Consider the following 105,432-nt stretch of genomic DNA (forward strand, 5'->3'; position numbering starts at 1 on the left):
CGGTCTCTGCTGATCGGAATATTCATTTTCATGGTGGTCGAGGCCCTGTTTTTTGCGCGGGACTTTTTCATGCCGGTTATCCTGGCGTTCCTGCTTGCGCTCACATTGAGGCCAGTCGTTCGCTTCCTGAAAAAGCATGGCGTGCCGGAAGCTGTGTCGGCGACGATGCTGGTTCTATTGTCAGTCGGCGCTGTCGCCAGCGCGGGCTATCTCTTAAGCGATCCGATTGTCCAGTTGATCAATAATGCGCCTTCGATCGGCCAAAAGCTCAGCGAACGGCTTTCCGAGCTGAAACAACCCTTTGAACGTTTCATCGAGATTTCGCATCAGGTTGAGAGCGCTACCGATGCAACGCAGGAAACGGACGTCCAGAAAGTTATGGTCGCTCCGTCTGGCATTGTCTCGCAGGCTGCTGGTAGCCTTCTATCGGCAGGCACCAGCATCACCATCATCTTCGGGCTGTCGCTGTTCATTCTCGCCTCCGGAACCATGTTCTACGAGAAGATCATCCAGTCATTTCCCAAGCTCAGCGATAAGAAACGAGCGCTTCAGGTCGCCTATGATGTCGAGCGTGAGATCTCGCACTACCTTTTCACGGTTGCGGTCATCAACACCGGACTGGGGTCCGTTGTCGCCCTCGGCCTCTGGGCGCTTGGCATGCCCAATCCCCTGCTTTGGGGTGCAGCCGCAGCCCTTCTGAACTTCCTGCCCTACATTGGTGCTCTGATCACCATCGTTCTGGTTGCAGTCATAGGGTTGATCAGCTTTGACAGTCCGTCCTACGCGCTGTTGGCTCCGGCCTTTGTACTTCTGTGCGACGTGCTGGAAGGCCAATTTGTCACGCCGACGATCGTCGGCCGACGACTTGAGATCAACCCCGTGGCAATATTCATCGCCATCGCGTTCTGGTCGTGGCTGTGGGGTTTTGTTGGTGCGGTCATGGCCGTGCCCCTACTCGTCGTAATCAAGGTCTTCTGCGATCACTTCGAGGCTCTGCAGCACCTGGGAAATTTTCTGGCAGCCCAGCATGATTTGGTGCCAGCAGTAGACGAGAGCGACGAACAAACAAAAGACGGGTAGGCCTTCGAAGGTCTACCCGTCTCATCAAATTTCAGAGCTTTTTGTTGATTGCCGCCGCAGCTTTGTTGGCCGCATCCTTTACTGTAGATTTGGCGTCGCCAACCGCCTTCTCGACCTTGCCCTTGGCTTCCTGTGCGGCGCCCTCGCCGCGAAGCCGATCGTTGCCTACGGCCTTGCCAAGCCCCTGCTTGGCGTCGCCGATCGCCTGATTGGCGATGCCGGCTGCTTTATCACTGGTGCTTCCCATGATCGTCGCTCCTGTGGTTGAAATTCGTTGAGTGAGCATTTGGTGAACGCAGACCATGACAGCAGGTTCCACTCTCGCCGATGATCGACAGCACGGTGGTCCGGGCAGATCATTGGGCCGTCGGGCCTAAATAAGGGGATCAGGAGCACGAGGGCTTGATCGTCGCGCGGCGGCTTCACCACCAGCGGCACGCCCGCATCGAAGCTACGGCGCGGTCATCCCTGTCAGGCAAGGTCCGGCGGATCGGAAGTGTTTGCACGCGGGCGTTCGCCCTTGCCGCAGCCGGATTGCTCGATGGTCGGCGGGCGACGACACATTGAGGCGGACTTTGGACGAGCGGCAGCGCTTGCCGTTGTGCGAGAATTGGTTCTGTTCCTTCGACGTCCGGGCGGCCAATCACAATTTTCGGCGGGGTTAGAGGCACAGGCTGGCGCGTCGGACCGTATGAACGACCTAATCGTCTGGATGGCCGAGCATCCCGAGGGAGATTTGACGGTGACCGACTAGGCCAAGAAAACCGTGGCCATGAAAGCGATGGCCATGGCCAAAGAGGCGATGACTGCCAAGAAAATGGACTGATCTTCGGCACGTCCGACAATAATGAAGCTGAGGCCCGGCGTGGGGCCTCGATTTGTGAATTGTCACGACAGGGCCGAAAGTTCGATGGCAATGCGCCGCGTCTAGGGCTCCAAACGTATTTACAGACCAAGTGGAAGGCTGGCTTGGCAGATTTGGGTTGGCCGGAGCGTCCACCTAACGCACCTTCTGCCGATCGTCCGTTGTGCCTTCGGGGGGCGTGGGCAAGTGCCTGATGCGCCAGTCGGAGCTCCCTCAATCGAGCCGCCTTTATGCCCGTCGATTGCCGTTTGTGCGGCGCGCGTTGCGTGCTCGTTTCGATCGCTGTCAATGCGAGAGGTATTCAAGCGTCAGCCCTCGTATTTTGGTCTTCCAGGCTTCCTGCTCGCCTTTGGCTTTGTAGTGCCTCCTTGGCAAGCTCCTTGGCCTGCTGTGGGGAGACATCAGTCTGATCGGTGATGCGCAGAACTTCGTGATCGGAAATGCGACGGGTCTCGGCTAGGGTGTTTGCCGTTGAAACCTCCGAAAAAGGAGGCCCGCTGAACGCAGGCCTCGTGTCGGGTCAGGCAGCTTCTGCTTGCTGATTGACGACGGTTTTCGCGATGCCAGTCAGAGCCTCGTCGGTCGCCTTTTCTTCCTTCAGCGTCGCCTCAAGAAGCGCACCCGCGTCTTTCAGTCCAAGCTTGTCGGCCCATGTCCGCATCGTGCCGTAGCGTGAAATTTCATAGTGCTCGACCGCCTGCGCGGCGGCCAGCAGCCCTGCGTCAAGCGCCGGCGAGCCTTTGTATTCCTCCATGATTTCCGCGCCCTCGTCGGTTATGCCGACGATTGCTGCACAGGTCTTGGCCTGCGGCTTCTTTTCGATGATGGCGAACACCTTTTCAAGGCGGGCGACGTGCCCTTCAGTTTCAGTGCGATGCTTGTCGAAGGCGGCTTTGAGATCTGCGCTCTGGGCTGCCTTCGCCATCTTGGGCAAGGTTGCGAGGATTTTCTTCTCAGCGAAATAGATGTCTTTCAGCGTGTCGTGAAAAAGGTCTGCAAGCAGTTTTGGTTTTGCCATTGTCGTCTCCATCGGTTTCCCTCGGCTCAACAATGAGCGGTCTGATAAAACGTTCCCTGCAATCAGCGTGATCGGTGCGCCGCCTGGGGCAATCTCATTCCTGGTCGTTGGGCGCATGCGTCTTAATGGCAAATTTCTGCACCAGCCGAACGGCCGGGCGAGAAGAATTGCGACCGCTGGCATGTCATCAAATCTCGCTGCCTGCTGGAACAAAGCCGGCAGGAGCTGGTTAGGGTCCATAGCATATTTGTGCCCAACAAGGACCGAACCCATGAAAACACGTCTACTTGTAGCCTCGCTGGCCATCGCTACGGCTATGGCCTTCGCCTTGCCCGCTTTCGCCGCCGACAGCGCGCAAGACTTTGTTGACAAGGCCGCCGCCGGTGGAATGTTCGAAGTGGATTCGAGCAAGATCGCTGAGCAAAAAGCCCAGGATCAAAGCGTCAAGGACTTGGCGCAAAAGATGATCAGCGATCATGGCGCGGCGAACGCCAAGCTTGAGGCGATCGCGGGCGAACAGAAGCTGAAGGTGCCGACGGAGCTCGACGCCAAGCACAAGAGCGATCTGGACGCTCTGCAAAATAGCAAGGATCCATTCGACGGGTCTTATGTGGCGATGCAGCGCGATGCGCATTCCGATGCGGTCAAGTTGTTTGAGAGCTATGCCAAGGACGGCGATAACGCGCAGCTGAAGGCGTTTGCCCAAGCCACCGTCCCGACGCTCAAGATGCACCAGGACATGATCGAAAAGATCAAATCCACAGTGGGTGACAAGTCTTCCGCCACGAGTTCGACCACGCCCGCCGTGACGACGACCGACACCTCAAGTGCCGCCGCTCCCGTTCCCGGCGCAAACAGCTTTACCGAGGACCAGGCCAAGAGCCGCATCCAGAAAGCGGGCTTCTCGGAGGTGTCCAAGCTCACCAAGGACGACCAAGGGATCTGGCGCGGTCAGGCGACCAAGGACGGCAAGAACACAACCGTGGCGCTGGATTATCAAGGCAACGTCGTTGCCGGCACCAACTGAACCGACATCAAGGAGAACAAGAGATGAAAACCGTAACCGGACTATTCGACAACTATGACGACGCAGTCGATGCGGTGCGCGAGTTGGAAGCAACCGGCATTCCGCACGCCGATATCAGCATCGTCGCCAACAATTCGACCGACTGGTACGACAACGAAAGATCAAAGGCTGCGGATGACGCGGTTGGTGGTGCGGGCCTCGGCGCTATTGTCGGCGGCGCCGGAGGATTGCTGACCGGGCTTGGTCTTATGGCCATTCCCGGCGTCGGTCCGGTTGTCGCCGCCGGGTGGCTGGCCGCCACTGCTGTTGGCGCAGTAGGCGGCGCCGTGGTCGGTGGTGCCGCAGGCGGCATTGTCGGTGCGCTCACTGATTCCGGTGTTCCCGAAAAGGACGCCCACGTCTATGCCGAGGGCGTGCGCCGCGGCGGCACGTTGGTGACAGCCAAGGTCGACGACAAACTTGTCGTCGATGCCGAACGAATCCTCGGTCAATCGAAGTCGGTCAACCTGGCTGAGCGTCGCAGTAACTATGAGGCGGATGGCTGGACCGGATTTGACGCCGACGCGGAGGATTACACCTCAAATGAAATCGGGCGCGGACGTCCGCGAAATGCCAACCGGATTTGATCGATCGGCCTCGCCACTGCAAGGTGGCGGGGCTATCTCGTCGTGCAAACCTTGAGGCCGCCAAAATCATCGGATGTAACTTGAAGATTTGTCGGAACCACACGACCGCATGGCCATTGTGACTTAATCCCTCATACTGCTTCAAGGACCAAGCCATGGCCAAGCCTCCAAGCCGAAATGCCGGCAGCCAAGCCGTCATTCATGACCAAAAAATGGTTCGCGGCGAAGGAGGCGAACTCCACCAGGTGGCTAATAGCGCCACCCCCATCCTCACCACCGCACAAGGCGGGCCGGTATCGGATGATCAAAGTTCGCTGAAGATCGGCGCGCGGGGCCCCACGGTCCTCGAAGACTTCCATTTCCGCGAGAAGATTTTCCACTTCGATCACGAACGAATCCCGGAGCGCGTGGTACATGCCCGTGGCTACGGCGCGCACGGTTTCTTCGAGACCTACGAGTCGCTGGCCGAGTATACCCGCGCCGACATCTTCCAGCGTGCCGGCGAGAAGACGCCGGCCTTTGTGCGGTTCTCCACCGTCGCGGGCAACAAGGGCTCATTCGACCTGGCGCGCGACGTTCGCGGCTTTGCCGTCAAGCTCTACACCCAGGAAGGGAACTGGGACATCGTTGGTAACAACATGCCGGTCTTCTTTATCCAGGACGCCATCAAGTTCCCGGATATGGTCCATGCAGTGAAGGCGGAGCCTAACAGCGACTTTCCTCAGGCGCAGTCGGCACACGACAATTTCTGGGATTTCATCTCGCTGACGCCAGAAAGCATGCACATGATCATGTGGGTCATGTCCGACCGCGCCATCCCACGCTCCTTCCGCTTCATGGAGGGCTTCGGCGTCCATACATTCCGGATGGTCAACGCCAAGGACGAATCCACCTTCGTCAAGTTTCACTGGAAGCCGAAGCTCGGCATGCAGTCGGTGGTCTGGAATGAGGCGGTCAAGATCAACGGCGCCGATCCGGATTTCCACCGCCGCGACCTGTGGGATTCGATCCATGCCGGCAATTGCCCGGAATGGGAGCTTCGCGTCCAACTGTTCGACCAGGACTTCGCCGACAGCTTCGATTTCGACGTGCTCGACGCCACCAAGCTGATTCCCGAGGAAATCCTCGCGCCGATCCCGGTTGGTCGCCTCGTGCTCGATCGCATGCCCGACAACTTCTTCGCCGAGACCGAGCAGGTCGCGTTCATGACGCAGAACGTTCCGCCCGGCATCGACTTTTCCAACGACCCGCTGCTGCAGGGCCGGAATTTTTCCTACCTGGACACGCAGATCAAACGGCTGGGCAGCACCAATTTCACGCATATCCCGATCAACGCGCCAAAGTGCCCGTTCCATCATTTCCAGCAGGATGGCCACATGGCGATGCGCAATCCGGCTGGCCGGGCGAACTATCAGCCCAATTCTTGGGGCGAGGGTCCGCGTGAATCGCCGCAGCGCGGCTTCAGATCGTTTGCCGAAGTCGAACAAGGTCCGAAACAACGCATCCGCGCCGAGAGCTTCGCAGATCACTACAGCCAGGCGCGGCAGTTCTACATCAGCCAGACGCGGCCGGAGCAAGGGCATATCGCTGCCGCCCTGACCTTCGAGCTGAGCAAGGTGAAGACGGCCGTTATCCGCGAGCGGATAGTGTCACATCTGCTCAACATCGACGATGGCCTGGCCAAGAAGGTCGGCGATGCGCTCGGCCTTAAGGCAATGCCAAAGGCCGCCGACGCAGCGGTGCCGACGCGGCAGGATCTCCCTGCCTCGCCATCGCTCAGCATTCTCGAAAACGGACCCGAACGCTTTGAAGGACGAAAGCTCGGTATCCTCGTCACCGACGGAACCGACGCCGCTCTTCTGGAGGCATTGACGGGCGCTTTGACCAAGGCCCACGCTAGCTTTGAGATCGTTGCGCCGAAGGTCGGCGGAGCGAAAGCAAGCGACGGCAGTTGGATCGAAGCACATCAGATGATCGTGGGCGCTCCTGCAGTGCTTTACGACGCTGTCGCCCTGTTGCCGTCAAAGACGGCCATGGCCGAACTGTTGAAGGAATCGACCGCACGCGATTTCGTTGCCGATGCATTTTCGCATTGCAAGTTCATCGGCTACGTGGCGGAAGCAATGCCGTTGTTTGAAAAGGCCGCGATCGCCGACAGCCTCGACGAGGGCGTCATCGCTCTGTCGCGTGCAGCAGACGTCACTGGCTTTGTGAAGACGCTCGGTGCCCTTCGTTTGTGGGATCGCGAGCCAAAGGTGAAAATGAAATAAGGCGAGCGCGATGGCATAGTTCTCGTGCGTGCGCGACGGGCGATCTGCTTATGGAACTGCTTTGGTTAGCCGAGGCTGAACCGACGTCTGCGCCCGTCAAACCCGTTGAAGACCATTCCACCCGATTGGTTGACCTGCGCAACCTGAAGATGGCGCGCGTAATCCGCAGCGCAATCAGCGTATCCGGTTGATTGTGCCAGTGACCATGAGATTGTAATCCGCCTGCATCTTCATGAGCGACGGTCTCAAATCCGAACCGAGCACGCCGAAGGGAAGTATCGCGAACTGCACTTGCAGCACGATCTCCCTGAATCTGACCGCATTCCCAGGAAGCACCTTCAACGGTGCGGGAGCAGGCGCCGCCGCAGGTGCCGGACACGGCGAGGCAGGGTTGCGGGTGCGCTTGTAAAGCGAAGCCGTATAGGTGAGCGCGGGTGGTTGATACCCAGGTGGCTTGTAGGAATAATCGTCGGAATTTTCGGGTGTTGCCAACTCACTAAGACCCGTCCTCGGCAAATGACTTGAATATATATCATGCAATGATATATAGGTTCGCGCGGATGCTTGCGGAGTTGTGACAATCTAGCCTTGGGGGTCACAGTTGGACCAAAAGGCAACGGGCGAAAAGATGAACAAGATCGACACTTTGATCCACCGAAGAGCTGACGATCGCCGGAAGACCGCGCAGGCCTGCGTATCGCGCATTCTCCGGAACGCCGAAGCCCGCGGTGTGGATATCTCTGTTGTCGGATCCCTCGCGAAAAACCGTTTCCGCGTCCACTCGGACGTAGATCTGCTGGTTCACGGAAGCACTGATCCTGCGCGTCGGGCCATGGTAGAGAGCTTGGTCGCAGACCAGCTTCGGGGAACGAACATTCCCTACGACCTGATCTTTGCCTCAGACATTTCGTCCGAACGAGTGCAGGAATTGCTCAATGACAGCGTTTAAGCATCCGGCATTCGCAAAACTGTCGCCAAAAATTGACCGCGCTGCGAAGGAACTGCAGCAGATCGGGGAATACCTGTCGGCTCATGGGAGTGAGATGTCACTCGGCGAATGGGGAGCGGTCGCGGCTGTTTCGTTGGGAATCCACAATGTCTACAACGGCATCGAGGACGTCCTGCTCAGCCTGGCCAACGATATAGACGGCCTCGTTCCCAAAGGGCCTACGATGCACCAGGACGTGCTCGATCAGATGTCGGTGGAAATTGCAGGCATCCGCCTGGCTGTGCTCGATCCCGAGCTTTATGAGTCCCTGAGTGAGTTAAAGGGATTCCGTCACCTGGTGAGGCATCGGTACGGTTTTGACCTGAAAACGGACACGGTGCAGGAAAACCTCGACAGGGTAAAAGAGGCATTTCCGTCTTTCGTCGGGGCCATTGTTTCCTTGGAAAGAACTCTTACTGAGGAAAACACGCACGATAATGACGGCGGCGACGGCTCAGGAGGCGGAGCATCTGGCGGTCCTTGAACCAATGGCTCAGTCGCGTACGCCGGAAGAGATCCTGCGGGCGTTGACCCCTGAGAACTGTCGGCTGGTGGCGCTGATCCATCGGCATCGACCGCAAAGCATCACGGAACTGTGCAGGTTGGCAGCGCGCCCGCAGCCGAACGTATCCCGCTCCTTGGCGGCCCTTGAGCGGGCGGGAATTGTCTCAATGGTGGGCTCTAGGCCAAAGAGACCCGAGCTGACCGTGCAACGAGTCACGATCGAGCTCGCTGAGCTTCAGAACGGCTGACGCTCATCGGCGATACATGAAAAAGTGTCGACGGATCATCAACTTAGCTACACAATGGTGGCGTTTGTTACCTAATGCCGGACATTTCTCCGCGAAGCAACAAGTCCAGAGCTGATTGGCCGCCGAACGCCACTGGGCTTGCGAATCCATACATAGCAGGTAGCGCAGAGCCTATGGATGCCGCTCGGGTGAGCAATCCTTCATCCGAAGGTCGCGGTCGATTCTGCCGACGTCCCCTTGCTTCCAGCAGGCCCATGTTCGGAGAGATGCCCCGAGCAGGATACACGCTTCGGCATCGGCGAGATTCCAGGCCTTGAACAGGTTGACCCGGGTACGCGCCAAGGCACCTGCTTCCTCGTCGGTGATGGCAACCGTTCCAGCTGCGGCGCTGCGAGTTTTGCAGCCAACCCTTTTTGCAAGACGGGCGTTGTCCCTAACAAACGAGGGAGACCACCATGGTGAACAAATCCGATATGTCCAAGACGACGCAAAGGCAGCGCCGCGTGCAGCGCAAGGTCGATGCTGATGACCGCGCCAAGCCGAAGTCGAAGCCTAGCGGCGCCATGCAGGCCGGGGCGCGGAAATATCCGGCGCCGCCTTTCCCGAAGCAGCACCACCCCAAGCCCGGCAATGAATCGGAGATCGAGCCGGCGCCACTCTATGACGCGCCGTACTGGCTCGGCTCGAAAAAGCTGGACGGCAAGGTAGCGCTGATCACAGGCGGTGATTCCGGCATCGGCCGGGCCGTCGCCGTGCTGTTCGCGCGAGAAGGCGCCGATGTCGCTATCGTCTATCTGTCGGAAGACAGGGATGCGGATGTGACCAAGCAAGCGGTCGAGGCCGAAGGCCGACGCTGCCTGGCGTTGCGCGGCGATGTCGGCAAGCGGGCCTTCTGCCGCAAGGCTATAGAGGCCACGGTCAAGAAGCTGGGCGGGCTCGATGTGCTGGTCAACAATGCGGCCTTTCAGGTGCATTCGACCGATTTCGCCGACCTCACCGAAGAGCATTTCGACACCACCTTGAAGACCAACCTCTATGGTTATTTCCATATGGCGCAGGAAGCCGTGCCGCATATGAAGCCAGGCTCTGCCATCGTCAACACCGGCTCAGTCACGGGCATCGATGGGTCGAAGGAGTTGATCGACTATTCGATGACCAAGGGCGGCATCCACGCCTTCACCCGGGCGCTGTCGGGCAACCTCATTGGCAAGGGCATCCGGGTCAACGCGGTGGCGCCGGGGCCTGTATGGACGCCGCTCAATCCGTCAGAAAAACAGGCCGAGGACGTTTCGCAATTCGGTGCTAAGACGCCGATGAAGCGGCCGGCCCAGCCGGAGGAAATCGCGCCTGCCTATGTATTTTTGGCTTCGCCACAATGCTCGAGCTACATCACCGGCGAGATCCTGCCGATCATCGGCGGCTATTGAGGCTGCCCCAACACGAGAAGACGGAGGCAAGGATGAGGCCGTTTCTTATAGTTCCGATCACCCTGTTGCTGGTGGCGGCAGCGCCCGCCGCAGCTCAGACGGACCAGAAAGCCGAACCGCAGGCGACGCAGCCATCCAGCCAGACCGACAAATGCCGGGCTCAGACGGGCGGCAAGCAACAGCCTGCCGACACGAACCTGAGCGAGACGCTGGACAATTGCGGTGGCGTGCTGACGCCCCCGCCGACCGGCGACCAGGGTATGACTCAGCCGCCACCCGCCGAGGGCAAAACGCCGGTGATCAAGCCCGGCGAGGTGCCGGCGCAGCCGCCACAGCAGTAGGAGGCTTCCCATCGGAGGCGGTGGCGCGTCACGCGCCTTTAGACGGTCCGAACGCGATGACTGCGCAAGCGTCACCCTCGGGCCTGTTCGGCTTTTATCAGACGGTCCAGTGTCGAATAATCCTTCAAGTCCCGATAAGGCGTCACGTCAAGGTCTCCCGGCACCTTCTTGAGATACTCTTCGTCGATAGGTTTTTCGTTCTGCTTCATCACAGATTGGTAGGCCCGCCACGCAAGACCGGCTGCTTTGACAGCGTCCCGTTCGATGCGAAGCGCTATTTGATGAGCATGGAGATAGTGAAGCTTGAGTTCGTCAAGCAGAGACTTCTCGACGACCTCGTGTGTGAGCAAAAAGGGCGCTAGCCGCACCGTACGGCCTTTCCACTGCATCGTTCGCGGCAGGTGTCGATCAATGTAAATCCTACCGCCATCTTTGCTGTAGCCGGCAATGTACGGGATATCGAAGTCATGGCTGACCTTTACCCGTCGATGTAACGCCAGGACCACGTCGCCTAGAACAGCGTCATCGATATCTTCGGAGTTGTGACGGACTTCGTCTTCGAGTTTCATGGTTGGCTCCATCGCCTGTTTAGCGTCACGTCCGCCTAAGCCAATTCTGTCGACGTGAACTAAGATTGACCTGGAAAGGTTCCGCAACCCTATGGGAAACCAACGGCTTATCGGGCGATGAGTCCGCGCAGCGTCGCTTAGTTGCTTGCTCGGCGCATAATAGGTGAGGCAAGTCTTTTTTGCTTTCCTCGGTGGAGCAACATCACGGTGCGATGGCCTATGATCTTCAGTTGGTTCGATGTCGACAACGGACAAGCCGCTTCGGCTGGGTCAAGGACAGGAATTTCGGCCAAGCCGCAACCCGCTGCGCGAGGTTCTGGGTTCGCGAGCCTTACAGAATTTTACTGGTCAGTTCGAGGACGATCGAAGTCCCATCCGGCGAGAGGCCGTCCGGCATGTGCACAACTCGCGTAACACGAAGGTTCACAGTATTTCCATCGATCGTCATTGCAACGCTTTCACCGATTCTGGGTACTGCTCGGAAACTCACTTCATCGATGTGTTGGCTATCGTCGATCGAAACGCGGCATTGGATTGTCATTTGAACCTCCTGGACGTGTCCGTGTTCGACGGAAACCGCGAGCCAAAGGCTTTGTTCCGTGCATCGAAAAATACTGCGCAAGGCGCGGATATTGAAGAAGGCCTGGCAAGCGTGATGAGCCGCCGAGAACGCGTTTCACTTCGCCGATGCCAAAGCCAGCAAGAACCAATAAGGCAACCCGACGCAGTCGAATGCGTTTGCCTGCACTAACCATGCAGGAGTTTCCCATGCCGCTGACCGCCTTCGCCCTCAAGGCCGGCCTGCGGCGGGAATGACCGTACGACGGGCAGAGAGCATCCTTCCGCAGCACAATGCACCCAAGTTGATTGTGGTCACCGCCTTCGACCGCGACGAGAGCGGCGACCTCCAGCCCTTCTTCGGGCCAGCCGAGCAGCAAACCGAGGACCGGGCCATAAGGACGGCGAAGGGCTTGGCGGGGAAACAAGCCGGGGTCATTGCGTGGTCGCGTGATGCCAACCCAGCGCTTGGGGAATACGGGGAGCCAACGACCCTCTTTGTGGGTGGCGACGTGCTAGACATGGAATAGGACCTAGCGCTTTCCGGCTCAGATTTGGTGGAAGCCCTACGGTTCCTGTCTAGGGCATTCATGAAGGCCATGAGGTCAGCAGCATCTTCTATATCAAGGCCAATGGTTGGTTCCTCGAAGATAATGGCTGGGAGCCCGGTGAACACGTCGAACACCGGCCACGTCCCATCAATCTCTCTCCTGAGGCTGAACCGCTGAGTGGCCATGACGGTAGGCCTAAGGCTGTTTTGGGGTCCCCCAGTGATTGACATCCGCTAGACTGAGAAGTGCGACCATATCGCCCGCCTCCTCGATGTTAAGTCCAGTTGTTGGTCCATTCTTGGTTGCCACGGGCTGCCCCGTTAGGACGCAGAACACCGTCCACGTCCCATCTAACTCTTTCCTAAAGTCGAACCGTTGGCTGGCCATTCCCCCCTGCCCCCTTGTTGCCCTCGTCGATTTTCCCAGTGATCCTTCTAAATCATCGTCACCCGAACCTTCACGGCACGGTCATGAAGCGAAATCTCGCGATTGCGGTGTGCTGCTTCAATCCGTGCGTCCAACTCGCGTGGCGCAGTAACTGTCTCGCGGGCGATCACCTCGCCGTCGCGCTCGAAAATTACCAAATAGCGATTGGATGTGACGGCCATAAATGACTGATATCAGTAAGCAACTCGGCGGGAAACTACCTTGCGTTGTCGTTGGGTTCCGGACGGAAGATAGCGGCCTGGGTCGAGACGGTGAACGAACGGCAGACGAACGTTGCGGTGACGTTCGGCGATCCGGAGCGCGCACGCGGGCACAGGATCGACGTCACAGGACAATTCCTCGGCAGCTCGATCATCGCGTTCGAGCGCGACAGCCAGACGGCCATGCTCGCCAAGAGCCCGACGAGGCATTCGTGGACGATTGATCAAGCCGTCACCGATGCGGCCGCAGTCGCCAGAGAAATCAGGAGCGCCTCTTAGCCATGGAAGGAGCGCAGCCGGTCGGGCCCGATGAGTGGCATTCTTTCCTTGGCAATGCCATCGGCGGCCTTCGTGAGGCGGCTGAACTGCTGCGGACAAGGAAGACGCAATTTGAAGCGAAGTCGGACTGGTTCCGGAAGCGAAAGAGGGAAATTCCGAGGGAGAATTCCGTAAGCCAGGCTCTGGCCACGCTCTTCGAGCAGATCAGGTCGGATCAAGCGATATCAGGCACTGGCACGCAGCCCGTGGATCTGCGGCACATCAGCATCCAGTGCGAAAAGCCGAGGCCGTATGATCCGGGTATCGGCGACGAGTCCAGTCCGACGGACTATGCGCTCGTATTGCTCAAGGACGTGGAACTGGACATGCGGATCGAGGCAAAAACCATCCTCGACGATAGCGAGGTCCGCGGCGAATACCTCGGGCGACGCGGATTGCTCCGGTTCGACGACAGATCGAATCCTTACACGGTCGCGCCGTATGGCGGGATGGTCGCCTACGTCGTTGATTCCGACGCCAAGGATTGGAGCGGACGCATAGCGAACGCCGTCGCAGCTGCCGTCACGCCGGAAAGGTCCGGCCGGATGACGCTCGGCTGCGGCGAGCACCAAGTATCCCGTCATAAGGTTTCGGTAACGGCGGGCGGCAGAATTCGGGACTACAAAATCGAGGTCCTTCATTTCGTGCTGGAGATCGACGCTTCGCCGCCAAGGAGGTAACGGCTGCCGGCAATGCCCAGACGTCTGCCATCGGTGCCGACTTGATTGCAAACTGGCCCACCGGATCGCACCCAAACACGCCAACGATGTCACTAGATTGAATGTTGCAGTTTTCCGCCACCATGCAGCCGGCGTTCGTGTGGCTAGCGGCATCTAATCCGTTGGCGTTGCCGATGAAACGCGCGGACTTAACCGACAACCTCTGACAGGCCCGGCAAATCGGCTCGTCGGCAGCCAAATATGAACAGGGCCTTCGCATAATAGACCAGGAATTTCCGGAACCGAAGGATTCTTAGACGCACCGGGTTGCCGGGAATTCTCCTTAGTCGATCATGTGAGGCGTATGGCGCTCGTCCTCCACCGGATCGACATCGATGCGCGCCTTCGCTGGATCAAACGCGCCATGCCGCGCGATCGCCCGGGCGGCGGGTTCGGGCGTCTCGAAGCCCACATGAAGTCATCGGCCGATCCGCCCACGGCATGGACACGCCAGTAGCATGCCGTGCCCTTGTCCGGGGTTTCGCTTGTCGTGTTTGTTTTCTCGAAAAGGTCGAAATAAATGTCTTCAAAGGGAATGTAGAATACCGGCTCCCGCCCGTCTTCATAAAGGACTTTCGCCCGCTCCGTGGCAGCGACGATCGCGTCGGAAAACCGCACCGTTACCGTTCCGGCAAATGGTTCGATCCTTGGGTTGGAGCGATGTGAATTTTCGATCGAAGGCTGCATTTGAATTCTCCGCGCTATCGCCCTTGATCCAAACGCGATCCCGTTCGCCAGGTTCCACCTGCCCGGCGATCGGGCCACTCCAAAGAGAGTGCTCCGGCTTGCCGGATCGATAGAGGGTTGGTTCCTGGTCGCGACAGGCCAGCGTGCCGCCGGCGAGGCCGACCTTCATGACATGGTCGTTGAAATCGGCCACTTCGGGCCAGCCTTCCCCGACTTTCGAACCCAGCAGCTGCGGTGGCGACCGCCGGCAAAACCGATTAGGCGTCGTTGTAGATCATGACGCCGTCTTCGCCCACAGCATGACGATGGGCACCCGCGAGCGCAGGATCAGCGACACGGACGTCTTCAGGCTCTGCGGCCAGGTTTCGATCGGGCCGATCGACGTCGACGCCCAGTCGAATTTGGCCACGAGGCAATCGAGTTCACCGCCACCGGTCAGGAACGCAAGGTTGTCCTTTCCGGCGGGATTGGCTGTTGATGGTGGCATGGCGTCCCGTCGGGCTGTCTGCGAGGCGGTGATCGAGCGGTCTTACCGAACAATAGGGAACGAATCGAGCTTGCTTTAGTCGGCGCTAACTTCCACGCCTCGCCAATGCAGAGAGCGGATTCGTTCAGAGATTGAGCGAGCGGGGTCTTATCTCGGTTCTCTCCCCATGCTGAGGTAGGTCGGATCGAACTCGGCGACTTCCTGTAGCCGATGCCAATCAAGAATGGTCATCGTGTGGTTGACCCAGCTGATAAGGCCCGCCTTGCGCAGGCTTTGAATGACCCGGTTCATGTGAACCACCGACAGTCCCAAGACGTCCGCCATTTCCGATTGTGACATCGGCAAGTGAAAGCTCATGCCGTTGGTGCGCTCGACAACCTGGAGCCTGACGAACAGTTCGCACACCAGATGGGCGAGATGCGAGGTCTTGGACCGTCGGCCCATGGCGACGATCCATTCCCGATGAATTGCTCCGTCGACAAGCGTATCCAGCCACAAAAGTCGCGTCAAATGCGCCGCCGTCTCGGTGATGACACGAAGCCCGCTGTGTTCTGCAAAAATGACATGGCATGGCGACAGGGCGACGATGCCGTGGTCCATCGTCTTCAGAAGAAACGCATGAAGATCGACGAAATCGCCGGGCACCTGCAACGATGTGAACTGTCGTCCACCATTTTCCAGGACCTTGTAGCGTGCTGCCAGCCCATCCAGAAGCAAGGAACTGTAGGTGGGTCGGGTTCCTATCGAAACGATGTCCTGACCCGTCAGGAAATGCCTTTCCAACGACATGACCCCGCCAAGCATCGCCTTCTCCCCATCGGAGAGGGCGTCATGCTGGCCGAGGTTGAGAAAGAGGGGTTCGAACACGAAAAACTCCAGCGATATGGTTTTAGAACCGATCGCCAGAACATTTGCCAGACGGCAATAAGGCGGTTTCGACCACTAGGACTTCAGCGCGTTTCCGGCACTAACATTTGTTAGCATCCCGTCATTGTTCGGAAAACTCCACATCCGGAGGAACAAACATCCACGCATCGGGATTTAACGCTTGGGAATTTAACGCCGAGTCAGGCCGAAGCGAGTTATCCATGCCACTCTATTATTTCGACGTTGACGACAACGGTGAAACCCTTGCCGACGATCAGGGGACAGAGTGCGTCGACTTCTCCCAGGTTAAGACGGAAGCTACCCGCGCTCTGGTTGAGATGATGAAGGACGTGCTGCCGGACGGCGATCACCACATGATGAAAATCAGGGTTCGCAACGATGGCGGCATGCAAGTGCTCCAGATTGCACTCCAGTTCGATGTGGAATCCGAGAACCGGGGAGCCCGACGGTCCACCGAATAGCAATGTGAAGACATTGCTTCATTCGGCCGCCCATGAGAGATGGCTTGACACGGAAGCCCACACCCCAAGCACACGGAAGCCTACTCCCCAAGCTTCAACCCAACTTATCATCCTCGGCGCCGCCGACGGCGGTCCAAGTCTAGCCAGGACTCGCAATGAATTGATCATCGCGCCTGGCGCGACCGAAGTCTCGAATTCGACCTGACCATTCTGCCGCTGGGAGTTGCCGCGATCACGCTTGAGTTTGGTTCTTTCTCGGTTTGAACTTCCGTCCTTGCTACAAGCAAGCACAACGTTGCTGTTTACCTCCTGTGCTTCTCGAGGAGCAGGACGTTGTGACCGTCCGGATCGTGGAGAACCGCCCAGGGCCGGGCCGCTTCGATTTCGATTTTGGCGAAAAGGTCACGGCCGATCCGGTCGATCGTGGCCGGCAGATTGGCTACCTCAAAGAATAGCACCGCCTTATCCTGGGAGGGATAATTCTCAGCCCCTGGAACCTCTAAACAAAGGAAGGCATCTCCGCCGTCAAACATCAGGTGGTGGCCAGTATCGTCTTCCGACAAGGAAAGACCCAACGTATCACGATAGAATGCCCGGGTTCACGCCAGGTCCTTGGAGTAAAGCTCGACACCAGCGAGGTGCACCGCGTCCGCTCCCTTCACGTTACCGACAGCAATTCAGCACCTGAGGAGCGGAAACGCAAGAATAGGCGCCGTAAGTGCATCAGCTTCGCGGAGCCTGTGTTACTCTAGCCAGAATTTGGGCGCATTGCGGCTCCGAGAAAACTCAATAGGAGCGCGCTTAGTCGACCTCCTGCGCCAAACCACGAACGGAGTCATCATGACGGACAAGTTCAAGATCGGCGATGATGTAAGCTGGAATTCCGAGGCCGGACGGGTCAGCGGCACGATCATCCAAGTGCATACGCGCGATTTCGAGGTTAATGGCTACACGCACCACGCAACCATCGACGCCCCGCAATACGCGATCAAGAGTAGCAAGACCGAGCACGTCGCGTTCCACAAGGGGTCGGCGCTCACCAAGCTTGGCGACTGAAGTCATTCTTGGCAGATGCGATCGACGGCGGAACGCGACCGTCGATCCCCACCAATCGATAGGCTCGCCGTCCGAGGCGCTTTCAATCTATGGGACCTATCTGGCGATCATGCTCTGGATGGCGGCTTCGGCCGTCGCTGCAGTTCTGTCCGCCAGGCCATGGTCCGCGCGGCGCGAACTTACTTATTTGTAAAGTCTCGGCCAGCGAGCGAAAACTCTGCCGCCTAGCTCGGTTCCTCGTTTCTCTCACCGCGAGAAATGATCCGGCAACCCAAACTGCTTCAGCTGTTCGGCCCAGCCGGCGCACCAGGGAAACACCGAACCCAGAACCTCGCCGAGCGGCACCTGCGCGTTGACTGCGCGCGAATAAATCGCCAGGCAGGTGCCCTTGGTTGGGAAGCGGCCTTCTGTCTTGGAGAAGCCCAACTCGTGCCGAGCAAGATTCATCAGGTCGGCGGAATCCTCGCGGTCGTGAATGGTGAAGGCCGGATCGAGGCCGATCTCCTGCGCGTAGTCGCGCAACAGCCGGGCAGCCGATGCCGTGGAAAGTGCCGGCCCAGGTCAGCGCATCGGCAATGACCGAGGCATCGCGGCCAAGGACATCGCCGGCGATGCGCTCGACCCGCCTGGCCATTTCAGAAGCGGCGCGGCGGGAAAACGTCATCAAGAGGATGCGTCTCGGATCCGCGCCCTTGACGATCAGATGCGCGACACGATGGGCCAACGTATTTTGAAGGCCAGAGGATGCAAAAGAACTTGATAGCGCTTTCTGAAAACCTAAAATCTGGATGCTGCCTTTCGTCGGTGTACAAATACAATCAATAATGCATCAAACGCGGACACTCGTCACCTAACGGCCAAATAACGATGCCGCGGGTTAACAGACTGCTTGGAATCGGCTCGACATACCAAGCGATCGCAGTATGTTCCTCACGGGAGAATGCGCGATGTCAAAATCACTAATCGGGCTTCTGATTCTGCTTAACGTCGCATCAGCGAGAGCGGATCAACCGCCAACGGGCTTCCTGAACACAAGCCAATTAATGGCTACATGCAACGACCGCCAAAAAATCCCCTTCTGTTTTGGATACATCACCGGGATTATAGACGGGTATTTGACGCTAGCGACGGTCAAGGGCTTAAGTCAAAACAAAGGGTTCTGCGTGGGTGAGAGCGTTAAATTGCCTGCCGCCGTTGCAGCTGTAGTAGCCTTCATACGTAGCAACGTAGGCCCCTCTTCCACCGTATCCGCCTCGGAAGAGGTTCTGGTAGCTCCTTATACCAAGTTTCCCTGTTCCTAGCTATCTGCGCACCCGACTTCTTTCACCAATCCGGTCCGAGCACGTCGCGTGTGGAAAGAGCATTTTCTGAACGCGCCTCTCCGCTTAGTTATGTTCCAGGGAATTTGACCAGCCAAGCGTGGAAACATTGCTCGCTCGAACCTTTTGACGTAGGGAGATTGGTGGGGCGCGATCGTCAGAGAGCATGATATCCGGCTGACCAACCAAATACCCACGCTTCGCTTTGCCAAGTTATCGCGACTTTGTGTGGTTATTGAACTCGCGATTTGCCGCGTAGTCGATGGCGAAGGTGCCTTCGGCGAAGTGAACACCTTGCTTGACATTGAAGATCTTCACCGTCGTGTCCCTGCCCTGCGCGTCGGTTATGGTCCAGCTGCGCAACTCATAGGACTTCCGGTCAAACATTATGGTGATCTTTGACTTTCCGAAAACTGACTTGTCAGCAAACTGAATGTTGATGTGATCACCCTCTTCTTTCACGGCTTTTACGCGATCACTGGAAAGGTCGATCCTATTGTCGAGCAGAAGTTTGAGCGGCGTTTTCGAAAGGGAATAGAGATGCGACGTGTTAAGCTTCTTATTGAGAATAACCAACGACTTGCCATTCGCAATTACGTTGAGAGTCGATCGTCCCGCATAGTTGAAGCGAATCTTACCAGGGCGTTCTAGAAAGAATTTTCCATGGGTCTGCTCACCCTTAGGGCCAGACTGAACAAAGTCTCCGGACATGGATTTTATCGCCGAGAAATGATCGGCGATCCTCTGCGCCTCGACCGGGACGGCTGCGCTCGCGGGCGCAAGGAATCGAAACTCGGGTGCGATGTTGAGGGCGGCAGCGGCCGCGAAGACCAAACTCAGACCAAGGAACTTTCGACGAATCAGAATCAAATCGCCGATGGGGGACAAAAGGCTGTTTTTCATGCGTCCTGAAGCTGGATAAGCGGTCGAGGTGAACCTTCAGTACGGGGACGGCAATCGTTACATCGTCGCCAAACTCGCGTTTGCAGCGGCTTATTTATTACCAGATGTTGGAAACGGTGGCGTCCGGATCAGGGCTTCTCGACCGTCTCGTCAACGGCTCTGGCAGTGGATTTGACATCCTTGCCGACGCCGCGGACCGTATTGGCGCAAGCCGAAAGAGCCAAGGCGCAAGCAAGAATGGCGATCGGCGCAGTGCGTAATAATTTCATAGTGGCACCTCCCTCAACAGCTAGATTCGCCCGACTGCAACGAAAATCGGTTAGACTGGTTCCATTGGAATCGAGAAAAACAGCAATCCGGTCAGAATGGCGGCTTCTGGTCATCGCCTGCGGAATCATACGTCGGTGCTGGCCCCATTCCTGAAAGACCTTAAGTGTTCAACCATTTGGCGGCGCGATCGCCAGGATAAAAAGGAAATCCCGAACTTTGTAGGACATCCTCAACCAACCCGTCGTCTTTCCTATCTGGCAGACGAAGGAAGCTTGCTCAATGTCGTTAAACCGTTCACCGCCCGGAGCGGCATTTAGAAACCGGTCAACGCACTCCACGGCGAAGTTATCGACGCTATTGATGACCTGCGGCATTTCGGCGAGAGCCCCGGCGAGCTCGGGTGTCGACTGAGAGCGATTGGTAATCATCGCTTTTGTGCCTAGCTTTTGCAGGTATGACGAGAGACCCGCCGGATTGTTGCTATTCTTTTGTAATTCATTGAGTAGTTCGTCGTGCCTGGCGTCGCCGTCGAGCGACAGCACGGTGATCTCGCACCGTTCGTGATCTGCTCGAGTCAATTGCCAGCAGGCCGTGGCGTTTTTTACCCAGGCGCCATTATCCGGCGATGCCTCGGGCTTCAGGTCGCACATTGCTCTCTCGTCGGAGTTTCGGCATGCGAAGATGATGGCGAACCGAGCAAACACATACCGATGACAGCGGCACAAATGAGTGATTTTGGCACGAAGCTCTCCGAAACCGAGACCCCATTGCGAAACGGATATTCTACTTCCCTTCCCGGAAATCCTGCAAGGTGGCGTGGCGTAGGCATTCCTCGCCGCGTAGATACTTTACCCGCCCGATTAGGCCACGCTTGACCCATTGCCGTCGCCGGCCGCGTCATGCCCGTTGGGCGTGGTCCCGCTGTGGTCCTGGGGACGTGCTTCCAGAGCCGTTCTCGCATATCGCGGTTCAAGGCGATGAAACGCCGAGTCGACCGGTCCCTCATCGGCCATCAGCGAGAAAGCCGGCTTGCCGGCCTCGCGTTCCACGCCCGGCTGCCTCGATCAACCGATCGAAGGACATTGAGACTGTGCCCAATCGGCGCGGGATGAGGGGGCAGATCGCGTCTGCACAGCGGCATGGCGACCCTGCCATAGTAGCCTCATCTTCGCCGAGATCGAAACATAACCTCACATCGATCGCTGGTTGGAGAATCTTATGGACTTCCGAATTCTTATCGCTGCAGGCGCGATTGCACAGCTAGCCCACTCGGGCCTCGGCAAAGGCGCAAGAGACGTTTCAAGGCTACGATTGCACTGAAGACTGCTCAGGGCACGAAGCTGGGTACAGCTGGGCGGGGAGGAACGACGTCACCGATCCGAGCGACTGCGATGGAAATAGCCAGCCTTTCACCGAGGGCTGCCAAGCGTGCATCGAGGAGCAATCGCCTGATCCCGCTCGGCACTATCAGCCCAATGATGGAGGCGACGAAGATTACGGCGAATGAGGTCTCTACTCCCGTGCTGCGATCCACAAAAAAGAACCCCGCCAGCCGGGGCCAGCAGTGCTCTCTACATCGGTGTTCTTGTCGTACTCATCAAGAACGCGTTTGATTTCGTCGCCGACTCGGTTTTGCGCGCCGCGGGCGTCGATGGTGATCTGGCGAGCGGCGGTGTACCCAACGGAACCGCTTGGCCCACATCACCGGCGCCGATACTATCGGGCCGCCAACCAAGCCGCCAGACGCATGGTCTTCGCGCGGCGGTGAATGGATTGAGACGGGGCTGCTGGCCATCTGATCGCATCCCCGCCATCAATGTCGGGCCGTCGGCTGCGCCCAAAATGACTAGCCGACCCCGCAAGTCCAAATTCGACACGGAAGCCGCAACCTTCACGATCCGACGGTGGCACAATTATCGCTTCGAGCTTCGTTTTTAGAGCGTAGCGGAACGGGAATGCATGATTGGCGTTCAGAGTAATCAACAAGCGAATAAGCGCCTGTTGCATTGGCGCGGCAGCGCAACCATGAGAGGCGTACATGATGCGTCTTGGCACTGATCATAATTCTTATCATCGCATTGCTCGGTGGCTTCAGCGGCCTGGGCGGCGGGCCGTTCTACGGCACCGGATACTATGGCGGCGGCGGGCTTGGCCTGATTCTGATCGTCGTGATTGTTCTCGTTGTCCTCGGGCGAATTTAGCCCTCCCGTTCCGCTAAAGCCCGTCGTTTCGAAGGACACGACGGGCTTTTTTGTGCCTGAAGATACCGTTCGAGCACAGCCTCCACGGCAATCTGAGTTTGTACCCATCTTCAGGTGTCGCGGCGGACGGCCCGGCCACTCCTTAATCGCTCGGAACAAGGGGCGCGCTCTCCGACAGGGCGGCGGCTTTGTGCCTTTGTACGAAGTTTCCGCGACGACCCCCGGATCGCAGAAGGTATGCAGAAACAAACCAGAAACAAAATTATACAGTCTGGAAAAGGTCCAGAAATAGTTCGAGGACATAATTCGGAAGCGTGGCGGCGGTCACATCATCGATCGCAACCCTCGCCTCCGGAGTCTACGGACGACGATGCAAAGGTTCTCGATAGGCGTGATGGGTGCGTTGCTCGGCTTCTCACTCGTCACGATCTGCCTAGACCAGTCGAACGCAGAGTCAGCGATAAGCCGGAGCGAGCTCTGTAGCAGTCTCAACCGTCAACTTGACGAAGCCCTCGAAACCCACGCTGCGGCAAAACAGGTCACCGCTGCGAAGGCACTTCAAAGAAAGGGAACCCGGTTCTGCGCCAACAAGAAACAGGCACAGGGAATCCGGATGCTCGCGAACGCTTTGAAGTTGCTGGGAGTGACACCGATCGACCCAGTGACGCTCAAAACCGACCTCCACCAAAAAAAGGAAATGAGCCCATGACCAAGTCCCTCCTCGCCGCCCTCGGTCTCGCGTTCGCGTTCGCGGTCGCGGTCTCGATGCCGATCATCGGCGTCGATATCGCCAACGCCGCAACGAAGCAGGCGCCCGCAGCGACGACCGCAACCACGACCAAGCCAGCCTCGGATGCTATGGCGACGAAGCATGTCAAGAAGCACAAGAAACACGTCAAGAAGCATACGAAGCACACGAAAAAGCACACGATGGCCAAGAAGGCGTATTAAGGCGCTCGCGGTCTGTAGTGCCTTATGAGAAGGCCGGTCCGGCTGAAAAAATCGGTTGGAACGGCTTTCCTTTTTATGCCGCACATGGCGGCGCACCGACACCAGTGCTCGACGCCGCACCGGTCGATTTGAGCGCAACGCATTGTTGACGTTCGGTGGCCGGCAGCTACTGCGGTTTCGCGGCTGATGAGACTCGGCTGTTGGCAATCGGGTGAGCCGCCGTGTTCTTCCGCCCGGTTTTGGGGGAAAAATCTTGTCCAACGTGCTGAACGGGGTCTTGAACCCTGATGAACTTGCTTTTCTTGCGGCGGTAGTCAGCCGCGTATGCAACGATTTTGGATATAAGCGCAGTTCCGTCGAAGCCGATCTTGTTGCGACCAAGGCGCTGACCCTATTTCAGCTTGGTACACCCGAAAGCGAAGCCGCCTTCGAAGCGGCGCTACGCGAGACGGCGCTACGCGAGACATTGTAGATTTCGCGAGGCGCGGCAGGATCCGGTGCTGATGATCCGTCTGACCTGAATCTGCTCAATCTCTTTGAGCGGCGTTCACGGGTGGAAAAACATCGTGCGTCTTCTCCGCACGGTCGCCATCGGTTTCAATGTCGGGTCAGGGAATTTTTCAAGACTTTCGTGTTGATGCGGGTACAGACGATTTTCAAGCGGGCACCCACACGCAAAAAGCCCCGCGGCTTGGCCGCGGAGCTTCTTGGACCTGTTGCCAAGTCCAATGATCCTATGGAGGATCGAAGCAGCAACGTAGCATCTGCAAAAAATGCTCCGCCATATAAAGGCCAAGCTGTTCGCAAATTGCGTGGCCAGCGCGGCCCGGCACCTTCTGCCGCTAGCGTGATGCACACGAAGCCTAAGTGTCGGCAATCTGAACACGAAATATTTCGGGAGGAACGCCGGGCATTTCCGCCAGTTTTATGGCTGAGGCAACTTTGTCTCGGGATCAAAGATCAGGAGAAGAAAATGCCGAACCAAGGTAGAAGTCACGGACAGCACAGTAACGGTAACCAGCAGAAGGATGCTGACACCACCAAGGCCGGAAGCCGGGGAAAGGGAGGTCATGACGGGGCAGCAACATGGCGAACGCGACAACACTAGCCAACATGGCAGCGAACGCGGCGGCAGCGGAAATTTCGCCAACGATCGCGACCGCGCTGAAGCTGGTCGCAAAGGTGGCCAGTCCTAGGGCACTATTCAAAGAACAATCGCTGCGCAAATCGGGACGTCCCCGGCGTCGAAAAATATGGAACTTTCGTGCTGGCCCGACATTGTGAAGGCCTATTAGCAACGAGAATGAGGATCAGATTATGACAACCCAGACGGGAAACACCGAAGCCATCGCTGCCTCGCGCGTCATTGGGACATCTGTCTACAACACAGAAGGCACGAGCATCGGCAGCATTAAAGACGTGATGCTCGAAAAGACATCAAACGGCATTATGTTCGCGGTGATCGGTTTTGGCGGATTTCTTGGCATCGGCGAACAATATCACGCTGTGCCGTGGGCGACCCTTGATTACGACGAGAACAAGGGCGGCTATGTCGTACCGTTCTCGAAGGAACAACTGAAGTCAGCCCCATCCTATTCCATCAACGAGCTGGCGCGCGCGGATGGCGCGAAAACGCGCGCCGCTTCATACGAGTACTACAAGGTCGATCCTTACTGGCATTGACTGGAGCCGGAGTGGGTGGCTTAAACAGGCGCTCTCGCCGGAGGCAGCCATGTCCGGCGAAAGGTTGTCGCGACCGGGCGCGAGGCGCGGGGGGCAGCCGCCTAGCTGGGCCGTGGCGACTACTTTGAGCCAACGACCACCGCGTTCGCGAAAACGAGAATGCTGATGAAGTTTCTCCCGACACTGGTTTTTGCTGCCGCTGCGCCTTCAGCAAGTTCCGCGCGTGCTGACGAGGCCCAATTCCTGAAATCGCTCGATGGCAATTGGAGCGGCACCGGCATGGTCAAGGTCCTCATCTATTCTCCTGCAATAAACGTGACTTGCAAGATCAAGTCAAAGGCGACGCCCAGTGCGCTGACGCTGAACGGGAAGTGCACCGGACTCGTCGTTTTCTCTCGGGTGATCGGGGCCGACCTGAAAGTCCACGGCGCAAAATATACGGGCTCGTATGTCGGGTCGCAAAGCGGCACGGCCGCCCTTAGTGGCAGCCGCTCCGGGAACGCTATCAATCTTGCCATACGATGGGCTACTGAGGTCAATGGCGACCGCGCCGCCAAGATGACGCTAGAGAAAGTTGGCAATAACGGAATGCGTCTCACCACAGTCGACAACGATCCGGCAACCGGCAAAAGCGTAGTCGTTAGCCGCATTGATCTTCACCGTTCATAGGCGCCCCGGACGCGATGCAGGATCAGCGACCTTTCCCAGCCTAAACACCGGGTGATTCGTAAATGAGGGTTCAACGCGTCGACGATCACAAGGGACACTTCGTCGACGGACTATAGGTTACCGTAATCTCCAGTGGGCCATCTCATGCAATTCCAATTGCTTCTCGCCGCTTGCCACATAGTCACGCGTGGTCGGCAGCGTGTCAGTCTTCCTGCTTAGCTGAATCTGGAAGACGACGAGATCCTGCCAGCGAAAGGCGGCCTCGGACGCGGCCAGGTAGAACTCCCACATACGGCAGAAACGTTCATCATAGATCGCCTTGGCCTTGCCCCGATTGGCGGCGAAGCGCTGGCCCCAATGCTTCAGCGTATCGGCGTAGTGCAGACGCAGGATTTCCACGTCGGTGACGACCAGTCCGGCCCTCTCGATGGCTGGCAACACTTCCGATAGAGCCGGGACATAGCCGCCCGGAAAGATGTATTTGCGAACAAAGGCGCTTGTCACCGAAGGCGGACCGGAGCGGCCGACGGTGTGGAGGAGGATGACGCCATCCGGATTCAGCAGCTTTGCGCATGTGCCGAAGAAGGTATTGTAGTGATTGACGCCGACATGCTCGAACATGCCAACCGAGACGATGCGGTCGAAACGCTCGCCAAGTTCCCGATAGTCCTTGACGTCGAACCGAACGCGGCTTGCCAAGCCTTCCGAGCGAGCCCGGTCGGTCGCGACCGCGAGTTGTTCTCTCGACAATGTCACCCCCAGGACATCCGCGTTGAACGATCTGGCGAGATAGATACCAAGCCCGCCCCAGCCGCATCCGATATCGAGCACCTTGAGATCGGGCTCCAGTTGCAGTTTGGCGGCGATGTGGCGCTTCTTGGCCGACTGTGCCTCGTCGAGCGTCATTTCCGGTCTTTGGAAATACGCGCATGAATACTGCATGTCGTCGTCGAGGAAGAGCCGATAGAGGTTGACCGAAAGATCGTAGTGGACTTCGACATTGCGGCGTGCCCGCCGGGTTGTGTTGATCTGCTGGAAGCGTCGGAACGCGTGCCGCACCCCATCCACCGCCCTCGTCCAGGCCGTATCGATGCCGGCATTGCCGATATTCTGGAAGACGATGCGCATGAGTCCGAGAATCCCGCCTTCGGGAATATCGACTTCGCTGCGCATGTAGGCTTCCGGCAAGGCGAGCATCGGGTCGAAGGTAATCGCGCGCCCAGCTCTAAGGGTCTTGATGTGAATATAAGCTGGCACACCTGTGCCATCGCCAAACGAGTCCATCATGCCATTCGGCCCAATAACACGCAGGTTGCCCTTTCGCACCAGACTGTGGAGAACATGGCGCAACAGAACATTCATTCGATTCAGCTCTCGTGTTGCCAGCGCTCAGGATATCCGCTCCGGACACAGTTAGCGTGCAAGGGCGGCCGATCTCACTTCTCCAGTGGCTTGTGGAACTGTTCAGGATTCGCGGGCACGCCGAACGCGTCATTGGCAACGACAACCCGCGTGAGGCGCGCAAAGCCAGCGAAGGCTGCAATAGCCTCTTCCTCGGACATCTGCGCGGCAATTGCCGCACCGCAGGCTTTCAGGGCTGTCCTATAGAGCGGTCCACGTCGGTCCACCGGCCATCGTTGCAGGAAATCCATCGCGTCCGCGACCCTCCCGATCTCTTCCGTCTCTCCGTTCAATACAACCGTGATTGGCATGACGGTTAGCTCCCCTTCTGATAGGCTTTTACACCGATAAACGCCGGCTCACGACTTCAAGTTCCGAAATCCGCGACGGTCGGTTCGGTTCCGGAACTTTGTTGATGCCCTCAAGTTGTGGTTGAGAAAACAGACCAGACCACGGTGCTGTCCACTTTCGGCGAGTACCGGACATGGAGTGAAGGCCAAATGTCTAGAATCGAGACCGGATCTTGCTTCTGCGGCGCCGTCACGGCCGAGATGCACGGCGAGCCGTTCTGGATTTGCTCTGACCACGACGACGACTGCCGTGGGGCGATAGGCGGCCCCTAACAGTGTGGGTCGGTTATCGACCCGCCGAATTCAGGATGCTCACCGGCGCGGCAAAGACGTTTTCAAAAGCACGGGGCGTGCTCAGAACTTTCTGCCCGCACTGCGGGACATCAATAAGTTATGTCGACCAAAGGCTTCCTGAAGAACTCTATCTGACAATTGGCTTTTTCGATCACCCTGAACGCTTTCCGCCGCGGGCTCATGCGTACTGGGACATGAAGTTGCCGTGGGTCGAGTTTCGCGACGATCTACCTCGCGTGGGAACGTATTCGAGGCAGCGCGATCCCGCGTTCAGAAATCCATCCGATCGATAGCCGGGACAGCTTATCGCGGTTTGGCGCGGAACTTTTTCGACTCTGCTAAATTTGCATTGATCACACGCCGGGAATTTGCGCCCCGGTGGCAGAGAGCAGGCGGACTCCCGCCCCCTACCAACGGAGCCGCATATGTCTAAGTACTTTTTCGACGTTTACGATGGCGCAAAAATCGTCATCGATGATACCGGCATCGCCTGTAAATCGCTTTTGGATGTCGGCGATCAGGCGGTAACCGTCCTCCCCGACATTGCGCGTGAAGAACTGCCGGACGGCCCGAACCGAGTGTTTAGGGTCAAGGTCCGCCATGAAGAGGGTCACTTCGTTTTCAGGGCCTCGCTGGCGCTGGCGTCGGCCTGGCTTGTCGATCACCCAGATGGAAGCGTGCCGCCTGGCGAAAAGCGTGCCGTTGCGGCGTTGCGTCGTACCCGCGAGCAGCTCAGGACGATCAGGCGTGAGTTGGCCGAAGACGGCTTTTCCGAACAGATGCAGGAGATCGATTCGCTTGTCGGCGTGGCTCAATTGGAAGCAGAGCGACTTCTGAAAAGGGAAGTGTCAAAAGGCGTTTCCCGATGAAGGGACGCATTATCCTTCGACAATCCGACTGATCATGGCCTCATCGAAGACGTCGTTGCCAGTAAGTTCACGGACCAAGTCCCTGGCGTGATGCAACCACTCCGCTTCGGCTATACGGCCATCAGCTACCGATTTCCTGGAGGCATTTTGCGGAACATAGAGATCGTGAGCGGAAAACTGTTCGAGCGGCCATCATTTTCCATCGCATCGCTCCCGCAGGGGCTGGAGTAGGGTGTTCGCTCTCAAGCGCCAGCACCCATTAAACGGCCGGCGACCTGAGCATGCTGCAGTAATTGCGCCGCACTGGTGAATCGTCAGACTGAATGTTTTTCCGAGAGGACGGTTCGCCCAGCAGGAACTTTTTCAAAGAGCATCCGTTTCCTAGCAGATCGTTGCTACGGCGGTCCCGAAAAACCGAAAGGATTCCTCTCATGAACATCAAGACGCTTTGCGTGGGCGCGCTCGCCCTATCCATGATGACTGGCGCCGCTCTTGCCGGCGCTGCCACCGGAACGTCGGCACTCGATGATCCGGCAAAGATGTCCCCCTTCTTCACAGACGCCGGCATGAAGACCATGAAATCCGAGAAGGAAATTAAAGCCGCCTGGATGGCTATGTCGAAAGACGATCAGGCTTCGATGATGAAGGAATGCAGCGATGCGGCGATAGCGAAGGCGCATGACAATTTCTGCAAGATGACCAAGCAGCTTGGCGGCGCAAACTGATTCGACGAGCACTTTGCTCAAGGGTGGCGGGTCGAGAGGCTCGCCACTTTTTTTGCGCCCTCGTCGTGACCAAAAAGTCTTGCACTGAACATGCTGCTACTTATTTGAGCTTTTTTCGTCGGGTGGCACGTGTCTTGCTCCGACCCCACGTCAGACGTTGTGATCTGAAGCATCGTTGTCTTCTATGTCCCCGCGCTTACGGTCGGTCCCCGTTGCTGCTATCGAGCGGAAGGCGCACTTGTGTCGCTTCGGAGGTGCAGGCCTCGAAATGCGAAGGTGCGCACAGGGAAACACGCCCTGCGCCACGTGTCGAGATTCGACCGGCTGCCCAATCCGTTGAGAATCTCGGTCAAGAAAAAAGCCTCCCGTTCCGAAACGCAACTGATCAGAACCTCTGACAACATCGCCGGTTCGTCGGCCTCGTTGTCCCATACGACCCAGCCGCCTGCTGGTTCAGGGAAACATTCAAAGCTCGGACTCGTTACTATATGTTTCTGACTTGTGGCGTCCGACCAACGATTCCGAACGATGAAAGCGGCCGAAACAACAGGCTGGGATTTCGGAGGGAGCCGAGCCGATTCGCCGACACGCTGATCTTGCACGCTACCCTCCCCATTCCAACGCGATTCAAGTCGTGACAAGGATTTAGCTTAAGAGAAAATACTCTAAAATCCGGGGTTAGCTTCATCCGTTCGCGGGATAGAAACATCGCGGCCAAACGATCCCAGTTGCATCCGAAGCATGCTGTCCTTGCCACATTGCCGATCTCCGCTCAGTCCGAAAACTCAATCCCGAATGCGACGCAATGGCCCTGAAATCGTTGGCGGGCCAGACTTTGCGGTGCCGATCTCGACTTGCGAGGTAGAGACACTCTCAATGAATTCCTTGAAGATCCGGCCCGGTGAACAGATGAACGGAATGCAGCCGACTTCGGGGCCCGCGCATCTCAACTTGTGGCTGACGCCGCGCGGCCAGTGACGCTTTCACCAGGACGGAGGGTCTTCGGGCTTCCGTCGACATGGCACTCGAACCTGCCGGTGCGGTCCCCCTGCCCGCTTGGGCGATCAATAGTGGATCGTGCCGGCCTACGGTGACCCGGCAGTGGAAATCCGAACTAGGTAAAATGATTTACCAATCCAGAGCGCATGATCGGCTTGATGCACGGGCTGCATCGCGGCGGTTGGAGGGAGCAAACGCCAGATCTCAATCCTTTCCGATCTATTCTGGCCTGGAGGTTTCAGGAGCGCGCGCCCGCGGTCGTCCCTGCATGCTCCTTCTGAGATCACCGCAGCCATCGGCGGCGCGAATAAACGGCAGGCCGTTCAGTAAATCCTGCGCTCCGCGAACAACGCCAGGATTTCATTCCATCGCAAATCCTTATCGGTAGTTCACCTTTTCGCGAAGGCCGGACGCGTGCGCCATATAGGAACGATCGACCGCGCAGACACCTCTGGAAAGCCATATTTTCCTGGTCATGACCGTGCCACGCGTTGAGGCTCTGATAGTTGCGTGAACGCTGGCTAACTGCGGAGATCACTGCGAAAAGCAACATGACAGCGCCGGAATGTGCAATCGGAGAAATAGTCTTGCCATCCTTTACGGCCGATCGGACCCAAAGACCAAGCGGCTGGCTTTCAACTGCTTCCTGCATGGCTGAAGACTACAGCGCCGTTGTCTTTGCGAATTTCAACAGACACCACGCCGTCACTCAACTGGCGAGCCAGAAATGTCGACTTAAACATGGTCCTTTGCGGCTTTCTCGGCATCGAAGGGCTTCTTTTCCACGATGCCAGTCTTCCCGTACCAAATGTCGGTGTTAGCAATTGCCACTCCTATTCCCGGAGCACGACAGATCCGCAAACCTGTTATACCCGACCTGCGCCCGAATGATCTTGGCTGATCAGGCTCTCGCAATATCGCGGCCAGTGAGTTCCCGCACCAAATCGTTTAGCGTGTACTTTGAAGTGATGGACAATCAGGCCTATGGCCGCCGAGCTACAGAACAGTCGCTCAAGCCACGGCTGCGCCTGCGAAGCGTCCGTTTTGGTTTGGCATCCAACTGTTGCTCTGTCGCCTCGCGTTGAAGTCGCAGTGCTTTGAGCGCGGCTGTTTTGGCTGCCCGAGCTTGCGCTTCCGTAACGATTACCCGCTTCGCTTCCGTGTCGGTGCGATTGAATTTCTCATCCCGAATGCGCTGCTTTTCCATCGACCTCAAACGGCTCAGCGGTCTGTATGGTTCCCCAATGCAGAAAAGCCCGCCGTCCGGCGCGGGGACGACGAGCTTTCCACTGACCAGAAGCTTGGAGGGATCCAGTCACCCGCTACAATTCAGGCAAGCGCATTTCGTTCCGCGTCGGGAGAAAAATGAGGCCCGCGCCCTGCGCCGGCTGGATAATCCCGAGAGGGATGACGCGCGTGGATTGGGTCGATCACGTCTGGTGGTCGTTGGGCGACCCCTTGACGACCGTGGCGGCCGAACCAATCTCATAGTATGGCACGAGAGATAGACATCGGCGACGACGTGAGGCTCGCCGTCACTGTCATCAAGCGCTGGACAGCGGCCGGCTCCGCGTCGGTATTCCATCCTACGATTTCCCCTGTTCGATCGAAGCGCCGCGCGGAGCCAAGGTCGGCGACGAGCTTCATCTTACCGGAGAGGTCACGCACGTCGACGACGAGGCTGGCCGCGTCACCGTACGGCTTGGCGGGCTCGTCACAGTCGATGTTGCGGCGATCGATAGTTGGACGAAAGCATGGACGCGCACGAAACCGCTACTCGACATCTGGGACTGATGAGCGTGATCAATTGAGAGGAAGCACCGAGCAGAACTTCTCCAGGCTTCCTCGGCCCGGCAATCTAGGTCGGACGTGGATCAAAAAGGACAGGTAGACCGCGTGAGGCCGACATTTCGACCACCAGCTCCTCCAGGTCACCATGCTTCGTCTCGAGCTCAGATCGAACAGTCTTTAGCGTTTCGGCCATCGAGACCGAGGTCATCCTGGAGTGATCATCGAGCACCCGCCCCGATGGCCAGGACCACATCTGCATCGATATCAGCGGTAGAGTATGCATCGGCTCCCTTCCCTCGCCCAAGCCAAAAATATTACGCAAGGGAAAGTCGCTGTCCAGATACTTTCCGATGCAAAAAGCGCGCAGTACGGCACGGCACGGCGAGGCGAATATTGCACTTGGGCCTCTAAGCTGGGAGGGGTTACCTCCGCGGTGTCGGCGCCGACGCGCAATGTTGCCGGTGCCGAGTCGTTCTGCGTTTTTGCATTTGGTCACTGCCTTTGTGATCCGGAAGCACAAGAATGGCGTTCGAAAAATCTCGGCATGAAGGCTATGTTTTTCATGCCGGCGCATGACTGGAAGGAACCCGATGCTGAAGGAGTGACATGCGTGACCGTATACGGTCTATGCCTCAGCGCTCGGGCGGGCCGCGTACACTCAGGACGTGAGGCTTTCCGTGAACCGATGTTGCATCCCTCGAATGGATGAGGCGAGGCCAGATTAAACCTGCATCCTCAATCGGGTTTTCCCCCTTATGGACGGCGGAGCCGCAGAGTAAGCGATATGGTACTTTCACCTCAAGCCAATGCGGGCCTTGTCAGCACGTAGCAGCGCGATAATTTTCGTTAGGGCGTGGGCGCTTCCACCAATCAGCAGGAGCCGACCATGAAACACCAAACACGCGACCAACTGCACGCTATCGCAGAAATCGAATCCTTGACGAGATACTCAATAATGACCCGAACTCAACGGATCGAGCGTTGGGCAGAGCTTCTCGAACAATATCCAGGACGGTGCCTTGGAGCCCTTCCAGGCACCGAATACCTGAGTCCGGAAGCACGTGACAACGCGCGGGCCGAAGGATCGCCAATCACAGTCGCTTTCGAAGATCCGGTACTGCGTGCGTTGGGCTTGAAAGATGACAGCTACGGCGAGGCCAAAAGATTCTTCGAACTGGCTAACTGGCAGTTGCACGGAATCGTCTGCTATTGCCACGTCGGTGGAACGATGCAAGCGCAATGGGCTGCGGACCGAGTCCGTGCGACAATCCGCGGGAACAGATTTCTTGCATGGCTGAGAGCGCGGATCCCATACTGACCTGGCCGGCCGAGCGGCGAAATTACGAGTTCTCTCGCAATGCGGGTGCTTACGGAGAGATTGACTTTCGTCGAGCTGGTCGAAGCCGCCTTGGAAGGCGCCACCCTGTTGCAGACGGGCTCACCTGGACGGCCATAAGGCGCTTGCTGCGCCGATGCCATTTTGGCGGTGCGGCCCGTGCGGCGCTGTCTGCGTCTATGGCTTGACCTGGCGTCGCGAACTGGCATTCGGATTGTTGATCTTGAATTTCTGCTGGGCGCTCGACGGCAGCGCGACCTTTGCTGCCCGAGGCCTCCCCAGGGGCACTGTTTCGGGCGGCCTAATCCGTGTCGGTCGGTCGAATTCAGCCAGCAACGGCGGCCGATCGCCGGAAGACTATCGTCACCTTCGTCCCTTCGCTGGCGCTCGAGTTCACGTCGAATTCCGCCTTGGCGTTCTCAGTCAGCGAGCGCGCGATCAGCGCGCCGAGCTTGCCGCGCTTGGGCCATGTCTCGCCTTCCGGCAGGCCGACACCGTCATCTGCGACAACGATCCGGCAGCCGTCGCCATCAACGACGCTGTGCAAAGTGATCGTGCCTCCCTCGCGCCCGCGGGAGGCATGCTTGAGCGCATTGGTCAGCAGCTCATTCACAACCAGCCCGGTCGGCATGGCGACGTTGATCGACACTGGATAGGTATCCACCTTCATATCGAGGCGGATGCCTTCGACCGCATGAGAGGTCATGACTGAGGACGCGATCTGGCTGAGATAGACGCCGAGATCGACCTCATCCTTATGCTCATCCGCCGACAACGTCGCGTAGAGAATTGCCAGCGCATCGACGCGCCCTGCGAGCCTCTCGAAACGTTTCTGGTCGGGCTCGGTTGCATTTCGGGTTTCCAGACGGATCAACGCGGTGATCATCTGCAGGTTGTTTTTTACCCGGTGCTGCAGCTCGCGCAGAAGCGTGTCCTTCTCGCGAACGCGCTCCTCGACCGAGCGCGCGTCCGTCTCGCCATGGGCCGAAACGTCGACAAGTGCCACCAGTCGAAAGCAGACCTTGCCGTTGTCGTCCTCGATAATGTTGGAATACGCGTCGACGATCGCCGGATTGTCACCGCCGCTCTCCAGCCGGAACGTGCCGACGAAATCCGACTCCTCGACTAACGCCTCGACCAGCGGCCGATCCTTCTGCCCGTTGATGCCGCTGCCGGAAAGGGCCGCCCAGTTTTCCTGGGTAAGCTTGGCGGCGTTCAGGCCCGACAGTTTCTCGAATTCGGGATTGGCATAGACAACGCGCTCCTTTGTGCCCAGATCCGAGACAGCAATGGCGATCGGCACCTGGTCGAGAAATTTCTTGAATTGTTCGCTTTCCAGCGCGCTGGCAAGGTCTGGGGTGTCGAGCAGATGCTCGACCGCGTCGGCCTTCTCTGAATCGGATGCCATGTGCAGCGCCTATGTTATGCGTAGGCGAAACCAATATCAGCGATGCGCTCCGCCCGCCATCGTCAAGCCCAGCCTGCGTCTCCGGGTCACATTTCAGGCCTATGACGTCCCCAGCTCTGTTTCGCGCTAACGCGGTGCTATGGCGAAATGCAGGCCGTGACGGTCGTAGGCCAGTTCGATCTTGCCGTCGTATTGCACGCTACCATTTGCTCCTCCAGTGGGGTCGGTGATTTTAGCGACGCCGTGACCGCCAGACCTGACTGAGCAAGGCGGTGACAAGGCTGCTGAAAATGATCCAGGCGACGACCTCATTCTCAGCTATATTTCGTTCAATCGGCGCCATCTGGAGCCTGCTGGCATGCACGGCCAACTCCAAATCAGATCGGCTGCCATGTCGAACCGAGTATGCCCGCGTAAGCTCGGCGCCCAATAGAAAGATCTCGGTGGAATAATAAATCCACAATAGCACGACGAGCAGCGCACCCGCCGCCCCGTATGACGACGCGATCGCGCTGGTTCCAATATACCAGCCGATCAGCGACTTGCCGACCGTGAAGAGCAGCGCGGTCACGACGGCACCGATGGAAACGTCGCGCCATTGGAGCGTGCGGTCCGGCAAGACCTTGTAGATAGCGGCGAACAGGAGAGCGATTAGGACGAACGAAACAATCCCGTTGATCAAGCTCAAGATCACCGCGCCAAATGGCAGATGCGCGTTGATAATTTGGCCGAGCGCCGAGATCGCGGCACTCGCCACGAGGGATACCAGAAGCAGAAATCCCAAAGCAGCGACGAGGCCTAGGCTTGCCGCCCGAGCCCGTACAAGCCCTGAAAGCGATGTCCCCTTCGGTTTGACTTTCCATATTTCGTTCAGCGAAAGCTGCATTTCGCCGAACACGCCAGATGCAGTGACGAAGAGCGCAAGGAGCCCCACGACAGTCGCTAAGGTTCCGGCCGTTTTCTGTGATGCGCTTTCGATTGCCGTTCGCAGAAGATCAGCACTTTGCGGACCCATCACACCTGAGATTTCAGCTGAAAGGGCTACTTGTGCGGCATCGTTCCCGAAAGCCAGGCCAGCGATAGCAACAACGATCAGCAGGATTGGCGCAAGCGAGGTGGTTGCATAAAACGCCATCGCGGCGCCATGACTCAGGGCGTTGTCATTGATGAAACCTAGTATGCTCTCCTTGAGAAGCATCCAGCTTTCTTGCGCCAGATTCCGCATGATATGCCTCATGATGCCTGCGACACATATAGGTAGCGGCGACGGGGCGGCTGACCAGTGTTGGCCTCGAGCCTAAAATTCCAAGCTCGTCTGGCGCGGATTGACGATGTGGATGGCAGGCAACTCGGCCTCAGCCTGATGGCTCGCGACCTTCGACCAAGATTCCGGCATGTTCCGCAAGCGCCACGAAAGCTTCTCGCGCCTGGGAAGGAGTTGACGTGCCTTCGATAGCCCCCTCGACGGTTTCGCGGGCCGATTGATAGTACGGGCCGCGCTTGGCCTGCGGCCAATCAATCAGCATTTCGCAAGCGCCATTGACCGATTTGACTTGGCGTACCGTACTGCTGCCGTGCGGTTGGATTCTGACGCTGCTCTCGAAATAGACGCGATTTTTGGTTGGATTATCGTCGTCGTAACCCTCGACTAAAATGCCTGCTTCTTGTGCGGCTACGACAAACCGGGATCGAGCGTCGTCGGCAGAACGGTAGCCCTCCGGCACCTTCTCGGCGGTTTCGAAAGCATCCCTATGAATCGAAGTCCTTTCACGAGGCCAATCCGTGCTCGCGAGAAGGGCCGACGCATCGTGCGACGATCGAACCCGCTGGATCTCGCCGCCAGCGGTGAGACGTACCGTTACTGGTTTTGCGAAGAGACTGTCGTCCATGGCGAGTTCCCCGGAAGCGTTGGTCACGCTTAGCGCGCGAGGGGCTGGGGAGTTGCCGTCATCTAATTCGCCGTCGCATCGCTTTCCGCACCCGGCAAAACTTTTGCAATGGCAATATAGTTTCGAAGGAACGGTCCTCTACGACCGTCGTTTGCATCTTTTCGAAACGTCGATGCCACGGAGAAGAGTGTGCCTGTCCTGACCCCTGAGCAATCGCGAGCGGCAAGAGCCTTGTTAGACTGGCCCCAAGCAAGGCTTGGGGCCAGATCAAACCTGAGCGAAGGCACCATCCGGGATTTCGAAAAAGGAAGGCGGATCCCTTCCATAGCCAAGCTCGTCGCCCTTCGTGAGGCGCTGGAGACGGCAGGTGTGGTCTTCTTGGCAGAAGGCGAAACGGCGTCTGGTGGGCCTGGCGTGCGGCTAAAGAAATCCTATGCATCCGCCACCCAGTTCCTGGATGGCGAGGCTGGGATTATCGACAAAAACGAGATGTAGATGGCCGGCACCGCGGCCATCGAACTGTCGTTTGAATCACTGATCCAGGCGGCGCGAAATCATACGTTGCGGACCACTTTGCACGGGGGCAAGGGTTCGAACCATCCTATCGGACGTCTTTTTCGTTTGGTCGCAACGCGCCTTTCCAGACGATCTCTATCCTTTCCGCGCGGTGTCGAGAAATCTCTTCCTTTGCGATTTCGATATTGCTCAAACTGCCGACCTTATATCGGCCGAGTTCCGAAACGACGGTAAAAAAGCAAATCCAATCCGTGTTGCCGCCGCGCCGGCGAGAAATATATTCAGCGTGGACTTCGACTGTAGCGTAGGGGGAAGGTCGGCTCTAGGAGGGGGGTACACTGACGCCGAGACGGCTAAAGTCTGACTCAAGGACCGTTTGGATGGTCACTGCAGTTTCCGAGGGGCCGAGATAAAATCCGCCAGCCGAACCTCATCCTGCGCGATTGGCTGGAAACGAGCGCCTATCTGCCGGCGCGAAATCGACGAGGAAAGTGAAACGGATAGGAACGCTTAGGAGTTAGCCCGGCCCGCGACTTTTTCCCTTGCGACCTTGTAGTCGCTCTCCCATGGCAACGTATCAAAGTCTGGCTGATAGCCACTTTCGCGATAATGGTCCTCTGCGACGTAACTGCCTTTTGCCCCTTCCAGCACACAGGCCCAAGGCGGGTTTCCAGGGCATCGGTAAAGGCCTACTGCTCCCATTAGGAAGTTTGCTCCATAAAACGCCGTCATCTTACTCTGGATACGGTCCCATGGACGCTCGCGAATGTCGCCCTTCGTTGTAATGAAGGCGCTACGCAATCGCTGATCTGACGATGTCAGGCGAGCCCTTGCGGCAAACTCGCCGGGCAAGGACCCCAACCACCTCAAACCCGGCGAGCCTATAACCTGACGCGATCAACTGGCAAAGCTTGCGGTACAAGATGGATGCCAGCAATTTTCTCCCCAAGTGGGCCTGGTGTGCAGTTCTTCAGGAGAGCGCCGGCGGGAATGAAGTGCAGCGGGTTGTTGCTCTTCTTCTCGGGATTTGCGTTGATTTTTTGAGGTCCGGGCGGCGAGTTCGGCCCGTGTGGCCGGACTGCAGGCGCACCTATCCCGTGATGGCTTCTTCAGGGACGTGAACCATGACTTCGTCGCGTCCTCCCTGGGCCGTTCCTTCAACAGCCCGCAGGCGCGTGGCGATTACGACGCCGATGGCCTCGCCGCATTCGAGCTGCACGAGATCGAGGAGCGCTTCACCCGATGGACGGTCGATATTCATCATAACCGTCCTAAGGGACTACATGGCATGAGGCCGCTCCAGAAATGGGAACGCCTTAGCGATTCACGTCGATGGCTGCGTTTGAGTTCCGCGACCGAACACGTCGAGTCCAATGTAATTTCAGGAATCCCCACCGAGCTTCTCGCGGGACTTTCACGCGTTTGGAAGCATCAATTGGCGACGACCCACGCCCGGAGCAGGCCTGCGGGCCACTGCGGCACAATTTCGCACTGGTTCAACCTGGGCCGTCGGAAGCGGGTTTGAACTACCGTTCAGCGTTTCAGTAAAGATTGCTCTGGAGCCTTGGAACAACAACGACCAGTTCCCGTTGTGTCCCGCAACAATGCTGCACCCTTTGATCGGGCCAGACATGAATTCCAACAACGCAGGATCACAACCGACATGGTCTACAAACTTTTAGCCACCACCGCACTCGCAACACTTCTCGCAACCGGCGCCTATGCGGCGAACGCAGTCCCGGCTGCTCCCGCCACCGAGAATGGTGCTTCGGGTTCGGCCGTAGCCGTTCCGGATGGCAGCCTCGTTACCAAGATCATCGGCGCTAATGTTTACAACGGCACAGGGGCCGACGCCCAGTCAATCGGCGAGGTGAACGACATCGTCATTTCGAAGGACGGCAAAGCCCAGTCGCTCATCATCGGCGTCGGCGGCTTCCTCGGCATAGGGGAAAAGAACGTCGCCTACGATTTCAGCAAGGCGCAATGGGCAGAGAAAGACGGCAAGCGCTGGCTCGTCGTCAAGACAACGAAGGAAGATCTGCAGGCTCTGCCTAACTTCGACGCCAAGGCCTATGATCCGGCTCCCGCGTCAAGTGCATCAAATAACGCAACGGCGCCTGCAGTGGCCGTTGCGCCCGCTGGTTCGAACGCAGCGGTCGCCGACAAATCGACGCTGACCGAAATGCCAATCGACAAAATACGCGTCGCGGATCTGGTTGGCACGACCGTTTATGGCGCCAATGACGCCAAGGTCGGCGAAATCGGCGACGTCGTTCTCACCAACGACAAGAAGGTCGATGCGGTTCTCATCAATGTCGGCGGGTTTCTGGGCATTGGCGAGAAGGAGGTGGCTGTCGGTATGGAAAAACTGAAGTTCATGACCGACAAGGCCGGCAACAGGTACCTCTATACCAACTTCACGAAGGAACAGCTGAAGGCGCAAGCCGTATACGATAAGGGCACGTATGCCCAGGCGCGTGACAAGCAGCGCATGATCGTCAACCAGTAGTCTTTCCACGAAGCGGAGCCCGCGCTTTCAACGCGCGGGCTCTTCGTTTGCGGCTTATTTCCTGTCAAAGCGAGCACAACGTGCGGACCGACCACGATATCAACGTCGTTCTACGTTGCCCAATGGCGCGGCTACTAGCACTGCTTCCGATAACAACGATCAATTTCTTCGACCAGCGCCGTGCGGACGCAAATTTCAAGGTATCTTCGACTCGCCTTCCAAGGCTACCGGTTGGCCGGTTCGCGTTTTGTCTGAATAGGGATTCCCAAATTTGAGCAAATCAGAGTCGATGTTCCGACCGTTGGAGGTGGAGAGCATGGCGAAGCCTTGTTCGATGGATTTGCGAGAACGGGCGATGGTTCCCCTTAAGCCAGGCGGGACGAGCAATGAGGTTGCGGCGGCTCGCCCGTGCCTAGCGATGTGGATGGCGGTAGGGCGAATTTTTCACCCACCAACGCGGCTGCTGCTGCAGCAGCAGCGCCAAATATTGTGGCAGCTGGCAGCTACGATGAACTCAAAAGTAGTACCCGCACACTCCGGCCGCACGCGAGCGACTTGGCCAGATATCCTACCACATTGCTTTGAAAGTCCGCTCTTTCCCGACCGTCGTCTTCATCATAAATAACTGGTTCAAGAAACCTGACTCGATCATCGAGGGCCGATGAAAAACTATCGCGTCGAAGAAATGGAAAATGACGACGTGCGAAGGGTCCACGTTGTCAAAGCATCGACGCCGTTCGAAGCGGCCGCAAAAGTCGTCAACCAGGAGGTCGCGCTAAGCAAGCAGCGTGAAGGCGATTGGGTCAGGGTCACGGACAAAATGAAAGGGCTGGTATTTGAGTATCGCGCTGTCGTAACAGCCGAACCGCAAACCAAACGATCCTAGTCGGCACGACATAGGTATGGCTTGGCTCGAGGCCTCAGTCAGGTCCTTTTGTGCGAGGAGGATCGCCTTCATTGTGCTGACCACCAACATGATCGCCAACAGCTGCCATGATCGCCAGGAATGCGGCAGTGTATTTTGCAAATCCGAAGGCTTCCGCGGCTAGAAGTTTAGCGCCGTGCGAATGCTGATGGATAAACTGTGAAGCCAAGTCCTGCACCTCGCCGGAAGCTTTACCGAACAGCTCCCCTTCTTTTGCCGTTGCGTCGAACGACCGTCCTATGATGTGGCCCAGCAGCAGGCCTCCGCCCCAGCCGCCAATCGCCTTGGCTCTGGTGTAATTTGTAACCTTCCGACGTAAGCGCTGGCCACCAGCAGTGGTCACAGCATCCTTATCGCGCGTGTCGACCCTGTGGCTTTCAACCAATGTGGGGTCCACTCCTGCGCTCCTGCGGCCGATGTCAAATGCCGCGACTGCGCCCAATCCGATGAGGGCCGCTGTTCCCCCGTTTTCTTTGACACTGTCTGAGACACCGCCAACCACGCCAGCCACTTTGTCCTTCGCATAGCGAGTGGCTACTTCGGCCACATGTCGAGGCTGCAGACGGCGGCTCAACTCACTCACGGAACGGGCAAGCGCCTGGCGCTCCACTGCGGCTTGCGCTTCGAAAGCCTGAAGCGGCCGGTCTTCACTGACTGGCGCCATGACGTATTCCTTGCTTCAAGGCAGCCAAATCGCTGCGAACCTGCCTAACGGTGTGCTCGGGGGTGAGCGTCCATCCCACCAGTGCTCTTTTGGCCAAGCGGAGCGAAACAAATCCCGCTGCGAACAAGAGAATACCGACGATCAAACACGCGAATATTGCGCTTACGCCCGCGAGGACCATCGCAAGGATCAGAAACTCCACGAGGGCGAAAGCTCCGAGAATAAAGAAGCTGACGGCAGCGATCCCGCATACTCCCGAGGACAAGACATCGGAGCCCTTCTTCTTCATTTCCGCCTCAAGGAGGCGTACATCCAACCGCATCAGCGAAGCGAACTGACTGACCGCTTCGTTGATGACACTTCCAAAGGGACGTCGATCAAGCTCATCGTCCATGGCTAGACCTTCTCTTCGACGACCGTTTTACTTGTCGGAGCTACGCATGAAACGCGTAAGCATTACTCCGGCAAGGATGCCAACGCCGAAAAAGGCCGCAGGTTGACGCTGCGCGAATTTTGCGACGGAATCGAACAATTCGCCAACATTGCGATCTCTGATGTCGGTAGATATGCGCTCGACTCCCTCGGCGGCACTACGCACCATGCCTGCAACTTGAGGTGATTGCTTTTCAATGCCGTCGGCGGCCTCCTTAACCGAGTGCGCGATGTTGGCAATCGCATCGGCCCCGGCCGTCTTGTTGGATTCCACTGCCTCCTTGAAGGCGCCGGCAGCATCAGAGGCCACAGACCCGGCGTAATCCTTTGCATCGGTCGACACAGCCGCCGCCGCCCCCTTGAGGTTGGTGAGGGTATCGGACGCGCTTGACTTCAGCTTCCCGATTGCTTCCTCAGTCTTGCCCGAGCCCTGTGCGTCGGCAGAAGCGCCAGTCTTCCAGGAACTGTCGGATGAACCGGATCCGGTGAGGTTGTCGGTCTTCGACGGAGTCATAATTTTAATCCTCCTGATTGATTGACAGTGAACTCCGCAATAGCTCTGCGGTTCCTAGCCGCGGAGAATATTCCCGGTCGCACTACTCCTCAGCCGAACGTACACTCCGTAGCCTCGATGCCGGTAGCGCCGACTGGCCTTCGTAGAGCCAGATATCGGACGGCCGAACCACTGCGGGAACTACGCGGCGCGCTTGCTTCGGTGCAGAGATCGAGAGCCGCCGCGGGGAACCTGATGACCGGGGCAGCCTGCCATCTTAGGTCCGTGAAAGTCCAAAGAGCGCGCTTAACCAAATGCCCCATCCAGCCTTTACCAAGCGCCTTCGAAACACGTCGAATGTCGCGGCCTGCTTGACCTGCATTCGCTGTGACGCACCGGATTTGGCGATGGGACGAAGGGATTTCACGGCTAAAGATGGGTGCTCAAGCGAATCTAATGGCGAGGCTGGGTCAGGCTCCGGAGGTTGCTCTGCGTTTGCAGCCTTGGCAGCTCGAACGCTGTGATTTGAACGAGCATCTCCTTGGCGACTTCTACCAGTTTGGCGTCATCCTCGGACTCACAGCCGAGCGCAAGACTTACATCGACCCGATCTCCCCTTCCCCTCGGAATTCCACCCGGACCGCGTCACGGTTCCTGCCGACGTTTCAACCAACTGCATTGTGACCTCCAAGCACGTCGAATGCTCTGCCATGAAGGTCCAGTGGCCAATTTGGGTCCGATCTACACCGTTCGTTGTAGTGGCATCCATTCCAGCGTGCCGGACATGGTCGTCACGGCAGAATGTCGATTCCCCACTGATGGAAATGCGAGTTACTGCGCGAGATTTTCGGCCTTCGCTGCTCCCGGAAAACAACTGCCGCAGGCGGCTGAAATGCCGCGCTAATGTTGCGCCGATGCAAATCGCCGGCAATGCTCGAGATAAGCCTGGTCGTGGATGGAGAGCAGTTCGACCACGCTCGACCAAAGCCACGACGGAGCATCTGGCTTTTCCATGCGCGCGCGGCCAAGTTCGGCGGTCCACGATCGCCATTCTTGACCATCCATCTGCCGACCGTGCGCGTGTCCGACCACGCCGCCCAGATAGCGTGCCATAGCCTGGATCTCATCTCCAGCAAGACGATCGATCTCGATCTTCATGTCCTGCGGGGTGATTTCGCGGATGAAGACAGCCTTGTTCATCATTCTGGTTGCCACCGCGCGGTCGCCGAGATTGGGCGACAGCGCCTTCGCACCCGTTATCACCCGCTCAGCGTAGTCTCGCGGCATTCTTGCTCCAGAAGCCGACGGAGCTGTGGCGGATGCGGCCTCCTTGATATCCAGCAACGAAACCGGACCATGCTTGCCGTCTCGGACCAGGGCCGCACAACGGAGGCGGCCAAGCGAGCTGCAGCCCTTGATCCAGTAGGCGGCATCGAGGACCTTCCAATTGTCCGGCCTCGCCTTCTCGAATCCTAGTACGATCTCCTGGAGTTCCGTCTCCTTGCAAAGCGACAGAACCGCAGAACGCTCCTTCCTGTGCAACGGCCAGAATCGTCTATCGCGAGGTAGCACCGGGCGTTTCGTTTGAAAGTTTTCCATGGCAAGGTTTCGCCACCGCCTGCGCACGGAATGCTTCAGGAGCTTTCTGATATCCTTGGGTTGGCGCAGGTGCGGTGTGCTTGCCTCGCTTTCAACAGTTGCGGCCCCGTATCCGGCAACAAGCGCTTCGAGCGTCCTCGCAGTGGTAACGCCAGGCAGGTCGGAGTCCCGTGCAGCCGAGGCGAGCGAAAGTCCCAAGCGGATGAGATCGTGCGCAGGGTTGCCTATGACAGTCTGATCAAAGTCCCTAATCTGAACAGCGACATCGCCGTCGCGATCCGCCAAGGCGCCCAGGTTGCCCAGGTGGCAGTCTCCACAGATCCAGACGGCGGGGCCATCGGGGATCGAAGATGAACGTCTGTCGAGCCATTCATAAAACAGCTTAGTGGTGCCGCGTATGTACGCTTGCGGCGACCGAGCCATCTTGAGATTTCGCAGGGAGTCCAGAAATGCAGTCCGATCCTTGGCACTCATCAGTTTGCATCCGCGTTGCGCGAACGGAGTAAAAGAGGCCAAGCATGCCAGAAGCCGACAGGCGAACCTATAACATTGAGCATGGCCGCTAAACCCACAAAGGTATATTCCGTTGGCGTACTGAGGTGTATGTCCTCGAAGGCATGCTGATAGGACCTCGGAATTGAAACCCCAGCAGAAACCGCGTTTCGAGTACCAACGCTCCTGACTCGTCCAATGCGATTTTCGTCCGCTTCTCCGGTTCCATCTCAACCCATCATGTACTCGGAGAAAAGCATCCGTGGGCTAACCGTTCTCGAAAGAACGCCCTCAAGATTGAATCGACGGGGTTCAACGGACATGCGTCGTTCGGGTTCCACGGTCCGGGATTCGTTTTTCAAGAAGACCGCGCGCACGTGGGAACTGGGTCACTGTGGTGATAAGGCGGCCATGACAATGTCGGCGACACCGCCGACCTGACCCGGGTATGCCCAGGTCAGGTCAGCTCGGCGCCAAATACGAAATCTCGGACGAATAGCAACCACAACAACGCGACGAGAAGCGAACCAGTCGCTCCGTAAGACGACGCGATCGCGCCGGTGCCGAGATACAACCCATCAGCATGTCTGAGGACCGGATCGCGGATCGCGACAAGCGAATGGTTAGGAGGTCTAAAGCTGTCGTAAAGCCGCTAAGACTATCCTAGCCGGGCAGTAGACGGGTAGCGCGAGGCCTAGCCAGGCTGGCGCAACACATTGCCGGCGGAACGTCTTATTATCGGGAGCTTCGCGCTCGTATTTGCGGAATTGGTTCGCCAATCGGGGCAGATGGATTCTCGACCACAGCCCGACGCCTCGCGATGCGGCGAAGCATCTGGAATGCCCGGCACTGCGCACTAATCTCCTTGATCGCAAATCGATCCCTCGGCGGTTGGAGGCATCTCCCATGCCTTCGGGTGTTGCCTCGCTGCTTGTCATGCGTGGGAACGTCGTCCGACACGAAACGTTGATTGATCAGCTGCGGGACATGAATGCTTTACCACGCATCCTCTTTGCCCTGCGGCTGACCGACCGGGATTTCAGAAAGGAGTTGATCTCATGCTGCCACATGTCGAGCCAACCGACCTGGCCGCATCGGTTGACGAACTCTTGAATAATCTGGGCGGTGCACCTCTCTCGATGAAGGCCGCGATAGCATCGTTGCGCGCGACAACAGGCACAGAGCGCTCCGACGCCGATTTAGAGGGCCTGATAACCAAGAAGGGGACAGTCAGCGCGGTGACGATCCTGTTCGACAGAGAAAGCTCGTAAACGTAGATTCGGCTTTATCGGGGCTGGTTGCGTCGCAGGGTTTTCCGAATCGCCTGCCGTTAGGCCCATGCCGCGCCAGGGCGATCGGCAAGTTTCGCATGGCCGGCGAACCATTGCTTACGTGTTCATCCAGCCAATCCGGCCAGAGCGGTGATCGATCCTTTAGCGATGCGAAAAAGCCGGCATTCGCCTTTCCACGTAATAAGATTGCGCGCCGAAGACAACGTTCTCCACGATCTGCTTGTTTCGCCGGACGCATGGCCCGGTAACCCGGCAATCGGGTCGAACCCGGGAACGATTGTGCAAACTCTCGTCTCTGATGGATCGAATCCCGACGTCGCGCATTCTCAATTCGCAAACACATCCTAGGGAGACAAATCGTGCGAAAAATATTGCTTCTCGTTGTTGCCTTGGTCCCGCTCGCTGCATGCTCACAAACCGAAAAAGGTGCGGCCGTCGGGGGATTGGGGGGCGCGGCAGTTGGTGCAGCGGTCGCCGGAGACCCCGTCCAAGGTGCCGTTGTAGGCGGAGCTGTCGGTGCCGTTGCCGGAGCCCTAATTGGACATGCGAACGAACCAAATCGGTGCCGCTATCGTGATCGTCACGGTCGCGTCTATGTTGCTCAGTGTCCCAACGGATACTGATTTGGCACGGTGGGGCGGATAACAACGCCCCATCGTCGGCCGAGCCTGATTTGGCTCACTTTATGATCTAGCCTGTCGCTGAATTTCGATAAACAGACGAACCCGTTGTCGAATCAGAAGCCCCTTCGGCCCAAAAGGTGAACCTTGCCTTGGCACAGCTAGCCGTGCTGCGAATGAGCGGTAAAACTACATTGCTGTTATCGACCCTCGCCATAACCAACAAAAAAACCGGACGAACGGGACGGCCCGGCCGCATCTGAAAAGCTTGGGGCATGCGGCCGGGTCTAGCCGAGCGAGAACTTGCGGGTGGTGCCTGACCATCCGCTTACCTGGCGCGACGTGCCGGTCAAGAATCTCAGGCGCACCCACGTCGAAGAACTTTTGGGCCGCTTCATTGCCACGCCTCACAAGGCCAAGCACCTGTTGGTCGCAATTCGCAAACTGGTCTATGTCGGGCTGCGCCAAGATTGGATCGAGACAGACCCTACAGTCTCAGTTGAATGGCGGCCTGCCTATACCGGCTGGAAGGCGTGGCCTCACGAAGCAATGGAGCAATTTGAACGGCGCTGGCCGGTCGGCACTTCCGCGCGCACATGCTACGGGCTTGCTCTTTGGCTTGGCAATCGGCGAGGCGATGTCGCAGGCTTGCGGTGGGACCAGCGCGTAACCCACCGCGTCCTGATCGACGGTGTCGAGCGCCAATTCGACGGGTTTGACATTGTTCAGGCCAAGAACAAGGGAAGGACCGGCGGCAAGCGGCTTTTCGTTCCAGTAACTCCCATGCTCGCTGAGATCCTCGATGCCGCCGACCGGCGCGGCGAAACCGTTCTAGTCACGGGATATGGCCAGCCCTTCTCGGCGAAATCCCTGACCGGTGCCATGGCGCACTGGTGCTCTCTCGCCGGATTGCCGAAGGGCCTTACGCTGCACGGTTTGAGGAAGTCACTCGGGGTTTATCTCGCCGAGGCGGAAGCATCCACCAGGCAGATGATGGACGTTCTCGGCCATGACGACATCGACCATGCCGAACTCTATTCCCGGGAAGCGTCGCAGGTGCGTTTGGCTGTGCAGGGCATGGACCGAGTCGTACGGCTGGTAACGCGCAAACCGCTGCTTGGCGAACCTGTTGGCGAACCTCGTGGCGAACCGCTCAATAAGCCATTGATAAATAACGATAATGGTGGGCCCGGAGGGAACCATTTCTCTTCTTATATCAATGCGTTAAATTTCTGATACCACGTCTGGATACCACAATCTCGTGGGCTGCATTGGGACTTATATTTGACATGACGTTTAATTAAACCGCCCTCAAATCAGCCATCCAAGCAATTTGTCAACAGGCAAGGAATGTCGGCATGGGGCTTTCGCAGATGCCGCGAGGCATGCCCGCGATCGGCCGTACACAAGCGCTGGGCCAACCGACCCTGCCTTCTTCAGAACCACCGTGCTATGGCAAAACAATCGACGGAAATAATACACCAGCCGTGAATGAGGGCCGAGTTTTTCAGCCAACTGCTTGCCGATGGCCAGGCGCCCAAACCGATCAATCCTGCCAGTCCTCATCGAGGGACTGTGGATCGATTCTCGGCTGACCAAAGAAGGCCTGTCGGTGAAGATGAATATTCACCCGGGCTGCTACATTTTTCTGAGGGGTGTCCACACCGAGTTCTGCGTTGACCGTGGTGTTTCGGATCATTTCCTCACCCCAAATTCCAAGATTTCCGTCCCACTCGGCGCCGTTGACTACGGCGAGGGCGGCGTCCCTGAAATCCCACTCGTCGTCTTTATTCCGCGCGATGTACCAAGCGCTATCTGTCGGATAGTCAATCCTGTCCAGCGGGCGGTTAGCAAAACCGCTCGGTTCCCTCGGGCGTGTGCTACCCCAATCACCGTAAATGACGCGCTCGCGGTTCGAGTTCCGGGCGATCTGCTCCACGAGAGTGCGATTGGTGAATGGTACGAGCGCGGGCGCGTCATCGTTGAAGTCAGTGAAAATCCGTGGGATCGAGGTGCAGGAGCAAACCACTGGAACGACGGGGTTGATCTCCGCTAGCGCGTTGCGGATTAGACCGGTAAACCTTGCTGCGAGCGACAACGCATCGTTGGTCCAACCCCCTTCCAGAATGATCGCGAAATCGGCGGTACCTTCGGCGTTGATCGCCCCAATGATCTGATCGAGGTTGATAGGCAGAGGGTCGATCATGATACGGAAACAATACGAGCGCCCCAATCCGCGAACGGCCAGCATCTGTCGTCTGATCTCTGCCTCAGACAGACCGACGGCCTGAATACATGGCATAATTTGTTCGTGTTGCGCGACGAATCCGACCCAGTTCGCGCAAGCATCGGAGGGGTCCAGTAGCGCGGAATACTCTTGCTGGGCGACACTCTGATCATTCGTGATCTCGTAGTCGCGGTCCAGATCGAGGAAATAGGGGCGGTGCGGGAAGGCGCGCTCGATCCTCGTGATTGTCCGTGACAACGATTTAGAGTTGGCCCAAGGCGCTAATAGAAAGCACGGTGTCATCCGGTCCTTTGTAGCTCCGGGAAGAAACTCAAGACCAGTCATCTCGCTCGCGCGGACTGCAAGCGTAGGGACGTACTCGATGCCTTCCAGAACCATTTACGAACCTTAAGCTTCCACAAATGTCGACAGTCGGATTTCCATCGCAGCTTTCGACACCTCGAAACTGTCGGCGAGGCTCTCGATGGTTGCTTCAGTGATTATCCCGCCAAAGTCTTCCCGCAGCTTTTTCTCGACCAGCGGCATGGGCATAACGAGGTCGGCAGCGAGACGGTTCGCCTCGTACTCGATGCGCTCAGGCGCACCCGAGCGGTAAAGCACGTTGTCGGTGATCCCATTTGGCGAAGCGTCGATGACATCCTTATGGAGCAAGAAGTGAGATAGCTCGTGCCCAATAGTGAAACGTTGCCGCTCACGCGCCTCATTACGGTTGACTCTGATCACATAGCGGTCGCCTTCGCGCGCAACCTGTCCAGACAACCCCGTCCCCATGGAAGAGACCTTGATGTCGACGTCCAGTGCCTTAGCTAGACTGCCAAGCTTCACCGGGTACTCTAAGAGGTGCTGCTCCACAACGGCCGCCTGGGCCGGTGAAATCGTTCGAAACTCTCTCGATGCCATGCTTGCCTCCTAACGTGTCTCGTCAATGGGGTCATTGCCCCATTCTTCTTCTTGTTCCAAGTCCTTGATCACCTTGCCGTTAAGTTCGACGATCATTTTTCGTATTTTTACCTCGGCAAGCGCTTCTTCGGCCACTTCACGTGCGGTTTTTTCCGCAGCCTTCTGTGCAACGTTCGTCGCTTCGGTCTTTAAGCCGGGTATCGTATAGAACGCAACAACACCGATACCTATGGCAACGGCAGCCAGGACAGCGGTAACTGCCGTCATCATCACGCTCAAGAAGCTGAGGTACGTCGGCAAGCTCAGCAATGGTTCCTGCTGCGTCCCTGGTAGGCCATCGACCGCGTCAATGACACCCAGAGACAAAAGCAGATAACAAACGACCAAGCCACCGATGAAAACCGCGATGTAGGAAACCGCCCGCACGAACTACCCCCCAACAATTTCTAAGTAGCTAGCAGCGTATGTTCCCGTAATGTTCCGGGACGTGTGCTGTTCATACACCAATTTTACCAGGTTATTCAATCCCTCGGCGTGCAACACTTGGGCAATAATCCAACGCGCGTCTACCACGTCTGGATACCACAATCTCGGGGGCTGCATTGGGACGCATACGGAATCTAAAGCCCCAGCTTTGCCTTCACCAGGTCATTGACCGCTTGCGGATTGGCCTTGCCACCCGTAGCCTTCATCACCTGGCCTACGAACCAGCCGGCCATGGTGGGCTTAGCGCGCGCCTGCTCGACCTTATCCGGGTTGGCAGCGATCACGTTGTCAACGGCCCGCTCGATCTCGCCGGTGTCCGTCACTTGGCGCAGGCCACGGTCGTCAACCAGTTGGCGCGGGTCGCCGCCAACCTGCACGACGATTTCAAGAACATCCTTGGCGATCTTGCTTGAGATCGTTCCGTCCACGATCATCGACACGATTGCGGTGTTGGCCTGCGGTGTCACTCGATCGAGCACGCCAGACGCTTCGTTGATGACCCAATTCGCCGCGCGCTTCGGCTCGGCGCCCGCGCCTACCATCTGCTCGAAATGCTCGGCACGCTCCATCTCTGCCGTCAATACCGAGGCATCGTAGACCGACAGACCGAACGCCGCGATGTAGCGGGCCTTCTTCGGGTCGGGCAGTTCCGGCAAGCCTTCCTTCAGGTCGTCGATATACGCCTGCGTGACCTCCAGTGGCAGGAGATCGGGGTCGGGGAAGTAGCGATAGTCGTGCGCTTCCTCCTTGGACCGCATCGAGCGCGTCTCGCCCTTGACGGGATCGAACAGCCGCGTCTCCTGGTCGATCTTGCCACCGTCTTCCAGGATGCCAATCTGCCGGCGTGCTTCGTGGTCGATCGCCTGACCGATGAAGCGGATCGAATTGACGTTCTTGATCTCGCAGCGCGTGCCCAAAGGCGAGCCCGGCCGTCGTACCGACACGTTGACATCGGCGCGCAGCGAGCCCTGTTCCATGTTGCCGTCGCAGGTGCCGAGGTAGCGCATGATGTTGCGGAGCTTGGCCACGTAGGCTTTTGCCTCGTCCGCTGACCGCATGTCCGGCTTGGAGACGATCTCCATTAGAGCCACGCCCGAGCGGTTCAGGTCGACATAGGACAGCGTTGGCTCCTGGTCGTGGATCGACTTGCCAGCGTCCTGCTCCAGGTGCAGGCGCTCGATGCGGACATCAATGTCCTCGAACCCGCCATGTCGATCGGGACCGATGGACACCGTGACGAGGCCCTCGCCCACGATCGGCTGCTTGAACTGCGAAATCTGGTAGCCCTGCGGCAGGTCGGGATAGAAATAATTCTTGCGGTCGAACACCGACTTCGCGTTGATCTCGGCCTTCAGTCCGTGACCTGTACGGATTGCCTGCCTAACGCATTCCTCGTTGATCACCGGCAACATGCCCGGCATGGCTGCGTCGACCAGGCTCACATTGGCGTTCGGTGGTGAGCCGTAGGCGGTCGAGGCACCGGAGAACAGTTTCGCCTCCGATGTCACCTGCGCGTGGACTTCTAGGCCAATGATGACCTCCCAATCGCCGGTCGCGCCAGCAATCAGTTGCTTCGGGTCGGAACTGCGGATGTCTAAGTCGCTCATGGAGCGCTTCATAATGTCGGATCGCTAGGATGACAACAGGTCGCGTAGATCGTTCGCCCATCGCGGCCACAGGTTGTCGATCGGCCGGCCGACCTTCTTGGCGTAGCGGATGCAGTTGAACGTGCCGCCCATCGACCCGTCCCACAACGCACACATCTTGCCGCCTCGGTCGACCATCCACTCGTTGCGCTGCTGCATGGCGCGGGCGCCAGGGAATTCTGACACGATCTCAATGGATGCGGCCTGTCCGAGTAGCCGAGCGTAATGCGCCTGGCTTTCGGGCGGCCAGCGCTTCGCTTGGCCCTCGAAGGGCACCGCTGCGATGAATGGAAGGTGAAGCTCGATAGCGGCCTCGGCGATAGCCTGATCCCAACCTCGGGCCATACCGCTGATCACGGCGTCTGGCTGTTCCGCCTGCAGGTAGTCGATTGCTAAGGATCGCAGGCGTCGGCGCACTCCTTCGCTGTGGCCGCCGAGTTTGTCAGGGCGATGGCCTGTCGCCGCTATGATCATAGACGCTCGGCGAACGTCTTGATCTGCTTCCACTTCGGTCCGCCGAGCTTCACGTCGAAGCCATTGCTCCTGCGGCTGCCGGCTTCCTCGATCGTCTCCCAATCCAGTTCGTAGATCGTCACGGAGAACGGTTCGACGCCTGGCACCACGCCAAGCACGATCGTGTTGCGGGCGTCATGCGGAACGACGAAGTGTTGATCGTCCCCCTCACCCAGCACCGTGACGATGTGGAACCGGTAGCTGGCGCCGCGAATGATCGAGTAGAGGTGAATCTTGTTGTTCGCCGCGTCGGTGTCGGTGTCCAGCGGGAAAGCCGGATGCCCGCCGTCCATCTGGATGAAGCCGGCCACGACGTTGACCGCGCCGCCCGCAACGACGTTGTGCAGTCGACGCTGGCTCTCAGTGAACTCAGGTGCCTTGCCGCTCGACAGCCAAAGCTCATCGACCTTGAGTATCTGCGCCAAGGCGGTCATCGGCCTGTGACGGGGCCGCGTCTCGCCGTAGAACCACTTGCGAACGGTCTCTTTTGTCGAATGGACATCGTGTTTTTCCAGTTGTTCCACGAACCAGCCGAGGCGGCCATGGTTCAAAGGCGGAACGTCTGGATTGCCGTCGCACGCCCGTTCGAGTCTCTTTCCGAACTCCGGATGAACGACGGCCCTATTTGGCGATACCTTCTCATTGTCGACCATCGTCATCACACCTCCTTTTGCTCAGTGCACATTCACTTACCGACTCAGAAATGTGAACATTTTTCGTGAAAGTCAAGTCCGAAGTGTGAAACTTTCAATTATCCGGTCCTGAGTGACCCCTTTTGCTGTGAGCACGGTTAACGCGCGTTCGTCGTAGGTTCCCTCTGCGATGATGGGATAGATAAGTACCTGTTTTGTTTGGCCTGGACGCGGCAGGCGGGCATTTGCTTGCTGCCAAAGCTCCAGTGAAAATGTCAGGCCATACCAAGCAGCGATATGGCCGCCGAACTGCAAGTTTGTGCCATGTCCGATCGAGGCCGGATGTGCGACTAAGAGCTTGATTTTGTTTTGATTCCATAGCGTTACGGCATCTGGATTCTCGTTGGCGACTACAGCGTGAGGATAACGTTTTCTAATAGCGTCCTTATCGAACTTGAAACCGTAGAAAACCAGCAAGTTCTCGCCCTGCGCGCTGTCAACGAGTTCTTCGAGCGCTTCCATCTTGGCGTCGTGGATGTGCACGACGGAGCGGTCTTCTCGGTACATATGACCGTTGGCGAACTGCATCAATTTGTTGGCGAGTACGCCTTTCGATACCGCCTCCACATCGTGAATTTCACTGTAGAGGGTACGCTCGAAGTCTTGATAATCACGCATCGCCTGCTCGGGCAGCCGGACCTTCATTGGGATGAAGTGAGCGTCCTCGGCGACTTTTTCCTGCGGGATCGTGACGAGCAGGTCCTTCAACCGGCTCAGGATTTCGTCTTCGGCGCCAGGTCGTGCAGTGATGGTGTGCTTGTAGCGGTCTTTGTCGAACCAGCGCCTTTCGAACTCGTCTTTGCTCTGACCGAGGCGTTTCCCCTGATCGAGCAGGTAGCATTGCGACCAGAGATCAATCAGGCCCTGTGGCGCCGGAGTGCCGGTTAGCTCGATGACGCGGCTGATCTTGCGGCGAGCCGTCGTCATGATGCCGAACCGGGTTTGTTTGCCACCCTTGCGGACCTTAACCTCGACCTCGCCGGCCTTGTTGACGGTTTTGATCTTCGTGGCTTTCGTGCGCCCCTCACCGGACTTCATGCGTGAGGACTCGTCGATGACGACACAATCCCAAATCCATGAATCCACAGACCGAATATGTTGCGCGAGCCAAGGCAGGTTCTCGAAGTTCAGAGTCGTGATCTCTGCCCGTCGCGCGATTGCCGCTGCACGTTCCTCGGGTTCACCCACGGCGACGGCGTAGGAGATCGCCCGCGTGTGCTGCCAAGCAGCGAGTTCGTTAGGCCACGTGTTGGCGGCAACGAAACGCGGCGCGATCACTAGCACGTGGTGGACCTCGAACCTGTTGAGCAGGTCATAGAGCGCGTCGAGCGTAGCACCCGTCTTTCCACTTCCCATCCCGCTGATGATGAGCTTGGTCGGGCTGTTTCTGACGATACTCGACATGATGCGCTGCGCGTTGCGCAGGTCGGAACGGGGCCGGACCTTCCACTCGAACGTGGGGTGAGTTCTGTAGCCGAGCAGGTCAGAGAGATCGTTGTCGTCCTGCATCAGACTAGCAGCCCTGGTGCAGGCATCTTGGTTTTCAGGAAGGCAATAGCGTCCTCGCCTGTGTAGAAGACATGCACCGTGACGCCCACGGCCGCATAGCGCTCGAATTCCAAGCGCTGCCCCTCGGACAGTTTGCCGTCGCGGGAGGGCGTCTTGCCGCGCTTTTTCATCTCGATGAGGAACAGTTGCCCGTAGCCTGCGAACAGACGATCCGGGCAGCTATGTCGGCCGGCATATTGCATCTTGCGCACGAGCCAGCCGTTGGATTCTGCCCAAACCACGGCGTCGAGTTCACCTGCTTTTTCGCTGACTCGCTGGGTGAAATCGAAGTCCTGAAGCACCTTCATGGGGCGACCTGCGCTTGCGGCGCCCGCATGGTGAATGTCCAGCGCTGATGCCGTGGGCACGTCGGTGCGCGGCTGGCGATCTCGGCCTCAGACGCGCGCGCTCGTTCACGAGCAGCATTCTGCTGGCCGATCCATTTGGGTGACTCGTAGCCGGAGCGCGACCATATTTTCGCAACCATCTCCTTGGCGAACGCTTCACCCTTGCGCCAGTAGGCGGCATCGCGCGTCAGTTCTTCAGTTGACCAGTATTTTCTGCTGCTGCCGCTCATGACGGCATCTCCGTGAAAGACCGATGCCAGTCAGACAATGGCCGGGACCAAACAGTAGCGTTGGTCATATTCTGATAAACGACCGTCACAGGGAACTTGTCGGATGGATGCGTCGTGTTGGTTACAAGAATAACTTGATACATCCTTCCACTATGGTGTTGCCAAGACTGTCCTATTTGCGGATCATTTCTCATATCGCCAATGCCCATTGCAGGAGTGCTTGCTGGTTTTTCTTGGTGACGCGAATCGGCTTCGGCGGCTCAATTTTCGCCCCGTAGAATCCCACGTCCTGAAGGATTTCTTCGGCCTCGGCGATGTAGCGGCCGTAGTCGATATCGTCGGGAAACTCGTCAGGCAGCCTCATGCACGGCACCGCGCCGTCCGTCTTCGGCACCTTGGCGTGGTTGCCGGTCGAGACGTGCGCCTTGGCCTTGAAAATGGGCTCGCCGTCGATCCCCCAATAATAGCGGACGACCTTGCCGAGGTAGTCGCCGCGCCACGTCGCGCCGCCGTCAGCCTTGATGACCGTGACGAACTGCCGGATGTCGCGGCAAGCACGGATGGTGGCTGCCACCGGCGTGCCGTCCTTGATGCGAGCGAGCGCCGCGTCGGTGCAGATCGTCGCCTGCGGGTTCTTCATCAGCCGGCCGCGATCGACGCCCATCTCCTGGTCGTCAGGATGGGGGCTCCACGGGTTGCCGATCGGCCCTTTGCGCTTGTGGCCGCCGTCCTTCTTGAGAGCGTAGTAGGAATTGACCGACTGGTTGTAGACGGCCTTGTACTCGCCGAATTCGAGATCGAGGTGGGTGTCCGACTCCCACTGCTCGGTGATGCTGGCGAGCAGTGACGGCTTGAGCCGGTCGCCGTCGAGCCCGGCATAGTGCTCGCGCGGGCAGCGGAACAGCACACCATCGGTGTTGCCACTGACAACGCTGATGCCGGCCTTCTCGGCGCGTTCAATCAGCATCAGCAGGGTCAACTGGCCGGTGAGCGTGACGGAGATCAGCAGGTGCGGCGCATAGAGGACGCTGTAGCGGCTGCCGAGCTTGCCGTAGACACCGTTGAGCGCGATCTTGAGGCTCTTGTCCTTCAGCTTGCAGGCATCCGCCTCGGCTTCCAGGGCACGGCGGCGGTCGGGATCGTTGACCTCTTTCAGTTCGAGCTTGATCGCCTTGCCGCGCTTTTTGGCCTTCAGCCGGTCGCTCATGATTTCGGCGTAGACAATCGAGAAGAACGTGCCGAGGGCCATCGGGTACAGGCCGAGATTGAGGATCATGCGCGGGTACTGCGAGGCCACGTCGGCATCGACCAGGGCGTGCGTATCGTCGGAGAAGACCGCACGATTGGACTCGGTCGAATGCAGTCCGCCGATGCCCATCTGATAGGTCGAACCGCCGATGGTGAAAGCAGTGGTGGAGAGCCACGGTGGCATATCCACCTTGCCTTCATCCGTGATCGTGAAGTCGGTCTCGCGGAGCCGTTCGAGCATCACCTGCAACTCAGGCGTCTCGAACTTCATGAAGTCGGGGACGGGGTAGCGGAACGTCGTCCCTGGTTTAACGGAAGCCTTCTGCGGCTTGATGCCCGACAGTTGCTCGACGCGCTTCTTGACGATCGCCTCGCCGATCTGGCTGTCCGACTTCGAGAGGAAGTTCTGCCCATAGACAGGGCCAAGAGCGCGGCGCAGGGCCAGCGGCTCGGCCAAGGCGTTGTAGAGGTTCTGCGTGGCGTCGAGATCGGAGTGCAGGCAGTAGTTGGCAACGATGTCCATCTGCTCGGAGGTCAGATGCATATCGGGGTCGAACGGCAAGTCCTGCAACTGCTTGCCATGCAGCCGGCCGTTCAGCGTCTTGAGGCTGGCGATGGCGTTCGGCTGCGGCTCGATCAGGTCGATGTGCTTGTTCTTGACCTCGTAGGGAATACGGATTCCGAGGAAGTCTTCGACATCCCACCACCGGATGCGGCCCTTGATGATGCCGTCCGAGGCACGTTTCAGCTTCGCGTTATCGACGTGATCTTCGAGCGAAAACCAGATCAGCGGCAAGTCGAAGGCGAGGCTGTTGAAGCCCACCGTCGTGTTGCGGGTGATGATGCGCCGCACATAGTCCCGATCGTAGAACTGGTTGCGGGCGCTGTACTCTACGCCGACACGCTTGCCGTCTTCCTCGCGCAGGAAACCGATGTAGAAAAACTCGTGATAGACCTCAATGTCGGTGAAGATCGTGTTCATGGTGCCCTTTCGCGACAGCCACGCTGCCATTGGGTGCCTGTTACGCCCGCGAAAGCGCGGGACGACGGGAATGTCCCGTTAAAAGTGAAACTGGGGACAGAGTCCCGCCCCCAGTTTCAAGGTGGTCAGATCAGAAGGTCGTCGGACTCAGGCTTCTTGGTGGGCGCCGAGGTAGACGGCCCGTCGTCGAAGCTGCTGTCCGCTTCCAGCGTGTCGAAGTCGTCGTCATCGACATAGATGCCACCGCCGCCGAGACGATCGCCGACCTGGCGCGAACGGATGGATTCGACCGAGCAGGTGATGCGCGGCGTGCCTCCATTTTCCGTGCCGTAGAAGGAAATGATCACGTCGGCGTAGGTGCCGTTGTAGATGACATCGAGAATCTCGCTGACTTCGATGATCCGTTTGTTGCGGTCGCGCATCTGCGGGCGCCTCAAGCCGCCACCGGGGCCTTTTGCGCTGACGACGATGTTGCCTTCGTAACCCTTGTAGATTTCGCCGGCATCATTCTTGAACCGATCACCCTTCTTGAAGGAAAGGTTATCGGGTTTGTCGTCCCACAGCGTCTTCCACCAACCCTCGGGACGCTTGAACTCGCGTCCCGCCGCCTTCATTGCGGAAATGCAGGCAGCTTTGTTGCTGTCGAAATCCGGCGAGCCGTTCTCCAAGATGAAATTGGCCCCGTGCTTCGGCTTTGCATTCGGGTCGTTGTTCTTCTTTGGGAGCGATGCAGTGTGCAGCGACTCGGCAAAAGAAGTACGAACGTTCGTCAGAGTGACGGTGCGACCTGTTTTGTCTTTCTCGTTTACTTTACCCATGGTGCTTGGTTCCTTGGTATCTCGGTTGCTCGGTTTCTTCAGTCTAGATCGTCGAAATCATCGGACCACTGCTCAAGAGCAGGTTTCAAATGATCCGCTGGCACCAATTTGGGTTTCCCCTCGGCGCGATCTACCAGCTTCAGCAGTTCCACCCAGGTGTCGGGGTGGCCCTGCTTTCTCTTTCCCGGCTTCACCTGCTTTTCGATCTCGGTGATGCCGATCAGTTGTCTCGGTTTGTAGGCGTCGTCGCCCAACGCCGCCGTGAGCAGCGCTTCCGCCTTCTTGGCGTCTTTGAAGTAGCGGTCACCCAGGTCACCGGCCACGGCCTTGGACCCTGGATCGGGCCGGCCGTCGAGCGCGGCGCGCAGAGACTCCTCGTGCAGTTCGGCCAGCCGGGCGCGGATGTCCGGCGCGTGCTGAACGACAAGCCAGCGGCGCTCGCCGACGAGGTTCTGTCGTTCGTAGCCGGGAACCACCATGTTCGGCAGATCGGGATGAGCGTCGGCCGCCATCTCCAGCAGCCAGCGGTCGCGGGGGGCACACCCGCCTGGTGCCTTGCGCACCTCGCACCAGCGACACGCCTTGTGGCTTGGCTTGAACTCCACGTCACCGGCGACGATCTTCGCGTAGACGGCCTTCATTTCCTCGCCGAAAGCGAGCAGTTCGTCGAGCGTGATTTCCCAATATTTCATCCCGCCAGCGCGCGGCTGGTCGATGTTCAGAACGATCTTCTCCACGTCGGGTCGACCGAGGTAGTGCCACATGCCGAGGGCGTAGAGCCGCAACTGCTTGGTGCCCACCGCGTCAACCGGCACGCCTGCGCCATATTTCAAATCGCTAATGTATAAGACAAAGCCAGAACTCAGCGCCGTGCTGTCAAGCAGACGTTCAAGCCATCCGGTGTCGCAGGTGCCGAACTGACCGGGGAGCCACGGCGACAAATCAACCCTGATCTCGACATGCGGGCGGCCAGTGTGCTCACGCACCCAATCAATGCCCGTCTGCAAGTGATCCGCCATCTCGTCATTGACGACATAGGTGAAGCCGTCCGCGCTGATCGTGGTGCCGACGAAGTGATGAGGATCGAGCCCGAAATCCAGGCACATCTCGCGGACTTCGTGCGCCACGGTGCCCTCGGCAGACCAGTCGGACGCATCGCGGTCAGGCAGTTCGCCGTCGCCCTGCAACTTGTCGATAAGCGCGACCGAGGCGGTGCATGTGCTCCACCGATCGCACCCTGACGGCGCAAGACGGGCATGGGCAGTCAAGGGCGCGACTCCATGTCACCTTCGGCAGTGAAAGGCCCTTCAAACGTGACTTGTGGAAAGCCCCACTGCTTTCCGTTGTCCTTCATGAACAAGCCGTCAGCCGTGCTGAATGAGTGGGGCGTCTCGACAAGGATTTGGGCCGGACGGCGCTTGCCTTCGTCGTTGATGACGACGATGTGGCGGTAGGGCGGGAAGATGTCGGGCATGACTATTCCGATCTGTGAACGTGGATGGCAACCCAAGCGCCGGTGAGGATGACGAGGGTCACGACGTAGGGCGGCGTTCCCCACCAGGCAGCAGGAAGTGCGTAGATCGCTGGCGGCACCAGCAGGAAGAACGGCGGCGCCAGGCTATGTGCGAGGCGGCGCATCTGGCTACACGCCGAGCCGCTTGGCTTCGACACGAGCCGCCTGCTTCATTCGCCGCTGGGTTTCCCGCGAGCCGTTGGGTTCATAAGTCGCCGATCGAAGCTCGCGCTTCAGCCGATTTTTGCCGATGTTCTTTGCGGTCATCGGTTTGCAGCGCTGATATTTCTGTTCAAATGACATCGGGAGGTCTCCTGTATCGAGGCGCGTGAGAAGCGAGCGGGACGGCAGGTGAACACCAGGTCCGAGGGCTTGGGAGGGGCAATGCCTCGAAGCTCCCGCTCGCTGCTGACGCGCCTCCCGGTTCGAGCCGGGAGGGCGACAATCAGCGCAGACGATCAAACGAGATCGTCGGACTCTTCCTTCTTCGCCGCAGGCTCGGTGATGGCACCCTTGGCCTTGAGGCCGGCAACGTTCTTCTTGAACAGGTCGATGGCGTCCTCGCGGATGTCGTCGGCCTTGGTCGCGCTCGCGACTCCGTCCTTCTTGATCTTCGGGTGGTTCAGGAGTTCCTTGATCTTGCCCTTGCGAGCCTCGCGTTCCTCCGGGCGATCGATTTCGCCGAGGTAATCCGCGATCATGTCCTTGATGCCCTCGTAAGGGTTCACGCGATTTTCGGGCTCGGTCGAAATGGCGCCGTTGGTCGTCGTGGCGGCAGTCTCGTCGGACTTCTTATCGGCGGCAGGTGCAGGCTTGTCCTTCGCAGCAGCGGCCTTGCCGACAGCGGCGTTGACCTTCTCGAAGGCGTCGGTGCGCAGGGCCAGAAGGCTGGCATTGGAGGCGATCAGGGCGTGGATGGCTGCGGTGTTTTCGGCGATGGCGGTTTCGATGCTCATAATGTCTCCTGGAACGGGTTGAATGTCACGTTTTGCGTGAATGCATCCTCCTTAAATCACGTTTCAACGCCTGTTTCAAGGCTAATGTGCATAAATTTCACGTTTAACTTGATTTGTTGATCGCGCGGGAATATGGTCGCCTGAATTCAAGCAACAGGGGAAATTATGGAACCCAAGGTTTACACGGGTCGACCGAGCAAGAACGACGATTTCAAGTTCTATGACGGCAAGCTCTGCCAGTTGCTCGTCGAGAAGCTGCCCTCCGAATTCATCAAAGGGGGTCGAATCGACACGCTCGCCATCTGCAAAGTGACTGGCAACGCGCGCTACACGGTCTATCGCTGGCTCAACGAGCAAACGTTGTCCAAGAAGGCGATCCTGTCGCTGCTGAAACTGTCTGAGACCACGAACGAGCCGGGAAAGAAGGCCGCGCTCACCAAAGAGGACTTGATTCCCTTCTTCGGCCTCTGATTTCCAGGCAGGCGCGTAAAAATGGCAAATGCTCCCACGCTCAGCAGCGTGCTAGATTCCGTCCGGCCCCTGCTCGCGGCCGGCGCATCCCTTCATTGGCTGGTGCCTTACGAGAAGCGGCCGATCGAAAATGCGTGGACCAAGGCCCCCGTGCAAACAGAAGCCTCGCTGCGCGCGAGCTACCGCAACAACGCCAATATCGGCATCCGGCTCGGTGAGCCGTCGAAAACCGAGGCTGGTTACCTTCATGTATTCGACTTGGACATCCGCAAACCGGAACTGACCGCCGAGGCATGGGCAGCGGTCGAATCGCTTTGGCCTGGCGCGCGTTCGCTGCCATCGGTCATCAGCGGATCGGGCGGCGAGAGTCGCCATCTGTACTTCCTCGCCGACGTGCCTTTGCGCAAGAAGACCCTCGCTCAGTCGGAGGGGTTCGAGAAGCTTTGGGACGAACGCCAGCAAAAGTTCGTCGTCAAGCGCGACTGGATGATCGACCTGTTCGGCACTGGCGTCCATGTCGTGCTGCCGCCATCCATCCACCCCGACACCAAGCTTCCCTATCGTTGGGAACGCCCGCTCGACCTCGACATGATTGGCTTCGGCATCGGCCCTATCATCCCCGCCGCGACAATCGAGACGTGGGGCGCGCAAAGCTCTGTCGTTGAGGCCAGCGACGAAGATGACGATCTTTTCGACCTGACGCGTTCGGAGCCGATGGACCTGGACGCCAAGCAGATCGAAAGAATTCTCGGCGACATCCCGAACGACGGAGCGGGCGCTCACTACGACGACTATGTTCAGGTCGGCATGGCGCTGCATCACCAGTTCCGTGGGGCCAACGAGGGCTTCGAGCGCTGGTGCGAATGGGCGAAGCAGTCCGAAAAATTTGATGCCAAGAACGCGGCCGTCAGGTGGCGCTCCTTCAAGCAGGATTCAAAGAACCCTGTTCGTATGGCCAGCCTCATTCAGATCGCCAACACCAACCGGCTGAAAGACGACCACGATCTCGGGCTCGACGACGATTTCGACCTGCCGGCCGTGATCCCACCCAAGGTGGCAGACAACGATCTATCCGACCTGCTCGGCGACGATCCCCACCCTGCCGCGAAAGCGGAACCAAGCGACGCCTATGATCCCGATTGGGTCCAACTGCTGCACCGCAATGAGGAAGGCGAGCTTAAGAGCACGCTCCACAACACAACCCTCTTGGTCGAGAACGATCTTCGCATCCGCACGGTCGAGCAATTCAACGAGTTCAAACAGGAGAAAGTAATGAGAGCAGAGCCCAAACACGCATCCAAGAAACGGGACAAGGCCAAGGCTGTCGTCAACCTAGATGGCCCACACTGGAAGCTCACCGACCCGGTAAACGGCGTGCCGCTGTCCGACACCCACTACAACGACATCCGCCGCGTGATCGAGGCGCCAAGCACCCAGGGCGGCTATGGCATCAAGGTTTCAGACCGTGACCTCTACGCAGCAATCGACATCGTGGCGCGCAAGCGCAGTTTCCACCCCATCCGTGAACGGCTGCTCGGCACGAAGTGGGACGGCACGCCGAGAGCAGCCACCCTTTTCGTTGAGTATCTTGGTTGCCCCGACACCGCCTACTACCGGAACGCGGCGACCCTGTTCCTGCTCGGCGCCGTGGCGCGCGTCTTCCAGCCCGGTCACAAGTTCGACTATGTGCCGATTCTCGAAGGCGCGCAGGGCCAAGGTAAGTCCACATTCATCCGCATCCTCGGCCTCGACTGGTTCCGTGAACTGGCCGGCGACATGAGCAAGCCGCAGGAGGCGGTCGCGATGCTGAGCGGCGCCTGGATACTGGAGATCGGCGAGCTTTCCGCCATGCAGCGCTCCGAGGTCAACGACCTGAAAGCCTTCATCAGCCGGCAGGTCGACACCGCCCGGATGCCCTATGAGCGCACGGCACGCGAGTTCCCTCGCCAGTGTGTCTTCATGGGCTCGACCAACGACAGCGAGTACCTGCGCGATATCACCGGAGGTCGCCGCTTCCTGCCCATCAAGTGCAAGACCGATGGGATGATCGACAACCCAAAGCTGCGTACCCAGGTCATGCAGATTTGGGCCGAGGCGACGGCGATGTATTTCGAGATGATGGATGGCAAGCAAGTCCGCGAATTGCCCCTCTACATGGCGGACGCGGACGCCGCACGCGAGGCTGCCGAGATGCAGGAAAGCCGGCGCGTCGAGACCACGGAAGAGATGCTGGCGGGCCGCATTATGGCTTGGCTGGAGCAGCCGATCGGCACTAGCGACGACTTCGACGACCTCGATCCCGATGCCCCGAAAGCCTATCGCAGCGAGACCTGCATCGGGCAGATTTGGGAAGAAATGCTCGGCCGCGATGGGTCCGTTCCGCATACCGAGTCCGCAAAGATCGGCAAAGCCATGCTTCAGGTCGGGTGGGACCGGTCAAAGGGTCCGATCACCGGTGCGGAAATCAACAAAAAATATGGCAAGTGTCGGGTCTACTCTCGACCCTGAGTTGGGATGTATGCGAACTTCGATCCTAATCTAATTGACCCGCTTCGGCGGGTTTTTTCGTGGGAAATGGCTAGAAAACGAAGTTAGGCTGTATCCTCGTTGAGAAACGCGATTTAAATCAACTCTCACGCTCTCTCACCCTTCTCACCCCGTTTCGTATGTGCTGTCGTCGCGTGCCCTGTCCACGGTCCTGGGCTATGCCCTGCCCTTATGCCTTACCCTTACTGCTATACTTAACTAGATTAGGGTGAGAAGGGTGAGAAGGTGAGACAGTGTTGATTTTAAAGGGTTTTTAGCGCTCACCTTCCATTGGACAGGGTGAGAGAGGGTGAGACCCAGTTTCTCTGCGCTGAATTAACCCAAAATCGGTTAATCGTGAGCAATACTCACGTTCAAACTCGTTTCACTGCGCAACTTTTCACATTCCGCGTGAATCGCGCTCAGAGCCTCCCGCCTGCGACCGACCCCCCTTCGGAAGGACCCAAAGCCACCATCCCGTTGATTCAATTGACTAATTCGACGCGTCTACATTCAACTTGCAACGCGGACACAATCGATCCAGGCAACGCGGATACAGGCTAAGTGCATGAGATCATTGATGGAATGTGGCCCTACCTGCATTGACGCATGAGGCCGGCAACCGGCCGGCCTGCAGCGCCTCGGCACGTCGACCAGGGCAGCAGGGCAGCAGGGCAGCAGGGCAGCAGGGCAGCAGGGCAGCAGGGCAGCAGGGCAGCAGGGCAGCAGGGCAGCAGGGCAGCAGGGCAGCAGGGCAGCAGGGCAGCAGGGCAGCAGGGCAGCAGGGCAGCAGGGCAGCAGGGATAGGCTTGGCCGCGCCTCCCCTATGTCAACAGCTGGCGCCGGCCTAACTCACTTGACATGCATCACACTTTCACTTATTCCGTGAAACTCAACTTGACGGGAGATCGACCATGCAACAGTTTGAATTACACGCTTACCAGGGCGACGAGTGGGGAACCTTGGCGGATCGCGCCGACATCACCACGCAAAGCATGACAGGTGACAGTGCGGCCAAGGGCAAGGCTGGACGATTGGCAAAGCGTATCAATGGCCCTGTCGACCTTGCCTACGCTGGCGCCGCGCCATGGAATGAGCGCTATATCACCACGGCAAACCCGAGCACGGTTCACGCTGCAGGGTATCGCTTTGAGCGGTTGACATAGACGGCAACGATTCCGTTTGACATGCATTCTACTTTCACTTAAAACGTGAATATCAACAAACGGAGTTAGGCCAATGCGTGCCACCTACTGCGGAATTCTCAGGCGAACCGGCAACCTTCCTGCCGTTTGGCTTACCTACGATAGCGGCGAAAAGCCCGGCATTGTGGGCGAGTATGTCGTCGGCACGGTTGCGGCCGGACTGGTCACCTTTGAAGCGCTCGGCGCCAAATGGACCATTGGCCAGTTGAACCAAACGAACATTCCGACACGCATCTAACTTTCACTTAAAAAGGGACTATCACCATGCGTAATCTTTGGACTGAGCGGACCATGTGGCAAGGCAAGTTTCACCCGATTGCCGAGCTTGTCGCGGCCGGAACGCACAAAGTCGAGATTTTCGGCAATGCGGCCGAAGGCTGGCGGGTATATCTGGTTTGGTCCGATGACTCGGCTTGCATCTCTATCGGTCCCCTTTTCCATCGCGAATTCGGCGAAACGCTGCGCAACTGCAGGGAGTCGGCTTGCCGCGCCTATCGGCTGCCGAGCGTCAAGAAAACGCGTAACTGGCTCTAACCCTTTCACTAACCAGCAACACAAGGACTCGCCGTCATGATCAAGTTTCTTGCCGCCACTGTCGCAACGTTCGCGGGAGGCTTTGCGCTCGCCAGCAGCGCTCCCGCCGTGCCAGCCGTGCCCGTCTATCAAATCGAGGTCACCACGTTTGACGGGCAGCTGTTCATTGCTGGACGTGGCGACGATTGCCGCGCCGCATGGCAGGGCGCCGTAATTCCAAAAGGCTGGACGGAAATCGTTTGCGTTGAGGCGGGCAGCAACACCCTGTTTCCGTTTCCGATCGCATTTTAACTTTCACTTTTAACGGGAGATTCACCAATGGCTAAATATTTCTACGTCGCGAACGGCTTGCGCGGCTGTTACATGCCGGACTCCTTTTTCGTCATTAAGTGCGACACGCGCCGCGAATTGAAAAGCGCGCTTGAATATGAGGCCGTGCCGATCCGTGACGCTGGTTTCGTCGGGTTCAATCGACGTGCCGTAGCCAGCCTTGCCGCTGGAGCGTGGCGCGAAGCTCAGAAGCGCAATCCTTCGATATATCCCCACGTTGCCGCCTATGGGCAGCCGGGCAATGCCTGCATGGGCTTGCACGTCTCGACTGCCACGCGTGCCGACTTTCTCGAATATTCAGCGGAGGCATAAGACGATGAATCACGATCACGCCATTTCCCTCATTACCCTTGCCCGTCACGCCTATCGCCAAGGCTTTGTCATCTCGGCCGATGTCTACATGCGCCAGCTGCTGGCTTGCGCCAATCGGCTGCCCGACAAGCGGCACAGGGCGGCCATTTTCGTCATCCGCAACAAGATGCGCCCGCGCGTTCGGGCCGCGTTGAATCACGTTGCCGTCGACATCATGAGCGGCGCCTGAGTGGCGCCGGATCACATAGGCGAAACCGTTCTAATCGACCTGTCACGGCTGCAAAGGGCAGCCCTAGCCATGAAGGATGCGACCATGCCACAAATTTCCCTGTCAGCCCGCGTCAAGGCTGCCGTCGCCAATGGCCGCACAAGCGGCACGGTTTGGTGTTTCACCACGTCGCGGTTTCGCGTGTTGCTGCAAATCGAGCCCGACTTCAATTACCGATACGATGGCGATGACCTGGAAGGCGAAACGCAAGCCGCGCTCGACTCAGGCGAATATGTCGCCTTCGACTCGGCTGTCGTCGTCGAGTTGGACGGAGTCGAGATCGCACGGGATAGCCTGGGCGGATCGGTATACAGCGAAGATTGCATTTCCGAATTTTGGACGGCGCACCGCGACTCCGACCCTATGAACCGGAATTGCTCGATCATGCGGGCAGCCCGTGGCGGCAACGTCTCAATCTGCCACTACTTTCCCGACATGGTGCGCCAGCCGCTTAAACATTCCGTTTGACTCTATTCATAGTTTCACTTAAAACGTGAATTGCAAGAAACGGAGTTGCCGAAAATGCCTAAGATTGGATCGCTTCAAATCACTGACGCCCGCGAATACGGTTACAGCTGCGGCGTGGTCATTGAACAATTTGGCTATTGGAATCAGAACGAACCGTCATGGGCAATCCCGGCATGGGATGAAATCGGGTTGCCCGACTTCGAAGGTGTTTTCATGCTGCAAAGGGACGCTGAACGCGCCTTGGCCGCAGCCTAGTTTCACGTCAAACGATACTTTCAACAAAAGGAGTGCATAGCATGAAATACGAATCCCCTTTTAGGCGCGACACGTTCGCCAACCGCACGGAAGGCCGCGTGAGGCGCGAGACTCGCCGCGCCGTGATCGCTGCAAAGCGTTCTTGGACGGCAATGTGATGGCCGTTCTTCGAAACGAATTTGCCGGGCAGGTATCAGGCGTCAACGGTCGCTTTCACAATGTCATTTCTTGGGATAGTGGCATGATCGCAAACCAGATTTTCGGCACGGAAGCGCGACCGATCAAAGACTATGGTAAAGGCGCGACCATACGCGCCGAATTGCGCTTTGATGATAACTGCAAAAACGGCCATGCGACGTTCGCTATCACGGCAGAGATTCGCGATCCGGCCGTTATCCGCGACCGTGGAATCGTCGCTTGTGGCTGTTTGCACGATGACATCGCAAAGGCTTTTCCCGAGCTTGCACCGCTCATCCGCTGGCATTTGGTCTCAACCGATGGCCCAATGCATTACATTGCCAACACGGTCTATATGGCCGGAGATCGCGACCACTACGGACTCCGGGCAGGCGAAAAGCGGCCGCTCATAAACGGTCGGACAAAGCGGCCAATGTGGGAGCTTGTCGCGATCAATTCGTTAGGCGTTGCGATCTCGACCACGCCAACCGGACTCGAGTATCAGGGCGCCGAAATCGTGCCGCTCTATATTCTCGAAAAAAGTTGGGATGGCGAAAATGCGCCAGCGACTCCCCTTCTGAAATGGCAACGCCAAATGCGAACCGGAGAAGGTAAAGCCCGCGACCTGGACGCGGCACGCAATGCGGCGGTCTGGCCCGATGCAACCGACGATGAATTGTCAGCCGAGCCCGAAGCACTGAAGGCGGCACTTGCGGCAAGGCTGCCAGCGCTTCAAGCCGACTTCAAAGCGGCAATGGTCGAGGCTGGATTTCTTTGGCTGGAAGGCTGGATCCGTCGCTAACAATCAACCAATTTTCGGTTAATATCAGTTTCACCTTTTAAGGGAAAGTCACGCAAATGCGCACCGCGATTGTAAATCTTCCGTTCGATGGTTTCTACGAATCCAGCTACTCAGGCGAAATAGATCGGGAGGAAGAGTCGTTCATCGAATATCGTTGCGACGGGGGCGAGACGGATTCGGACTATGAGGAACATTGGCCGGAAGCATTGCGCCTTGACGCTGGCGAATATGGAAACATTCTATTTGGTGTTTCTTCATACGATATTGCCTATCGCAAAATTGCAACATGGTACGCTGAGCGGTCGACCATTTGTTAGGCGAAACGCTCGGCTATGCCGTAAAAGACACGCGGAAACGCTGGCAATGGAATGCCGAAACCAAAACGTCGACGAACATTGACGAAGAATATTTGCGGCCGTCTATTCGCGCCACGTTCGAAAGCATGGATTCGCCGCGTGAATACAATTTCACCACTGATAGGCTTTACGCCAATATTCCATTCGCCATGATGCAATTGCTTTTCCGCAAATCGCGTGCCGAGAAGCACGCAACGCTTGCGGCCGTCATCGCGGAACGCTTCACAAGCCGCTCCGGCTTCATTTCCCACTATTCAAGGCACTTGGCCGAATGGCTGGAAAAGCCGCTTTCGGATTGGGATCACAACGAATTGGGGACTCTGTTGATTGCCGTCATGCGGCTTAACGGGATTGACCCCGACGACTCCGACACGCGCGAACGGCTCTATTATGACACGTTTGGCGACGAAGGCGCCTATCAGGCATGGGAGTCAGCCGTCGACTGGCCAAGGTTTGAGTCCAAGCGTGCCGAGATGCGCGCGGAAAAGCTTGCCGAATGGTGCGAGTCTGACCTGGACGGCGCCGCAATCTGGCGCGCCAATCATGCTGATGACTATGCGGTGTTGCTTGCGGCCGATCCTACCATATCAGCTGTCTTCGCCGAACATGACGGCAGCCTGCCCTATCGCTGCCCGGAAACGGTCGACCTGTTTACCGGCACGCAATGGGAGTCACGCTCATGAGTCGGCCGCTCCTATGCGATTGCGTCATGCTTCTAGAGCGCATGAAAAAGCCCGTCCCGGATGACGACAAGGCGGCATTTGAGTCCGTGTTGGCAATAGTTCGCGAAACTATCAACTATGAATCCGGCCGGAATTACGCAATCCACATGGCGTTGACGGAGCGTGAATCCGCGTTGCTTAGCGCAATTGCGTCATGCCAATGACAGCACTGCAAATCGGCCACGGAGTCGCAATCCCGCACCGCTATCTGACTCGCCATGTCGGCATTTTCGGCGCCACGGGCTCGGGCAAAACAACAACGCTAGGCGCCCTTGCAGAAAGGGCGCCTTGTTCCGTTTTGATCCTGGACGCGAAAGGCGACCTAGAGTCGCTCGGCGCTACCCTGCTACGTCCAGCCATGCGGCCGGATGCAATGGGCGCCGACTTGCTGGCACGCGCGCTCGACCTAAGCGAGCCGCAAGCCGGAGCGCTGCAGATTGCCCTAGCATGGGCGGAAGATACCGGCCGCGCCGTCGCCACGCTGGCAGATTTGCGCAGCCTGCTTAATGACGCCTTGCGGCACGATCTCAGTGCGGCTTATGGGCTTGTGTCGCCTGTTTCCGTGGCGGCCGTGCAACGTGCCCTAGTGCGGCTGGAAAGGGGCGCCGCATGGGTGTTTGGCGAGCCGCCGCATGATCCGCGCGACACGAAAGGAATCGTGGTCTACAGCGCCTCCGAAATGACTCATCTACCAGGACTCTACGGCGCGTTTGTCGCGCATGTTCTGGACTCGCTTTATCGCGGCCTGGGCGAACTCGGCGACGTTGCTACACCTGGACTCCTTGTCATGATAGATGAGGCTCACCTAGTGTTTGACGGCGCACCACCTGCGATCATGCGGCGGATCGAGCAAATCACGCGGCTAATCCGTTCAAAGGGAGTCGGGCTGATTTATGTCACTCAATCGCCTTCGGACTTGCCCTATATCATCGCGGGCCAGCTGGCGACGCGGATTCAGCACGCCTTGCGCGCGTCGACGCAACACCATTTGAAGGCGCTAAAGGCGGCAGCCGAGACCATGCCGGGCAATGTCAGTGCGGCAAGCATTCTAGGGCTCGCCACGGGTCAAGCCATTGTCAGCGTGCCCGATGCATCCGGCAAGCCGTTGCCGGGCCGCCTGGTGGCAGTAGAGCGCGGCCGGATGCCGCTTCACAATGTCGGCTTGCCGCCTCCCATGGTCCGTCAAGCGGCGCCGTCATGGTCGCGTGAAACCGTGCCAGCTGCCCCCACTAGCAAAAAACCGCGACCTTGGTATTTTTGGCCCGTTGTAACGGCAGTCGTCCTATGGGGCGCCGTGCTAGTCGGCAACCTGCTATAGGTTTATGCCGTCGCGTATACACCAATCGTAAACTGACTGCGCACTGATTCCGGCGCCGGCAATAGTAACGACTGAAAAGCCGTAAACTTTTGTCGCGCCGTCTTCTGTTGTGTAGGTGACTAGCAGGCCATGAAATGGCGCAAAGCCTTCATATCCGCCAAAGCTATTCTTGGCGTTGACAAAGCCGCAAGCTGTTTGCGTGCCATTGCTGCCCTGTCCACCTAGCAGGCCCTTGAAAGAAGCGCTTTCAGGGTCTTTTAGCGATTCCTTGACCGCTTTCTGAATCGCTTGTTCCTGCAGCGCATTCAAGGCTTGCGGCGCGCCGCTATCTGCCAGCGCTACACCTGGTAGCAGACTGCCAATGATCATTACGGCTAACATTGCTCGCATCTTGTGGCGCCCCCTTCTTTCCCGTTGAATGCCTTCCAATACAGCAACCAACACCGCGCTGCTAGTCGGTCGACACACAGCGCGCGATCATGACGTAACGTTATTACATGACAAATGCGGAATCGCGGTTGGGATTCCGGCCACGTCGCGGCGGCGCCTCGCGGTGGAGTCGATCGACCAGGGTGCGGCTGCCCTCACCCTGGACGGCCACCAGAGAAAACGAGTCCAGAGAAAATCAGCCACCGGAGAAAACCAGCCACCGGAGAAATAGAGTCACGATCGCCGCTGCAGCACCGGCACAGTTTTGGTTTCGACATCGTAACCGCCCGTCTTGGCAACCTCGATCACCCGGCCGCCCTCGCGGAAGACGACGTTCGACCAGGTGCGCTGCGTCAGTGCAGCCTCGTAGGCGGCCTTGGCCACCACGAAGTTGTTCATCTCGCCGATCCGGTCATAGGATACCCCCTCGCCGTCGACACATTCGATGAGGTAGGTGTAGTCGTAGATTTTCCGTGTACCCATGGCGACCTCCGTTCGGGCTATCGCCGCAACTGCATCGAGCAAAGCATGTTCCGCTTTCGTTCTCAAGTCGGTAACGGAGAAATAGAGCCCTCGGAGAAAATCAGACGGGTGAACTTTTTCGCTTGACGGGATGAAGGAATTCACGTTAAAAGTGAAATATCAGAGATAGGAGATCGCACAATGAGCCTTCGCTGGGAGAATGACCCCGATCCCATATCGCCGATTGATCTCATCGCCTTCGCAGGAGAGGTTCCTGTCGGTGGGGTGCGACAATCGGGCTCGGGGCGCTTCCGTTGGGAGATCGTCCAACTGCCCGGCAACCCCTATAGGCGCGGCGATCATGCCGGGTGGGTACAAACCCAAGCCCACGCCAAGGCCATGGTGCAATTGCATTGGGACGATTGGTTGCGGCGGGCGACTTCCGAAAATCAAAAAGGGGGCACCCCTGCTTCTGCGAAATCGATTCCAGAAGTTGAGCCAATTGACCCGTCGAACGGGCAACCACTGCCGCACGTCGAGAGGAATCCATTGTGAGAAACCCAAAGCGCGGCCCTTGCCAGTACGCCGGTATCCAGCCCAACAGGGCCGGCAAGATCGTGATGCGCGCCGACGCAGCTTGGCCATGCAGCGCGCCGTTGCCCGAGTTGCCAGCGCTGCCGGCCTCGATCACAAACAGCTCTGGCTACACCTGGCCGCCGCGCCGCACACACGTCGATCGAGACGCATGTGCTGAGTGCCCATGTTGGACTGTGCGTGAGCCGGTTATCCCCGTTGATCCGGTTGCCGTCGCCGTCTCTGCGGGATGGATTCGGCATGACGGCGGATCGCGGCCGGTGCCAGAGAGTGCGAAGGTGCACTTTCGCGTGCTGGACGAACTTGTTCACGAAAGATCAATCTCGGAAAACATCGAAGGTCGATGTGCTGACACTATACGGTGGGAGTGGAAGACATTCTCCGAAGGCGATCCGCGCAATGACAACATCGTCGTGTATAGGGTGGTCAACCATGGCTGACATCACCTGGACCCAAGCCGAACTCGACACGTTCGACCAGATCACGACGATGCTGGCCTCTCGCCACCAAATGGACAGGATCAACGCGCGGCTTGATCTGAAGGAGTTCGGATCTACGCACGGCAACGAAAAACTCGAAGCCATGTTCGCGGTGCTGAAACAGAGGGATGCGCACCGCCATCGAGAAGGCAAGGGAGATTTGAAATGACGCCCAATGATGAAGAAGTCGCACGCATCATGGCACTGGATGAGCGCGGGTTGCTGGATTATTTGCTCGACGACTACAGCCAATACAATCCTGGCGATGACTATTATTCGCATATCAACAACGCGGTGCATGAACGCTACCGGCAACTTAAGGAGGCACGCGCATGACCTACGCTGATTACCGCAAGCATCATGGTGTGTTCGCCTCATTCACGCTATCCGTCAACCCGTGGCTTTGGATGGGCACCGCAGCGGCCATCGGTGTGATTGCCGGATTGCTGCTTCGCTGATGACCGACATCCCCGATCACCTGAAGTTCGGCTACGAGCATCGCAAGGAATGCGACGAGCACCGCGCCAGGCTGATCGCCGAGGGCATGGAGCCGGGCAGCGTGGAACTCTACTTCGCGGTATTGGCCGCCTATGTCGAAGCGCACAAAAACGATCCGACCTTTCGCGAACGGCAGGCTACGTGGCGGGAGAAGAACCCGACGCAGTTGATCAACGTGCTGACCGTCGAGGAAATTGACTACCTGGTCGAGCGACTTGCCGGCGCCAACGATCCGCTCGGCATATCGGCCACAGAGAAATTGATCAGCATGAGGGGAGACTAGCGCTGCTCCGACGTCATACTCGATGAAGCAGATGTTGAAGCCAGGTTAGCATATCGGGCATTCGGGCGAGCCCGGAATCGAGTGCCGCCGTTGTCACCTTTGCAAGGGCCTCTGCCGGTAGCTTTTTGATCTGCTCGATCAGGTGGTCCTTGACCGACTGCGAGGCACTGGTCTCCCTTACTTTTGAAATCAGCAGATCGCGAATGGTATCCTTGTGAAGTTTGACCGTCACCACGCCAAGGATTGCAGAAAGACCACCATCATTAGCGATGAAATCCAAGCCATTCTTCGTTATGCTTGCCGTTACCGGCTGCTTGCCTTTATCCACATCATCGAACCAACTCACTGATATCAATTTGTGTTCGTCGAGGTACGCTAGATTCACAGCTAGGGCGTTATTGTCTTGCGGACCAAAAGTCCGACTTACGTTTAGCTTTTGCGGATATCCGTCCGATAGCTTAGACAATATCTGATGTTGCAACTCTCTCAGTAACAATTCGGCCATTGCGCGCTCTAACCTATGCAGTCGCCACAGTTGCGATCGACTTTATTTCCATGGCATTCAGAACGATCTTGTGGCCGTTATCCAGAAGCAAGGTGATCTCGCAAAAGATGCTGGTAATGCGCGGACCCCGACCGGCCCGAATATTGTCAGCTGCGTCGTTCATCGAGTTGGTTCCAACTATGGTTCCCGCGAGCGGCTGTCCGTTCAGCAGACTCACAATCACGTCTCCCCCAAACGGCGCTTCTACCATAACCTGTCGGATGTGCTGGTACTCTTCCGCTGAACTGCTCCAACCAAACATTTCGAATCCCCTCCCCTGTTGAGACACGATCATGGGGGAAAGCGAAACGCTTTGCTAGGCTCCCTCGTCAACGAAATCCTGCAGCGAGGCATGCCGTAGCTTCGCCTCGCCTCGAAGGTGTTTCACCCTCGCCTTGATGCCTGGCTTAACCCATTCAACACCAGGGTTCAGCACCGCCTTGGGTAACCCCTCGGGCGGCTCGCCCTTAGCTTGCTGCACCTTCGCCCACAAACGCGCTTTGATTGCATTGGTCGCGCTGATGACCGCTTTCCCGGCATACCTTCCGTTGCGAGCCATCAGGGCCACTGACGCCCGGCCGGCTCCCCGCTCCACGCCGAGCAGATCAAAGTCGCCGATCTCGAAACACTTCGTCTTCACCCACGAGTCGGACGGCCCGCTTCGGTAGGGGCTGTTGCGGCGCTTCGAGACCATCCCTTCGAGACCGAGCCGGTCAACCCCGGCGAAGAACTCGGCGCCGCCGCCTTCCACGTGCTCGCTGTACTGGATGATGCCGTCCGCTGGCTTCACCAAATCCCACAGGATCGCCTTGCGCTCGATCGCCGGCAGCGACCGCAAGTCCTTGCCGTCTTTGTGCAGGATGTCGAAGGCGACGAATGCCAGTTGTTCCGCGTTCCAGGCCATGCGCGAATGCATCTCGTGGAAGTTCGGCCGGCCGTCCGCTTCGGGGGCGATCATCTCCCCGTCCAGGATGAGCGATTTTGCCGGTAGTTTTTCCAGCGCCGCGACGATCGGCCAGTATCGCTTTGACCAGTCATGGCCTGCCTTGGTGCAAGCTCGCCCACCGGTCCAGTCGAGTAGCAGTTCGGTGCGAAAACCGTCGTATTTGATTTCGTGGAACCAGTCGTCGCTCAGCGGCGGCTGCTCGACCAGGATGGGTTCTTGCGGCTTGATGAACTTCAATCGCTCGGGATAGCTACTCATGCACGCACTCCGGGGACGCGATTCAATTAGCATGCGCTGAAATGGTTCCAAAAGCGCAAAGTCCGCGCCGTTCAAATTGTTTCACGTTTAAATTGACATTCACCAATTGCCATGTGAATGTGCGGGCAACGAATGGAGATCACCATGAACGAGACAGTTCTTACCGCTGGCACTTTGACGGCCAGCATGTTCAAGCCCCGCAACGTGCATTTCATCCTAGACTGCGACGACGTGCTGCTCGACTGGCAGCGCGGCTTCCGGCAGTGGGTCTACGCCAACCACGGCATCAAGCCCGAGGCCAAGGGACCGAAATCCTGGTCGCTGGCCAAATGGCTCGGTGTGCCCGAGGCGCGCTGTATGGAACTGATCATCGACTTCAACTCCACGCAAGCTTTCGGCGAGCTCTATGCCATGGATGGTGCGATCGACGCCGTGCACAAGCTGCACCAGGCCGGCCACCATATCACCGTGCTTACCAGCTGCTCGGGCGATGCCGTCACCTTCGCTCGGCGTAGGGCGAACCTGCAGCGGGTCTTCGGCACCATGGTCGAGCGCGTCGTGTGCCTTGCCCTCGGCGAAAGCAAGCGTGGCTGGCTCGACGTTCTGAAGCAGGGCGTGTGGGTCGAGGACAACTACAAGAACGCCATGGTCGGCGTTGAGGCCGGGCACGACACCTACATGATGCGGCGGCGGCACAACCGATCCGACGAGCCCGATGCCTACCCGGCAATCACTTGGGTCGACGATTGGCGCCCCATACTTTCACTTTTCTGTTGATTTTCACTTTCTCAACGTGATAGTTTTCGAAGCATGACACTCGCTGCGCGTACAAGGTCCCCGGTTCTCAGGCAACTGTTCAGAGTGCTCCGGGCTCAGAAGATGTCGCAGAACACTTTTGCCGGAAAGCTGCGCGTCAACCCATCGACCATCACCTTTTGGAAATCCGGCCGCAGCGAACCGCGTATCGGCGACTTCGAGGAAGCCCTGTCCAAGATCGGCAAGAAACTCGCCATCGTAGACATCTGAATTTCACCTTTAACATGCATGATATAGGAGACATTCGTGAAACAAGCCGCCTTTCTCATCGCTGGATATGTGCTCGGGGTAGCGTCTCTTACCGGCGCGATCGTCCTCTCGATCCAGGTCAACTCGTATGACTGCACGCGGCAGTTCCACACGGCGGCCTGCGAACAGGTTGCCGTGTTGCCGTGGGAGTCTCGCTGATGGACGCCGAGGCAGGAGTGTATTGCTCCATGAGCCCCGATGAACTGGTGGCCATCGACGGCTTGCGGGCTATCCAGAAACTGGTTCACCAGACCGAGACCGATGCCGGCTGGAACACCGACCTGAAAACAGGTCTGCCGATCAAACGCAACTTCGGCGAACTGATTTCGCTCGTTCATTCCGAGTTGAGTGAGGCACTGGAAGCCCACCGCAAGTGTAAGCTCCGCGACGACAAGTTGCCTTGGCATGACGCCGTGACAGTCGAACTCGCGGATGCCGTGATCCGCATCTTAAACATCGCCTCGTCGCGCGGTACCGACTTGGCCGCAGCGATCCTGGATAAGGACAAATTCAACCGAGAGCGGGCTGACCACAAGCTCGAAAACCGGGTGCTCGACGGCGGGAAAAAATACTAATGGGCGCCCGCACAACTGCCACGCTCACCTTCGGTGCTACCATCGCGCTGACCGAGGTAGAGGTCAGAGCACTGGACGCGCTCGTCGGCTACGGCGCCGAGGCGTTCCTGAAGGTCTTCAAGGAAAAGCTCGGCGAGTCCTACATCCGTAAGCATGAGGCCGGCATCCATTCGTTCTTCGGCTCGGTGGGTCGCGACGTGTTGCCTGCTCTCCGCGAGATCGACCAGGCTCGCATTGATCTGGCGAAAGCGGCGAGTGCTCGTGCCGCCGCCAAGCGGCAGAAGGATGGCGACGATGCGTCCCGCTGAGAGAGCCAAGATCGCCACAATGGCAGCGCTCGACGGGCTGCTGGTCGGCGCCGTTCTGAGCATCCTGCCGACTGTCGTCCTCAGCGTTCCTCCGGCAGCCTGGCTCACGGTCACCGTCGTCTGCGGTGTCGGTGGCGCGGTGATCGGGTGGCTGCGCGCCGAGTCGCTGGCGCGTTTTCGCCGCAGCAGGGGCCAACGGTGATGGAGGGGATCGTCATCCTAGGGCCGCTTCGCAACATTCTGTTCAACACGGCTCGCCGTTTGAACTACGCCACGAAATAACATGAGCAACATTCACGTTTAGCGGGAGATTCAAGCATGAACACTGTGATTGTCTACGGCCCTGAGGGATGCGGAAAAACCCGAAACGCCGAGGCGCTGCGAAAGCACTTCGGCTGCAGCAACATCGTCGATGGATGGACGCTGAGCCAGTACGTCGTCAAAGGATCGCTGCATTTGACGAATGAGACCAAGGATGATCTCGACATAGCCCGTCAACACGGTCTGTCAGCCAACCTGATCCCCTTCGGTGCTGCCATGACGCAGATGGACACTGCGATAATCGCACGGGCGGGTCTCGGTTCGACTACCACAGAGAAGCCGAGCAATCCGAAGGATTCTGTCGGTATTCGAAAATGGCGCCAGTATGCCACCGTGCCAGCCACCGTCATCGCCGAACTTGGCGTGGCTATGCTGGAGGGGGCGGTCAAATACGGCCGACACAACTACCGCGTGGCCGGCGTCCGCGCATCCGTTTACGTCGATGCCGCCAAGGGCCACATCGACCAGTGGTGGGAGGGCGAGGACTGCGACCCCGATGTGCCCGGACAGCGGTTGTCGCACATCGTCAAAGCCATCGCGTCGCTGGTGGTCCTGCGGGATGCCGAAATCCAAAAGATGCTCACCGACGACCGGCCGCCAAAGGCCAATCTCGATCGGGTCCGCCTGGATATGCAGGCCACCGTCGAGGCGATCCTGGACAGGTATCCCGAACCGAAGGACGCATTCACCGAGATCGGCGTGCGGAACGGCCAAGGTGTCACGGAATTTCGACCCAGGATTCACCTGACACCGAGCGAGATTCTTGGGCTCGGGTTACAGAGCTTCCACTCAGGTGGGATCGTCAGCGAGCGGCCTACAACCCTGGTAGGCGAGAAATGAAGCGACCCTTCCTAGCAGCCGCACGGCAATTCCTGATCTGGCGTTATGGCACATCGGTCGAATGGCGCTGCACCTACCGTGAGATCGCCCAGGCGACACGCATTGCCGAAACTAGCGTGAAGGCAATCTGCCTGAAACACGGCTATCGGACAGAGCGCGGCCAGTACTATGGCAGGCTCGACATCATGGCGGTGGACAGTTTTATTTCGCTGAATAGCCCAAACCACCGCAATCGCTATTGACGCTCCCAATTTCACGTTTATAGTGACATTCACAGATTGGAGACACGGATATGCCTTATCCGAACAACACGGAGGATCGGCTTTTGACCGACGACACCACCGATACCAGCCAGACCGTCGCGGCCGGCCAGCTTCGCGCTTTCATCGAAAGAATCGAGCGTTTGTCGGAAGAGAAGCAAACGATCGCCGACGACATCAAGGAAATTTACTCCGAGGCGAAGGGCACCGGTTTCGACTGTGCCGCCATCCGCGTGATCGTCCGCGAGCGCAAGAAGGACCAGGCCAAGCGCCAAGAGGAAATGACCATCCTCGATTTGTATCGCGCCGCGCTCGGAATGATCTGAGCCGCACCGTCACCCCCATCACCGGAGACCCACAATGAAACTCGGCGAACTGCGCGGCGCGATCCGCAAGACGAAGGGTAACCCCTTCATCAACGTTTTCCCCTTCCCCAACACCGACCAGGGCTTCCGCATGTTCTTGCAGAAGACGCCGCTGCTCGAAGAATTGGAGCGCGTCTATCCGGGCGGCAAGGCGGTCGAAACCGGTCTGGATTTCAACGTCGAGAGCGGCCTGCTGAAGTCGGTCGCCTACAACGAGTACATGGGCCTGACGACCGAGCAGAAGGCGGCTGCGTTCGAGGGGGCGGCGACCAACCAGGCGGCCGCACCGGCTGACGATGACGATCTGCTCGGCGACATTCCAGTGCTCGGCGTCAGCCCGATCGCCCAACAGCCCGATGACGACGACCTGCTGGTCTGACCATGGGCATCGCCGAAGCGCTCAAGCTCATCACCGACTCGCGTGACGTTCGCGGCGCCCCGATCAGGGGCAAGCTGACCAGTCTCACGCTGAACATCGGCCCGGAAGGTTGGCAGGCAATCGCCCAATTCTGGTTCTGCAACAGCTGGAACGTCAGCGTCGGCCCTGATCCGGTCGCCTGCATCATGGAGGTGCTGACCACGCCACCCGACATCTCGGAACCTTACGAGCCGAGGAAGTGGCTGGCCGCTGCCAAGCCTGTTCTGCCAGCCCGTGAGCAGTTCTTCAATGGGATGCAAGGTGGCGCGGCCATCGAGCACCAGGCAGCACCGGCCCTCATCGACGATGACGATCTGCTCGTGTGATGCTGCGGTTCTCCTACGAGTGGATCGAGATCGACCAGGACGATTTGAGCGATTTGCTCGCCTGCCGAGTCACTTTTAACGGGATTTTCACCTATGAGTTCGAGCGAGCACAGCTACGCTGACGCACTGGTGGCATCGCAGAAGGTCCACACGCGCAAGCCTGCGGACTTCTACCCGACGCCCCACAACGTCACGGCAGCGCTAATGGATTTCCTGAAGCTCGCGCCCGGCACCACTGCCTGGGAATGCGCCTGTGGCAGCGGCGACATGGCTATGGTGCTGGAATACTATCTCGGCCACGATGGTGTGTGGGCAAGCGACCTCCGCGAGGACTGCGGTTACGGCGATGCGGGCGTCAATTTCATGACCTGCGAGGTTAATGTCCAGCGGGACTGGATCATCAGCAACCCGCCCTTCAACCTCGCAGCGGCCTTCATAGAGCGCGCCCTGTCGATCACGCCGAACGTCGCCTTCCTGCTGAAGTCGCAATACTGGCACGCCAAAACTCGGCGCAAGTTGTTCGATCGCCACCCACCGGCTTTCATTCTGCCGCTCACCTGGCGGCCGGCATTCCTCGAAAAGGAACGCGGCAAGAGCCCTCTCATGGACGTGATGTGGGTCGTCTGGATGCCGCACGACGGCGAAACCAAATACCAGCCAATCGACAAGCCGGAACCCGAATTTTTGAACTCCCGCTTTCATTTTGAAAGTGATACTGATATAGGATTAAATTCCTGTAACGGAAAAATGACAGAGGTTCACAGAAAATTGAACGATGCAGAAAAGTGTCGGTTTGATTTTAATCTCTTGGACATTTTGGGCGTCGAAAAAGTAACGGCGCCTGTTAGATCAGTTTCAGGCAACGATCTGACAGATTTGTTGAATTAACAGCCTGCAATCTAGAGGTGTGAAAGAATGAATTTTAGTGATTTGTCCTTCGTAGGCATTGATTCTACGGATGAATTTCCGAAGGTAATGCCGTGGCAGCCGACCAGAACCGGGGAATACACCGAGGATTGCAAGGTCGGACGCACTTACTTCGCGGAACTCTCCGAGCTTATGTTGGCACAAAATAATCCCACGTTCCTTAGCCGGGTGCTGAGCGCCCAGGTGGCAGGTGGAAAGTGGGAAGGGGTTGAGATCGGCTTTAGCCAAGCGATGAGCGAAACGCTCATGAGGGCTGGTTGATCTCCAGTAAAGGGGCGGCGGGGTTCATCGAGACTTGCAAGAAAACTCGATGAACCTTTGCTTCTTAGAACCACTCGGTGAATCTGGCCCTTTGGCCGATTGTCGGATGATAGATAAAGCATTCGACCGCTTGGCGATTTACGTAGGCGTTGCGATCGTGCCAGCCGTCCGGTGCCGAGGGCGAGCGCACATACTCGATATTCAAATGATGACCTTCGCCCATAGGCGTGCCGCTGATATGCGCGGTCATGCCGTTGTGATCTTTCTCCCGCAGAAACTCGATTTCACCTCGGGTCTTGCGTATCTTGTGGTGGACGTGATGCAGGAGCCAGTAGAGGTTCAGGCACTCTGAAATATGCTCCCGAGCCTCCTTCACCATCACGCCGTAGAGCTTCTCTTCCTTGGCACCATCGCCATGGGTGAGGCCGAATAGGTTGCGCTCGAAGCGATAGTATTTGCGATGCGCCTCTGACAGATTGTAGTCGGTAGCCCGAACCCTTGAATTGGTGCGCAGCCGGCCGGCGACCGCTTGGGTGAGAGCCCATCCCATCAGCCAGTCGTGGTTCGACATGCAATGGATGAGGTCGACATCAGCCAAGGCAGAGGCTTCGCCGATGGCGACTTCGAGCGCCGCGCCGGCATCCTTGAAACCTTGGAAAATGGTGCCATCAGAGTCCTGGTAGGTGCCGCTTGTCGTCGAGGTGCGGGGACCGTCGACGTGCAGGATATCGTTGCCCATGACGAACAGGATGCGGCCGATGCCCCACGGTTCGGCCATACGGAGCAAGGCTTTTGTGCCTTCGATCACCCGATGGCGCGCGACCTCGCGATTGTAGACGTGGCCGGTCTCGGACTGGACGCACAGCTTCAAGAAGTGAACGTCGGCCAGGTCGATGACCAGTAGGTGTTCACCTGCAACCTCAACCTCACGAGGGGGCAAATAGCTCAGTTGTGATGGAACTTCGAGAACCGTTTCCCGAACCAGGTCCTCGATACGGACATTTTGCCCGGTCCTCGGATTTTTCACGAACAGCGAATAGCCGCTGCCACTATCGTCTTTGACGATCTTCCAGAAGTGGGACAGGTTGCGGGGGTCTTCGATCCCACCGGCCCGCGCGGCTTCCAGAATCGCCTCGTCGTCACCACCGTCTCGCGCCGCGCTGGCGCCTAACATGCCGCGCTTGTCTGCGTGCCGGAGACGGTCTCTGAACGTGGAGCGGCTGAGGCCGAGCGACTCGGCTGCGGCCGTCTTGTTGTTCTCGTTTGCAATAAGGGCGTCAGCCGCCTGTTGCGCGAGTTCGTCTGTCAGCGTAGGCGTTGGCATCTCAGACGCTCCCGCTCATTTCGTGTGGCCCTGCTGGACGCGCACAGCCTGATTGAGGATATGCTTGTCGTAGCCGCAGTTGCCGAGCGCGCGACGATCCTTGCCCCACAGCGCGTGTTCCTCTGCCTGCGACAGGTCGCGGTCGGGAATGGCCACCGGCTTATCGCACTCGTCGAGCAAGCTTTCGGCGATCTTGGCCTGGTGAGGCGGTTCGAACACCGCCCTCGGAACGCCGTTGCAGGCGCCGAAGCCGGAGAGCGTGACGAATGCCAGAAGCAGGGCGGTCTTCTTCATCACCATTGACCAATCTTGTTGAGTTCGCGGCCGACCGCGCGGGGCAGCCCGACCTGGTCCCTGGTTGCGGATTTGCTGCTGGCGTCGGCAAGCTTCGCCTCGGCGTCGTCGGCGCGGTTGCGCGCATTGGCGGCGATGGTCGCGAGGCGGTCGAGTTCATCCTGCTTCAGCAGTCTCTCGGCCTCGGCGGCAGCGATCTTCTTGCGCTGCGCGTCTTCCCAGGCGCCGCGCTCCTGCGTGATGCCGGCCGTTTTGCCAACGTGGTATTTGTAGGCGCCGTAGCCCCAAAGGGAGCCGCCCGCGACCAGTGCGATGAGGCCGTAGGCAACTGCCGAGGCGAGCAGGGAGCCGATGCCGGTGCGCGTTGCGATGAGGGCGATCAGGGAGCCCATCAGTTGAGACCCGAGACGCAAAGCTCGGCCTCGCCGATCCGCTGCGCATCACCCATTTCGCGGCGCTTGACCAGGCCATCGACCACGATGCCGCCAGCCTTGTTGAACGCCGTCTGAGCTTCGCAGCCCTTGCGATATTGACCCTGCATATGCCAGCGGGTGGCGTTTGAACCGGCCATGCCCTTCCTGGACGCGACCGAGCCAACGCCGAAATTGTAGGCGCCGGACAGCATGGCGGCCTGGACGCTGACCGGGAAGTTGAGGAAGTTGGGCACGCCCTTGACCAGCGGCAGGTAGTAGTCGTGGTAAATCTGCTCGCGTGTGATGGCTTCGCACTGCGGGCGCGTGAAGCGCATGTTGGCCGTGACCGGCTTTCCGTTGATGCGAGTGAGCCCGCCGCAGATATCGTATAGCTTGGCGAAACGATCCCAATGCGCGGACAACACCATGCCCTCCCATGGGAGGATCAGATTGTCGGTCGCAAGGATGACGGCCGGAGGAAGAAGCGTTGGCGAGGTGTCCTTGTAGCTGTGCCAGCCGCCAGCAAGAGCAGCTGCCAGCGCGGTGGCGATTGCGGCCTTGCCGCGCTGGCTCGACTTGATCTTGTTAATCGGCATCGGAATTCTCCGGCAGTGATTTCGGTTGAGGGGTGAGGCGCGCCCAAATGGCGCCGATGAGGATGACCATCGTCAGCCAGACGAATGCCTTGTGCGGGATGCCCAGCGAGTCTTCGTCGATGAAGGGGAGCAGCGCTTCGAGCACCTGGAAACCGAAGCCGAGGGCGATCAGCCTGACACTCCAAGCCCGAAGCAGGATTTTGTGCCAGCCATCTACCAGTCTCATTTGGGCACGCCCTGCTGGTAGATGGCTGAGATGCTGTTGCGGATTTCCTGGAAGTTGCGCTCGATCTTGTCGTCCATCCGATCGAGCTTTTCGCCGGTTGCCTGACGGGCTTCCTTGGCGTCTTTCAGATCGTCGCTGCGCTGCTTGTCGAGCCGCGTGATGTCCTTCTCGCTTGTGTTGACGCGACCTTCGAGACGAACGCTCCAGATGACGCAGAGGCCGAACATGACCAGTTGCGGCCAGTATTGGGAGATGAATTCCATGCCGTCAGTCCGCCGCTGGGTGCTGGTTGGCGTGCCATTTGGCAAGCTGCAGGGCACAATGGTTGGGCTCGATCAGCCGCGACATGAGGCGGCAAAACCGGCACTGCGTTCCCCTGCCCTCGGCAACCCTGGCGCAGAGCGTCTGAGTTGCACGGCCGCCGAAGACCCGATTAAGGAGGCCCGAGAGCCGATAGAAGTTCATGGACCGACCTCGAATGGGAGTGCCTGATCCACTATTTGCACGTTTTAACGTGATTATCAAGTTAAACGTGATTTTGAAGGTGCAACGATGATCCCGGCATCACGTCGAGGCTAACTGGTTGCTGGTGCCAAATGGCGCATCTGTTCCGCCGTCATCTGGTCCGATCGGATCAGGTCGAGCAAAAGCGCCGCACCGGACGGTGCGTTGGTCGTGGCGTATCCTTTCCGCCGTAGAGGCGGTTCTGGAGCTATTGAGGGGTTACGAGGTCACTCTTTGGGCGAAAACCCATGCCTGAAATGTCAGGAAGTTCAGCGCCGGGATGAGGACGCTAATGACTGCGAATGTCTGCCATCCCGAGAAGAAGCCTTTGTGCGCGAGGTAAGTCGTCGCCCAGATCACCAGCACGTTCGTTGCCTGCACGACACAGAACTTGGCCAACTCACCAACCACCAATCCGTTCGAAGCGAAGGTAAGCTTTCGGTGGCCAACAAACGAGAGCGGGACCAGGGCAACATAAGCCGCAAAGGCCGAGAAGGTCTCAGTGAGGCCGACGATCAGATGCAATCCGTTTGCGATGAGGAAGTAGGCGCCGGTGTTAAAGAGGCCGACTGCAATGAAAACAGCGATCTGTCCAAGGCGCACGCCAGACACCATTTAGCGCCGGCCCATCACGTAATATTGGGCGCCAAGCGGGATCGAGCCGAATGCGTCATCCATGCGCCTGAGCGCCCCATCGATAGCCGGAACCGTGAGGATGTAGCGGCCCGCAACGTCCGTCAGCCCCGCGTCTTCGAGATATGCTGCCACCTGCTTTTTTGTTAGCAAGACCGCGTCTTCATCGAATGGGCACGTGGATACGGCCCGGCGCGTCAGAAGGTTGTATGGGTTATGCTCGAAGATCAGCACCGCGCCGCCGGGGCGAGTGACGCGGGCGAGCTCGGAGGAAAACGTTAGCCAGTTGGCAGGCGGTACATGATGCATGACGCAGATCGCATACGCGGCATCAAACTCGCCATCCTCAAAGGGTAGCGTTGCTCCATCCGAGATCTGATAGCTCACGTCGGGGTTTCTCAGCCTCGCTTCGTCGATGCATTCGGAGGAAGGATCGACGCCCGTAAGCCTGCCAATCCTGCCACGAAGCAAGGCGTGGTAGTTCCCAATACCGCAACCTACGTCGAGAACCGAAAGATTTTCGGCTGGTCCTAGCGTGCCACCTAGAAGGTCGAGCAGCCGTGCGGCCTTGGCGCGCGTGAAGAAATCGACTTTTAAGCCTGAAAAGGAAATCGCCTTGTTCACAGCCTCCGAATAGGAGATGCGATATGCGTCGAACTCATTGCCAGTTGTGTTCTTGCCCAAGTTGCAGTTTCTCCGCTAAGAGACCACCCACTACCACCGGCAGCAGCCGCGCGACAAGCGCGTCCTTGCAAGTTTCCGGTTTTGAGGACATTGCCATGAACGTCCAGAAAAGAGTCCCTTTTGTTTCCCTATCGATCGTTGTCCCCGTGTATCGCAGCGCCGATGTTCTTCCTGAACTGGTGCGGCAGGTGCGCGACGTACTCGCCGGGACCAAGTATGACGGCGAATATGAATTGGTTCTCGTCAACGATAGCAGCCCCGATGCAAGCTGGAGCGTGATTGAGGAATGCGCCAAAGAATGTCATTGGGTCCGAGGGCTTTCCCTGCGCAAGAATTTCGGCCAGCACAACGCCACCATGGCGGGTCTCAGATATTCACGCGGTCGCATCGTCATTGTTATGGACGACGATCTCCAGCACCCTCCTTCGGCAATTTTGGCGCTCGCCGAAAAGATCGAGGCCGGCTATGACGTCTGCTACACCCACTACAAAGAACGCAAGCACGCCGCATGGAAGAAGTGGGGTAGCCGGCTCAACGATATCGTGGCAGCTTGGGTTCTGAAAAAACCTCGAGACCTGTATCTTTCATCGTTCAAGGCGATGAGCCGTGGGGTTGTCGATGCCATACTCGCTTATGATGGCCCCTACACTTACGTTGATGGCCTGATCCTTGGCGCGACAAACTCAATCGCGGCCATCGACATCACCCATCAAGAGCGCTTCACCGGGCGCGGCAATTACAACCTAAGGCGCTCGGTTGGACTATGGCTGAAGATGGCCACCGGCTCGTCTGTCTACCCTCTTCGCATCGCTACCGTGACCGGCTTCTGCATGGCAGCCCTAAGCCTCATCTTTCTGATGCTGATTGTAGTCCAGCGCTTGACGCATCCTGAAATGCAGCCGGGCTGGGCGTCTATCATCGCCACCATTCTCCTGATCGGTGGCTTGCAGATGGTCTTTCTAGGCATCCTCGGCGAATATATCGGCCGCATCTATATCCGGCTGAATAACTCGCCGCAGTACGTCGTTCGCGAGACCACGTTTTCACCACCTACGGAAACGGCTGTATGAACACATCTGGGTGTGGCTGATGGTTGGGGGCTTCTAAAATGCTAGAAAAAGTAGGCCGCGATCCAGCGGGGGCATCTGATTTTCATTCCTTTTTCGGCGGTCTTCTGGCGCCATTGCTGATCAGAAAGGACGAGCGCCGATCGTTTCTGATTGCGCTTGTGCTTGTAGCTTTCGCCCGCGCCCAGGCCGCCTTCGATTTCACTTATGCCGTTGACGACTACCGTCAGATCATTGACGGGCTTTCTTCCCTCTCTGGAGCGCTGATTGGTCAGGGCCGCTTTGGCACATACTGGCTTTCGGAAGTGTTTGGGTTAGTCGGCTTTGATCCGGTTCGATCCCCGATTATAAGTATCGTGGCGTCGGTCATTCTGTCCGCATGGATAGGCAACGCTGTCCTTCGACTTTGGACCTACGATCTGCCCGATCTCATCCGGGCGCTTCTCATCGTCATCATCGCGGCGCACCCTTATACGTCGGAGATTTTGACGTTTCGCGGGATTGCCATTTACCACATTCTAGCTTTCGCGCTGTCCGTGGCGGCCATCCTGATCGCCGGCCCAGGTCTTTGGCGGATACTGCGCTCGTCTCTGTTGTTTGCGGTGGGGCTGACCCTCTATCAAATCCCCATCAACTATATTTCGGTGTTCCTCTGCTTCGACCTCGCTTTGAGAGCGATCCGCCATTTCATCAAGAGCGAGGATGTTCCTGCTTCCTACACCCTATGGGACCGGACCTTCTATGCCAGAATCCTGACGTTCTTCGTCGGCTTCGCACTCTATATGGTCCTGCTCAAGGTCTCGACATATGGATATGGGACCGATCCCCGAGGCGTCATGATCGGCCTTGGAGATATCCCAAGCCGGGTGCTACTCGGGCTCAACCTCTTGTACGGACATTTTGTAACCGGCGGCGTCTACGGGAACAATCTGCTGCCCAAGGCAATACTCGCAATCCCGTTGTTATTCGTCGTCGCGGCCTTGGTGGAATTGGTTGGCCGCGCGAGCGATATGCGGGGCGCCATAATAGCCGGCGTGGTCGTGGTTGCTGCTCCTGTCGTAGCAGGCTTCGCCATGTTGGGCGCCCCGCTACTGTTCACTCTTCTCTTCCTGCCCCCGAGGATACTGACGCAGATCGGCCTTGTATGGGCCGGGGTAGCCGTTGTCGCCTTGACTGTCCGCGTGGTGATCCCACGGCATGTTTTCTCCGCATCTCTCGGTCTCGTGGTGTTCTCGTTCATAGCGGCGAACAATCAGATTTTCGTTGACCAGGCTCGGGTCGCGACGAGGGACCATAACTTGGCCATCCGCCTAATGGCGCGGCTGGAGGGCCTACCAAACTTCTCCGTCATGAAGACCATCGCTGTAGTCGGCTATCCAGCCTATTCTGGAACGTCTATCCCAACGGGGATTCCTACGTTCAACGATTCGAACTGGATTTACCCTTGGGCGATTGCCCCGATGATAACCGAGTTGACTGGCATCCCGGTCAAGTATGCAAAGCCTGAGGGACAGACAGCGGCTGTGGAATACTGCAGGAGCCACCAACGTTGGCCCGCCCAAGACGCCGCGACCATTCAAGGCGAATTGGCCATAGTTTGCCTGTAGTTTGGAACTGCGCAGAACTGGCAGCGGTCGCGGCTGCGCGAGTAAATCTGCCTCTTTCGACAGCGCTGCTTCAAAAAGGTGAACTTTGTATCTATTGATTTTCTCAATTATTGTTGTTGCTATCGCTGTGGTAAATCACATTGATTTCGTGGTGCAGCACAATGGTGAATGGCATGTGTACTCGACCATCTTCGGACCCAAAGACATGCGGCGATGGATAAACGGGCAGTGGCAACATCGCCCGTTTACCGAAGAGGAAGCCGCTGAAGATTACGATAGATAACGATATTGCACCGGCGGCAAGCACGGCGGCTAGGTCGCCACGCAGTCTGCGAAGGCGAGCCTCACCCATTTAAGGACATCGGATACTTGCCGAAGCGCGTGATGTTGGCCATTTTTAGCCGGAGGAATAAGAGGGGAGACGACCTGCGATGCCAATCGAACAAGCGTTTATAATCGTAGGCGTGGTTGCAATCGTGGCGGCATGCTCAATTTATGGCTGGTTGACCCAAGATCATCTTGCCGAGTGGCATGTCGTCGAGCGCTCCCGCCGGGTGACCCTGGTGGACGGGACGGTCTCGACCTCGCACTACCTTTTGGGCCGAAAAATCAACGGTGTCTGGAGTTACCGCGACCTATCGGCGGATGAGTACAATACTCACGTGGCCGAGATTTCGCTTTGAATTTCTTATTACCCGCCGCGCATCGTTATCCAGTTCGTCCCGTCACTGACGAGCGTGACCCAGTTGCCGACCGTGCCGTTTATGAGAATGCCGGTCGCCGCCGAGCCTCCAACCTTGGGCACGACGTTTGAAGAGGCTGAGACGACCGTAGCCGTCTGCCGGTTCAACCAGTTAAGCTCTCTGCCGGGGAATGCTGCCGGATCGGGCAGTATCGCCGTCATTGTCGTTGCCTTGTTGCAGATGATCCAGTTGTCGGTCGGCCCAACGGTAAAGTCGGCCGTCTTGGTGACTGGCGCCCCGCGCGAGAAGCCTCTCTGAACAAGGATACCATCGCCAGAGCCGGCAAGAATCCCCGCCGCAACAACACCCCCTTTGAGTGTAACGTTAAGGCTCCACGTCGTACCCTGCGCTGTGTCCGTCCAATTCTCTGCCGCATTTGCCGTGAGGTAAGCGCGCGCTGTCCCTGAATACCCGGTCGCGCCATAACCAAAAGCGGCAAAATTGGACAGTTGATCGCCCGACTGTACCGCTGAAGGGGCAGCAGCTGTTCCCCTCGATCGTCTGCATGACAAAATTGAGGCTGCACCTGTTCCAAAGGCGTCCACCAAAATGCGCGTCCCGGCCTCCTCCACATTGCCAAGGTGGAGCATTGTTCCGGCAGGGGGAGCCGGAAGAGCGACGGCATTCTGGTTAACGACTATCCTTCCAGTGTCAGGGTCGACATAGAAACTCTGATTGACGGAACGACCGGCAAGATACGCGAGTTTGCCGGCTTGTTCATAGCCGGCTGCGAGCATGTGCGTGTTGTCTGCATTCCAATACGAGGCGGGGAGTGAGGATGTATGAACGTACTTTCGAATTTCTGGCTCGGCTGCGGCAAGCGAAGCGAGATTAACGTTGAACGTCGACCTGGGTGGACCAGAGAAAGAGCAAATTCCCATCATTATGATCGGAATTGTCATCGGGAACCATGTCTCGGCCCGGAAGCGCCCTACCACCGTGTTGAAATCAGAGGGATACGTGGCCGATCCGGCATCTGCGTCCGTTTCGCCCTGCCACCACAGGAACTTGTCGATCTTCGACACGCCGAGTACGGCCAGCGCCGCCTGGATGTTGTTCTTGCAGCAGGCATACATATCCGGCGCGGAGGCACCGACCTTCCACTGCGCGATCGGCAGGCCACCTTGAGCCACCGTGATCAAAAAGACACGAGCGAGCGGGTTCGCCTTGGCGACCTCATTGGCGTACGAATAATCGTATCCCATTGTGGTCTTATCCATTGCCAGGAATGCGGTGCCGACGTGGGTGGCGCCGTCAACACCCTGATGGTTCCAGATGTACAGATTCGGTTGAGGTGCCCACGAATACGCGGGGTGAAGCGAAACGTTCGACTGGCCCGTGCTCAGGATGACAATATTCGGAGAAGCATTATCTTCCGGCAACTTAGCGCTGTCAGCCAGGTTCTTGACAGCCGCTCGCAGTTTCGCTGGGGTGATCAGCCCGGCTGAGTTGTCGGCGAAATTGGCGTCGGCATCGCTGTTCAGCTGCGCCCTGGTGCGAACGGTCATGGGTCAATCCTTTTGGTTCAATGGAAGCCGGACGAGAAGCCCGATGAGAAGCCGCTTGGTGGCAACGTGACCGCGAAGCTCATGGCTTGGAGTGATGTTTTGCCGGCCTTCTCGGCGAAGACCTGGATGACCACGCTGTTGAGACCAGGTGGCGTGATCACGAATGAGGTGCCGGTGATGCCGGAATAGGTCGCGAGCAGCGTGCCGCCCGTCGTTGACACGGTGATCTTGGTCGTCTGACCGGCTTCGCCCGCCACGGACGCCTCGGTCCATTTCATCGCCTGAGTGGACTCAAGCAACCGGTTGCGGTTTGCCCAGGTGACCGTCAGGTTGCCGCCGCCGCTAGCATCGACCACGCCGAAGCCGACGCCGTTGACTTTGACGTTGGCTGGGCGGTTCGGCAGGTACGGGCGCTCGCTTAGGGATACATTGATCTGCGGCGCATCCGCAATTGCCAGCCGCCCTACGGTGGTTCGCGTCAGAATCCGATAGGGCGTGGCTTCGAACGCAGATCGCACTGTTGGGTCGACCACCGACGCCGCAGCCGGGATGACGAACGCCCGTGTGCCTGCCGGCCAGTCGCGGGGAACGGTGTCGAGCATCCCTCGATTGATGCGAAAACCCGCACCGTCGACCGACTGAACGGTCGCGATCTCGGTGTATTCGTCCGCGCCGGTGCCGATAAGAATGAAGTTGCCAGCCACGGGCTCTGGACCGCGCAAGCCGGGGAGATCGGTGAGGACAGTGACCGCCTCCGCGACCAGGGGGCTTGTTATCGCCCAGGTACCCTGGTAGCCGCTGCTGCCAACGATCTGCTGAGTAGTGGTGCCGTTGACATCGGCCACATTGGTTACCGAGTCGTAGCCGATATCGTCGTCGCTGTCGGCACCCACGATGATGGCGCTCAGCACCTCGGGATAGGCGAGGCTGGACGGGTCGCTTAGCTTAAGGGCTGCGGCCGTCATGAAGGCCGGCGCGGTGCCAAACTGGTAAAGGGTTGCCGGCGTTGGGGGCTGAGATGGATTCACCCAGGCCCCCTCACCCGCTGACAGATAGGTGGCGTGGTCGAGACCGAAGATGTCCTCGTAGAGTCCGAGCGTGATCGTATTGTTGGTCTTGCTGACCAGGGAGACGCGGCAGACAATCTGCTCGATGTTAAATTCCGGCCACGACAGTTTCACCACGTCACTGCTGACGGTATCCCAAAACTCGCGGGTGACCGTCGCCTCGCAGGTGGCGATCGGGTTGACCATCGCAGCAAGATCGCGATCAGCCAGCTTGATAGCCAGTGTTTCGTTGGGCACGGCGTAGTAGTTCTGCGAAGCCGAGATGACGCCGCCCTCGGCCGCGATGCCAGCCAGGTCTTGCGACGTGACGGTGGCATCTTTGCCGGTTTCCGCGTTGGTGTAGGTGACGACGACTTCGTTGGAAATATTGCCCCACGCCTTGCGTTTGAACGATGAGAGCTTGGCATTGCTGGCGTCGATCACCGGCAGCATGTCAACGTTGTAGTCGCCGCGCAGGAGCTTGATTGTGTGCTTGCCGGTCGCTGGATTGACGAACAAGGCTGCCTGAATGTGGGTGAGGATTTCGCCGATGAACTTTCCGATCTCGCTCTGCCGAGTCCAGATCATGTTGAGGCCGAATTGCTCTCCGTAAAGCGTCTGTGCGGCAGTCTCGAACGTCGGCTTGTCGATCACATCCGGGTTCTCACCCATGCCCCATTCGGTATTGGTTAGGCACTCGTAGATCATGTGGCCGGGGTTGGAGGCCCATTGCTGGTTACCCAGGGAATCATCGTTGATGCGCATCAGCGCAATCGCCGGATTGAGCCCGATCGAGGGACGCCGGACTCGCGCCGACATCGAGCGCAGATAGGGATTGTTGGCGCCCCAGTAGAAGCCGCCTTTGTTGTTCGACGGGTTGCCGGCCAGCGCGGCAGCAAGCGCTTTGATCGGCGATTCCAGGATGCCTTTTGTGCCGGTGAAAAAGACACTGAAAAGTCCTCGGAAGCCGGGACAGGTTGCAGTGGTGAGCCCGAGCTTTGCCGCCAGGGTCGCGGGCATGACCTGATCGGACTTGCCCGGCAGCACCCATCCGAGACCCTTGACACCGCCCTCCTTCTTCACGTCGCCGAACAATGTCGGCTGGTTGATGACGAGGGGGCCGGCGTCCGTCGCGCTGCCGCGCCAGATTTCCTTGTCGCCGTATTTCAAGGCGAGCAGTTGCAGACCGGGGCCGGCCGCGCAGATGCCCATGTGAATGGACATCGTGTACTCGGAGATGTTGGCTTTGGCGCCAGATTTACCCATCGGTGGGCTCCTTGGCTCGCAGGGATTCAACCACTCGATCGATCACCGCGTCGTAGCCATGGCCGCGCAACTCGGATGCCCTTGCGCCATTTGTGAGGAAAGTGGGGAAATCCAACCCGGCTGTTTCGAAGCCCTTCTTCACGCCTTTGACGCAGTAGAGAGGGCGCATGTCGCCAATGGTCAGGTGGGGATCGAAGTCGTCGCTCACGCGTCGATCTCCCTGCTGGTCGTCTCCTTGTCGCCGTACCAAAGGATGTTCACGCCGGTCACTTCCTTCTCGCCGAAGACCACGGGGATAGGCCGGCCGCCCTCGGCAGTCGGGTTATCCATGTCGGTGACTTCGGCGCCCTTTTCGCTTTTTGGCTTCGGCAGCATCAGGTAGCCGATCGCCTGCAGGGCGATGCCGATGACGATGTTGATGAGGATGGGGATCAGGAAGAACATGGCTCATCCCATTTACAACATGACTACGTGATTGTCACGTTAAACGTGATTTTAATAGAACTGGTTTTTCAGCGAGAGTGGATTTTCCAGTGGGATGAAAGGCTGGCCTCCGTAGTTTTGGATGTTGGGGCCGCCACCCACGCTGTTGACGTGAAGGTTGCAGCCGCTCATCTGGTGATTGCACCCACGGCTGATGGAGAGCACTGTCCCCGCTGCGAGACCCCTGCCCGCGCCTCGAATGGTGATGATCAGGCCGGCCGGATGCACCGCCGAGATCGTGCGCAGTTCCTTCTGGCCCGTGGTCGAGTTTGCCCACTGCACCAGGCCGCCGATGTATTGGCCATAGGTGGCGCCGAGTGTTGCTGCCATGGTGATCTTGTTGCGATCGACCGAGGCGACTGCGCGGCTGACGGTCGCGGCGGCTTTGTTGGCGAGGCACTGCGACCCATAGAGAACATGCGGGCAGCCAATCTGATAGTTGCGGCGCAGTCCAGGCTGCTTGAGCGACGTGGACACCGGCACGCCTGACAAATGCAGTTCGTTGTCCTCGTAACCACCACCGACCGCGCGGCCCATCCAGGTGGCGGGGAAGTTTTCAGGCGTCACGGCGTCACCGATATGACCTTCGAAGATCGTCAGATTGACCACCTGCGATGGCGGATAGGCGAGGAAGAGTGCATCCAGAGGGCTGCCGAGTGCCAGCGAGACTGTGATGTCGGATTTGTCGAGCGTGCCGTCGTGCGACAGGTCGCTGTGCTTGATCGGCCACGGCTGATAGGTGATGCCGGCGCGGACAATGGCGGTCTCGCCGTCGCAAAAAGCATATGGCCCGAGCGGCACGTCGGCGGTCGGGTTCTCAGCGCCTTGGAGCAAAAACAGGGTGACAGGGATGCCGCTGTATCGGCTGGATTCACGCGTGCCGAAGGTCATGTCGCGGCTCCCCTGATTGCTGACCAGTCCACGGTGGCAGCCCGATCAATTTCTGCTGGATTGCCGGCCAGCGCGACGGCTTTCTTGGCACCGAGCCGCATGACCTCGATCTGCGCCGAGATGGTCTTCCATTGTTCGGTGACCAGGAGAACGCGCACGGCCTGGTCGTATGGTGTGATCTGGTTCAAGACCGCCTCGGCGGCGATGTGCGGTATCTCGCCCACCGCAACTGTCGCGTTGGCCATGAGCATTTCAGCCTCCACCTGCTTTTGCTGGTAAACCATCTCTTGTCCCGGCACGGACGTGATGAACAGCTTTCGGACTTCGCCGGCCGAGGTGTCGATCGAGGCAAGCGCGGAGGCCCGCAGTGGGGCGAGGTTCTTAGTCAGCAGCACGGGCGATCACCTTTATGGTCTTGGCCATGTACGGCCACTGAACAAGTTCAAGTGTGTATTCGGCTGGCATGTCGGATGACAGCGTGAGGTCCCCGAACAGGTTCGAGACGGTCATAGGCTGGCCATCGACGCGTATCTCACAAGGATCGGGGACGTTGATGGTGCGGCTGTCGACCCCATCCGCCACCAACTCGATCTGATCAGGCAGATCAAACACTGGTCTAGGAGTTACGGCGCCATCCAGGATGTAGTCAGCCAGGATATCGCACTCCTGGTTGATGACTCTGTTGGAAACCATCTTTGGCGAGCCATCGTCATTGTAGCGAAGCTCGCCTGTATCCCAGTCCTTTTCGTGCTCAAGAGGCGCCGGAACGGGAGGGAGGTTGAGCACGCCACTCTCACGCGCCAGCATCATCTCAAGCACGGACTGATTCACCGGGTCGGAGATGATGTGGAAGATTTCACCTTTTTCATCGTACTCAATAATCATAGATCCAAATCCCAGATAATATATTTCGCTGCCATACCATCTACCAACGGTCCATGGTAACTAAAACTGGAGGAACCAACCCGAAGCCAGGCCGAAGCAGCTGTCGGAGAGGCAGAGAGAATGAAATCATTAATGTATATCTCGTTGTAAACCATGGGCGTGCCTCGATTAACGTTGAACATAATCATAGGCATGTTTACAAACGTCTTCCCGTAGTTAACAGTCTTAACGGTATTACTTGAGAACGTCAAACTTCCTCTCGAAAAGAGTGAGCCTTGACTGAAGTCACTGCTGAATATCAAATCTGCATCCGCCGCAGTCATGACGTTGAAGCCTGGCTTTGATACCTTCAGAGCACCTGCCGTGAGAAGAACCCGGTTAGCCAACTCGTGTCCTTAATACGGCGTAAGTGACAGTGCCGTCGTTTGCAATCGAGGTCTCGCAGTGGATTTTTATCGACGTGAGACTGAGGTATTGAACCCACATGGTTGCGGCGAAAGTCGCCGCGAAACCTGTAACCTTCGTGAAGAACATCACCATTGGCTGGTAGCCGACGTTTGGAATCGTGATTGTGACCTCGAAACTACCAGGGATCGCAAGCCTACCAGTCTGGATGAACTGAAATGCCGGCATGTTTGTCGAAAACAACAGGCCACTGTTAGGCGCAGTCATGACGTCGATACCAGGCTTCGATATGAAAAGCCCGATCTCGGAACCTCTATTTCCAAGGCACAACCTAGTGGTCAAAACAGGTTTCCTATGATGGCGTAGTAGACGATGTCCGCAGCCCCGCTCGAACCAAGACTAAATGAGATCGATGTGACGGCGCCCGGCCTGTCCTGCAGGGCAACACTATGGTTCCCGACGTCCGACCCGAGCATGATGCAGCTGAGAACATTCAGCGGGTAGAAAAGTCCGCCTTTCAGTGTCATCGCCATCACCGAGAGATTGAGAGACCAAATCGACGGAACAGACAGGTGCACATACTGGCTCGACGTCATATTGACCTGACCAGTTTGCAAAATATTGCCAGTTTCGTTCCAGTCGGAACTGAAGGCCAGCTGCTGATTGGTGAGCGCACTGGTGACTTCATAGGACGGCTTTGAGACCAGCAGCTTATAGCTTCCACCACTCGCACCCAGGAGAACTCTGTTTGCCATGACATCAATCCGACATCAGCAGGCGGGAGTTGTTCAGATCGAAAACGACTTTGCCGTCCGTGGACTGGACGATGCCGGCGGTCAGCGTGCCCACGTTGCCAGTAATCGCCGAGAGCGTGGCGACTGAGATCATGCCCGCATTGATCACGCCCGCGACCAGGATGCTGGTGCGGAACGAGGCGATGTCGGCCTGTGTCGCAGTGATTGAACCGGTGGCGATCTTCGAGCCGTCGATGATCGTGCGACCGAAATTGACCACCAGGTCGGTGCCGCCCTTGTAGGTGGCGAGGACGATCCGATCCGTTTGAAACGCGGTGGCGACCGTTGCCGATGCCGCGAGGGCGGATGAGCCCGTGACGTAGTAGACGTAGAGCGTCCCGCTCGACCACGCGGTGTTGCTGCCTGTGATGTTGAAGGTGGCAATGTTGCCGTCATCACCGATGTATTTGACCGTGCCGGCCGACCACGACACTCTGTTCGCGGATGGGCTGTTCGATTGGAACTCGATTCCCTCAAGTGTGACGCCGCGTTGACCGAACACTGCCTTGTCGGCAGTGATGCTGCCGACCGAGATCATCTGGCCGTCCATGTAGGTGCCGCTCGGCGATATCCAGGTGCTAAGCGTTGTGCCACCGGTGATGGTGATCTTGCCGGGGTCGATCCGCACCGTGCCAGCGTTGACAAGTTCCGCTACCGCCTCGTTGACGACTTCGATCTTCACCGAATCCATGAACATCTGCGCGTCGGATGTCGCGGCGTTGAAGATGGCGATCGGACGAATGAAACGAACGTTGTTGTGAAGCTTGGCCGGGACCGCGACGGTGCCCACAACTTGGGTGCCGGCAGCAGCCCTGCCTTTTATGTAGCCCACATAGTCGGTAAAGGCGGTTGGAACTGCCGACTGCACAACACCAAGAGCGGAGCAGTAAATGCCGCCCCAGACCGCAGCGCCGGAGTAGTCGACTGGGGTAACCCCATCGGCAGCAACTCCAACTGCGCCAAGATACATGATGCCAGTGGCCGCGCCAGAGAAGCGCAGCACTCGGAACGTCACCTTGTAGAGTTTGGCCGGGTCGAAGGGAACTTGGTCCTGAGAAACCAACCACTGAACGCCAGTGGCCGGATTGGCGATCAGAGCATTTCCTGTGGTGGAGCCCACATTTGTGGTCGTGACGAAGGAGTAGGTTCCCGTTCCGTTGACATTGAGCCAATTCGGGGAGCCGCGCATCGTGTCGTAGAGCACCTGAGTGCTGGCGGCGGCGGACAGCGACCGACCGTCAACCGTCAGTGAACCGAGAAGCGCGGTGCCAGCTTGCAATTTGGCCGCGCTAAGACTGAGGACTTTCGCGTTGGTGATGATCGCGTCAGCTATCTGCGCGGTGCCGGTAATGACCGCAGCGTTTGTCACCAGCTGGTTGGCGCCGATCGTCTGCGCGAGGACTAGACCGCCGTCCATGAAAGCTTTGCCGAGGACGGCTTGGAAGTCGGTACCGCCCTTGTAAATCCCAAGAATCACCGAGTTGTTGGCGTACAGCGTAACCAGTGATGCAGTGGTGGTGATTGCGGTGTCGCCGGGCGTGTAGCAGACGTAGACGGTGCCAGCGGTCCAGTCGACCTGTCCGGTCGGCAACGCCTGAACGGTTGGCACGTCGCCGGCCACGCCATAACTGATGCTGCCTGCTGTCCAGGTAAGACGATTGCCAGCCGGAGCTTGGCCCGGCTGAAAGGTCACTCCACTCAATGCGACCTTGATCTCGCTACGGATTTTCCCAGTCTTGTCGTTGACGGGGGCCGACCAAGGCGAAACGTTGCCCGATGTGTCGACGGCGCGGACCCACAAATAGAGTTGGGTCTCCATGGGAAGGCCGCTACGGGTGAAGTTGTTCGAGAGGGTCGACCACGACGGCGTGGCTGAAATCAACGGCGTGGTGTTGCTGCCGCTCTCATAAATCTCGTAGCCAGCAAGATCGGACTCGGTGTTGGCTATCCAGGTGAGCCAAATCGAATCCAGGCCGGCTACGCTGGCGAGACCAATCGGCATGGCTGGCGGTATGGTGTCTCGCGCCGTTGTGTGGCTTACGGCCGTGCAATAGTTCGAGACGTTGCCAGACCTGTCCACGGCCCGCACCTTGGCGGTGTAGGTGGTGTTCGGCTTAACGGTGACGATCTGCCGCTCAGCCGAGGTCTGAAACCCGATGAAAGGTCCGGAGCTCTCCTTGATCTGCAAGTCGTAGTAGAGGAAGTCGGTTTCGGGATTGAAGTCCCAAGCCACCGTCATCGCAGGCGGCACGGCCGTGGAGGTAATCGTCAGCCCGGTTGGAACCCCTGGCGGCACGAAGTCGAGCAGGTCCGTGAGGTCGGCAGGGGTGACGATACCCAGCGCCGCAAGAGCGATAATCTGGTTGATCTTGGCTCTGACACTGAAGCCGGATTCACCGTTCGCAATGGGTTGGATTCCTGGCATCTCAGTGGTCCTGCCAAACCGAGCCGTCCTGCCAGACGCCTAGATCGCGCCATTGGCCGGTAACCAGAATCCAGTTGTTCCCGAAGCTGTCCTCGACGGGGAGGTTGTTCAGCGTCACGAATGATAGCAAAATGTTGGCCAGTCCGTTGGTCGTCCACTGGACCGTCAAGGCATCTGCCGCGAAGCGCGCCACGAACATCCAGGAGATCGAGTCAATCTGATCCGCCGTGGTGCCGATCACGTCCGTAATGGCGATCAGCGTGTCGCCGGAGTCGGTCTGCATTCCGGTGATCTGATGTGGAATCAGGGTTCCGCTCTTGGTGCGGATCAGGATGCTGCGGTGGGCGTTGTCGGCGCCATAGGAGTCGAAGAAGCTGGTTCCTGACACTCGAATGTTGCGCGTGGTCACACCGGTGACGGGCGGAAAATCGTTGCCCCATGTCGGGACGAAGATTTCGCCGGCCCGCCCCTTCGCACGGACGAACACATCCAGAATCGCCATCGCGTCTGCGTGCGACATCGCCATGTAACTGGCGGTCAGCGTGCGCGAGATGATGGGCACCGGCGTGAAGGTCTTGGTGATGCCGCGACCGTAGTCCACGGTCTCGTAGGCGATGTTGAAGGCCGTCTGCGGCTGCTGGAGATAGTTCGGCTTCCGCAGCAACACGTAGCGGCCGTAGAAAAGCCCGGCCGGCCCGAAAATCTGCGTTGTCTCGCCCGTTGGTGCACCATCAAAAGGCAGCGCGTCCGGCGTGCGGACGATCGTACCGGGCTCGACATCGAAACTGATCGCGGAGGTGGCCACCAGCGTGGTGTAGATCGACACGCTGGTAGTCGGCTGAAGCGATGCCGGCAGCAGCGGCAGGAGGACGGCGCCAAAGCCAACAGCGCCGATCAAGACCGTGGTGAAGGTGATCGTTTTGCCGACAACCGTGTTGACCGTCATCTTGCGAGCTTTGCGGCCCGTCAAAATCACCAAGGGTTTGCCGGGGAGCAACCAGGTGGGAATGCGGTCCACGGTCAAGGCCATGGTGCCGCTCGCGGCGGTCGTCTGCACGGTGGCGTTGTCGGCTGAGAAATCGCCAATCTCGACCTTGCCGTCCCGCGCAAGATGAAGGGCGTCGGAGAACGTCCGCAGCCGGTCTTCATCGAGCAGCACGGCTGCATCAATCTTGCGCCGAGGCTGGACGCGCAGAGACCGACGTTGCTCGCTACCGTCGCGGGTAGTGAAAACGTCAGTCTTGAATTCGTAGGTGTCCCGCACACCGTTTTGCCAGTTGGGGACGATGGGAAGAAAAACGGCCATGCCAGTCCTTCACGTATTGAAGTGAAAATACCGTTTAACGTGAAATTTGCAAGCACTAACTGCCGATGGCGCCTTGGATTTTGCGCGAGTTGCGAGACATGAAGTTGATCATGACGCGTTCGCCAACTACCGACTGCAGGGCTGCCTCCAGCATGTCTTCTGCACTGAACACATTGACGTTCTTCAGGTTGACGGCCTGCCCTCGCCCGCCGCCGTTGTTCGTGTGACGCGGATCATTCTCAGTGAGCATTTCCTCGCCTTTCATGGCGATGATCGGCACCTCGCCCTTCTTCAGATCGACGATGCCGCCGCCGTGATAGCGCTGCGCGTTGGCAAAGATCGCGGGATTGACCGACCGACTGCCGGAAGCCGATGGGCCGCCGACAACGCCGCCCTCGTGGAACAGCGAGGTGATCCAGCTTGAGATGGTGCCTCCGACACCGCCGCTGCCACCCGCACCGCTGCCGCCTGAAATGGCGTTGAAAATCGTCTGCTTGATGATGGCCTTGCCGATCTCGATCAGGTATTCCGCCACGCCCTGCTTGAGCGCGTTGAAGAATGCCTGCATAGCGTTCTCACCATTGGCAAGGGCCTGAGCGAAAGCGCTGAACGCGTTACCGCCGATCTCGGCCAGCCGTTCGTTCATCTGCTGCGCCTGCGGCAAGAATTGCCTATCGAGCTTCTGCAGTGTCTGGCCGATACCCTCCTGGATTGCGCGCAGCTTGGCGATTTCCTGCTCGGCACCGGAACCTCCGATGGCCTGCCAGAAAGCAATGGCAGCAGGGATCGCGGTATTCAGCTTTTCCTCGACCTGGCCGATGAGGTCGATGGTGCTCGCAACCTTACCCTGGTCACCGGCTGCCTGAGCGATCTGGAGGCTCTGGAACAGCGCCGTGCGCTGCGCGACAAGCTGGTTCACTTGATCATCGGCGTGGGCACGGTCGAACTCCGCGCCCGCCTGCTGCTTCACCAGGTCAAGTTGCTGCTGCGTCAGTTCGACGCCTGCCTTCTTCGCCCTGTTGGTCTCGTCGACCAACGCCTTGTTGACGGCGGCTTGCCGAGTCTCCTTGGTCTTCAGGTCGAGTTCGGCTGCCGCCGCAGCCGTGCGCGCGTTGAAATCCTTCTCGTACTCCTGCGTCTTCTTAGCCTGCTCGGCGATACCGGCGTAGGCAGCCAGCAGACCTTCGGCCTTGTCCTTGTGCTGGCCCATCTGATCGGACACTTTGTCGAGCACAGTGCCGGGCGCGCCACCGTTCTTCTCGTCGGAAGCGTTGATCTTCTTGGCACTACCTGCGTTGATCGCGGCATAGATTTGCAGCAGCCCGTCGCCGGCTTTGACACCAGCGTCGACCAGGTACTTGGCCATGGCATTCATCTGCGCTTCGATCGACGAGTTCTTGTCGATGCCATAGCGCTGCCGAGCAGCCGGGCCGGCTTGGAACAGCCCTTCGTAGTTGTTCCCGGCGCCACCGACGATGCCGGGATTGAAAGTCCCCTTCGTCTCGTAAGAGATCGCGGTCAGGATGTCCTTGACGTTCAATTGCAGCCGATCGGCAATGATCGCCGCAAACTTGACAACCTCGGCTTCCTGCTGGCCGGCTGGCGTGCCGCGTCGTGAGGTGTACTGCGCCTCGTAATTTACGTGCGTGGAGTCGTAGGCCAGCCCCGCCTGATCGCGGATTTGCTTTGTCTGTTCTGCGGTTAGGCCGAGGATTTGTTGGTTGAGTTCCTTGGCCTTCGCCAGTGCAGTGTTTTTCGCATCCAGCAACTGGCCTTCGATATAGCGCTCGCGATTCGTAAGCTGGGCCTGCTTGGTTTCGAGAGACAGCGCCGCACCCTGCTTGTCCAGCAGTTCCTGGATATCGAGCCGCGCCTTCTTGTCGGCCTCCGTCAGATCGACAGATTCTTTTTGGGATGCGGTGGCATCCTTGATCGTCTGAAGTTCTTCGCGGCGCGTATCGAGGATCACGAGAAGCGCGTCACGCTGCTTGATCAAATCAGCCGTATCAAAAGTCGTGCCGATGATGCTACCGGACGCTGCAAGTTGCTTCTGCTGTGCGATCTGCTGATTGAGGATATCGACCTGTTGTTGAGCCGGCAGGGTGCTCGGCGAAATGGCGTTGGTGGCTGTCACCACGACACCAGCAACGGCGTTCACATCGTCGGCAAACAATTTCAACTGCCGAGAGGCATAGCCGAGAACACCGGACTTCTGGATCGAAACGATGAGGTTGTCCCATGCCTTGGACAGCGAATTGACGGCTTTGGTCCAATCGCCGCCCTTGTCCGCCGTCTCGGCCAGTTTGCCTGCCAAGATCGCCTGTGCCCGAGCCATCGCACCAGCGCCGTTGCCGGCTTTCGCCATGGCCTCGATCTGTGCGTACTGGCTGGCAGTGAGGAAGTTCAGTTCCTTGTCGAGGGCACGGACATCATCGATCGTACCGCTGAATGCCGTTGAGACGCGCTTGCCGGCATCTGCCACGCTTTCGCCGGTGATGGCTGCCAACTGCTGCGCCATCTTGGTGAGCGGCATGATGTCCTTCTCGGACACACCGTCCTTGACGAACTGCTTGACCATCGTGCGGGCAGCGTCGGTCGCGATACCGACCTTGCCCATCTTGTCGACAATCAAGGCCAGGTTCTGCGCGGCGTAGCGGCTGCCGTCAGCCGAGAGCGCGAGTTCGTTTGAGAAAATCCTGACCGACTCAGCAGTGGTCCGCAGCCGCAGCGCCGAGACGATGAATGGCGTCAGCACGGCAGTGACGCCCGCGATCACGGGAATTCCGCGCGCAAGTACCGCCATGGTATTCGGCCAGATTTGAATTACCTGACCCGCCTGCTGCGCGAGGATTTGCAGCGGGCGCTGACCCATGGCGAGGCCCGACACCACGTCGTTGACCTGATAGCCGAGGTTCGTCAACTGGTAGGGCTTGAGGCCGAACGCTGTGATATCCTGCGACTCGCCTTTGGCACCGTTGCCGCCTGGGCTGAGCGGCCCGCGCCTCTTGGGTGATGCGACGGCCCCACCCTGATTGTTCAGCGCGACGGTGGTTGCATCCACCTTTTTCTTGAGAATGGTTTGAGCGGTGGCGGCGGTGTTGGTGGCGACTGTCCATTTAGCCAATTGCGCGGCATCCGCGCCGGATGCCGAACTATTCTGCTGAATCGCGGTCGCAAGGCGGTTAAACGCCGCGAGGCCGGAGGTCGCGGAATTGTTGAGACGATCTTGAATCTGCGCCTTGAGCGCCGCGACAGCTGCGGACTTCTCGTCGGCCGCGCGATTGCGGTTTACGGCGTCGATATACCGCTGCCAGTTCGCGAACCCCGACTCGGTCGTGGTGTTCAGGCGTTCCTGAATTTGCGCCTTACGCGCCGCGACCGCTGCTGCCTTTTCGTCGGCAATGGCCCCGGCTGCAGCAGCTTGGGTGGCAGCCTGTGCCGTGGCGGTCTGCCGCTGTATCGACGTGGCCAGTCGATCGAAAGCAGCGTAGCCGGTAACCGCGCCGCCCTGCATCTGATTGAGAGCGGTGCGGTGTTGATTGATTGTGTCGATGGCTTCGCGCGAACGATTGCGGGTGAGTGCGATCGTGTCGGCGAGTTCCTTCTGTTCAGCCGCTGCGAGCTTCCCCGACTGCCGGCCGTTGTCCAAGGCAGCCTGGTAACGCACGACCTCGGAGGTGAGGCGTTTGTAGTTGTCGACGGCCGCTTGGAGGTCAGTATCGGCTACGCCGAGAACAGCGCGGCGGCCGGCAGTCTGCGCAGCAGCGGAAAGCTTGCTCTGCTGCTGCGCGAGATTTGCCAGGACTTTCGAATATTCGTCGCGCGCCTTTACGGCGAATTCTACGACTCTCTCATTCGCCATCGATCATGCCCTTCAGGTGCTTCATTAGTTCCTTGGCGGCCTTCTGCGTGGCGGCAGGCTTTACGCTCTCATTCGGGATGGTGGAGAGCGCCATCTGCAGGAGCGAGGTCTGTGCGGCCATCTGAGCGTTGATGCGTTTGACCACGTAGCCGGCTTCTGCAAAAACCATCGATACTGGATATCGAAGTGCGTTTGGGTGTCCGTGATCGAGCAACAGGCTCACTTGAGAACGGACACCCTCGATCCAGGCGTTCAGGTTTTCGGGGATATCAGGGTGTTTGCCCCGACCAGTGCCCCGGTGACGATCTCCATCAGTTTTTCCAGCCCACCTTCGCCCACGAGCGTCAGTCGGATGATCTTGTTGAGGGCGTCCGCCTGTACGGCCAGCGGAAGCTTGGCGGCCAGCGGCGCAAGGTGCGGCGCGTCCGTCGCCGTGGCGATGACCAGTGAAGCGAGCGGTACGAAATCACCCAGCATTGCGAGGGCGACTTCTTCGATGCTGCCGCTGAGCTTGCCGGCGATGGCCTCGGCGTAGAGTTCAGTAAGCACCGTCCGATGGCCTCGGACGATGGCGGTGATGTCGGGAAGACAGAGGCCGCGAACCGTGAGGCTCTGCCCACCGAATTCGACGGTCTCTGTCGGGATGATCAGCGTCTCCAACTGATGCATGGTCGATTACGCCGGCCGGCCGTCGCGGTAGGCGAGCGCGAGGTTGCCCTTGTAGAGGGCCGTGATCGACAGGCCCATCGTCTGGTAGGCCGGGGAATCCGCGCCAGTCAGAAGCGACAAGTCGCCGTTCGGCGCGAGACGTGCACGCGGAATGGTTACGTCGGATTGCACACCGAGCGCATTGAAGGAGATGAACTTCAATTCGCCCTCGATCTGCGAGACAGTGGCCGCGATTTGCTGGCGCGTGGAGATGGCCGTGTCGTAGGTGACGACGAACTTGGCCAGGTCCGTCAGGATGGTCAGGAGGCCAAGAGCCAGATCGACCTCATAGGCCACGCCGAGCACAAGGGTCGCCGGCGAGCCTGCCGCGCCATCGGTGACGACAACGTTGGTCAGTTTGCGGTTGCCCGTGGGATTCGCATCGCTGCGGCCCAACTGATACATGTCGCCGGCCTTGGCGAGCAGTCGGGTTTCAGTCAGCGCGGTCTGCGCGGTCGCCGAAATAGTGGCCACGTCGCCCATGAACCAGAAGGCAGCGTTTTCCGTCTTCATGTCATCGGTGGTGATGGCGCCGGTGAGGGTAGCGTCGATGACCGGTTCGGCGTCCAACTTCCGCATCCCGCTCTGAGACCCGTAGTGCGGCAGCGTGGTGGCGTTGCGCGTCAGCGTGAAGTCCGGGCAGTTGCCGAGTTCACGGAACGGGCCAGGAGTCGTCGTGCCCGGCAGGTAGCGGGCGAAATACCCCTTGCCGCGCGGGACAGTGAGGTTGTTGGATTGAAAGTCCATTGCTGTTCTCCTTTTAGTGATTGTCACGTATAACGTGATTTTGCCTCAAGCGAAAGGTGTCTCAAGATTTTCTGCGAGGGTGAACGTGACACCGACCAGGAAATAAGCGACGGCGGAAACTTCATCGTCAGGGGGACGGTGAACGGGCTGCCCGATCGACAGGTTCATGACGCATGGCGCCTGGTAGCCGAAACCGAAAATGTTGTGCGTGTCCTTCTTGGCTTTTACCAGTGCGGTGATGACCTCGGCGGAAAGCTGATACGCGGGATCGAGTGGATGATCTTTGTCGTCCGTCACGAAGCCTTGGACCAGGATACGCAACTCATTGACTGCAGCCGGCGAGTTGCCCGTTCCGTTGTGGCCGTCTTTGACGCGTGGGTCTTCCAAGACCGCCAATGCAGGGCGAGGATCGTTGTCACCGAAGACCGTCTTGCCCCGGAAGACGCGTTCGGCCACGCGACCGGCGCTGTCCGTGTAGTCGGAGAGATCGTGCAGATAGCCATTGGCTGGCGTGATGGTCTTTAGCTGCGCGGAAACCGCCTTGAGCAGCCGCAAGCGGAAAGGGTCAGGCATTTTCAAGCAACTCCAGCTGGCGGGTGAATTCGGTTTCGAGGAAATCGAGCGAGGCCGGCGTCATTTCCTCGAAGATACCGCGCTCGGACGATGCCGCGCTGAGCGCCTGGTCGACGGACGGGCCGTAGAGCAGCCACAGGTTCTTGCCGATCGCCTTCGGTCGGTAGGCGTTGGCGGGTGCGGCGCCGGTGGTGCGAACGGCGAGGCCAATGTTGTTGTTTTTCAATCGGATGATGAAGGCGCGGCCGATCGACTTGGTTTGACCGGGCTTCACGGTGACGTTGATGCGGCCACCTGTGTGCCGCGATCCACCTGGCAGGACACTCTGTCGGCTGAACCGGGCGAGCGACGTGGGGGTGCCACGGCCTTCGATCATCGTCTCAAGCGCACCTTTGCGAGCACGGGTTTTTACCCACAGGCGGTTGCTCGATGGCGAGACGTATGAGGCAGGAAAATTGATCTGGTCGCGGACAGCGC

138 protein-coding genes and 4 pseudogenes (2 of these 142 cut by a window edge) are annotated in these 105,432 nt (G+C 58.3%); 68 read left to right on the forward strand and 74 right to left on the reverse strand.

Going from position 1 to position 105,432, the window contains the following annotated elements:
- Window positions 1-1,080, forward strand: partial view of an AI-2E family transporter gene (locus tag BPNPMPFG_RS12085; protein ID WP_258595583.1) — the 3' portion only. It extends 75 nt beyond the left edge of the window; 1,080 of the gene's 1,155 nt are visible here — the last part of the coding sequence; its start codon lies beyond the left edge, outside the window; it ends in the stop codon at window positions 1,078-1,080.
- Window positions 1,081-1,111: 31 nt separating this feature from the next.
- On the opposite strand, the gene BPNPMPFG_RS12090 is transcribed toward BPNPMPFG_RS12085, so the two are convergent.
- Together BPNPMPFG_RS12090 and BPNPMPFG_RS12100 are read right to left on the reverse strand one after the other, a co-directional pair.
- Window positions 1,112-1,327: a CsbD family protein gene (locus tag BPNPMPFG_RS12090; RefSeq protein ID WP_258596726.1), complete on the reverse strand. Its 216-nt coding sequence runs from the start codon at window positions 1,325-1,327 to the stop codon at window positions 1,112-1,114.
- Between the two features lie 1,138 nt (window positions 1,328-2,465).
- Complete coding sequence (locus tag BPNPMPFG_RS12100; RefSeq protein WP_258596727.1) at window positions 2,466-2,963, reverse strand: YciE/YciF ferroxidase family protein; 498 nt, start codon at window positions 2,961-2,963, stop codon at window positions 2,466-2,468.
- 271 nt (window positions 2,964-3,234) lie between these two features.
- On the opposite strand from BPNPMPFG_RS12100, the gene BPNPMPFG_RS12105 reads away from it, so the two are divergent.
- The 3 genes from BPNPMPFG_RS12105 to katE all read left to right on the forward strand — a co-directional run bounded on the left by BPNPMPFG_RS12105 (window position 3,235) and on the right by katE (window position 6,886).
- On the forward strand, window positions 3,235-3,990 hold the full coding sequence (locus tag BPNPMPFG_RS12105; RefSeq protein ID WP_258596728.1) for a DUF4142 domain-containing protein: 756 nt from the start codon (window positions 3,235-3,237) through the stop codon (window positions 3,988-3,990).
- A gap of 23 nt (window positions 3,991-4,013) precedes the next feature.
- A complete protein-coding gene (locus tag BPNPMPFG_RS12110) occupies window positions 4,014-4,616 on the forward strand; it encodes a general stress protein (protein ID WP_258595584.1) in 603 nt (200 codons plus the stop codon).
- A 155-nt stretch (window positions 4,617-4,771) separates the two neighbouring features.
- Entirely contained in the window at window positions 4,772-6,886 is a 2,115-nt protein-coding gene (katE, locus tag BPNPMPFG_RS12115) for a catalase (protein WP_258595586.1), read from the forward strand.
- A 174-nt stretch (window positions 6,887-7,060) separates the two neighbouring features.
- On the opposite strand, the gene BPNPMPFG_RS12120 is transcribed toward katE, so the two are convergent.
- On the reverse strand, window positions 7,061-7,378 hold the full coding sequence (locus tag BPNPMPFG_RS12120) for a hypothetical protein (protein ID WP_258595587.1): 318 nt from the start codon (window positions 7,376-7,378) through the stop codon (window positions 7,061-7,063).
- A gap of 136 nt (window positions 7,379-7,514) precedes the next feature.
- Between BPNPMPFG_RS12120 and BPNPMPFG_RS12125 the strand changes: the two genes are divergently transcribed.
- The 3 genes from BPNPMPFG_RS12125 to BPNPMPFG_RS43145 are packed head-to-tail and all read left to right on the forward strand — an operon-like array spanning window position 7,515 to window position 8,626.
- Window positions 7,515-7,835, forward strand: coding sequence for a nucleotidyltransferase domain-containing protein (locus BPNPMPFG_RS12125; protein ID WP_258595588.1), 321 nt, complete (start codon window positions 7,515-7,517; stop codon window positions 7,833-7,835).
- Window positions 7,822-8,358 carry a ribonuclease toxin HepT-like protein gene (locus tag BPNPMPFG_RS12130; protein WP_258595589.1) on the forward strand — a complete coding sequence of 179 codons (537 nt, stop codon included), beginning with the start codon at window positions 7,822-7,824 and terminating at the stop codon, window positions 8,356-8,358. The genes BPNPMPFG_RS12125 and BPNPMPFG_RS12130 overlap by 14 nt, the downstream gene beginning before the upstream one ends.
- Before the next feature lie 4 nt (window positions 8,359-8,362).
- A complete protein-coding gene (locus BPNPMPFG_RS43145) occupies window positions 8,363-8,626 on the forward strand; it encodes an HVO_A0114 family putative DNA-binding protein (protein WP_413776847.1) in 264 nt (87 codons plus the stop codon).
- Window positions 8,627-8,693: 67 nt separating this feature from the next.
- On the opposite strand, the pseudogene BPNPMPFG_RS12135 reads toward BPNPMPFG_RS43145, so the two are convergent.
- Window positions 8,694-8,992: pseudogene (locus BPNPMPFG_RS12135) on the reverse strand (hypothetical protein).
- Window positions 8,993-9,081: 89 nt separating this feature from the next.
- On the opposite strand from BPNPMPFG_RS12135, the gene BPNPMPFG_RS12140 reads away from it, so the two are divergent.
- Window positions 9,082-10,053, forward strand: coding sequence for an SDR family oxidoreductase (locus BPNPMPFG_RS12140; protein ID WP_258595590.1), 972 nt, complete (start codon window positions 9,082-9,084; stop codon window positions 10,051-10,053).
- 32 nt (window positions 10,054-10,085) lie between these two features.
- Window positions 10,086-10,394, forward strand: a complete 309-nt coding sequence (locus tag BPNPMPFG_RS12145) for a hypothetical protein (protein WP_258595591.1) — start codon at window positions 10,086-10,088, stop codon at window positions 10,392-10,394.
- Between the two features lie 71 nt (window positions 10,395-10,465).
- On the opposite strand, the gene BPNPMPFG_RS12150 is transcribed toward BPNPMPFG_RS12145, so the two are convergent.
- The gene (locus tag BPNPMPFG_RS12150; RefSeq protein WP_258595592.1) at window positions 10,466-10,963 is read right to left on the reverse strand and encodes a hypothetical protein; all 498 of its coding nucleotides are present in this window, start codon (window positions 10,961-10,963) and stop codon (window positions 10,466-10,468) included.
- A 238-nt stretch (window positions 10,964-11,201) separates the two neighbouring features.
- Between BPNPMPFG_RS12150 and BPNPMPFG_RS12155 the strand changes: the two genes are divergently transcribed.
- Both BPNPMPFG_RS12155 and BPNPMPFG_RS12160 read left to right on the forward strand, forming a co-directional pair.
- On the forward strand, window positions 11,202-11,714 hold the full coding sequence (locus BPNPMPFG_RS12155; RefSeq protein ID WP_258595593.1) for a hypothetical protein: 513 nt from the start codon (window positions 11,202-11,204) through the stop codon (window positions 11,712-11,714).
- Between the two features lie 61 nt (window positions 11,715-11,775).
- Entirely contained in the window at window positions 11,776-12,051 is a 276-nt protein-coding gene (locus BPNPMPFG_RS12160; protein ID WP_258595594.1) for a hypothetical protein, read from the forward strand.
- 455 nt (window positions 12,052-12,506) lie between these two features.
- Here the strand turns inward: BPNPMPFG_RS12160 and BPNPMPFG_RS12165 are convergent, their stop codons facing one another.
- Window positions 12,507-12,680 carry a hypothetical protein gene (locus BPNPMPFG_RS12165; protein WP_258595595.1) on the reverse strand — a complete coding sequence of 58 codons (174 nt, stop codon included), beginning with the start codon at window positions 12,678-12,680 and terminating at the stop codon, window positions 12,507-12,509.
- A gap of 90 nt (window positions 12,681-12,770) precedes the next feature.
- Here BPNPMPFG_RS12165 and BPNPMPFG_RS12170 point away from each other — a divergent pair, with 90 nt between their 5' ends.
- From BPNPMPFG_RS12170 to BPNPMPFG_RS12180, 3 genes and pseudogenes are all read left to right on the forward strand, one after another.
- The gene (locus BPNPMPFG_RS12170; protein WP_258595596.1) at window positions 12,771-12,998 is read left to right on the forward strand and encodes a hypothetical protein; all 228 of its coding nucleotides are present in this window, start codon (window positions 12,771-12,773) and stop codon (window positions 12,996-12,998) included.
- 2 nt (window positions 12,999-13,000) lie between these two features.
- On the forward strand, window positions 13,001-13,717 hold the full coding sequence (locus BPNPMPFG_RS12175) for a hypothetical protein (protein ID WP_258595597.1): 717 nt from the start codon (window positions 13,001-13,003) through the stop codon (window positions 13,715-13,717).
- Window positions 13,718-13,851: 134 nt separating this feature from the next.
- Window positions 13,852-14,013 (forward strand): annotated as a pseudogene (locus BPNPMPFG_RS12180) (HD domain-containing protein); the annotation flags it as partial.
- Window positions 14,014-14,039: 26 nt separating this feature from the next.
- On the opposite strand, the gene BPNPMPFG_RS42885 reads toward BPNPMPFG_RS12180, so the two are convergent.
- The 5 genes and pseudogenes from BPNPMPFG_RS42885 to BPNPMPFG_RS12195 all read right to left on the reverse strand — a co-directional run bounded on the left by BPNPMPFG_RS42885 (window position 14,040) and on the right by BPNPMPFG_RS12195 (window position 15,797).
- A complete protein-coding gene (locus BPNPMPFG_RS42885) occupies window positions 14,040-14,168 on the reverse strand; it encodes a hypothetical protein (RefSeq protein WP_319946009.1) in 129 nt (42 codons plus the stop codon).
- A gap of 29 nt (window positions 14,169-14,197) precedes the next feature.
- Window positions 14,198-14,374, reverse strand: a pseudogene (locus BPNPMPFG_RS42890) (DUF427 domain-containing protein); the annotation flags it as partial.
- Window positions 14,319-14,636 (reverse strand): hypothetical protein, encoded by a 318-nt coding sequence (locus BPNPMPFG_RS42895; protein WP_319946010.1) that lies wholly within the window; start codon window positions 14,634-14,636, stop codon window positions 14,319-14,321. The gene BPNPMPFG_RS42895 and the pseudogene BPNPMPFG_RS42890, both read right to left, overlap by 56 nt.
- 81 nt (window positions 14,637-14,717) lie before the next feature.
- Window positions 14,718-14,930 (reverse strand): hypothetical protein, encoded by a 213-nt coding sequence (locus BPNPMPFG_RS42900; protein ID WP_319945988.1) that lies wholly within the window; start codon window positions 14,928-14,930, stop codon window positions 14,718-14,720.
- Window positions 14,931-15,077: 147 nt separating this feature from the next.
- On the reverse strand, window positions 15,078-15,797 hold the full coding sequence (locus BPNPMPFG_RS12195) for a Crp/Fnr family transcriptional regulator (protein ID WP_258595598.1): 720 nt from the start codon (window positions 15,795-15,797) through the stop codon (window positions 15,078-15,080).
- Between the two features lie 221 nt (window positions 15,798-16,018).
- Between BPNPMPFG_RS12195 and BPNPMPFG_RS12200 the strand changes: the two genes are divergently transcribed.
- Window positions 16,019-16,279: a DUF6894 family protein gene (locus tag BPNPMPFG_RS12200; RefSeq protein ID WP_258595599.1), complete on the forward strand. Its 261-nt coding sequence runs from the start codon at window positions 16,019-16,021 to the stop codon at window positions 16,277-16,279.
- 302 nt (window positions 16,280-16,581) lie between these two features.
- Here the strand turns inward: BPNPMPFG_RS12200 and BPNPMPFG_RS12205 are convergent, their stop codons facing one another.
- Window positions 16,582-16,842, reverse strand: a complete 261-nt coding sequence (locus tag BPNPMPFG_RS12205; protein ID WP_258595600.1) for a VOC family protein — start codon at window positions 16,840-16,842, stop codon at window positions 16,582-16,584.
- Window positions 16,843-17,119: 277 nt separating this feature from the next.
- Between BPNPMPFG_RS12205 and BPNPMPFG_RS12210 the strand changes: the two genes are divergently transcribed.
- A complete protein-coding gene (locus BPNPMPFG_RS12210) occupies window positions 17,120-17,335 on the forward strand; it encodes a hypervirulence associated TUDOR domain-containing protein (RefSeq protein ID WP_258595601.1) in 216 nt (71 codons plus the stop codon).
- A gap of 276 nt (window positions 17,336-17,611) precedes the next feature.
- On the opposite strand, the pseudogene BPNPMPFG_RS12215 reads toward BPNPMPFG_RS12210, so the two are convergent.
- Window positions 17,612-18,125: pseudogene (locus BPNPMPFG_RS12215) on the reverse strand (UvrD-helicase domain-containing protein); the annotation flags it as partial.
- Window positions 18,126-18,378: 253 nt separating this feature from the next.
- On the opposite strand from BPNPMPFG_RS12215, the gene BPNPMPFG_RS43150 reads away from it, so the two are divergent.
- Window positions 18,379-18,636: a Rap1a/Tai family immunity protein gene (locus BPNPMPFG_RS43150; RefSeq protein WP_413776872.1), complete on the forward strand. Its 258-nt coding sequence runs from the start codon at window positions 18,379-18,381 to the stop codon at window positions 18,634-18,636.
- A 231-nt stretch (window positions 18,637-18,867) separates the two neighbouring features.
- Here the strand turns inward: BPNPMPFG_RS43150 and BPNPMPFG_RS12220 are convergent, their stop codons facing one another.
- From BPNPMPFG_RS12220 to BPNPMPFG_RS12230, 3 genes are all read right to left on the reverse strand, one after another.
- Complete coding sequence (locus BPNPMPFG_RS12220; protein WP_258595602.1) at window positions 18,868-19,557, reverse strand: outer membrane lipoprotein carrier protein LolA; 690 nt, start codon at window positions 19,555-19,557, stop codon at window positions 18,868-18,870.
- A 128-nt stretch (window positions 19,558-19,685) separates the two neighbouring features.
- A complete protein-coding gene (locus BPNPMPFG_RS12225; RefSeq protein WP_258595603.1) occupies window positions 19,686-19,955 on the reverse strand; it encodes a hypothetical protein in 270 nt (89 codons plus the stop codon).
- Window positions 19,956-19,994: 39 nt separating this feature from the next.
- Window positions 19,995-20,477: a hypothetical protein gene (locus BPNPMPFG_RS12230; protein WP_258595604.1), complete on the reverse strand. Its 483-nt coding sequence runs from the start codon at window positions 20,475-20,477 to the stop codon at window positions 19,995-19,997.
- Between the two features lie 1,398 nt (window positions 20,478-21,875).
- Between BPNPMPFG_RS12230 and BPNPMPFG_RS12235 the strand changes: the two genes are divergently transcribed.
- From BPNPMPFG_RS12235 to BPNPMPFG_RS12265, 6 genes are all read left to right on the forward strand, one after another.
- A complete protein-coding gene (locus BPNPMPFG_RS12235; protein ID WP_258595605.1) occupies window positions 21,876-22,028 on the forward strand; it encodes a DUF3309 family protein in 153 nt (50 codons plus the stop codon).
- A 370-nt stretch (window positions 22,029-22,398) separates the two neighbouring features.
- Window positions 22,399-22,737 (forward strand): hypothetical protein, encoded by a 339-nt coding sequence (locus BPNPMPFG_RS12240; protein ID WP_258595606.1) that lies wholly within the window; start codon window positions 22,399-22,401, stop codon window positions 22,735-22,737.
- The gene (locus tag BPNPMPFG_RS12245; RefSeq protein ID WP_258595607.1) at window positions 22,734-22,979 is read left to right on the forward strand and encodes a hypothetical protein; all 246 of its coding nucleotides are present in this window, start codon (window positions 22,734-22,736) and stop codon (window positions 22,977-22,979) included. The genes BPNPMPFG_RS12240 and BPNPMPFG_RS12245 overlap by 4 nt, the downstream gene beginning before the upstream one ends.
- 253 nt (window positions 22,980-23,232) lie before the next feature.
- Window positions 23,233-23,451, forward strand: coding sequence for a hypothetical protein (locus tag BPNPMPFG_RS12250; RefSeq protein WP_258595608.1), 219 nt, complete (start codon window positions 23,233-23,235; stop codon window positions 23,449-23,451).
- An 845-nt stretch (window positions 23,452-24,296) separates the two neighbouring features.
- Window positions 24,297-24,662, forward strand: a complete 366-nt coding sequence (locus tag BPNPMPFG_RS12260; protein ID WP_258595609.1) for a PRC-barrel domain-containing protein — start codon at window positions 24,297-24,299, stop codon at window positions 24,660-24,662.
- 159 nt (window positions 24,663-24,821) lie between these two features.
- On the forward strand, window positions 24,822-25,331 hold the full coding sequence (locus BPNPMPFG_RS12265) for a hypothetical protein (protein WP_413776848.1): 510 nt from the start codon (window positions 24,822-24,824) through the stop codon (window positions 25,329-25,331).
- Window positions 25,332-25,448: 117 nt separating this feature from the next.
- Here the strand turns inward: BPNPMPFG_RS12265 and BPNPMPFG_RS12270 are convergent, their stop codons facing one another.
- Entirely contained in the window at window positions 25,449-26,693 is a 1,245-nt protein-coding gene (locus tag BPNPMPFG_RS12270; protein WP_258595611.1) for a cyclopropane fatty acid synthase, read from the reverse strand.
- A 74-nt stretch (window positions 26,694-26,767) separates the two neighbouring features.
- Window positions 26,768-27,043: a DUF982 domain-containing protein gene (locus tag BPNPMPFG_RS12275; protein WP_258595612.1), complete on the reverse strand. Its 276-nt coding sequence runs from the start codon at window positions 27,041-27,043 to the stop codon at window positions 26,768-26,770.
- A gap of 347 nt (window positions 27,044-27,390) precedes the next feature.
- Here BPNPMPFG_RS12275 and BPNPMPFG_RS12280 point away from each other — a divergent pair, with 347 nt between their 5' ends.
- The 4 genes from BPNPMPFG_RS12280 to BPNPMPFG_RS12295 all read left to right on the forward strand — a co-directional run bounded on the left by BPNPMPFG_RS12280 (window position 27,391) and on the right by BPNPMPFG_RS12295 (window position 33,078).
- Window positions 27,391-27,669 (forward strand): GFA family protein, encoded by a 279-nt coding sequence (locus tag BPNPMPFG_RS12280; protein ID WP_258595613.1) that lies wholly within the window; start codon window positions 27,391-27,393, stop codon window positions 27,667-27,669.
- Window positions 27,670-27,744: 75 nt separating this feature from the next.
- Window positions 27,745-28,245, forward strand: coding sequence for a DUF6894 family protein (locus tag BPNPMPFG_RS12285; protein ID WP_258595614.1), 501 nt, complete (start codon window positions 27,745-27,747; stop codon window positions 28,243-28,245).
- Window positions 28,246-28,676: 431 nt separating this feature from the next.
- Window positions 28,677-28,970 (forward strand): hypothetical protein, encoded by a 294-nt coding sequence (locus BPNPMPFG_RS12290; RefSeq protein ID WP_258595615.1) that lies wholly within the window; start codon window positions 28,677-28,679, stop codon window positions 28,968-28,970.
- Window positions 28,971-32,646: 3,676 nt separating this feature from the next.
- Window positions 32,647-33,078 (forward strand): hypothetical protein, encoded by a 432-nt coding sequence (locus BPNPMPFG_RS12295; protein WP_258595616.1) that lies wholly within the window; start codon window positions 32,647-32,649, stop codon window positions 33,076-33,078.
- 343 nt (window positions 33,079-33,421) lie between these two features.
- Here the strand turns inward: BPNPMPFG_RS12295 and BPNPMPFG_RS12300 are convergent, their stop codons facing one another.
- From BPNPMPFG_RS12300 to BPNPMPFG_RS12310, 3 genes are all read right to left on the reverse strand, one after another.
- A complete protein-coding gene (locus BPNPMPFG_RS12300; RefSeq protein WP_258595617.1) occupies window positions 33,422-34,504 on the reverse strand; it encodes a sensor histidine kinase in 1,083 nt (360 codons plus the stop codon).
- 232 nt (window positions 34,505-34,736) lie between these two features.
- Window positions 34,737-35,729 (reverse strand): YihY/virulence factor BrkB family protein, encoded by a 993-nt coding sequence (locus tag BPNPMPFG_RS12305; protein ID WP_258595618.1) that lies wholly within the window; start codon window positions 35,727-35,729, stop codon window positions 34,737-34,739.
- 130 nt (window positions 35,730-35,859) lie between these two features.
- Window positions 35,860-36,393, reverse strand: a complete 534-nt coding sequence (locus tag BPNPMPFG_RS12310; protein WP_258595619.1) for a DUF982 domain-containing protein — start codon at window positions 36,391-36,393, stop codon at window positions 35,860-35,862.
- A 189-nt stretch (window positions 36,394-36,582) separates the two neighbouring features.
- Between BPNPMPFG_RS12310 and BPNPMPFG_RS12315 the strand changes: the two genes are divergently transcribed.
- On the forward strand, window positions 36,583-36,888 hold the full coding sequence (locus tag BPNPMPFG_RS12315) for a helix-turn-helix domain-containing protein (RefSeq protein WP_319945989.1): 306 nt from the start codon (window positions 36,583-36,585) through the stop codon (window positions 36,886-36,888).
- Between the two features lie 1,111 nt (window positions 36,889-37,999).
- On the opposite strand, the gene BPNPMPFG_RS12320 is transcribed toward BPNPMPFG_RS12315, so the two are convergent.
- Window positions 38,000-38,170, reverse strand: coding sequence for a hypothetical protein (locus tag BPNPMPFG_RS12320; RefSeq protein ID WP_258595621.1), 171 nt, complete (start codon window positions 38,168-38,170; stop codon window positions 38,000-38,002).
- A gap of 402 nt (window positions 38,171-38,572) precedes the next feature.
- Here BPNPMPFG_RS12320 and BPNPMPFG_RS12325 point away from each other — a divergent pair, with 402 nt between their 5' ends.
- Entirely contained in the window at window positions 38,573-39,418 is an 846-nt protein-coding gene (locus BPNPMPFG_RS12325) for a PRC-barrel domain-containing protein (protein ID WP_258595622.1), read from the forward strand.
- 661 nt (window positions 39,419-40,079) lie between these two features.
- Window positions 40,080-40,304 (forward strand): hypothetical protein, encoded by a 225-nt coding sequence (locus BPNPMPFG_RS12330; RefSeq protein ID WP_258595624.1) that lies wholly within the window; start codon window positions 40,080-40,082, stop codon window positions 40,302-40,304.
- 34 nt (window positions 40,305-40,338) lie between these two features.
- Here BPNPMPFG_RS12330 and BPNPMPFG_RS12335 read toward each other — a convergent pair whose 3' ends face one another.
- The 4 genes from BPNPMPFG_RS12335 to BPNPMPFG_RS12350 all read right to left on the reverse strand — a co-directional run bounded on the left by BPNPMPFG_RS12335 (window position 40,339) and on the right by BPNPMPFG_RS12350 (window position 44,257).
- Complete coding sequence (locus BPNPMPFG_RS12335; RefSeq protein ID WP_258595625.1) at window positions 40,339-41,007, reverse strand: hypothetical protein; 669 nt, start codon at window positions 41,005-41,007, stop codon at window positions 40,339-40,341.
- On the reverse strand, window positions 40,991-41,401 hold the full coding sequence (locus BPNPMPFG_RS12340) for a phage holin family protein (protein WP_258595626.1): 411 nt from the start codon (window positions 41,399-41,401) through the stop codon (window positions 40,991-40,993). The genes BPNPMPFG_RS12335 and BPNPMPFG_RS12340 overlap by 17 nt, the downstream gene beginning before the upstream one ends.
- 27 nt (window positions 41,402-41,428) lie before the next feature.
- Window positions 41,429-41,953 carry a hypothetical protein gene (locus BPNPMPFG_RS12345; RefSeq protein WP_258595627.1) on the reverse strand — a complete coding sequence of 175 codons (525 nt, stop codon included), beginning with the start codon at window positions 41,951-41,953 and terminating at the stop codon, window positions 41,429-41,431.
- A gap of 879 nt (window positions 41,954-42,832) precedes the next feature.
- On the reverse strand, window positions 42,833-44,257 hold the full coding sequence (locus tag BPNPMPFG_RS12350; protein ID WP_319945990.1) for a DUF2252 family protein: 1,425 nt from the start codon (window positions 44,255-44,257) through the stop codon (window positions 42,833-42,835).
- An 824-nt stretch (window positions 44,258-45,081) separates the two neighbouring features.
- On the opposite strand from BPNPMPFG_RS12350, the gene BPNPMPFG_RS12355 reads away from it, so the two are divergent.
- The 3 genes from BPNPMPFG_RS12355 (at window position 45,082) to BPNPMPFG_RS12365 (ending at window position 47,171) form a co-directional block, all read left to right on the forward strand.
- The gene (locus tag BPNPMPFG_RS12355; protein WP_258595629.1) at window positions 45,082-45,294 is read left to right on the forward strand and encodes a hypothetical protein; all 213 of its coding nucleotides are present in this window, start codon (window positions 45,082-45,084) and stop codon (window positions 45,292-45,294) included.
- A 380-nt stretch (window positions 45,295-45,674) separates the two neighbouring features.
- Entirely contained in the window at window positions 45,675-45,938 is a 264-nt protein-coding gene (locus BPNPMPFG_RS12360) for a YMGG-like glycine zipper-containing protein (RefSeq protein ID WP_258595630.1), read from the forward strand.
- 309 nt (window positions 45,939-46,247) lie between these two features.
- Window positions 46,248-47,171, forward strand: coding sequence for a tyrosine-type recombinase/integrase (locus tag BPNPMPFG_RS12365; protein WP_258595631.1), 924 nt, complete (start codon window positions 46,248-46,250; stop codon window positions 47,169-47,171).
- 310 nt (window positions 47,172-47,481) lie between these two features.
- On the opposite strand, the gene BPNPMPFG_RS12370 is transcribed toward BPNPMPFG_RS12365, so the two are convergent.
- From BPNPMPFG_RS12370 to BPNPMPFG_RS12445, 17 genes are all read right to left on the reverse strand, one after another.
- A complete protein-coding gene (locus tag BPNPMPFG_RS12370) occupies window positions 47,482-48,561 on the reverse strand; it encodes a beta family protein (RefSeq protein WP_258595632.1) in 1,080 nt (359 codons plus the stop codon).
- Window positions 48,562-48,570: 9 nt separating this feature from the next.
- Window positions 48,571-49,083: an ImmA/IrrE family metallo-endopeptidase gene (locus BPNPMPFG_RS12375; protein WP_258595633.1), complete on the reverse strand. Its 513-nt coding sequence runs from the start codon at window positions 49,081-49,083 to the stop codon at window positions 48,571-48,573.
- A gap of 9 nt (window positions 49,084-49,092) precedes the next feature.
- Window positions 49,093-49,509 (reverse strand): hypothetical protein, encoded by a 417-nt coding sequence (locus BPNPMPFG_RS12380; protein ID WP_258595635.1) that lies wholly within the window; start codon window positions 49,507-49,509, stop codon window positions 49,093-49,095.
- 194 nt (window positions 49,510-49,703) lie between these two features.
- Window positions 49,704-51,176, reverse strand: coding sequence for an Asp-tRNA(Asn)/Glu-tRNA(Gln) amidotransferase subunit GatB (gatB, locus tag BPNPMPFG_RS12385; RefSeq protein WP_258595637.1), 1,473 nt, complete (start codon window positions 51,174-51,176; stop codon window positions 49,704-49,706).
- Window positions 51,177-51,200: 24 nt separating this feature from the next.
- Window positions 51,201-51,689, reverse strand: a complete 489-nt coding sequence (locus BPNPMPFG_RS12390) for an SLOG family protein (protein WP_258595638.1) — start codon at window positions 51,687-51,689, stop codon at window positions 51,201-51,203.
- On the reverse strand, window positions 51,686-52,387 hold the full coding sequence (locus BPNPMPFG_RS12395) for a hypothetical protein (protein ID WP_258595639.1): 702 nt from the start codon (window positions 52,385-52,387) through the stop codon (window positions 51,686-51,688). Before BPNPMPFG_RS12395 ends, BPNPMPFG_RS12390 begins: the two co-directional genes overlap by 4 nt.
- Before the next feature lie 66 nt (window positions 52,388-52,453).
- A complete protein-coding gene (locus BPNPMPFG_RS12400) occupies window positions 52,454-53,929 on the reverse strand; it encodes an SNF2-related protein (RefSeq protein ID WP_258595640.1) in 1,476 nt (491 codons plus the stop codon).
- Complete coding sequence (locus tag BPNPMPFG_RS12405) at window positions 53,929-54,276, reverse strand: PDDEXK family nuclease (RefSeq protein ID WP_258595641.1); 348 nt, start codon at window positions 54,274-54,276, stop codon at window positions 53,929-53,931. The genes BPNPMPFG_RS12400 and BPNPMPFG_RS12405 overlap by 1 nt, the downstream gene beginning before the upstream one ends.
- Window positions 54,273-54,545: a hypothetical protein gene (locus BPNPMPFG_RS12410; protein ID WP_258595642.1), complete on the reverse strand. Its 273-nt coding sequence runs from the start codon at window positions 54,543-54,545 to the stop codon at window positions 54,273-54,275. Before BPNPMPFG_RS12410 ends, BPNPMPFG_RS12405 begins: the two co-directional genes overlap by 4 nt.
- A complete protein-coding gene (locus BPNPMPFG_RS43155; RefSeq protein WP_413776849.1) occupies window positions 54,542-54,754 on the reverse strand; it encodes a DUF1653 domain-containing protein in 213 nt (70 codons plus the stop codon). Before BPNPMPFG_RS43155 ends, BPNPMPFG_RS12410 begins: the two co-directional genes overlap by 4 nt.
- Entirely contained in the window at window positions 54,736-56,775 is a 2,040-nt protein-coding gene (locus tag BPNPMPFG_RS12415; protein ID WP_258595643.1) for a DNA polymerase domain-containing protein, read from the reverse strand. The genes BPNPMPFG_RS43155 and BPNPMPFG_RS12415 overlap by 19 nt, the downstream gene beginning before the upstream one ends.
- 125 nt (window positions 56,776-56,900) lie before the next feature.
- A complete protein-coding gene (locus BPNPMPFG_RS12420) occupies window positions 56,901-57,593 on the reverse strand; it encodes an ssDNA-binding protein (RefSeq protein WP_258595644.1) in 693 nt (230 codons plus the stop codon).
- Between the two features lie 38 nt (window positions 57,594-57,631).
- Window positions 57,632-58,861: a DUF2800 domain-containing protein gene (locus BPNPMPFG_RS12425; protein ID WP_258595645.1), complete on the reverse strand. Its 1,230-nt coding sequence runs from the start codon at window positions 58,859-58,861 to the stop codon at window positions 57,632-57,634.
- Entirely contained in the window at window positions 58,858-59,067 is a 210-nt protein-coding gene (locus BPNPMPFG_RS12430) for a hypothetical protein (RefSeq protein WP_258595646.1), read from the reverse strand. The genes BPNPMPFG_RS12425 and BPNPMPFG_RS12430 overlap by 4 nt, the downstream gene beginning before the upstream one ends.
- Before the next feature lie 2 nt (window positions 59,068-59,069).
- The gene (locus BPNPMPFG_RS12435) at window positions 59,070-59,231 is read right to left on the reverse strand and encodes a hypothetical protein (RefSeq protein ID WP_258595647.1); all 162 of its coding nucleotides are present in this window, start codon (window positions 59,229-59,231) and stop codon (window positions 59,070-59,072) included.
- A gap of 4 nt (window positions 59,232-59,235) precedes the next feature.
- Window positions 59,236-59,409 carry a hypothetical protein gene (locus BPNPMPFG_RS12440; RefSeq protein WP_258595649.1) on the reverse strand — a complete coding sequence of 58 codons (174 nt, stop codon included), beginning with the start codon at window positions 59,407-59,409 and terminating at the stop codon, window positions 59,236-59,238.
- A 155-nt stretch (window positions 59,410-59,564) separates the two neighbouring features.
- Window positions 59,565-60,062: a hypothetical protein gene (locus BPNPMPFG_RS12445; protein ID WP_258595651.1), complete on the reverse strand. Its 498-nt coding sequence runs from the start codon at window positions 60,060-60,062 to the stop codon at window positions 59,565-59,567.
- A 165-nt stretch (window positions 60,063-60,227) separates the two neighbouring features.
- On the opposite strand from BPNPMPFG_RS12445, the gene BPNPMPFG_RS12450 reads away from it, so the two are divergent.
- The 14 genes from BPNPMPFG_RS12450 to BPNPMPFG_RS12515 all read left to right on the forward strand — a co-directional run bounded on the left by BPNPMPFG_RS12450 (window position 60,228) and on the right by BPNPMPFG_RS12515 (window position 69,806).
- Window positions 60,228-60,533, forward strand: coding sequence for a hypothetical protein (locus BPNPMPFG_RS12450; protein WP_258595652.1), 306 nt, complete (start codon window positions 60,228-60,230; stop codon window positions 60,531-60,533).
- Window positions 60,534-60,554: 21 nt separating this feature from the next.
- A complete protein-coding gene (locus tag BPNPMPFG_RS12455) occupies window positions 60,555-63,041 on the forward strand; it encodes a VapE domain-containing protein (RefSeq protein WP_258595653.1) in 2,487 nt (828 codons plus the stop codon).
- Window positions 63,042-63,973: 932 nt separating this feature from the next.
- Window positions 63,974-64,225 (forward strand): hypothetical protein, encoded by a 252-nt coding sequence (locus tag BPNPMPFG_RS12460; protein WP_258595654.1) that lies wholly within the window; start codon window positions 63,974-63,976, stop codon window positions 64,223-64,225.
- A gap of 73 nt (window positions 64,226-64,298) precedes the next feature.
- The gene (locus tag BPNPMPFG_RS12465; protein WP_258595655.1) at window positions 64,299-64,502 is read left to right on the forward strand and encodes a hypothetical protein; all 204 of its coding nucleotides are present in this window, start codon (window positions 64,299-64,301) and stop codon (window positions 64,500-64,502) included.
- A 53-nt stretch (window positions 64,503-64,555) separates the two neighbouring features.
- Window positions 64,556-64,798, forward strand: coding sequence for a hypothetical protein (locus BPNPMPFG_RS12470; protein ID WP_258595656.1), 243 nt, complete (start codon window positions 64,556-64,558; stop codon window positions 64,796-64,798).
- A gap of 36 nt (window positions 64,799-64,834) precedes the next feature.
- Entirely contained in the window at window positions 64,835-65,089 is a 255-nt protein-coding gene (locus tag BPNPMPFG_RS12475; RefSeq protein ID WP_258595657.1) for a hypothetical protein, read from the forward strand.
- A 27-nt stretch (window positions 65,090-65,116) separates the two neighbouring features.
- The gene (locus BPNPMPFG_RS12480; protein WP_258595658.1) at window positions 65,117-65,440 is read left to right on the forward strand and encodes a hypothetical protein; all 324 of its coding nucleotides are present in this window, start codon (window positions 65,117-65,119) and stop codon (window positions 65,438-65,440) included.
- A 4-nt stretch (window positions 65,441-65,444) separates the two neighbouring features.
- Window positions 65,445-65,669, forward strand: a complete 225-nt coding sequence (locus BPNPMPFG_RS12485) for a hypothetical protein (protein ID WP_258595660.1) — start codon at window positions 65,445-65,447, stop codon at window positions 65,667-65,669.
- A gap of 69 nt (window positions 65,670-65,738) precedes the next feature.
- Entirely contained in the window at window positions 65,739-66,176 is a 438-nt protein-coding gene (locus BPNPMPFG_RS12490; RefSeq protein ID WP_258595661.1) for a hypothetical protein, read from the forward strand.
- Between the two features lie 54 nt (window positions 66,177-66,230).
- A complete protein-coding gene (locus tag BPNPMPFG_RS12495; RefSeq protein WP_258595662.1) occupies window positions 66,231-66,431 on the forward strand; it encodes a hypothetical protein in 201 nt (66 codons plus the stop codon).
- A gap of 142 nt (window positions 66,432-66,573) precedes the next feature.
- Window positions 66,574-67,410, forward strand: coding sequence for a hypothetical protein (locus tag BPNPMPFG_RS12500; protein ID WP_258595663.1), 837 nt, complete (start codon window positions 66,574-66,576; stop codon window positions 67,408-67,410).
- 56 nt (window positions 67,411-67,466) lie between these two features.
- Entirely contained in the window at window positions 67,467-67,727 is a 261-nt protein-coding gene (locus tag BPNPMPFG_RS12505) for a hypothetical protein (protein ID WP_258595664.1), read from the forward strand.
- Window positions 67,721-68,449 carry a hypothetical protein gene (locus BPNPMPFG_RS12510; protein WP_258595665.1) on the forward strand — a complete coding sequence of 243 codons (729 nt, stop codon included), beginning with the start codon at window positions 67,721-67,723 and terminating at the stop codon, window positions 68,447-68,449. The genes BPNPMPFG_RS12505 and BPNPMPFG_RS12510 overlap by 7 nt, the downstream gene beginning before the upstream one ends.
- 199 nt (window positions 68,450-68,648) lie before the next feature.
- Window positions 68,649-69,806, forward strand: coding sequence for a DUF853 domain-containing protein (locus BPNPMPFG_RS12515; protein ID WP_258595666.1), 1,158 nt, complete (start codon window positions 68,649-68,651; stop codon window positions 69,804-69,806).
- On the opposite strand, the gene BPNPMPFG_RS12520 is transcribed toward BPNPMPFG_RS12515, so the two are convergent.
- Complete coding sequence (locus tag BPNPMPFG_RS12520; RefSeq protein WP_258595667.1) at window positions 69,801-70,187, reverse strand: hypothetical protein; 387 nt, start codon at window positions 70,185-70,187, stop codon at window positions 69,801-69,803. The two genes, BPNPMPFG_RS12515 and BPNPMPFG_RS12520, sit on opposite strands and share 6 nt — an antisense overlap.
- Before the next feature lie 282 nt (window positions 70,188-70,469).
- On the reverse strand, window positions 70,470-70,718 hold the full coding sequence (locus tag BPNPMPFG_RS12525) for a hypothetical protein (RefSeq protein ID WP_258595668.1): 249 nt from the start codon (window positions 70,716-70,718) through the stop codon (window positions 70,470-70,472).
- Window positions 70,719-70,898: 180 nt separating this feature from the next.
- Here BPNPMPFG_RS12525 and BPNPMPFG_RS12530 point away from each other — a divergent pair, with 180 nt between their 5' ends.
- The 5 genes from BPNPMPFG_RS12530 to BPNPMPFG_RS12550 all read left to right on the forward strand — a co-directional run bounded on the left by BPNPMPFG_RS12530 (window position 70,899) and on the right by BPNPMPFG_RS12550 (window position 72,551).
- The gene (locus BPNPMPFG_RS12530) at window positions 70,899-71,252 is read left to right on the forward strand and encodes a hypothetical protein (RefSeq protein ID WP_258595669.1); all 354 of its coding nucleotides are present in this window, start codon (window positions 70,899-70,901) and stop codon (window positions 71,250-71,252) included.
- A 471-nt stretch (window positions 71,253-71,723) separates the two neighbouring features.
- Window positions 71,724-71,939 (forward strand): hypothetical protein, encoded by a 216-nt coding sequence (locus tag BPNPMPFG_RS12535; protein WP_258595670.1) that lies wholly within the window; start codon window positions 71,724-71,726, stop codon window positions 71,937-71,939.
- Complete coding sequence (locus BPNPMPFG_RS12540; protein ID WP_258595671.1) at window positions 71,936-72,106, forward strand: hypothetical protein; 171 nt, start codon at window positions 71,936-71,938, stop codon at window positions 72,104-72,106. The genes BPNPMPFG_RS12535 and BPNPMPFG_RS12540 overlap by 4 nt, the downstream gene beginning before the upstream one ends.
- Window positions 72,103-72,228: a hypothetical protein gene (locus BPNPMPFG_RS12545; RefSeq protein WP_258595673.1), complete on the forward strand. Its 126-nt coding sequence runs from the start codon at window positions 72,103-72,105 to the stop codon at window positions 72,226-72,228. Before BPNPMPFG_RS12540 ends, BPNPMPFG_RS12545 begins: the two co-directional genes overlap by 4 nt.
- Complete coding sequence (locus BPNPMPFG_RS12550; protein ID WP_258595675.1) at window positions 72,228-72,551, forward strand: hypothetical protein; 324 nt, start codon at window positions 72,228-72,230, stop codon at window positions 72,549-72,551. The genes BPNPMPFG_RS12545 and BPNPMPFG_RS12550 overlap by 1 nt, the downstream gene beginning before the upstream one ends.
- A gap of 13 nt (window positions 72,552-72,564) precedes the next feature.
- Here the strand turns inward: BPNPMPFG_RS12550 and BPNPMPFG_RS12555 are convergent, their stop codons facing one another.
- Genes BPNPMPFG_RS12555 through BPNPMPFG_RS12565 form a run of 3 tightly spaced genes read right to left on the reverse strand, consistent with a single transcriptional unit; the run spans window position 72,565 to window position 74,299 of the window.
- Window positions 72,565-73,056 carry a hypothetical protein gene (locus BPNPMPFG_RS12555; RefSeq protein ID WP_258595677.1) on the reverse strand — a complete coding sequence of 164 codons (492 nt, stop codon included), beginning with the start codon at window positions 73,054-73,056 and terminating at the stop codon, window positions 72,565-72,567.
- Between the two features lie 13 nt (window positions 73,057-73,069).
- A complete protein-coding gene (locus BPNPMPFG_RS12560; RefSeq protein ID WP_258595679.1) occupies window positions 73,070-73,357 on the reverse strand; it encodes a hypothetical protein in 288 nt (95 codons plus the stop codon).
- A gap of 54 nt (window positions 73,358-73,411) precedes the next feature.
- Window positions 73,412-74,299: an ATP-dependent DNA ligase gene (locus tag BPNPMPFG_RS12565; protein WP_258595680.1), complete on the reverse strand. Its 888-nt coding sequence runs from the start codon at window positions 74,297-74,299 to the stop codon at window positions 73,412-73,414.
- Between the two features lie 144 nt (window positions 74,300-74,443).
- On the opposite strand from BPNPMPFG_RS12565, the gene BPNPMPFG_RS12570 reads away from it, so the two are divergent.
- The 13 genes from BPNPMPFG_RS12570 to BPNPMPFG_RS12630 all read left to right on the forward strand — a co-directional run bounded on the left by BPNPMPFG_RS12570 (window position 74,444) and on the right by BPNPMPFG_RS12630 (window position 79,965).
- Entirely contained in the window at window positions 74,444-75,076 is a 633-nt protein-coding gene (locus BPNPMPFG_RS12570) for an HAD family hydrolase (RefSeq protein WP_258595681.1), read from the forward strand.
- Window positions 75,077-75,178: 102 nt separating this feature from the next.
- Window positions 75,179-75,325, forward strand: coding sequence for a helix-turn-helix domain-containing protein (locus BPNPMPFG_RS12575; protein WP_258595683.1), 147 nt, complete (start codon window positions 75,179-75,181; stop codon window positions 75,323-75,325).
- Between the two features lie 36 nt (window positions 75,326-75,361).
- A complete protein-coding gene (locus BPNPMPFG_RS12580; protein WP_258595685.1) occupies window positions 75,362-75,523 on the forward strand; it encodes a hypothetical protein in 162 nt (53 codons plus the stop codon).
- Window positions 75,523-75,939 (forward strand): nucleoside triphosphate pyrophosphohydrolase family protein, encoded by a 417-nt coding sequence (locus tag BPNPMPFG_RS12585; RefSeq protein WP_258595686.1) that lies wholly within the window; start codon window positions 75,523-75,525, stop codon window positions 75,937-75,939. Before BPNPMPFG_RS12580 ends, BPNPMPFG_RS12585 begins: the two co-directional genes overlap by 1 nt.
- Window positions 75,939-76,247 (forward strand): hypothetical protein, encoded by a 309-nt coding sequence (locus BPNPMPFG_RS12590; protein WP_258595688.1) that lies wholly within the window; start codon window positions 75,939-75,941, stop codon window positions 76,245-76,247. Before BPNPMPFG_RS12585 ends, BPNPMPFG_RS12590 begins: the two co-directional genes overlap by 1 nt.
- Window positions 76,234-76,449, forward strand: coding sequence for a hypothetical protein (locus tag BPNPMPFG_RS12595; RefSeq protein ID WP_258595690.1), 216 nt, complete (start codon window positions 76,234-76,236; stop codon window positions 76,447-76,449). Before BPNPMPFG_RS12590 ends, BPNPMPFG_RS12595 begins: the two co-directional genes overlap by 14 nt.
- A gap of 125 nt (window positions 76,450-76,574) precedes the next feature.
- Window positions 76,575-77,408, forward strand: a complete 834-nt coding sequence (locus tag BPNPMPFG_RS12600; RefSeq protein WP_258595691.1) for a dATP/dGTP diphosphohydrolase domain-containing protein — start codon at window positions 76,575-76,577, stop codon at window positions 77,406-77,408.
- The gene (locus BPNPMPFG_RS12605; protein ID WP_258595692.1) at window positions 77,405-77,650 is read left to right on the forward strand and encodes a hypothetical protein; all 246 of its coding nucleotides are present in this window, start codon (window positions 77,405-77,407) and stop codon (window positions 77,648-77,650) included. The genes BPNPMPFG_RS12600 and BPNPMPFG_RS12605 overlap by 4 nt, the downstream gene beginning before the upstream one ends.
- A gap of 83 nt (window positions 77,651-77,733) precedes the next feature.
- Window positions 77,734-77,994 carry a DUF2312 domain-containing protein gene (locus BPNPMPFG_RS12610; protein ID WP_258595693.1) on the forward strand — a complete coding sequence of 87 codons (261 nt, stop codon included), beginning with the start codon at window positions 77,734-77,736 and terminating at the stop codon, window positions 77,992-77,994.
- 34 nt (window positions 77,995-78,028) lie between these two features.
- A complete protein-coding gene (locus tag BPNPMPFG_RS12615; protein WP_258595695.1) occupies window positions 78,029-78,412 on the forward strand; it encodes a hypothetical protein in 384 nt (127 codons plus the stop codon).
- Window positions 78,413-78,414: 2 nt separating this feature from the next.
- Window positions 78,415-78,777, forward strand: coding sequence for a hypothetical protein (locus BPNPMPFG_RS12620; protein ID WP_258595697.1), 363 nt, complete (start codon window positions 78,415-78,417; stop codon window positions 78,775-78,777).
- 93 nt (window positions 78,778-78,870) lie between these two features.
- Window positions 78,871-79,665 (forward strand): hypothetical protein, encoded by a 795-nt coding sequence (locus tag BPNPMPFG_RS12625; RefSeq protein ID WP_258595699.1) that lies wholly within the window; start codon window positions 78,871-78,873, stop codon window positions 79,663-79,665.
- A 27-nt stretch (window positions 79,666-79,692) separates the two neighbouring features.
- Window positions 79,693-79,965: a hypothetical protein gene (locus tag BPNPMPFG_RS12630; RefSeq protein WP_258595700.1), complete on the forward strand. Its 273-nt coding sequence runs from the start codon at window positions 79,693-79,695 to the stop codon at window positions 79,963-79,965.
- A 64-nt stretch (window positions 79,966-80,029) separates the two neighbouring features.
- Here the strand turns inward: BPNPMPFG_RS12630 and BPNPMPFG_RS12635 are convergent, their stop codons facing one another.
- From BPNPMPFG_RS12635 to BPNPMPFG_RS12670, 8 genes are all read right to left on the reverse strand, one after another.
- Complete coding sequence (locus BPNPMPFG_RS12635; protein WP_258595701.1) at window positions 80,030-81,289, reverse strand: helix-turn-helix domain-containing protein; 1,260 nt, start codon at window positions 81,287-81,289, stop codon at window positions 80,030-80,032.
- 15 nt (window positions 81,290-81,304) lie between these two features.
- On the reverse strand, window positions 81,305-81,583 hold the full coding sequence (locus BPNPMPFG_RS12640; RefSeq protein WP_258595703.1) for a hypothetical protein: 279 nt from the start codon (window positions 81,581-81,583) through the stop codon (window positions 81,305-81,307).
- The gene (locus BPNPMPFG_RS12645; protein ID WP_258595704.1) at window positions 81,583-81,975 is read right to left on the reverse strand and encodes a hypothetical protein; all 393 of its coding nucleotides are present in this window, start codon (window positions 81,973-81,975) and stop codon (window positions 81,583-81,585) included. Before BPNPMPFG_RS12645 ends, BPNPMPFG_RS12640 begins: the two co-directional genes overlap by 1 nt.
- Window positions 81,975-82,592, reverse strand: coding sequence for a glycoside hydrolase family protein (locus tag BPNPMPFG_RS12650; RefSeq protein ID WP_258595705.1), 618 nt, complete (start codon window positions 82,590-82,592; stop codon window positions 81,975-81,977). Before BPNPMPFG_RS12650 ends, BPNPMPFG_RS12645 begins: the two co-directional genes overlap by 1 nt.
- On the reverse strand, window positions 82,582-82,818 hold the full coding sequence (locus BPNPMPFG_RS12655; protein ID WP_258595706.1) for a DUF7940 domain-containing protein: 237 nt from the start codon (window positions 82,816-82,818) through the stop codon (window positions 82,582-82,584). The genes BPNPMPFG_RS12650 and BPNPMPFG_RS12655 overlap by 11 nt, the downstream gene beginning before the upstream one ends.
- Complete coding sequence (locus tag BPNPMPFG_RS12660; protein ID WP_258595707.1) at window positions 82,815-83,081, reverse strand: hypothetical protein; 267 nt, start codon at window positions 83,079-83,081, stop codon at window positions 82,815-82,817. Before BPNPMPFG_RS12660 ends, BPNPMPFG_RS12655 begins: the two co-directional genes overlap by 4 nt.
- Before the next feature lie 460 nt (window positions 83,082-83,541).
- The gene (locus tag BPNPMPFG_RS12665) at window positions 83,542-83,937 is read right to left on the reverse strand and encodes a GtrA family protein (RefSeq protein WP_258595708.1); all 396 of its coding nucleotides are present in this window, start codon (window positions 83,935-83,937) and stop codon (window positions 83,542-83,544) included.
- Window positions 83,938-84,639 (reverse strand): class I SAM-dependent methyltransferase, encoded by a 702-nt coding sequence (locus tag BPNPMPFG_RS12670; RefSeq protein ID WP_258595709.1) that lies wholly within the window; start codon window positions 84,637-84,639, stop codon window positions 83,938-83,940. It abuts the gene before it with no gap.
- Window positions 84,640-84,734: 95 nt separating this feature from the next.
- On the opposite strand from BPNPMPFG_RS12670, the gene BPNPMPFG_RS12675 reads away from it, so the two are divergent.
- Complete coding sequence (locus BPNPMPFG_RS12675) at window positions 84,735-85,709, forward strand: glycosyltransferase family 2 protein (protein ID WP_258595710.1); 975 nt, start codon at window positions 84,735-84,737, stop codon at window positions 85,707-85,709.
- Window positions 85,710-85,747: 38 nt separating this feature from the next.
- A complete protein-coding gene (locus tag BPNPMPFG_RS12680; RefSeq protein ID WP_258595711.1) occupies window positions 85,748-87,313 on the forward strand; it encodes a glucosyltransferase domain-containing protein in 1,566 nt (521 codons plus the stop codon).
- 103 nt (window positions 87,314-87,416) lie between these two features.
- Here BPNPMPFG_RS12680 and BPNPMPFG_RS12685 read toward each other — a convergent pair whose 3' ends face one another.
- On the reverse strand, window positions 87,417-87,665 hold the full coding sequence (locus tag BPNPMPFG_RS12685) for a hypothetical protein (protein WP_258595713.1): 249 nt from the start codon (window positions 87,663-87,665) through the stop codon (window positions 87,417-87,419).
- Between the two features lie 79 nt (window positions 87,666-87,744).
- Between BPNPMPFG_RS12685 and BPNPMPFG_RS12690 the strand changes: the two genes are divergently transcribed.
- Window positions 87,745-87,996 carry a hypothetical protein gene (locus BPNPMPFG_RS12690; protein WP_258595714.1) on the forward strand — a complete coding sequence of 84 codons (252 nt, stop codon included), beginning with the start codon at window positions 87,745-87,747 and terminating at the stop codon, window positions 87,994-87,996.
- Window positions 87,997-88,004: 8 nt separating this feature from the next.
- Here the strand turns inward: BPNPMPFG_RS12690 and BPNPMPFG_RS12695 are convergent, their stop codons facing one another.
- From BPNPMPFG_RS12695 to BPNPMPFG_RS12775, 17 genes are all read right to left on the reverse strand, one after another.
- Entirely contained in the window at window positions 88,005-89,564 is a 1,560-nt protein-coding gene (locus BPNPMPFG_RS12695; protein WP_258595715.1) for a sialate O-acetylesterase, read from the reverse strand.
- 17 nt (window positions 89,565-89,581) lie between these two features.
- Window positions 89,582-91,876 (reverse strand): phage tail protein, encoded by a 2,295-nt coding sequence (locus BPNPMPFG_RS12700; protein ID WP_258595716.1) that lies wholly within the window; start codon window positions 91,874-91,876, stop codon window positions 89,582-89,584.
- Complete coding sequence (locus tag BPNPMPFG_RS12705; RefSeq protein WP_258595717.1) at window positions 91,869-92,084, reverse strand: hypothetical protein; 216 nt, start codon at window positions 92,082-92,084, stop codon at window positions 91,869-91,871. Before BPNPMPFG_RS12705 ends, BPNPMPFG_RS12700 begins: the two co-directional genes overlap by 8 nt.
- Window positions 92,081-92,320 carry a hypothetical protein gene (locus BPNPMPFG_RS12710; RefSeq protein WP_258595718.1) on the reverse strand — a complete coding sequence of 80 codons (240 nt, stop codon included), beginning with the start codon at window positions 92,318-92,320 and terminating at the stop codon, window positions 92,081-92,083. Before BPNPMPFG_RS12710 ends, BPNPMPFG_RS12705 begins: the two co-directional genes overlap by 4 nt.
- Window positions 92,321-92,371: 51 nt before the next feature.
- Window positions 92,372-93,250 carry a phage BR0599 family protein gene (locus tag BPNPMPFG_RS12715; protein ID WP_258595719.1) on the reverse strand — a complete coding sequence of 293 codons (879 nt, stop codon included), beginning with the start codon at window positions 93,248-93,250 and terminating at the stop codon, window positions 92,372-92,374.
- Window positions 93,247-93,645, reverse strand: a complete 399-nt coding sequence (locus tag BPNPMPFG_RS12720) for a hypothetical protein (RefSeq protein ID WP_258595720.1) — start codon at window positions 93,643-93,645, stop codon at window positions 93,247-93,249. The genes BPNPMPFG_RS12715 and BPNPMPFG_RS12720 overlap by 4 nt, the downstream gene beginning before the upstream one ends.
- The gene (locus BPNPMPFG_RS12725; protein WP_258595721.1) at window positions 93,632-94,135 is read right to left on the reverse strand and encodes a hypothetical protein; all 504 of its coding nucleotides are present in this window, start codon (window positions 94,133-94,135) and stop codon (window positions 93,632-93,634) included. The genes BPNPMPFG_RS12720 and BPNPMPFG_RS12725 overlap by 14 nt, the downstream gene beginning before the upstream one ends.
- Window positions 94,132-94,521 carry a hypothetical protein gene (locus BPNPMPFG_RS12730; RefSeq protein WP_258595722.1) on the reverse strand — a complete coding sequence of 130 codons (390 nt, stop codon included), beginning with the start codon at window positions 94,519-94,521 and terminating at the stop codon, window positions 94,132-94,134. Before BPNPMPFG_RS12730 ends, BPNPMPFG_RS12725 begins: the two co-directional genes overlap by 4 nt.
- 357 nt (window positions 94,522-94,878) lie before the next feature.
- The gene (locus BPNPMPFG_RS12735) at window positions 94,879-95,295 is read right to left on the reverse strand and encodes a hypothetical protein (protein WP_258595723.1); all 417 of its coding nucleotides are present in this window, start codon (window positions 95,293-95,295) and stop codon (window positions 94,879-94,881) included.
- 4 nt (window positions 95,296-95,299) lie between these two features.
- On the reverse strand, window positions 95,300-97,759 hold the full coding sequence (locus tag BPNPMPFG_RS12740) for a hypothetical protein (protein ID WP_258595724.1): 2,460 nt from the start codon (window positions 97,757-97,759) through the stop codon (window positions 95,300-95,302).
- 1 nt (window position 97,760) lies between these two features.
- The gene (locus tag BPNPMPFG_RS12745; protein ID WP_258595725.1) at window positions 97,761-99,065 is read right to left on the reverse strand and encodes a DUF2460 domain-containing protein; all 1,305 of its coding nucleotides are present in this window, start codon (window positions 99,063-99,065) and stop codon (window positions 97,761-97,763) included.
- A gap of 55 nt (window positions 99,066-99,120) precedes the next feature.
- Window positions 99,121-102,927 (reverse strand): phage tail length tape measure family protein, encoded by a 3,807-nt coding sequence (locus tag BPNPMPFG_RS12750; protein ID WP_258595726.1) that lies wholly within the window; start codon window positions 102,925-102,927, stop codon window positions 99,121-99,123.
- Complete coding sequence (locus tag BPNPMPFG_RS12755; protein WP_258595727.1) at window positions 102,917-103,150, reverse strand: hypothetical protein; 234 nt, start codon at window positions 103,148-103,150, stop codon at window positions 102,917-102,919. The genes BPNPMPFG_RS12750 and BPNPMPFG_RS12755 overlap by 11 nt, the downstream gene beginning before the upstream one ends.
- 29 nt (window positions 103,151-103,179) lie before the next feature.
- The gene (locus BPNPMPFG_RS12760; protein WP_258595729.1) at window positions 103,180-103,596 is read right to left on the reverse strand and encodes a phage pre-tape measure protein; all 417 of its coding nucleotides are present in this window, start codon (window positions 103,594-103,596) and stop codon (window positions 103,180-103,182) included.
- A gap of 6 nt (window positions 103,597-103,602) precedes the next feature.
- On the reverse strand, window positions 103,603-104,382 hold the full coding sequence (locus BPNPMPFG_RS12765) for a phage tail tube protein (RefSeq protein ID WP_258595730.1): 780 nt from the start codon (window positions 104,380-104,382) through the stop codon (window positions 103,603-103,605).
- Window positions 104,383-104,427: 45 nt separating this feature from the next.
- Window positions 104,428-104,955 (reverse strand): hypothetical protein, encoded by a 528-nt coding sequence (locus BPNPMPFG_RS12770; protein WP_258595731.1) that lies wholly within the window; start codon window positions 104,953-104,955, stop codon window positions 104,428-104,430.
- Window positions 104,948-105,432, reverse strand: the 3' portion of a protein-coding gene (locus BPNPMPFG_RS12775) for a phage tail protein (RefSeq protein WP_258595732.1). It continues 130 nt past the right edge of the window; 485 of the gene's 615 nt are visible here — the last part of the coding sequence; its start codon lies off the right edge, out of view; the stop codon is at window positions 104,948-104,950. The genes BPNPMPFG_RS12770 and BPNPMPFG_RS12775 overlap by 8 nt, the downstream gene beginning before the upstream one ends.

Origin of the sequence: Mesorhizobium sp. AR07 (genome assembly GCF_024746815.1) — a bacterium.
In the GTDB taxonomy this organism is placed as follows: domain Bacteria; phylum Pseudomonadota; class Alphaproteobacteria; order Rhizobiales; family Rhizobiaceae; genus Mesorhizobium.

Coding starts and splice junctions, on each gene's coding strand:
- BPNPMPFG_RS12575 (WP_258595683.1), top strand. CDS start 75,179: ATGTCGCAGAACACTTTTGCCGGAAAGCTGCGCGTCAACCCATCGACC.
- BPNPMPFG_RS12320 (WP_258595621.1), bottom strand. CDS start 38,170: ATGAATATCGACCGTCCATCGGGTGAAGCGCTCCTCGATCTCGTGCAG.
- BPNPMPFG_RS12105 (WP_258596728.1), top strand. CDS start 3,235: ATGAAAACACGTCTACTTGTAGCCTCGCTGGCCATCGCTACGGCTATG.
- BPNPMPFG_RS12685 (WP_258595713.1), bottom strand. CDS start 87,665: ATGGGTGAGGCTCGCCTTCGCAGACTGCGTGGCGACCTAGCCGCCGTG.
- BPNPMPFG_RS12100 (WP_258596727.1), bottom strand. CDS start 2,963: ATGGCAAAACCAAAACTGCTTGCAGACCTTTTTCACGACACGCTGAAA.
- BPNPMPFG_RS12665 (WP_258595708.1), bottom strand. CDS start 83,937: ATGGTGTCTGGCGTGCGCCTTGGACAGATCGCTGTTTTCATTGCAGTC.
- BPNPMPFG_RS12535 (WP_258595670.1), top strand. CDS start 71,724: ATGGCTGACATCACCTGGACCCAAGCCGAACTCGACACGTTCGACCAG.
- BPNPMPFG_RS12275 (WP_258595612.1), bottom strand. CDS start 27,043: ATGCCAATCACGGTTGTATTGAACGGAGAGACGGAAGAGATCGGGAGG.
- BPNPMPFG_RS12530 (WP_258595669.1), top strand. CDS start 70,899: ATGAGCCTTCGCTGGGAGAATGACCCCGATCCCATATCGCCGATTGAT.
- BPNPMPFG_RS12770 (WP_258595731.1), bottom strand. CDS start 104,955: ATGCCTGACCCTTTCCGCTTGCGGCTGCTCAAGGCGGTTTCCGCGCAG.
- BPNPMPFG_RS12715 (WP_258595719.1), bottom strand. CDS start 93,250: ATGACCTTCGGCACGCGTGAATCCAGCCGATACAGCGGCATCCCTGTC.
- BPNPMPFG_RS12210 (WP_258595601.1), top strand. CDS start 17,120: ATGACGGACAAGTTCAAGATCGGCGATGATGTAAGCTGGAATTCCGAG.
- BPNPMPFG_RS12450 (WP_258595652.1), top strand. CDS start 60,228: ATGGAACCCAAGGTTTACACGGGTCGACCGAGCAAGAACGACGATTTC.
- BPNPMPFG_RS12265 (WP_413776848.1), top strand. CDS start 24,822: ATGCTGATGAAGTTTCTCCCGACACTGGTTTTTGCTGCCGCTGCGCCT.
- BPNPMPFG_RS12585 (WP_258595686.1), top strand. CDS start 75,523: ATGGACGCCGAGGCAGGAGTGTATTGCTCCATGAGCCCCGATGAACTG.
- BPNPMPFG_RS12370 (WP_258595632.1), bottom strand. CDS start 48,561: ATGGTTCTGGAAGGCATCGAGTACGTCCCTACGCTTGCAGTCCGCGCG.
- BPNPMPFG_RS12220 (WP_258595602.1), bottom strand. CDS start 19,557: ATGAAAAACAGCCTTTTGTCCCCCATCGGCGATTTGATTCTGATTCGT.
- gatB (WP_258595637.1), bottom strand. CDS start 51,176: ATGAGCGACTTAGACATCCGCAGTTCCGACCCGAAGCAACTGATTGCT.
- BPNPMPFG_RS12750 (WP_258595726.1), bottom strand. CDS start 102,927: ATGGCGAATGAGAGAGTCGTAGAATTCGCCGTAAAGGCGCGCGACGAA.
- BPNPMPFG_RS12470 (WP_258595656.1), top strand. CDS start 64,556: ATGTGGCAAGGCAAGTTTCACCCGATTGCCGAGCTTGTCGCGGCCGGA.
- BPNPMPFG_RS12240 (WP_258595606.1), top strand. CDS start 22,399: ATGCAAAGGTTCTCGATAGGCGTGATGGGTGCGTTGCTCGGCTTCTCA.
- BPNPMPFG_RS12725 (WP_258595721.1), bottom strand. CDS start 94,135: ATGATTATTGAGTACGATGAAAAAGGTGAAATCTTCCACATCATCTCC.
- BPNPMPFG_RS12160 (WP_258595594.1), top strand. CDS start 11,776: ATGACCGTACGACGGGCAGAGAGCATCCTTCCGCAGCACAATGCACCC.
- BPNPMPFG_RS12335 (WP_258595625.1), bottom strand. CDS start 41,007: ATGGCGCCAGTCAGTGAAGACCGGCCGCTTCAGGCTTTCGAAGCGCAA.
- BPNPMPFG_RS12660 (WP_258595707.1), bottom strand. CDS start 83,081: ATGGAATTCATCTCCCAATACTGGCCGCAACTGGTCATGTTCGGCCTC.
- BPNPMPFG_RS12125 (WP_258595588.1), top strand. CDS start 7,515: ATGAACAAGATCGACACTTTGATCCACCGAAGAGCTGACGATCGCCGG.
- BPNPMPFG_RS12245 (WP_258595607.1), top strand. CDS start 22,734: ATGACCAAGTCCCTCCTCGCCGCCCTCGGTCTCGCGTTCGCGTTCGCG.
- BPNPMPFG_RS12475 (WP_258595657.1), top strand. CDS start 64,835: ATGATCAAGTTTCTTGCCGCCACTGTCGCAACGTTCGCGGGAGGCTTT.
- BPNPMPFG_RS12155 (WP_258595593.1), top strand. CDS start 11,202: ATGTCGACAACGGACAAGCCGCTTCGGCTGGGTCAAGGACAGGAATTT.
- BPNPMPFG_RS12520 (WP_258595667.1), bottom strand. CDS start 70,187: ATGTTAGCCGTAATGATCATTGGCAGTCTGCTACCAGGTGTAGCGCTG.
- BPNPMPFG_RS12655 (WP_258595706.1), bottom strand. CDS start 82,818: ATGAGACTGGTAGATGGCTGGCACAAAATCCTGCTTCGGGCTTGGAGT.
- BPNPMPFG_RS12110 (WP_258595584.1), top strand. CDS start 4,014: ATGAAAACCGTAACCGGACTATTCGACAACTATGACGACGCAGTCGAT.
- BPNPMPFG_RS12430 (WP_258595646.1), bottom strand. CDS start 59,067: ATGCCCGACATCTTCCCGCCCTACCGCCACATCGTCGTCATCAACGAC.
- BPNPMPFG_RS12460 (WP_258595654.1), top strand. CDS start 63,974: ATGCAACAGTTTGAATTACACGCTTACCAGGGCGACGAGTGGGGAACC.
- BPNPMPFG_RS12635 (WP_258595701.1), bottom strand. CDS start 81,289: ATGCCAACGCCTACGCTGACAGACGAACTCGCGCAACAGGCGGCTGAC.
- BPNPMPFG_RS12345 (WP_258595627.1), bottom strand. CDS start 41,953: ATGACTCCGTCGAAGACCGACAACCTCACCGGATCCGGTTCATCCGAC.
- BPNPMPFG_RS12400 (WP_258595640.1), bottom strand. CDS start 53,929: ATGCAGGACGACAACGATCTCTCTGACCTGCTCGGCTACAGAACTCAC.
- BPNPMPFG_RS12145 (WP_258595591.1), top strand. CDS start 10,086: ATGAGGCCGTTTCTTATAGTTCCGATCACCCTGTTGCTGGTGGCGGCA.
- BPNPMPFG_RS12640 (WP_258595703.1), bottom strand. CDS start 81,583: ATGAAGAAGACCGCCCTGCTTCTGGCATTCGTCACGCTCTCCGGCTTC.
- BPNPMPFG_RS12295 (WP_258595616.1), top strand. CDS start 32,647: ATGAAACACCAAACACGCGACCAACTGCACGCTATCGCAGAAATCGAA.
- BPNPMPFG_RS12765 (WP_258595730.1), bottom strand. CDS start 104,382: ATGGACTTTCAATCCAACAACCTCACTGTCCCGCGCGGCAAGGGGTAT.
- BPNPMPFG_RS12565 (WP_258595680.1), bottom strand. CDS start 74,299: ATGAGTAGCTATCCCGAGCGATTGAAGTTCATCAAGCCGCAAGAACCC.
- BPNPMPFG_RS12560 (WP_258595679.1), bottom strand. CDS start 73,357: ATGTTTGGTTGGAGCAGTTCAGCGGAAGAGTACCAGCACATCCGACAG.
- BPNPMPFG_RS12650 (WP_258595705.1), bottom strand. CDS start 82,592: ATGCCGATTAACAAGATCAAGTCGAGCCAGCGCGGCAAGGCCGCAATC.
- BPNPMPFG_RS43155 (WP_413776849.1), bottom strand. CDS start 54,754: ATGGGCATTGGCGATATGAGAAATGATCCGCAAATAGGACAGTCTTGG.
- BPNPMPFG_RS12310 (WP_258595619.1), bottom strand. CDS start 36,393: ATGGACGACAGTCTCTTCGCAAAACCAGTAACGGTACGTCTCACCGCT.
- katE (WP_258595586.1), top strand. CDS start 4,772: ATGGCCAAGCCTCCAAGCCGAAATGCCGGCAGCCAAGCCGTCATTCAT.
- BPNPMPFG_RS12615 (WP_258595695.1), top strand. CDS start 78,029: ATGAAACTCGGCGAACTGCGCGGCGCGATCCGCAAGACGAAGGGTAAC.
- BPNPMPFG_RS12695 (WP_258595715.1), bottom strand. CDS start 89,564: ATGACCGTTCGCACCAGGGCGCAGCTGAACAGCGATGCCGACGCCAAT.
- BPNPMPFG_RS12710 (WP_258595718.1), bottom strand. CDS start 92,320: ATGTTCTTCCTGATCCCCATCCTCATCAACATCGTCATCGGCATCGCC.
- BPNPMPFG_RS12405 (WP_258595641.1), bottom strand. CDS start 54,276: ATGAAGGTGCTTCAGGACTTCGATTTCACCCAGCGAGTCAGCGAAAAA.
- BPNPMPFG_RS12490 (WP_258595661.1), top strand. CDS start 65,739: ATGAAGGATGCGACCATGCCACAAATTTCCCTGTCAGCCCGCGTCAAG.
- BPNPMPFG_RS12740 (WP_258595724.1), bottom strand. CDS start 97,759: ATGCCAGGAATCCAACCCATTGCGAACGGTGAATCCGGCTTCAGTGTC.
- BPNPMPFG_RS12435 (WP_258595647.1), bottom strand. CDS start 59,231: ATGCGCCGCCTCGCACATAGCCTGGCGCCGCCGTTCTTCCTGCTGGTG.
- BPNPMPFG_RS12445 (WP_258595651.1), bottom strand. CDS start 60,062: ATGAGCATCGAAACCGCCATCGCCGAAAACACCGCAGCCATCCACGCC.
- BPNPMPFG_RS12165 (WP_258595595.1), bottom strand. CDS start 12,680: ATGGCCGTCACATCCAATCGCTATTTGGTAATTTTCGAGCGCGACGGC.
- BPNPMPFG_RS12645 (WP_258595704.1), bottom strand. CDS start 81,975: ATGGGCTCCCTGATCGCCCTCATCGCAACGCGCACCGGCATCGGCTCC.
- BPNPMPFG_RS12480 (WP_258595658.1), top strand. CDS start 65,117: ATGGCTAAATATTTCTACGTCGCGAACGGCTTGCGCGGCTGTTACATG.
- BPNPMPFG_RS12355 (WP_258595629.1), top strand. CDS start 45,082: ATGCTGCCACATGTCGAGCCAACCGACCTGGCCGCATCGGTTGACGAA.
- BPNPMPFG_RS12485 (WP_258595660.1), top strand. CDS start 65,445: ATGAATCACGATCACGCCATTTCCCTCATTACCCTTGCCCGTCACGCC.
- BPNPMPFG_RS12340 (WP_258595626.1), bottom strand. CDS start 41,401: ATGGACGATGAGCTTGATCGACGTCCCTTTGGAAGTGTCATCAACGAA.
- BPNPMPFG_RS12420 (WP_258595644.1), bottom strand. CDS start 57,593: ATGGGTAAAGTAAACGAGAAAGACAAAACAGGTCGCACCGTCACTCTG.
- BPNPMPFG_RS12515 (WP_258595666.1), top strand. CDS start 68,649: ATGACAGCACTGCAAATCGGCCACGGAGTCGCAATCCCGCACCGCTAT.
- BPNPMPFG_RS12130 (WP_258595589.1), top strand. CDS start 7,822: ATGACAGCGTTTAAGCATCCGGCATTCGCAAAACTGTCGCCAAAAATT.
- BPNPMPFG_RS12735 (WP_258595723.1), bottom strand. CDS start 95,295: ATGGCAAACAGAGTTCTCCTGGGTGCGAGTGGTGGAAGCTATAAGCTG.
- BPNPMPFG_RS12225 (WP_258595603.1), bottom strand. CDS start 19,955: ATGATTCCGCAGGCGATGACCAGAAGCCGCCATTCTGACCGGATTGCT.
- BPNPMPFG_RS12270 (WP_258595611.1), bottom strand. CDS start 26,693: ATGAATGTTCTGTTGCGCCATGTTCTCCACAGTCTGGTGCGAAAGGGC.
- BPNPMPFG_RS12300 (WP_258595617.1), bottom strand. CDS start 34,504: ATGGCATCCGATTCAGAGAAGGCCGACGCGGTCGAGCATCTGCTCGAC.
- BPNPMPFG_RS12305 (WP_258595618.1), bottom strand. CDS start 35,729: ATGCGGAATCTGGCGCAAGAAAGCTGGATGCTTCTCAAGGAGAGCATA.
- BPNPMPFG_RS12700 (WP_258595716.1), bottom strand. CDS start 91,876: ATGGGTAAATCTGGCGCCAAAGCCAACATCTCCGAGTACACGATGTCC.
- BPNPMPFG_RS12745 (WP_258595725.1), bottom strand. CDS start 99,065: ATGGCCGTTTTTCTTCCCATCGTCCCCAACTGGCAAAACGGTGTGCGG.
- BPNPMPFG_RS12090 (WP_258596726.1), bottom strand. CDS start 1,327: ATGGGAAGCACCAGTGATAAAGCAGCCGGCATCGCCAATCAGGCGATC.
- BPNPMPFG_RS12260 (WP_258595609.1), top strand. CDS start 24,297: ATGACAACCCAGACGGGAAACACCGAAGCCATCGCTGCCTCGCGCGTC.
- BPNPMPFG_RS12465 (WP_258595655.1), top strand. CDS start 64,299: ATGCGTGCCACCTACTGCGGAATTCTCAGGCGAACCGGCAACCTTCCT.
- BPNPMPFG_RS12540 (WP_258595671.1), top strand. CDS start 71,936: ATGACGCCCAATGATGAAGAAGTCGCACGCATCATGGCACTGGATGAG.
- BPNPMPFG_RS12550 (WP_258595675.1), top strand. CDS start 72,228: ATGACCGACATCCCCGATCACCTGAAGTTCGGCTACGAGCATCGCAAG.
- BPNPMPFG_RS12280 (WP_258595613.1), top strand. CDS start 27,391: ATGCTCACCGGCGCGGCAAAGACGTTTTCAAAAGCACGGGGCGTGCTC.
- BPNPMPFG_RS12140 (WP_258595590.1), top strand. CDS start 9,082: ATGGTGAACAAATCCGATATGTCCAAGACGACGCAAAGGCAGCGCCGC.
- BPNPMPFG_RS12230 (WP_258595604.1), bottom strand. CDS start 20,477: ATGTGCGACCTGAAGCCCGAGGCATCGCCGGATAATGGCGCCTGGGTA.
- BPNPMPFG_RS12555 (WP_258595677.1), bottom strand. CDS start 73,056: ATGGCCGAATTGTTACTGAGAGAGTTGCAACATCAGATATTGTCTAAG.
- BPNPMPFG_RS12390 (WP_258595638.1), bottom strand. CDS start 51,689: ATGATCATAGCGGCGACAGGCCATCGCCCTGACAAACTCGGCGGCCAC.
- BPNPMPFG_RS12375 (WP_258595633.1), bottom strand. CDS start 49,083: ATGGCATCGAGAGAGTTTCGAACGATTTCACCGGCCCAGGCGGCCGTT.
- BPNPMPFG_RS12595 (WP_258595690.1), top strand. CDS start 76,234: ATGCGTCCCGCTGAGAGAGCCAAGATCGCCACAATGGCAGCGCTCGAC.
- BPNPMPFG_RS12395 (WP_258595639.1), bottom strand. CDS start 52,387: ATGACGATGGTCGACAATGAGAAGGTATCGCCAAATAGGGCCGTCGTT.
- BPNPMPFG_RS12175 (WP_258595597.1), top strand. CDS start 13,001: ATGGAAGGAGCGCAGCCGGTCGGGCCCGATGAGTGGCATTCTTTCCTT.
- BPNPMPFG_RS12330 (WP_258595624.1), top strand. CDS start 40,080: ATGAAAAACTATCGCGTCGAAGAAATGGAAAATGACGACGTGCGAAGG.
- BPNPMPFG_RS12690 (WP_258595714.1), top strand. CDS start 87,745: ATGCCAATCGAACAAGCGTTTATAATCGTAGGCGTGGTTGCAATCGTG.
- BPNPMPFG_RS12620 (WP_258595697.1), top strand. CDS start 78,415: ATGGGCATCGCCGAAGCGCTCAAGCTCATCACCGACTCGCGTGACGTT.
- BPNPMPFG_RS12675 (WP_258595710.1), top strand. CDS start 84,735: ATGAACGTCCAGAAAAGAGTCCCTTTTGTTTCCCTATCGATCGTTGTC.
- BPNPMPFG_RS12410 (WP_258595642.1), bottom strand. CDS start 54,545: ATGAGCGGCAGCAGCAGAAAATACTGGTCAACTGAAGAACTGACGCGC.
- BPNPMPFG_RS12150 (WP_258595592.1), bottom strand. CDS start 10,963: ATGAAACTCGAAGACGAAGTCCGTCACAACTCCGAAGATATCGATGAC.
- BPNPMPFG_RS12605 (WP_258595692.1), top strand. CDS start 77,405: ATGAAGCGACCCTTCCTAGCAGCCGCACGGCAATTCCTGATCTGGCGT.
- BPNPMPFG_RS12415 (WP_258595643.1), bottom strand. CDS start 56,775: ATGAACACGATCTTCACCGACATTGAGGTCTATCACGAGTTTTTCTAC.
- BPNPMPFG_RS12440 (WP_258595649.1), bottom strand. CDS start 59,409: ATGTCATTTGAACAGAAATATCAGCGCTGCAAACCGATGACCGCAAAG.
- BPNPMPFG_RS12325 (WP_258595622.1), top strand. CDS start 38,573: ATGGTCTACAAACTTTTAGCCACCACCGCACTCGCAACACTTCTCGCA.
- BPNPMPFG_RS12680 (WP_258595711.1), top strand. CDS start 85,748: ATGCTAGAAAAAGTAGGCCGCGATCCAGCGGGGGCATCTGATTTTCAT.
- BPNPMPFG_RS12290 (WP_258595615.1), top strand. CDS start 28,677: ATGAACATCAAGACGCTTTGCGTGGGCGCGCTCGCCCTATCCATGATG.
- BPNPMPFG_RS12200 (WP_258595599.1), top strand. CDS start 16,019: ATGCCACTCTATTATTTCGACGTTGACGACAACGGTGAAACCCTTGCC.
- BPNPMPFG_RS12545 (WP_258595673.1), top strand. CDS start 72,103: ATGACCTACGCTGATTACCGCAAGCATCATGGTGTGTTCGCCTCATTC.
- BPNPMPFG_RS12630 (WP_258595700.1), top strand. CDS start 79,693: ATGAATTTTAGTGATTTGTCCTTCGTAGGCATTGATTCTACGGATGAA.
- BPNPMPFG_RS12625 (WP_258595699.1), top strand. CDS start 78,871: ATGAGTTCGAGCGAGCACAGCTACGCTGACGCACTGGTGGCATCGCAG.
- BPNPMPFG_RS12525 (WP_258595668.1), bottom strand. CDS start 70,718: ATGGGTACACGGAAAATCTACGACTACACCTACCTCATCGAATGTGTC.
- BPNPMPFG_RS12455 (WP_258595653.1), top strand. CDS start 60,555: ATGGCAAATGCTCCCACGCTCAGCAGCGTGCTAGATTCCGTCCGGCCC.
- BPNPMPFG_RS12760 (WP_258595729.1), bottom strand. CDS start 103,596: ATGCATCAGTTGGAGACGCTGATCATCCCGACAGAGACCGTCGAATTC.
- BPNPMPFG_RS12505 (WP_258595664.1), top strand. CDS start 67,467: ATGCGCACCGCGATTGTAAATCTTCCGTTCGATGGTTTCTACGAATCC.
- BPNPMPFG_RS12590 (WP_258595688.1), top strand. CDS start 75,939: ATGGGCGCCCGCACAACTGCCACGCTCACCTTCGGTGCTACCATCGCG.
- BPNPMPFG_RS12495 (WP_258595662.1), top strand. CDS start 66,231: ATGCCTAAGATTGGATCGCTTCAAATCACTGACGCCCGCGAATACGGT.
- BPNPMPFG_RS43145 (WP_413776847.1), top strand. CDS start 8,363: ATGGCTCAGTCGCGTACGCCGGAAGAGATCCTGCGGGCGTTGACCCCT.
- BPNPMPFG_RS43150 (WP_413776872.1), top strand. CDS start 18,379: ATGGCTACATGCAACGACCGCCAAAAAATCCCCTTCTGTTTTGGATAC.
- BPNPMPFG_RS42900 (WP_319945988.1), bottom strand. CDS start 14,930: ATGCCACCATCAACAGCCAATCCCGCCGGAAAGGACAACCTTGCGTTC.
- BPNPMPFG_RS12570 (WP_258595681.1), top strand. CDS start 74,444: ATGAACGAGACAGTTCTTACCGCTGGCACTTTGACGGCCAGCATGTTC.